The 115343-nt window shown below is 59.8% G+C and carries 85 protein-coding genes, 18 pseudogenes and 1 riboswitch (2 of these 104 cut by a window edge); of the genes and pseudogenes, 69 read left to right on the forward strand and 34 right to left on the reverse strand.

Annotated elements, in window-relative coordinates; all coding sequences use genetic code 11:
- Nucleotides 1–817, reverse strand: partial view of a LysR family transcriptional regulator gene (locus H0241_RS19285; protein ID WP_181059201.1) — the 5' portion only. 86 nt of this gene lie to the left of the window's left edge; 817 of the gene's 903 nt are visible here — the first part of the coding sequence; the start codon lies at nt 815–817; its stop codon lies beyond the left edge, outside the window.
- Nucleotides 818–1020: 203 nt separating this feature from the next.
- Here H0241_RS19285 and H0241_RS19290 point away from each other — a divergent pair, with 203 nt between their 5' ends.
- The 10 genes from H0241_RS19290 to H0241_RS19335 all read left to right on the forward strand — a co-directional run bounded on the left by H0241_RS19290 (nt 1021) and on the right by H0241_RS19335 (nt 12179).
- Nucleotides 1021–2586: an ABC transporter substrate-binding protein gene (locus tag H0241_RS19290; RefSeq protein WP_181059202.1), complete on the forward strand. Its 1566-nt coding sequence runs from the start codon at nt 1021–1023 to the stop codon at nt 2584–2586.
- Between the two features lie 92 nt (nt 2587–2678).
- Nucleotides 2679–3701 (forward strand): dipeptidase, encoded by a 1023-nt coding sequence (locus H0241_RS19295; protein WP_181059203.1) that lies wholly within the window; start codon nt 2679–2681, stop codon nt 3699–3701.
- A 337-nt stretch (nt 3702–4038) separates the two neighbouring features.
- Complete coding sequence (locus tag H0241_RS19300) at nt 4039–5274, forward strand: NAD(P)/FAD-dependent oxidoreductase (protein WP_181059204.1); 1236 nt, start codon at nt 4039–4041, stop codon at nt 5272–5274.
- Nucleotides 5267–6574 carry an NAD(P)/FAD-dependent oxidoreductase gene (locus H0241_RS19305; protein WP_235984358.1) on the forward strand — a complete coding sequence of 436 codons (1308 nt, stop codon included), beginning with the start codon at nt 5267–5269 and terminating at the stop codon, nt 6572–6574. Before H0241_RS19300 ends, H0241_RS19305 begins: the two co-directional genes overlap by 8 nt.
- A gap of 256 nt (nt 6575–6830) precedes the next feature.
- Nucleotides 6831–6946: riboswitch (TPP riboswitch) on the forward strand.
- A gap of 104 nt (nt 6947–7050) precedes the next feature.
- Nucleotides 7051–8886 carry a phosphomethylpyrimidine synthase ThiC gene (gene thiC / locus H0241_RS19310; protein ID WP_181059205.1) on the forward strand — a complete coding sequence of 612 codons (1836 nt, stop codon included), beginning with the start codon at nt 7051–7053 and terminating at the stop codon, nt 8884–8886.
- Nucleotides 8883–9884, forward strand: a complete 1002-nt coding sequence (gene thiO / locus H0241_RS19315; protein ID WP_181059206.1) for a glycine oxidase ThiO — start codon at nt 8883–8885, stop codon at nt 9882–9884. The genes thiC and thiO overlap by 4 nt, the downstream gene beginning before the upstream one ends.
- Nucleotides 9853–10050 (forward strand): sulfur carrier protein ThiS, encoded by a 198-nt coding sequence (gene thiS, locus H0241_RS19320; RefSeq protein WP_181059207.1) that lies wholly within the window; start codon nt 9853–9855, stop codon nt 10048–10050. Before thiO ends, thiS begins: the two co-directional genes overlap by 32 nt.
- Nucleotide 10051: 1 nt before the next feature.
- Nucleotides 10052–10825: a thiazole synthase gene (locus tag H0241_RS19325; RefSeq protein ID WP_181059208.1), complete on the forward strand. Its 774-nt coding sequence runs from the start codon at nt 10052–10054 to the stop codon at nt 10823–10825.
- On the forward strand, nt 10822–11427 hold the full coding sequence (locus H0241_RS19330) for a thiamine phosphate synthase (protein WP_181059209.1): 606 nt from the start codon (nt 10822–10824) through the stop codon (nt 11425–11427). The genes H0241_RS19325 and H0241_RS19330 overlap by 4 nt, the downstream gene beginning before the upstream one ends.
- On the forward strand, nt 11418–12179 hold the full coding sequence (locus tag H0241_RS19335) for a hydroxymethylpyrimidine/phosphomethylpyrimidine kinase (protein WP_181059210.1): 762 nt from the start codon (nt 11418–11420) through the stop codon (nt 12177–12179). The genes H0241_RS19330 and H0241_RS19335 overlap by 10 nt, the downstream gene beginning before the upstream one ends.
- 319 nt (nt 12180–12498) lie before the next feature.
- Here the strand turns inward: H0241_RS19335 and H0241_RS19340 are convergent, their stop codons facing one another.
- Together H0241_RS19340 and glmS are read right to left on the reverse strand one after the other, a co-directional pair.
- Complete coding sequence (locus H0241_RS19340) at nt 12499–13554, reverse strand: cytochrome-c peroxidase (RefSeq protein ID WP_181059211.1); 1056 nt, start codon at nt 13552–13554, stop codon at nt 12499–12501.
- 406 nt (nt 13555–13960) lie between these two features.
- Nucleotides 13961–15781: a glutamine--fructose-6-phosphate transaminase (isomerizing) gene (gene glmS / locus H0241_RS19345; RefSeq protein ID WP_027038940.1), complete on the reverse strand. Its 1821-nt coding sequence runs from the start codon at nt 15779–15781 to the stop codon at nt 13961–13963.
- A gap of 740 nt (nt 15782–16521) precedes the next feature.
- On the opposite strand from glmS, the gene H0241_RS19350 reads away from it, so the two are divergent.
- The 5 genes and pseudogenes from H0241_RS19350 to H0241_RS36595 all read left to right on the forward strand — a co-directional run.
- The gene (locus H0241_RS19350; protein WP_181059212.1) at nt 16522–17208 is read left to right on the forward strand and encodes a response regulator; all 687 of its coding nucleotides are present in this window, start codon (nt 16522–16524) and stop codon (nt 17206–17208) included.
- Nucleotides 17209–17233: 25 nt separating this feature from the next.
- A complete protein-coding gene (locus tag H0241_RS19355) occupies nt 17234–18697 on the forward strand; it encodes a type II and III secretion system protein family protein (RefSeq protein ID WP_407941752.1) in 1464 nt (487 codons plus the stop codon).
- Between the two features lie 10 nt (nt 18698–18707).
- Nucleotides 18708–19274 carry a CpaD family pilus assembly lipoprotein gene (locus H0241_RS19360; protein WP_181059214.1) on the forward strand — a complete coding sequence of 189 codons (567 nt, stop codon included), beginning with the start codon at nt 18708–18710 and terminating at the stop codon, nt 19272–19274.
- A gap of 139 nt (nt 19275–19413) precedes the next feature.
- Nucleotides 19414–19815 (forward strand): annotated as a pseudogene (locus H0241_RS35705) (RcgR family putative quorum lactone hydrolase); the annotation flags it as partial.
- Nucleotides 19816–20113: 298 nt separating this feature from the next.
- A pseudogene (locus H0241_RS36595) lies at nt 20114–21036 on the forward strand (IS3 family transposase); the annotation flags it as partial.
- 17 nt (nt 21037–21053) lie between these two features.
- On the opposite strand, the pseudogene H0241_RS19375 reads toward H0241_RS36595, so the two are convergent.
- The 4 genes and pseudogenes from H0241_RS19375 to H0241_RS19390 all read right to left on the reverse strand — a co-directional run.
- Nucleotides 21054–21191: pseudogene (locus tag H0241_RS19375) on the reverse strand (transposase); the annotation flags it as partial.
- 165 nt (nt 21192–21356) lie between these two features.
- Nucleotides 21357–24332: a Ulp1 family isopeptidase gene (locus H0241_RS19380; RefSeq protein WP_181059217.1), complete on the reverse strand. Its 2976-nt coding sequence runs from the start codon at nt 24330–24332 to the stop codon at nt 21357–21359.
- A gap of 643 nt (nt 24333–24975) precedes the next feature.
- Entirely contained in the window at nt 24976–25200 is a 225-nt protein-coding gene (locus H0241_RS19385) for a hypothetical protein (RefSeq protein ID WP_181059218.1), read from the reverse strand.
- Between the two features lie 318 nt (nt 25201–25518).
- Complete coding sequence (locus H0241_RS19390) at nt 25519–25782, reverse strand: hypothetical protein (protein ID WP_027038970.1); 264 nt, start codon at nt 25780–25782, stop codon at nt 25519–25521.
- Between the two features lie 79 nt (nt 25783–25861).
- Here H0241_RS19390 and H0241_RS19395 point away from each other — a divergent pair, with 79 nt between their 5' ends.
- The 8 genes and pseudogenes from H0241_RS19395 (at nt 25862) to H0241_RS35715 (ending at nt 36035) form a co-directional block, all read left to right on the forward strand.
- On the forward strand, nt 25862–26665 hold the full coding sequence (locus tag H0241_RS19395; RefSeq protein WP_181059219.1) for a hypothetical protein: 804 nt from the start codon (nt 25862–25864) through the stop codon (nt 26663–26665).
- A 102-nt stretch (nt 26666–26767) separates the two neighbouring features.
- Nucleotides 26768–27367, forward strand: a pseudogene (locus tag H0241_RS19400) (type IV toxin-antitoxin system AbiEi family antitoxin domain-containing protein).
- 382 nt (nt 27368–27749) lie between these two features.
- Nucleotides 27750–28055: a TatD family hydrolase gene (locus H0241_RS36400; RefSeq protein ID WP_407941761.1), complete on the forward strand. Its 306-nt coding sequence runs from the start codon at nt 27750–27752 to the stop codon at nt 28053–28055.
- A 56-nt stretch (nt 28056–28111) separates the two neighbouring features.
- Entirely contained in the window at nt 28112–28447 is a 336-nt protein-coding gene (locus H0241_RS19410; RefSeq protein ID WP_181059220.1) for a helix-turn-helix domain-containing protein, read from the forward strand.
- Entirely contained in the window at nt 28440–29687 is a 1248-nt protein-coding gene (locus H0241_RS19415) for a type II toxin-antitoxin system HipA family toxin (RefSeq protein ID WP_181059221.1), read from the forward strand. Before H0241_RS19410 ends, H0241_RS19415 begins: the two co-directional genes overlap by 8 nt.
- 383 nt (nt 29688–30070) lie before the next feature.
- Nucleotides 30071–30370 (forward strand): hypothetical protein, encoded by a 300-nt coding sequence (locus tag H0241_RS19420; RefSeq protein ID WP_181059222.1) that lies wholly within the window; start codon nt 30071–30073, stop codon nt 30368–30370.
- Nucleotides 30371–30391: 21 nt separating this feature from the next.
- Complete coding sequence (locus tag H0241_RS36130) at nt 30392–30526, forward strand: hypothetical protein (RefSeq protein WP_268926421.1); 135 nt, start codon at nt 30392–30394, stop codon at nt 30524–30526.
- Between the two features lie 517 nt (nt 30527–31043).
- On the forward strand, nt 31044–36035 hold the full coding sequence (locus H0241_RS35715) for a Ulp1 family isopeptidase (protein ID WP_235984360.1): 4992 nt from the start codon (nt 31044–31046) through the stop codon (nt 36033–36035).
- A 1019-nt stretch (nt 36036–37054) separates the two neighbouring features.
- Here H0241_RS35715 and H0241_RS19430 read toward each other — a convergent pair.
- Nucleotides 37055–38857 carry an HrpF/NolX family T3SS translocon protein gene (locus H0241_RS19430; RefSeq protein ID WP_181059223.1) on the reverse strand — a complete coding sequence of 601 codons (1803 nt, stop codon included), beginning with the start codon at nt 38855–38857 and terminating at the stop codon, nt 37055–37057.
- Between the two features lie 257 nt (nt 38858–39114).
- Nucleotides 39115–39819 (reverse strand): secretin N-terminal domain-containing protein, encoded by a 705-nt coding sequence (locus tag H0241_RS19435; RefSeq protein WP_181059352.1) that lies wholly within the window; start codon nt 39817–39819, stop codon nt 39115–39117.
- 181 nt (nt 39820–40000) lie between these two features.
- Here H0241_RS19435 and H0241_RS19440 point away from each other — a divergent pair, with 181 nt between their 5' ends.
- The 14 genes from H0241_RS19440 to H0241_RS19505 all read left to right on the forward strand — a co-directional run bounded on the left by H0241_RS19440 (nt 40001) and on the right by H0241_RS19505 (nt 51498).
- Complete coding sequence (locus H0241_RS19440; protein ID WP_181059224.1) at nt 40001–40495, forward strand: nodulation protein NolB; 495 nt, start codon at nt 40001–40003, stop codon at nt 40493–40495.
- 9 nt (nt 40496–40504) lie between these two features.
- Nucleotides 40505–41365 carry a type III secretion system inner membrane ring lipoprotein SctJ gene (gene sctJ / locus H0241_RS19445; RefSeq protein WP_181059225.1) on the forward strand — a complete coding sequence of 287 codons (861 nt, stop codon included), beginning with the start codon at nt 40505–40507 and terminating at the stop codon, nt 41363–41365.
- A gap of 12 nt (nt 41366–41377) precedes the next feature.
- Nucleotides 41378–42007 (forward strand): nodulation protein NolU, encoded by a 630-nt coding sequence (locus H0241_RS19450; RefSeq protein ID WP_181059226.1) that lies wholly within the window; start codon nt 41378–41380, stop codon nt 42005–42007.
- Nucleotides 42004–42627, forward strand: coding sequence for a type III secretion system stator protein SctL (gene sctL, locus H0241_RS19455; RefSeq protein WP_027038906.1), 624 nt, complete (start codon nt 42004–42006; stop codon nt 42625–42627). Before H0241_RS19450 ends, sctL begins: the two co-directional genes overlap by 4 nt.
- Nucleotides 42624–43982 carry a type III secretion system ATPase SctN gene (gene sctN, locus H0241_RS19460; RefSeq protein ID WP_328824757.1) on the forward strand — a complete coding sequence of 453 codons (1359 nt, stop codon included), beginning with the start codon at nt 42624–42626 and terminating at the stop codon, nt 43980–43982. Before sctL ends, sctN begins: the two co-directional genes overlap by 4 nt.
- Entirely contained in the window at nt 43958–44503 is a 546-nt protein-coding gene (locus H0241_RS19465; RefSeq protein ID WP_181059227.1) for a hypothetical protein, read from the forward strand. Before sctN ends, H0241_RS19465 begins: the two co-directional genes overlap by 25 nt.
- Before the next feature lie 248 nt (nt 44504–44751).
- The gene (sctQ, locus tag H0241_RS19470; RefSeq protein WP_235984361.1) at nt 44752–45594 is read left to right on the forward strand and encodes a type III secretion system cytoplasmic ring protein SctQ; all 843 of its coding nucleotides are present in this window, start codon (nt 44752–44754) and stop codon (nt 45592–45594) included.
- Nucleotides 45587–46252: a type III secretion system export apparatus subunit SctR gene (gene sctR / locus H0241_RS19475; protein ID WP_181059229.1), complete on the forward strand. Its 666-nt coding sequence runs from the start codon at nt 45587–45589 to the stop codon at nt 46250–46252. The genes sctQ and sctR overlap by 8 nt, the downstream gene beginning before the upstream one ends.
- A 29-nt stretch (nt 46253–46281) precedes the next feature.
- On the forward strand, nt 46282–46542 hold the full coding sequence (locus tag H0241_RS19480) for an EscS/YscS/HrcS family type III secretion system export apparatus protein (RefSeq protein WP_181059230.1): 261 nt from the start codon (nt 46282–46284) through the stop codon (nt 46540–46542).
- Nucleotides 46539–47357: a type III secretion system export apparatus subunit SctT gene (gene sctT / locus H0241_RS19485; RefSeq protein ID WP_181059231.1), complete on the forward strand. Its 819-nt coding sequence runs from the start codon at nt 46539–46541 to the stop codon at nt 47355–47357. The genes H0241_RS19480 and sctT overlap by 4 nt, the downstream gene beginning before the upstream one ends.
- Complete coding sequence (locus H0241_RS19490) at nt 47354–48391, forward strand: EscU/YscU/HrcU family type III secretion system export apparatus switch protein (protein WP_181059232.1); 1038 nt, start codon at nt 47354–47356, stop codon at nt 48389–48391. The genes sctT and H0241_RS19490 overlap by 4 nt, the downstream gene beginning before the upstream one ends.
- A gap of 357 nt (nt 48392–48748) precedes the next feature.
- Nucleotides 48749–49378: an effector protein NopP gene (locus H0241_RS19495; RefSeq protein ID WP_328824758.1), complete on the forward strand. Its 630-nt coding sequence runs from the start codon at nt 48749–48751 to the stop codon at nt 49376–49378.
- Nucleotides 49379–49871: 493 nt separating this feature from the next.
- Nucleotides 49872–50201 carry a nodulation protein NopC gene (locus H0241_RS19500; RefSeq protein WP_181059234.1) on the forward strand — a complete coding sequence of 110 codons (330 nt, stop codon included), beginning with the start codon at nt 49872–49874 and terminating at the stop codon, nt 50199–50201.
- Nucleotides 50202–50604: 403 nt separating this feature from the next.
- Nucleotides 50605–51498 carry a SctD/MshK family protein gene (locus H0241_RS19505; protein ID WP_181059354.1) on the forward strand — a complete coding sequence of 298 codons (894 nt, stop codon included), beginning with the start codon at nt 50605–50607 and terminating at the stop codon, nt 51496–51498.
- A 201-nt stretch (nt 51499–51699) separates the two neighbouring features.
- On the opposite strand, the gene H0241_RS19510 is transcribed toward H0241_RS19505, so the two are convergent.
- Nucleotides 51700–51891 (reverse strand): hypothetical protein, encoded by a 192-nt coding sequence (locus H0241_RS19510; protein ID WP_181059235.1) that lies wholly within the window; start codon nt 51889–51891, stop codon nt 51700–51702.
- A 128-nt stretch (nt 51892–52019) separates the two neighbouring features.
- On the opposite strand from H0241_RS19510, the gene sctV reads away from it, so the two are divergent.
- Together sctV and H0241_RS19520 are read left to right on the forward strand one after the other, a co-directional pair.
- Nucleotides 52020–54137 carry a type III secretion system export apparatus subunit SctV gene (sctV, locus tag H0241_RS19515; RefSeq protein WP_181059236.1) on the forward strand — a complete coding sequence of 706 codons (2118 nt, stop codon included), beginning with the start codon at nt 52020–52022 and terminating at the stop codon, nt 54135–54137.
- Nucleotides 54138–54153: 16 nt separating this feature from the next.
- Entirely contained in the window at nt 54154–54693 is a 540-nt protein-coding gene (locus tag H0241_RS19520) for a hypothetical protein (protein WP_181059237.1), read from the forward strand.
- 589 nt (nt 54694–55282) lie between these two features.
- On the opposite strand, the pseudogene H0241_RS35720 reads toward H0241_RS19520, so the two are convergent.
- Nucleotides 55283–55524 (reverse strand): annotated as a pseudogene (locus H0241_RS35720) (DNA-binding protein); the annotation flags it as partial.
- A 378-nt stretch (nt 55525–55902) separates the two neighbouring features.
- Between H0241_RS35720 and H0241_RS19530 the strand changes: the two are divergent.
- From H0241_RS19530 to H0241_RS19540, 3 genes and pseudogenes are all read left to right on the forward strand, one after another.
- Nucleotides 55903–56508, forward strand: a complete 606-nt coding sequence (locus H0241_RS19530; protein WP_181059238.1) for a type IV toxin-antitoxin system AbiEi family antitoxin domain-containing protein — start codon at nt 55903–55905, stop codon at nt 56506–56508.
- Nucleotides 56501–56896 (forward strand): annotated as a pseudogene (locus tag H0241_RS19535) (nucleotidyl transferase AbiEii/AbiGii toxin family protein); the annotation flags it as partial. The gene H0241_RS19530 and the pseudogene H0241_RS19535, both read left to right, overlap by 8 nt.
- 378 nt (nt 56897–57274) lie before the next feature.
- Nucleotides 57275–57491, forward strand: a pseudogene (locus tag H0241_RS19540) (IS6 family transposase); the annotation flags it as partial.
- 69 nt (nt 57492–57560) lie between these two features.
- Here the strand turns inward: H0241_RS19540 and H0241_RS19545 are convergent.
- Nucleotides 57561–58625 carry a type III secretion protein gene (locus tag H0241_RS19545; protein ID WP_181059239.1) on the reverse strand — a complete coding sequence of 355 codons (1065 nt, stop codon included), beginning with the start codon at nt 58623–58625 and terminating at the stop codon, nt 57561–57563.
- 182 nt (nt 58626–58807) lie between these two features.
- On the opposite strand from H0241_RS19545, the pseudogene H0241_RS19550 reads away from it, so the two are divergent.
- A pseudogene (locus H0241_RS19550) lies at nt 58808–58918 on the forward strand (IS6 family transposase); the annotation flags it as partial.
- On the opposite strand, the pseudogene H0241_RS36240 reads toward H0241_RS19550, so the two are convergent.
- Nucleotides 58911–59125, reverse strand: a pseudogene (locus H0241_RS36240) (TniB family NTP-binding protein); the annotation flags it as partial. The pseudogenes H0241_RS19550 and H0241_RS36240 sit on opposite strands and share 8 nt — an antisense overlap.
- 97 nt (nt 59126–59222) lie before the next feature.
- Here H0241_RS36240 and H0241_RS19560 point away from each other — a divergent pair.
- Nucleotides 59223–59444, forward strand: a complete 222-nt coding sequence (locus tag H0241_RS19560; RefSeq protein ID WP_328824759.1) for a hypothetical protein — start codon at nt 59223–59225, stop codon at nt 59442–59444.
- 279 nt (nt 59445–59723) lie between these two features.
- Here H0241_RS19560 and H0241_RS19565 read toward each other — a convergent pair whose 3' ends face one another.
- Entirely contained in the window at nt 59724–62075 is a 2352-nt protein-coding gene (locus H0241_RS19565) for a hypothetical protein (RefSeq protein ID WP_235984363.1), read from the reverse strand.
- A gap of 477 nt (nt 62076–62552) precedes the next feature.
- On the opposite strand from H0241_RS19565, the pseudogene arfA reads away from it, so the two are divergent.
- Nucleotides 62553–64060: pseudogene (gene arfA / locus H0241_RS19570) on the forward strand (arabinosylfuranosidase ArfA).
- 257 nt (nt 64061–64317) lie between these two features.
- Here arfA and H0241_RS36405 read toward each other — a convergent pair.
- From H0241_RS36405 to H0241_RS19580, 3 genes are all read right to left on the reverse strand, one after another.
- Nucleotides 64318–64464: a hypothetical protein gene (locus H0241_RS36405; RefSeq protein ID WP_407941754.1), complete on the reverse strand. Its 147-nt coding sequence runs from the start codon at nt 64462–64464 to the stop codon at nt 64318–64320.
- Nucleotides 64424–64702, reverse strand: coding sequence for a helix-turn-helix domain-containing protein (locus H0241_RS19575; protein WP_235984364.1), 279 nt, complete (start codon nt 64700–64702; stop codon nt 64424–64426). The genes H0241_RS36405 and H0241_RS19575 overlap by 41 nt, the downstream gene beginning before the upstream one ends.
- A 178-nt stretch (nt 64703–64880) precedes the next feature.
- Entirely contained in the window at nt 64881–66077 is a 1197-nt protein-coding gene (locus H0241_RS19580; protein WP_181059240.1) for an IS256 family transposase, read from the reverse strand.
- A gap of 389 nt (nt 66078–66466) precedes the next feature.
- Between H0241_RS19580 and H0241_RS19585 the strand changes: the two are divergent.
- The 5 genes and pseudogenes from H0241_RS19585 to H0241_RS36245 all read left to right on the forward strand — a co-directional run.
- A pseudogene (locus tag H0241_RS19585) lies at nt 66467–66951 on the forward strand (M16 family metallopeptidase); the annotation flags it as partial.
- A gap of 232 nt (nt 66952–67183) precedes the next feature.
- Nucleotides 67184–68329 carry an efflux RND transporter periplasmic adaptor subunit gene (locus H0241_RS19590; protein WP_328824761.1) on the forward strand — a complete coding sequence of 382 codons (1146 nt, stop codon included), beginning with the start codon at nt 67184–67186 and terminating at the stop codon, nt 68327–68329.
- Nucleotides 68330–68333: 4 nt separating this feature from the next.
- On the forward strand, nt 68334–70280 hold the full coding sequence (locus H0241_RS19595) for a MacB family efflux pump subunit (protein ID WP_027038865.1): 1947 nt from the start codon (nt 68334–68336) through the stop codon (nt 70278–70280).
- A 315-nt stretch (nt 70281–70595) separates the two neighbouring features.
- Nucleotides 70596–72002, forward strand: a complete 1407-nt coding sequence (locus H0241_RS19600; protein WP_181059241.1) for an efflux transporter outer membrane subunit — start codon at nt 70596–70598, stop codon at nt 72000–72002.
- A gap of 325 nt (nt 72003–72327) precedes the next feature.
- Complete coding sequence (locus tag H0241_RS36245; protein WP_181059242.1) at nt 72328–72732, forward strand: nucleotidyl transferase AbiEii/AbiGii toxin family protein; 405 nt, start codon at nt 72328–72330, stop codon at nt 72730–72732.
- Here the strand turns inward: H0241_RS36245 and H0241_RS19610 are convergent.
- Nucleotides 72704–73360 (reverse strand): outer membrane protein, encoded by a 657-nt coding sequence (locus tag H0241_RS19610; protein ID WP_181059243.1) that lies wholly within the window; start codon nt 73358–73360, stop codon nt 72704–72706. The genes H0241_RS36245 and H0241_RS19610 overlap by 29 nt on opposite strands.
- A 972-nt stretch (nt 73361–74332) precedes the next feature.
- Between H0241_RS19610 and H0241_RS19615 the strand changes: the two genes are divergently transcribed.
- Together H0241_RS19615 and H0241_RS19620 are read left to right on the forward strand one after the other, a co-directional pair.
- On the forward strand, nt 74333–74791 hold the full coding sequence (locus H0241_RS19615) for an excisionase family DNA-binding protein (protein ID WP_181059244.1): 459 nt from the start codon (nt 74333–74335) through the stop codon (nt 74789–74791).
- Nucleotides 74792–74877: 86 nt separating this feature from the next.
- On the forward strand, nt 74878–75372 hold the full coding sequence (locus H0241_RS19620; protein WP_407941755.1) for a PIN domain-containing protein: 495 nt from the start codon (nt 74878–74880) through the stop codon (nt 75370–75372).
- Between the two features lie 16 nt (nt 75373–75388).
- Here H0241_RS19620 and H0241_RS19625 read toward each other — a convergent pair whose 3' ends face one another.
- Nucleotides 75389–75628: a DUF6471 domain-containing protein gene (locus H0241_RS19625; RefSeq protein ID WP_235984365.1), complete on the reverse strand. Its 240-nt coding sequence runs from the start codon at nt 75626–75628 to the stop codon at nt 75389–75391.
- Between the two features lie 78 nt (nt 75629–75706).
- Here H0241_RS19625 and H0241_RS19630 point away from each other — a divergent pair.
- Nucleotides 75707–76083: pseudogene (locus H0241_RS19630) on the forward strand (transposase); the annotation flags it as partial.
- Between the two features lie 100 nt (nt 76084–76183).
- Here H0241_RS19630 and H0241_RS36410 read toward each other — a convergent pair.
- A complete protein-coding gene (locus H0241_RS36410) occupies nt 76184–78976 on the reverse strand; it encodes a Ulp1 family isopeptidase (RefSeq protein ID WP_407941756.1) in 2793 nt (930 codons plus the stop codon).
- Nucleotides 78977–79495: 519 nt separating this feature from the next.
- On the opposite strand from H0241_RS36410, the gene H0241_RS36415 reads away from it, so the two are divergent.
- Entirely contained in the window at nt 79496–80065 is a 570-nt protein-coding gene (locus H0241_RS36415; RefSeq protein ID WP_407941757.1) for a hypothetical protein, read from the forward strand.
- Between the two features lie 1719 nt (nt 80066–81784).
- On the opposite strand, the gene H0241_RS19640 is transcribed toward H0241_RS36415, so the two are convergent.
- From H0241_RS19640 to H0241_RS19655, 4 genes are all read right to left on the reverse strand, one after another.
- A complete protein-coding gene (locus tag H0241_RS19640) occupies nt 81785–83434 on the reverse strand; it encodes an MFS transporter (RefSeq protein ID WP_181059247.1) in 1650 nt (549 codons plus the stop codon).
- Nucleotides 83435–83988: 554 nt separating this feature from the next.
- Nucleotides 83989–85644 carry a chaperonin GroEL gene (gene groL, locus H0241_RS19645; protein WP_181059248.1) on the reverse strand — a complete coding sequence of 552 codons (1656 nt, stop codon included), beginning with the start codon at nt 85642–85644 and terminating at the stop codon, nt 83989–83991.
- 65 nt (nt 85645–85709) lie between these two features.
- Complete coding sequence (gene groES, locus H0241_RS19650; RefSeq protein WP_027038879.1) at nt 85710–86006, reverse strand: co-chaperone GroES; 297 nt, start codon at nt 86004–86006, stop codon at nt 85710–85712.
- Nucleotides 86007–86681: 675 nt separating this feature from the next.
- Nucleotides 86682–86879: a hypothetical protein gene (locus H0241_RS19655; RefSeq protein WP_181059249.1), complete on the reverse strand. Its 198-nt coding sequence runs from the start codon at nt 86877–86879 to the stop codon at nt 86682–86684.
- Nucleotides 86880–86983: 104 nt separating this feature from the next.
- On the opposite strand from H0241_RS19655, the gene H0241_RS19660 reads away from it, so the two are divergent.
- From H0241_RS19660 to H0241_RS19680, 5 genes and pseudogenes are all read left to right on the forward strand, one after another.
- Nucleotides 86984–88330 carry a serine hydroxymethyltransferase gene (locus tag H0241_RS19660; RefSeq protein ID WP_181059251.1) on the forward strand — a complete coding sequence of 449 codons (1347 nt, stop codon included), beginning with the start codon at nt 86984–86986 and terminating at the stop codon, nt 88328–88330.
- A gap of 47 nt (nt 88331–88377) precedes the next feature.
- The gene (gene metK, locus H0241_RS19665; RefSeq protein ID WP_181059253.1) at nt 88378–89553 is read left to right on the forward strand and encodes a methionine adenosyltransferase; all 1176 of its coding nucleotides are present in this window, start codon (nt 88378–88380) and stop codon (nt 89551–89553) included.
- A 103-nt stretch (nt 89554–89656) separates the two neighbouring features.
- Nucleotides 89657–90649, forward strand: coding sequence for an adenosine kinase (locus tag H0241_RS19670; protein ID WP_181059255.1), 993 nt, complete (start codon nt 89657–89659; stop codon nt 90647–90649).
- A 59-nt stretch (nt 90650–90708) separates the two neighbouring features.
- Nucleotides 90709–90955, forward strand: a pseudogene (locus tag H0241_RS19675) (hypothetical protein); the annotation flags it as partial.
- Between the two features lie 472 nt (nt 90956–91427).
- Complete coding sequence (locus H0241_RS19680) at nt 91428–91679, forward strand: DUF6074 family protein (protein WP_027038885.1); 252 nt, start codon at nt 91428–91430, stop codon at nt 91677–91679.
- Nucleotides 91680–92191: 512 nt separating this feature from the next.
- On the opposite strand, the gene H0241_RS19685 is transcribed toward H0241_RS19680, so the two are convergent.
- The gene (locus tag H0241_RS19685; RefSeq protein ID WP_181059257.1) at nt 92192–92473 is read right to left on the reverse strand and encodes a hypothetical protein; all 282 of its coding nucleotides are present in this window, start codon (nt 92471–92473) and stop codon (nt 92192–92194) included.
- 369 nt (nt 92474–92842) lie between these two features.
- On the reverse strand, nt 92843–93019 hold the full coding sequence (locus H0241_RS19690; RefSeq protein WP_181059259.1) for a hypothetical protein: 177 nt from the start codon (nt 93017–93019) through the stop codon (nt 92843–92845).
- A 421-nt stretch (nt 93020–93440) separates the two neighbouring features.
- Here H0241_RS19690 and H0241_RS19695 point away from each other — a divergent pair, with 421 nt between their 5' ends.
- Complete coding sequence (locus tag H0241_RS19695) at nt 93441–93905, forward strand: MucR family transcriptional regulator (protein WP_181059261.1); 465 nt, start codon at nt 93441–93443, stop codon at nt 93903–93905.
- An 84-nt stretch (nt 93906–93989) separates the two neighbouring features.
- Here H0241_RS19695 and H0241_RS19700 read toward each other — a convergent pair.
- Both H0241_RS19700 and H0241_RS19705 read right to left on the reverse strand, forming a co-directional pair.
- Nucleotides 93990–95328: pseudogene (locus tag H0241_RS19700) on the reverse strand (IS5 family transposase).
- Between the two features lie 544 nt (nt 95329–95872).
- Nucleotides 95873–96085, reverse strand: coding sequence for a cold-shock protein (locus tag H0241_RS19705; protein ID WP_181059264.1), 213 nt, complete (start codon nt 96083–96085; stop codon nt 95873–95875).
- A gap of 1226 nt (nt 96086–97311) precedes the next feature.
- On the opposite strand from H0241_RS19705, the gene H0241_RS19710 reads away from it, so the two are divergent.
- The 3 genes from H0241_RS19710 to H0241_RS19720 all read left to right on the forward strand — a co-directional run bounded on the left by H0241_RS19710 (nt 97312) and on the right by H0241_RS19720 (nt 101901).
- Nucleotides 97312–98583 (forward strand): M16 family metallopeptidase, encoded by a 1272-nt coding sequence (locus H0241_RS19710; protein WP_407941758.1) that lies wholly within the window; start codon nt 97312–97314, stop codon nt 98581–98583.
- A gap of 1 nt (nt 98584) precedes the next feature.
- Entirely contained in the window at nt 98585–99985 is a 1401-nt protein-coding gene (locus tag H0241_RS19715; protein WP_181059268.1) for a M16 family metallopeptidase, read from the forward strand.
- A 458-nt stretch (nt 99986–100443) separates the two neighbouring features.
- Complete coding sequence (locus H0241_RS19720; protein WP_181059360.1) at nt 100444–101901, forward strand: NAD-dependent succinate-semialdehyde dehydrogenase; 1458 nt, start codon at nt 100444–100446, stop codon at nt 101899–101901.
- A 1240-nt stretch (nt 101902–103141) separates the two neighbouring features.
- Here H0241_RS19720 and H0241_RS19725 read toward each other — a convergent pair.
- Together H0241_RS19725 and H0241_RS36420 are read right to left on the reverse strand one after the other, a co-directional pair.
- Nucleotides 103142–103576, reverse strand: a complete 435-nt coding sequence (locus tag H0241_RS19725; RefSeq protein WP_235984366.1) for a DUF2285 domain-containing protein — start codon at nt 103574–103576, stop codon at nt 103142–103144.
- Nucleotides 103577–103700: 124 nt separating this feature from the next.
- Nucleotides 103701–103973, reverse strand: a complete 273-nt coding sequence (locus tag H0241_RS36420; protein ID WP_407941759.1) for a transcriptional regulator domain-containing protein — start codon at nt 103971–103973, stop codon at nt 103701–103703.
- Nucleotides 103974–104146: 173 nt separating this feature from the next.
- Between H0241_RS36420 and H0241_RS19730 the strand changes: the two genes are divergently transcribed.
- The 3 genes from H0241_RS19730 (at nt 104147) to H0241_RS19740 (ending at nt 108113) form a co-directional block, all read left to right on the forward strand.
- The gene (locus tag H0241_RS19730; RefSeq protein ID WP_181059272.1) at nt 104147–104689 is read left to right on the forward strand and encodes a hypothetical protein; all 543 of its coding nucleotides are present in this window, start codon (nt 104147–104149) and stop codon (nt 104687–104689) included.
- A 476-nt stretch (nt 104690–105165) separates the two neighbouring features.
- Nucleotides 105166–107319, forward strand: coding sequence for a prolyl oligopeptidase family serine peptidase (locus H0241_RS19735; RefSeq protein WP_181059274.1), 2154 nt, complete (start codon nt 105166–105168; stop codon nt 107317–107319).
- A gap of 98 nt (nt 107320–107417) precedes the next feature.
- Nucleotides 107418–108113 (forward strand): OmpW/AlkL family protein, encoded by a 696-nt coding sequence (locus H0241_RS19740; RefSeq protein ID WP_181059276.1) that lies wholly within the window; start codon nt 107418–107420, stop codon nt 108111–108113.
- 475 nt (nt 108114–108588) lie between these two features.
- Here H0241_RS19740 and H0241_RS19745 read toward each other — a convergent pair.
- Both H0241_RS19745 and repC read right to left on the reverse strand, forming a co-directional pair.
- Nucleotides 108589–108787, reverse strand: a pseudogene (locus tag H0241_RS19745) (helix-turn-helix domain-containing protein).
- A gap of 500 nt (nt 108788–109287) precedes the next feature.
- Nucleotides 109288–109452 (reverse strand): annotated as a pseudogene (repC, locus tag H0241_RS19750) (replication initiation protein RepC); the annotation flags it as partial.
- A gap of 1991 nt (nt 109453–111443) precedes the next feature.
- On the opposite strand from repC, the gene H0241_RS19755 reads away from it, so the two are divergent.
- Both H0241_RS19755 and H0241_RS19760 read left to right on the forward strand, forming a co-directional pair.
- Nucleotides 111444–113567, forward strand: coding sequence for a prolyl oligopeptidase family serine peptidase (locus tag H0241_RS19755; RefSeq protein WP_181059278.1), 2124 nt, complete (start codon nt 111444–111446; stop codon nt 113565–113567).
- Nucleotides 113568–113651: 84 nt separating this feature from the next.
- Nucleotides 113652–113759: pseudogene (locus H0241_RS19760) on the forward strand (hypothetical protein); the annotation flags it as partial.
- Between the two features lie 300 nt (nt 113760–114059).
- On the opposite strand, the gene H0241_RS19765 reads toward H0241_RS19760, so the two are convergent.
- Together H0241_RS19765 and H0241_RS19770 are read right to left on the reverse strand one after the other, a co-directional pair.
- Nucleotides 114060–114308, reverse strand: a complete 249-nt coding sequence (locus tag H0241_RS19765) for a DUF982 domain-containing protein (RefSeq protein WP_181059280.1) — start codon at nt 114306–114308, stop codon at nt 114060–114062.
- A gap of 270 nt (nt 114309–114578) precedes the next feature.
- Nucleotides 114579–114881 (reverse strand): DUF982 domain-containing protein, encoded by a 303-nt coding sequence (locus H0241_RS19770; protein WP_181059282.1) that lies wholly within the window; start codon nt 114879–114881, stop codon nt 114579–114581.
- A gap of 244 nt (nt 114882–115125) precedes the next feature.
- Here H0241_RS19770 and H0241_RS19775 point away from each other — a divergent pair.
- Nucleotides 115126–115343, forward strand: a pseudogene (locus tag H0241_RS19775) (MucR family transcriptional regulator); it runs 248 nt beyond the window's last position.

A 115343-nucleotide genomic window follows, 5' to 3' on the forward strand; every position in this document is an offset into this window, starting at 1 on the left:
TTTCGACCAGTGGCGAAGCCTCGACAAATTCTTTTATCACCAGGTTTGGTAGCTCAGCGTTGCGGACGCATGACGGATAAACCGTAACGCCGAGGCCTGCTGCCACCATACTGAAGATGGTAGCGCCATCCTGCGCCTCAAGGGCAATCCTCGGCACGAACCCGGCAGTTGCACAGAATGCCTCCACCGTCGGAAGGTAAAGTTCCCAGCCCTCGCGATCACCCATAACGAACGGCTCTTCAGCAAGATCACTCAGTGAAACGCGTTCCTGTCCCGCGAGCCGGTGGTGTCGGCTGATCACAGCGACCAACGGCTCTTGCGTGAACGGCATTACTTCTACGTTGCCCTGAAAGCGGTGCCTTACGGCAAAGCCAACATCGATACGATTGGCGTTAAGATCGGTGGACTGTGCGTCTGATCGATGACGTTTTAAGCTGACTTTCACAAGCGGGTGAGTCCGCTTAAATTCAGCCAGGAGGGGTACCATAGGGCCGTGGATCGCAAAATCCATGTAGCCAACTCGCAGTTCGCCGGTGAGGCCGATCTCTGCCTCTTGCGTGAGCTGAACCGCCCTTTTCATTTGAGCGAGCGTATAGTGCGCTTCCGCTAGAAAGACTTTGCCGGCCAGGGTGACACGTGTTGATCGAGTCGTCCGGTCTAGAAGCTGCACACCGAGCTTGGCTTCCAGCATGCTGATTGTTCTGCTTAAGGCCGGCTGGGCAATGTTAAGCCGCTTCGCAGCACCCACGAAGCTTAGCTCCTCTGCAACAGCCACAAAGGCACGAAGCTCCCTCATTTCAAGGGACGGAGATGCCATCCAAGTGTTCCATACGACGCTATGTCTACTGCTGCTTTTATCCCCCCATTCATAACAAAATCAATAATAATCGGTGCCAAAGTTGTATTGGGACGCCGGTAATTCGGAAGCTAGAGTTGCGACGTTGAGGTGCCGATCGCCCGGACGAGAGACCCACAAGGGAACCGCCGTTGACGGCCGCCAAAAGCCAATGGGAGCTAACGATGGATTTTGAAGATACGAGCAACAAGCCGTTGCTCAAGCTTGATCGACGAGCTTTGCTCCGTGGATCCGTGGGTCTCGGCATAGCCGGAGCTGTAGGCCGCATTGTTCTGCCCACAACGGCATTTGCTCAAACACCACGACGTGGTGGCAAATTTATCGCCGGGGTCAAGGGTGGATCGACGACCGATACGGTTGACCCTACGAATATGCCTTCCTCGGTCCCGCTGTTTGTCTCCTATCAGCTTGGCAACCGGCTGCTGGAGCGCACTATGGATGGAAAATTGGCCAGCGAGCTGGCTGAGACCTGGGAGCCGGGCGACAGCGGAAAAACCTGGAAATTTACCGTGAGAAAGGACGTCACCTTTCACAACGGTAAAGAATTTACGGCTAAAGACATGGTCTACTCGCTGAACCGTCACCGCGGTCCCGATACGAAATCGGGCGCAGCAGCCCTGATGAAGGCGATCAAGGACATCAAGGTGGACGGCCCTCACCAATTGACGGTGACCCTGTCTGCCCCCGACGTCAACTTCCCGTACCTGATGACCAACGCTGCGCTTATCGCTCAACCCGAGGGAGAAGACCCGGCCAAGGGAATCGGGACTGGACCGTTTATCCTTGCCTCAGCACAACCGGGCGTCCGCTATAATTTCAAGCGTAATCCGAAGTATTTCAGGCCAGAGCAGCCATTCTTCGACGAGCTTGAGATCTTGGTTGTCAATGATGATATGGCTAGGATGTCCTCACTTCTAGCCGGGACAACCCACTTTGCCTCAGAGCTCACGCCGAATCTTGTCGAGCGGCTTAAGAATTCCCCATCAGTCGAGATCGACGTAGCGGATACGACCACGTTCAACTATTTCGTGATGCAGACGAACAAGGCACCATTCGACAATCCCGACTTGCGGCTAGCGCTCAAGTATGCGGTTGATCGGAATTTGATCTTAAAAACTACGCAGGCAGGATACGGCTCTATCGGCAACGACAATCCCATCAATTCGATCTATCCTCTTTATTCCGAACTGCCCCAGCACACTTACGATCCCGATAAAGCTAGCTTCTATTACAAGAAGTCTGGTCACAGCGGTGCGATCGATCTGTACACGTCCGAGTCCGTGTTCCCCGGCGCAGTCAATGCCGCAGAAATCTTCCAGCAATCAGCGGCCAAAGCTGGCATTTCCATCAATCCAAAGCGTGTGCCGGCCGACGGTTATTGGAGCGACGTCTGGATGAAAAAGCCCTTCTGCGCCTCCTATTTCGGCAGCCTGGCCACGGAAGATCAGGCTTTTACCCAGCCATTCGCAAGCGACTCTCCATGGAACGACGGTAACTGGTACCGGCCGGAATTTGACAAGCTTCTCGTCGAGGCCAGGTCAGAACTCGACGTCGAAAGGCGCAAGTCTCTGTACCATGATGCCGCAAAAATGGTTCAGGAGGACGCGGGCCACATAACCTTGATGTTCTCGCCATCCATCAATGGGCTAGCGAAAAACGTTCAGGGTTTCGTGGGCAATCACTTTCACGGCGAAGCGAAAAACTTCGCGCGTTGCTGGTTCGAAGCCTGATAGGCGCATTGCGACGCTTCACTGCGCGCTCGAAAGGTTTCGAGCGCGCAAGCTTCCGCACATCCAACGTTTGAACAAATCGGGGTAAAAACGTGGCTAGTACTTTGATTGGTGAACGGGAAACAGCTCAAGCGGCAAGAAAGGTCCTTAACGACTCGATTGTTTGGGATACGCATGCCGGCGTCGCTTGTCGTCCCACTTTAGATCTGAGTTTTCTCTCACGCTGGCGCGACGGCGGGGCAACATTCATTGGTCTCAATGTGGGATGGGACGCCCTGCCGTGGCAGGAATCGCTCCGCTGCGCGGCGCACTACCGTAGATGGCTCGAGCTTCATAGCGACGACTATGTGATCGTCGACCGGTTCGCTGACGTTGAACGTGCCAAACGAGAAAGTAAGCTAGCAGTCGCGCTCGATCTGGAGGGCGCCAACGCTCTCGATCAAAACATCGAAATGATCGGCGCTTATCACCGTCTCGGCGTACGCCAAATGAACTTGGCTTATAATAAGAACAATGCGTTCGCCGGCGGGTGTACCGATGTGGATATACCTCTGACACGGCTTGGTCGCGAGGCTATTGCCGAGATGAATCGCGTTGGCATGCTGGTCGACTGTACCCACACCGGCTACCGCTCTTCGATGGATATCATGGAGATTTCCAAGACGCCTGTCATTTTCACGCATTCCAACCCGCGGGCACTCTGGGATCACGAGCGGAATTTGCGCGACGACCAGATGAAGGCCTGCGCCCGGACCGGGGGGGTGGTGGGTATTAACGGCGTCAGCAAATTCATGGCAGTTGACGAGGATTGTACGCCCGAAACGATCATCGACCACATCGACTATGTCGCGAACCTTGTAGGTATCGACCACGTTGGCTTGGGTTTAGATGCCGTTTTGGACCCTGATGAGATGCCGAATTTGGTGAAGGAGTTTCCCAGTGTCTGGCCGGAGTCAGAAGCCGACCAATGGGGCTATTCTTCCTGGCGGTTCATCCTGCCGGAGCAGCTCCCTGACATTGCCGAGGGCCTGTTGCTTCGGCAATACAGTGACACCGACGTGAAGAAGATCATGGGTCAAAACTTCGCAAGGGTAGCTGCCGCCGTATGGATTTAGCCTCCGCGCTTGCAAAACTCTGCAACGAACTCTCAATGCTCGGGGATGTCATCCTAGCCAAGGCTTTGTCCGGAACGGTTGAAGATTAAGCGCGCCGTAGCGCTTGGCGCTCCCGGTTGGTTTGTCTGCAATTTCGCGGCGCTCGGAGATCTTTCGGAGACGCTGACGTTCATCGCCTCTTGGGAAGGCAAGGGGCAGGATTTGGCATGGAATTTGGGACAGCTAAGCTTGCCAGGGCCAACAGCTGCCGACACATGAAGGGCCGAAGCGCGCGGCTGCGCGCCATGGCTCGTCGGCCGATTCGAACAAACTCTCGAAACTGCTTTTGGGAAAGCGCATGAACCGGCGGTTCGATACGGTTATTATCGGAGGCGGCATCGTTGGGGCGAGTGCCGCCTATTACCTGGCAAAGTCCGGGAAGTCCGTCGTCCTCGTCGAAAAGGGACGTATCAACGGTGAGCAGTCGAGCCGCGGCTGGGGCATCATCGGCACGCAAGGGCGAAATCCTCTGGAAATCCCATTGATGCTCGATTCGCTTGAAATTTGGCGCGGTCTGGAGGATGAGCTAGGGGATGGCGTGGGCTGGAACGAGAGGGGCCAGGTCTCGCTTTTCTCAAACGACTCCGGTCGCCGGCGATCCGAGGCCTTCATGGCCGTCGCCAGACAGTTTGGCCTGACAACGCAGTTGGTTGGGCCGAAAGAAGTCGTTGGTCTGCTCCCTCACACGAAGCCTCAAGGTTGCCTGGGCGCACTCTACACGCCCACTGATGGAAGTGCTGATCAGCAACTCGCAGCCACCGCGTTTGCGCGAGCAGCCGCGGGCTATGGCGCCGTGATCTGGGAGAACACTGCCGCACGCGCCATTGACGTCTGGGGAGAGGTTGTCTGCGGCGTCGATACAGAGCAGGGGCGTTTGGGATGTCAAAACATTGTCGTTGCTGCGGGATGTTGGACCAGCCTCTTATTGAAGCCACTTGGCATTTCACATCCAAGCCTCTGGATTCGGGGATCTGTTGGCCGGTCCACGGTCGTGTCGTGTTTTGTTAAACTTGCCGTCTCCTGCGATAAGTACGCCTACCTGCAAAGCCCCGACGGGCGCCTCAACCTTGCTGCGGTCCACGAGCCGATGCACGATCTGATGCTGCAAAGCCGGCCCGAGCTCCTAAGGCTGCACAAACTTAAGCAGAAGAAAATCAAGCTCGGGTTAGGCAGACCGATGGTTCGTAGTATCATGGGCGATTTCGACGGCTTTGTTACTCACCGCAGTTTGGATCCGGCTCCTGATTTGAACGCTTTGAAGCGTGCGGCGGACGCCTTCCATACTGAGCATCCCGCCACTGACCCAATCCAATTCGAGCGATCCTGGGCTGGTTACATGGACTACACCCCCGACGAACTGCCGATTATCGAGGCGGTGGCTGAGCCTCGCGGGCTGTTTGTCGCTGCAGGACTGGGTAGCCAGGGCTTCGGCATCGCGCCAGCTGTCGGCCGGTCAATTTCCGACCTGATCATCAGAGGCGATACCGATCGCGACCTGTCACCGTTTCGATCACGGCGGTTCGGTCATGACTGAAATGTCGAACCGCACGATTATAGTGGTCGGCGCAGGGGTTGTTGGCCTCTGTGTCGCCTACCATGCCATAAAACGCGGAGCTAAAGTCACAATCGTCGATCGCGATCCGGCTGGCGATAAAGCGTCTTATGGCAATGCTGGATGTATCGCTGTTAGCGAGGTCCTTCCGGCGTCTGTGCCCGGTTTGTGGAAAAAAGTGCCTCGGTGGATACTCGATCCCCTTGGCCCGTTGTCTTTGAGGATCACTCACATCCCGCGGCTGCTCCCATGGCTGTGGAACTTCGCGCAGGCTGGATCGTCGGCAGAGGTCGAGCGGATTTCGGGAGCGCTTGCAGCGCTGAACCATCGGGTCTACGCCGATCTTGTTCCTCTGTTAGCAGATATTGGATTGAGCGGGGATCTCCATCGCAAGGGCGCGCTCACGGTTTACGAAAGCGAGAAAGGCTGGCATGCCGCCACGCCCGAGTGGGAAGCAAAGCAACGGCTTGGTATCGACGTCCGTCACTTGTCGGCCGACCAGGCCAGGGAATTGGAGCCGGCGCTAGGCCCACTGGTCAAGAGGGCGGTTTTGACACCGCAGTGGTCGCACATTTCCGACCCAAAGCGGGTGGTGGACAGTCTGCGCTCCTGGCTAACGGCCAACGGTGCGAGAGTTCTTGCGGCCCAAGTCTCTCGTATTGCTCCAAGTCCCAAGGGCGGCACGGTTACCCTGGCTGACAGCTCTGTTTTGAACGCATCCAAAATTGTCGTCGCCGCCGGCGCATGGTCGGCAGAACTTTCCCGCCAAGTTGGCGACATTGCCCTGCTCGAAAGCGAGCGCGGCTACAACACCACGATCGCTGCACCCCAGATCGCACTCCACCGGACCATGATCTTTGCAGAGCGCAACTTCGTGGCAGCGCCCCTTTCTATTGGTTTGCGCATCGGCGGTGCGGCCGAGTTCGGAGGATTGCTAGCCACCCCGAATTTCGCCCGCTCGAAAGGCTTGGTTGAGCTTGCAAAGGCTTATCTCCCGGGCCTTGATGGCGCCGGCGGCATCCTGTGGAGCGGCCACCGGCCGGCGACCCCGGACACCTTGCCAGTCATCAGTCGCTCCGCGACCCATGGTCACATTCTGTATGCGTTCGGGCATGGTCATCTGGGCCTCACACAAGGTCCAACCACCGGCAAGCTGATTGGCGACCTGCTGTGCGGGCGTGACCCGCCAATCCCACTGGAACCCTATGCAATCGAGCGCTTCAGTGCCGCCGGGCGGACAACCAGCCGGAAAGCTTATGGTTTCCCATCCATAGGAATATGAGCGGTTCTCACCCGCTTCACAAACGAGCAGCTCCAGTGGCCCTTCGCCCGGGCGGCGGCCCGGAGGGCCGCACAGTTCTGCGAGCAGCTTAGCGCTGTCACAGCGGCGACGCTTTCGAGCCAGGTCTGCGAATGCCGCGATGCTTTTCGCGTGTTTGGGACGATTGGAAGCGGCGATCATCAATCGGAAGCAAGCGTTTGGTGTGCCGAATCCCTCTTCACGGCTTGACACACCGGAGCCGGCCAGTTCAACCTGAGGCATTCACCAGGGGAGTCCCGGCAAGGGGCTGAGATACTGCTGGCTTCGCGGCGCAGTGACCCGTTGAACCTGATCCAGTTCATCCTGGCGTAGGGACGGTGCAAGCGCTTTGCGGGAGTTTACGCCCGAGGTCCTGTTTCGGCAGGTTGACAGAAGCGTCTTTTCATCCTTCCGGCACAGAACTGGGTCTCCAATGCAACGAGCAACGGAGCCTCACGATGAATGCCCTCACCCCCGCCGTCTCGACGGGACCATTGCCCGCCTCGCGGAAAATCCACAAGCCCGGTGCCATCCACCCGCAGATCAGGGTGCCGATGCGCGAAATCTCCGTGCATCCGACGGCCGGCGAGCCGCCCGTCACCGTCTACGATCCGTCCGGCCCCTATACCGACCCGACTGTCGAAACCAGCATCGAAAACGGTCTTGCCCGGCTTCGCCACGAATGGATCATGGCGCGCGGCGATGTCGAAGCCTATGACGGCCGCCACGTGCGGCCGGAGGACAACGGATTTGTGACCGGTGAGCGCCTGACGCCGGAACTTCCCATTCGCAACCGGCCGCTCAGGGCCAAGGCAGGCAAGGCGGTGACCCAGCTTGCCTATGCGCGTGCCGGCATCGTCACGCCCGAGATGGAGTTCGTCGCCATCCGCGAGAACCTTGGCCGCGAGATCCGGCGCGGCAAGCTCGAGCGCGACGGCGAAGCCTTTGGCGCGGCGATCCCCGACTTCGTTACGCCGGAATTCGTGCGCGACGAGGTGGCGCGCGGGCGGGCGATCATTCCCGCCAACATCAATCATCCCGAGAGCGAGCCGATGATCATCGGCCGCAATTTCCTGGTGAAGATCAACGCCAATATCGGCAATTCCGCCGTCACCTCCTCGATGGCCGAAGAGGTCGAAAAGATGGTGTGGGCGATCCGCTGGGGCGCCGATACGGTGATGGACCTGTCGACGGGCCGCAACATCCACAACATCCGTGACTGGATCGTGCGCAACGCGCCGGTGCCGATCGGCACGGTGCCGCTTTACCAGGCGCTCGAAAAGGTCAACGGCATCGCCGAGGACCTGACCTGGGAGGTCTACCGCGACACGCTGATCGAACAGGCCGAACAGGGTGTCGACTATTTCACCATCCATGCCGGCGTGCGGCTGCATTACATCCCGCTTACCGTCGACCGGGTCACGGGCATCGTCTCGCGTGGCGGCTCGATCATGGCCAAATGGTGCCTTCACCATCACCGAGAAAGCTTCCTCTACGAGCATTTCGCGGAGATCTGCGACATCTGCCGCGCCTATGATGTGTCCTTTTCTCTCGGCGACGGCCTTCGTCCGGGCTCGATCGCCGATGCCAATGACGCAGCGCAATTCGCCGAGCTGGAAACGCTCGGCGAGCTGACGAAGATCGCCTGGGCCAAGGATTGCCAGGTGATGATCGAGGGGCCCGGCCACGTGCCGATGCACAAGATCAAGCAGAACATGGACAAGCAGCTCGCCGTCTGCGGCGAGGCGCCGTTCTATACGCTTGGACCGCTGACGACCGACATAGCGCCGGGCTATGATCACATCACCTCCGGCATCGGCGCCGCCATGATCGGCTGGTTCGGCACCGCCATGCTTTGCTACGTCACGCCGAAGGAACATCTCGGCCTTCCCGACCGCAACGACGTCAAGACCGGCGTGATCACCTACAAGATCGCGGCTCATGCCGCCGACCTGGCGAAGGGGCATCCAGCGGCGAAGATCAGGGATGATGCCCTTTCGCGCGCTCGCTTCGAGTTCCGCTGGGAGGACCAGTTCAACCTGTCGCTCGATCCCGAAACAGCGCGGTCCTTCCACGACCAGACCTTGCCCAAGGAGGCGCACAAGCTGGCGCATTTCTGCTCGATGTGCGGGCCGAAATTCTGCTCGATGCGGATTTCCCACGACATTCGCGCCGAGGCGCAGAAGGAGGGGATGGCGGCCATGGCGGCGAAATATCGCGAGGGCGGCGATCTCTATGTGCCGGCGGACGAGACCGGCGCACCGCTCTTGCCACAGGCGCATGAGCCGTCATGAGGGTGCTGGTCCAAGGAGCCGGCGTCGCCGGCCTCACCGCCGCTTTCGAGCTCGCTAGACGCGGCGCGGCTGTGACCGTTGCCGAGACAGGACATGCCCTCGGCGGCAATGCGTCGTGGTTCGCCGGCGGCATGCTGGCGCCATGGTGCGAGCGCGAAAGCGCCGAGCAGCCGGTGCTGGATCTCGGACGCGACGCCGCCGACTGGTGGGATGCGGCAACGCCCGGCCAGGTGACACGGGCCGGAACAATGGTTGTGGCCGCGCCTCGTGACAACGGCGAACTCGAGCGGTTCGCCAGCCGCACGTCGGGCCATCGGCGCGTCGATGAAGATGAAATCGCTTTGCTGGAGCCCGACCTCGCCGGCCGCTTCCGCCGCGGATTGCTCTTCCCCGACGAGGCCCATCTCGACCCGCGCCAGGCGATGGCGGCACTTCATGACAGGCTTGCGGACAAGGGTGTCGAGTTCCACTTCGGCGCCGACGCTTCGGCTGTTTCCGGTTTCGATCGCCAGATCGACTGCACGGGAATGGCGGCGGGCGATGACAGACTGCGCGGCGTTCGCGGCGAGATGGTGATCCTGAATACGCCTGATGTCTCGCTGTCGCGCCCAGTCAGGCTGCTTCATCCGCGCTTTCCGCTTTACGTGGTGCCGCGCACCGACCACCGTTTCATGGTTGGCGCGACGATGATCGAGAGCCGGTCCACAGGACCGGTCACGGCGCGTTCAATGATGGAGTTGCTCAGCGCCGCCTGCGCGCTCCATCCGGCATTCGGCGAGGCTGAGATCGTTGAAACCGGTGTCGGCGTTCGTCCGGCCTTTTCCGACAATCTGCCGCGTGTCGAGGCACGCGGAAGGACCGTCGCAATCAACGGCCTCTATCGCCATGGCTTTCTGCTCGCCCCTGCCATGGCGCGCCAGGCGGCCGACCTGGTTTTCAGCCAAGACAGAACCAAGGAGCTTGCTCATGAAACTGTTGGTCAACGGCGAAGCGCATGAGGTTGCCGCCACCACCCTGGCCGAGCTGCTTGCCGCACTCGACTATGAAGGCGATTGGCTGGCGACGGCCGTCAACAGCGACCTCGTGCACCGGGTCAACCGGGCGGAGTTCCGATTGAGCGACGGTGACCGGATCGAAATTCTCTCGCCCATGCAAGGGGGCTAGCATGTTCGAGCTTCTTGGAACGACGCTTCCTTCCCGGCTGCTTCTCGGCACGGCTCAATATCCTTCGCCGGCCATCCTTGCCGATGCCGTCAAGGCATCTGGCACGGCGGTGGTGACGATCTCCTTGCGGCGTGAGATGGCAGGCGGCAGGGCCGGCGAAAAATTCTGGTCGCTGATCGGCTCGCTGGGCGTCAGAATCCTGCCCAACACCGCCGGCTGCCACTCTGTCAAGGAAGCGGTCACGACCGCGAAGATGGCGCGCGAAGTGTTTGACACGTCATGGATCAAGCTCGAAGTGATCGGCAACCATGACACGCTACAGCCGGACGTGTTCGGCCTGGTCGAAGCCGCGCGCATCCTGTGCGAGGACGGCTTTGCGGTATTTCCCTATACCACCGACGATCTTGTCGTGGCCGAGCGGCTGCTGGAAGCGGGCTGCAAGGTCCTGATGCCGTGGTGCGCGCCGATCGGTTCCGCCCTGGGACCGGTCAACATGACGGCGCTGCGCTCGATGCGCGGACATTTACCTGGCGTCCCGCTGATCGTGGATGCAGGCCTCGGGCGACCGTCGCACGCGGCAACCGTCATGGAACTCGGCTTTGACGCCGTGCTCCTGAACACGGCGGTCGCCAGGGCGGCCGATCCGGTCGGCATGGCGCGTGCGTTCGGAAAGGCGGTCGAAGCCGGTCGCGAAGCTTTTGGTTCGGGAATGCTCGAACCGCGCGAGGTCGCCGTGCCGTCGACGCCGATATTCGGCAGGGCGGTTTTCTCATGAAGCTCGATCCCTTCTACCTGATCGTCGACAGCGCCGCCTGGATTGGGCGGCTGGCACCACTCGGCGTCAGGCTGGTTCAGCTTCGCATCAAGGACATGGGCGAGGACCGACTGCGCGCCGAAATCCGGAAGGCAAAGGCCTTGTGCGCCGAGCACCAAAGCCAGCTCATCGTCAACGACCATTGGCGCCTGGCAATCGACGAGGGCTGCGACTTCGTTCATCTCGGCCAGGAGGATCTACAAACCGCCGACCTCCTGGCGATACGGGCAGCCGGCGTCAGGCTCGGCCTCAGTACACATGATCATGCCGAACTGGAAATGGCCATGGCCGCCGAGCCCGACTATGTCGCGCTCGGCCCCATCTATCCGACCATCCTGAAGAAGATGAAATGGGCGCCGCAAGGGCTCGAACGGATCGGCGAGTGGAAGCGCCGGATAGCACCTGTCCCATTGGTCGCCATCGGCGGCCTCAACCCTGGCCGGCTCGAAGGGGCTTTCGAGGCTGGCGCCGACAGCGCAGCGGTGGTGACTGATATCACGCTGAACGACGACCCCGAAGCACGCACGCGGGAATGGATCGAAAAGACGGACCAATGGCGCTGAGGCAAGAACCGTATGTGCTTGTCGTGGGTGGATCGGACTCCAGCGGCGGGGCTGGAATTGGCCGCGACATCGAGACGATCTCATCCATCGGGGTGCGCGCCTGCCTGGCTGTCACGGCGGTGACGGTGCAGACGCACGAGGCCGTCAGGGAGATCCATCATTCGTCACCAAGCCTGGTGGCCGCCCAGATGTGCGCGGCGTTGCAGGCCAATGAAGTCGCGGCCATCAAGATCGGCATGCTCGCGACGGCCGAGATCGTTGTTGCCGTTGCCGCTGTGCTGCGCGACTACCCGCAGGTGCCGGCAATACTCGACCCGGTGCTTGCCTCCAGCTCAGGTCAGCAGCTGCTGGAAGCGAGCGCGATCCACGTCATGACACGCGACCTCATGCCGGTTTGTCGTCTCGTCACCCCGAATCTCATTGAGCTGGCATTCCTTGCCGGCACAGACCCGGCAGCGGACGAAAACGACGCATTGCGCCAAGGACGAGAATTGCTGGCGACCGGCTTGCAGGCGCTGCTGATCAAGGGTGGCCATGCAATCGGGGCTCGGTCAGCGGATATCCTGCTACGCTTCGATCAAGAACCAGCGCGCTTCGATGCACCGCGCCTCGCCGGATCGGTGCGCGGGACGGGCTGCATGCTGGCCAGCGCGATTGCGGCGCATCTGGCGAAGGCGAGCCCACTCGAGGACAGCGTGCGCAAAGGCAAAGAGTTTGTTTTTGAGAAGCTACAAGAGAATGCAGTCACATGACAGCGACCGCTGCTGAGGTAGCAATATGCACTCTCCTGCTCTCACCGACATTGGCAGAGTTCAACCGCCACCGCAGACGGACAAAACATGGCGCAATACCTTTGCCGCAGAACCTTCTGCGGATCAGCGCGAGTGAAGCTTCCTGCAAATTCTCTGGCCTGACTGATGCCGATACACATGACGCTATAGCCAAAAGCACGCGATGGAAGCACTTTCTGCACCTGGGATCATGCCAGGTATTAGCCGGTTCATGGAGCTCGCGATCGCCTCGTTCCACAGATGGCGTGAGCAACGAGTTCCGATAGCGCTCTCCAGCCATTTATTTCCCAACGTTCCGCGATACAGGTCGAGGCGTGGTCGCCGTTTCGGGAGGTAAGGTGGGATATGCCAGTTCGGGTAGCTTACCAGTCAGCGAGTCAAGAAAGGCCACGATTGAGCCAACTTCTTCCTCCGTCAATTCTTCACCGAGTTGGGTTCTCCCCATAATCGCGACGGCCTGCTTGAGATCCCAAATCTTGCCTGAATGGAAATATGGCGCGGTGAGCGCGACATTGCGCAGCGGCGCAGCGCGGAAGACGTAGGAATCCTCGGCTTTATTGGTGACGAGGAATCGGCCCTTGTCGTTCTTCGGCAGAACGTCGGCGCTGGGCTTCTCGACAACACCGAATGGGTCATAGCCTCGCCCACCAAGGTTAACACCCGCGTGGCAGGACGAGCAGCCTTTGTCCATGAAAAGCGCCAGCCCCTGTTTCTGTTCGGAAGTCATGGCCGCATCATCGCCGGCGAGGAAGGCGTCGAACGGGGCCGGCGTGACCAGTGTCGCCTCAAAGGCTTCGATTGCCTTGGCTAGCTTTTCGAAGGTGACGCTATCGGCTTCATCGGAGAAAGCTTCATTGAACCATTCGACATATTGCGGCATCGATTTGAGCGTGGCGATAACTTGAGCTGGCGTGTTGGCCATTTCGGCAGCGGCTTGGATTGGTCCCTTGGCCTGAGCCTTGAGGTCTTCGGCGCGACCGTCCCAGAACTGCGCGCTGTTGAAAACAGAGTTTAGAACTGTCGGCGCGTTGCGAGCTCCCTCCTGCCAACCGTGGCCAATCGAGGTTTCACGATTGTCGTCGCCCCCGGTTGCCAAATTGTGGCACGAGTTGCACGACAATACCCCTGACGACGAGATGCGCGGATCGAAGAACAGTGCCTTGCCCAGGGCGATCTTGTCTGGCGTGATCGGGTTGTTGGAAACCGTCGGCGTGGCGGATGGCAAAGCCTCGAAGGTGGCCAGTGCCGTCTCTCTGAGGTCGGCAAAACTTGATTGCGTAGCAGAAGGGATCGCTGCCAGCGAGGCGACAGCCATGGCTGCGAGTAGAATTTTCATAACGATCTCCCTGCATCGTGCACGCGAGCCATTCTGCACAGCCGGGTTCATGGCCGCCCTGCGCTAGATCAACTGCGGGAGACATCATCGGGGCTTTAGCGGCAGTGCCGCGACCGGCGTGCAAGTGGCGTCTGCCCTTCGTTTGAAGAGGGGAAGGATCGCTGCTCGGCAAGCCTGAAACCGTTGGCGCCGGAGCGGTGCTTCGTTTTCTGCCCCCTCACTATCCGCGATCGCCTCACCAGCACCAAAGGGGGACGAGCCTGCTGAGGCTCTTTGCTTTGTATGTGTTCACGGGGAATGGGATGGATGAACGGAATCGTGCTTGCCGACCGGCAGGTTCAAAAACACCCCAGAAAGAGGTTTGGCGTTTCATGGACGAACGTCGCCAGATATAAAAGCTTTCCCCTCATTCGACGGTGACCGATTTCGCGAGGTTGCGCGGCTGGTCGACGTCGGTGCCCATGAGGATCGCCGTGTGATAGGCAAGAAGCTGTATGGGCAGCGAAAAGATCATCGGCGCAATAATCTCGTCGACAGCCGGCAGCACAATCGTGTGCATGGTGTCGCGATTGGATGCGGCCGCCCCTTTCTCGTCGGTGATGAGGATAATCCGCCCTCCACGGGCGGCCACCTCCTCCATGTTGGAGAGGGTCTTGTAGAAAAAGCGGTCATGTGGCGCGATCACGATCACTGGCATGTTCTGATCTATCAATGCGATCGGACCATGCTTCAATTCGCCCGCCGCGTAGCCCTCGGCGTGGATGTAGGAAATCTCCTTGAGCTTCAGCGCACCTTCCATTGCCAGCGGGAAGCTGGTGCCACGGCCGAGATACAACACATGATCACACTTTGACAGATCCCGCGCCAGCAACTCGATCTTGGATTGGATGCTGTTCAGCACATGGCCCATGATGCGCGGCATTTCGGCAAGGTTCCTGACGAGCGCTTGCCCCTCATCTTCAGACACGGTTCCGCGGGCCTTGGCAGCGCCAATGGCGAGTGAGGCGAGAACGGCAAGCTGGCATGTGAAAGCCTTGGTCGACGCGACGCCGATCTCCGATCCGGCAAGGATTGGGAAAACGGCGTCGGCCTCTCGAGCGATGGTCGAGTCTCCGACATTGACGACGGCGCCAATCTTCAGCCCAAGCTCCTTGCAGTACCTAAGCGATGCCAGCGTATCGGCGGTTTCGCCAGACTGCGAAATGAAAAGAGCCGCTGATTGCGGGGACAACGGAATGTCGCGGTAGCGGAATTCGGACGCTACGTCGATTTCAACCGGCAGGCGCGCATAGCGCTCGAACCAGTATTTGCCAATCAGTCCAGCGAAATAGGCGGTGCCGCAGGCGGAGATTGCCAGGCTAGGTATCCTGGCAAAATCGAGGCCCGCGACCGTGTCGGCGCGATTGTCTGCGAAGTCGATGTAATGAGCGAGCGCATGGGCGATGACCTCGGGCTGCTCGTGAATTTCTTTCTCCATGAAGTGGCGATGGGAGCCCTTGGTGGCCAGAGAGGCCGAGGCCTTCGAGGTCTGTCGCGCACGCTCTACGGGACGGCCGTCGAAATCGAAGATCTGGGCGCCCGTTCTGCCGACAATGGCCCAGTCGCCGTCCATCAGATAGGTGATTTCGTTGGTGAAGGGAGCAAGCGCGATCGCGTCGGAGCCCAGGAACATCTCGCCGTTGCCGTGGCCGATCGCCAGCGGCGGCCCATTGCGCGCCGCCATGATGGTCGACGGATCATCTTCGAAGAGGATCGCAAGTGCGTAAGCACCCCTGACTCGCTTCAGCATGGTATGTACTGCCTCGCCCCGTCCCATGCCCTCCCGGCGGTGTCTTGCCAGCAGATGCGCTACGACCTCGGTGTCGGTCTCGGTCTGGAACTCGGCTCCCACCCCCAATTCGTTCTTCAACTCGGCGAAGTTTTCGATGATGCCATTGTGGACGACGGCCACACCGTCGGTGAAGTGCGGGTGCGCATTGCCTTCCGTCGGTGCCCCATGGGTTGCCCAGCGTGTGTGGGCGATGCCGATGGTGCCGCTCAGCGGCTCTTCCTTCAGCCTCGTCTCGAGGTTGATGAGCTTGCCCTCGCTACGCCGGCGATGCAACGCGCCGTCGGTGATCGTCGCAACACCGGCCGAATCATAGCCGCGATATTCCAGACGCTTCAGGGCGTCCACCAACCGCTCCGACACCGGCTGCCATCCAACGATGCCAACAATTCCGCACATGTTCCTCTCCGCATTTTCACGGCGACCTCAACCGACGCAATAATCACGAGGGACGGGCAAGCGCGCTTTCATCCAGGCCTGTTTTATTAGGGTTCTGTAAGATTGTAGAAATTGATTGTAGCAATACGTACTATCCAATTCGTGGATAGTCGACGGCCGGCATCCAGCGACCTGTCCGCAAAGTCATGAGCGTGTCGTCGAAGCGGCAAGGCGCCCGCGGCGCTAGCAGCGTCTGTCAAACTACTCGCTCGCGCATCAGCGGCCTTAACGGGCCTGATCCAGCATTGTCCATGCCCCTGAAATCGGCGGCGGCACGCAGGCTGGCAGCTCACTCTTGATATGGAATGCGGCTCATGCATCCATCGCGTGGATGCGCTGGTTCAGAACTATGGATTTCTCCGGTCAGCTTCTCGACGCTAACGCTTTCCCACACATCGAATCATGGGCGCTGGACGCGCTGATGGAGGCAGGGGGCTGCACGCAGGAGTATCGATGCGCGGAGAAATCGTAGGGGGAACTGATGGCATTTTGGGTCGGCCGACCGGCGGATTGAGTCCGGCAACCGTCTTCACATGCTTCTATCCGCGAGCATTGCCGGCCCTCGCAGGCTCCGGCGATTACTTGGCTCAAACAACCGCCACGACCGCGGCCACGAGTTGTGTGACTCCTGCTGCTGTTCCGGCTTCGTAGCCGACGGCGACCTGCTCAATCGACAACTCTACTTTGCGTAAAGAGATCGAATGCGAACGCTGCTCGTTGATCACCAAGCGGATCTTGCACGCGCGCTGCGCGTTGCGCTCGCCGATGACGGTTTTGCCGTTGACCTAGCTTGTACTCTGGAAGAGGCATCGAGTGCGTTTCATTGTGCGAGCTACGAAATTCTTCTGCTGGAGTTGGTGCTGCCTGATGGCGATGGCTTGGACTGGCTGAGGCAGCTAAGAAGCCAGGGGCATTCAGTTCCTGTCGTGGTTATGAGTTGCCTCGACGATTCCGAGAAGCGAATTGCTTCTTTCAACGGCGGCGCGGACGATTTTCTGCCCAAGCCCGTCTCTCCTGTTGAGCTGATCGCCAGAATGAGAGCCATTCAGCGCCGGGCGATACAGATGACCGACCCCATTCATGTATTCGGCAACCTCAACTTCGACCCGATTAGTCGACAGGTTTCCGTTGCAGGTGATCCGCTGACCATAGCACGCCGCGAGCTATGTATTCTTGAGCATTTGCTTAGCCGTGCAGGCCGCATCGTGCCGCGTGAGCAGTTGGAAGGTCATCTTTATTCTTTCAATGATGAGGTATCGACCAATGCGCTTGAAGTTGGAATCTATCGCTTACGTGGACATCTGAGTAGGTCAGGTGCCACGCCACGGATAACGACCGTACGTGGCATTGGCTACATTCTTGAATTGCCTTCCGCGACATCCGGCTGATTGGTGACTGTGAAAGAAAACTGTCTTGGCAACAATTACAACTCGTCACCCTGACATCAGTCAGCGGCCGAGGCTCATCGGCGGCTGGAGAGCTGCCGGTCGTCCTTGCTTGGGCCTTTTCCTATGCGGGCTCATGCTGCTATCTCCATTTTCTGTCGCAGCCCAAAACAACGGGGATGAAGCGGCGCCGCGTACGGCTTCCGACAGCATCAATGCCACGCTGAACCTTTCGTCTTCGCTCGGCAAGACAGTTCATCTGCCCGCGCCAGCCGCCACCATCTTTGTTGCCGACCCGACGATCGCGGATTATCAGGCACCCTCAAACAAAACCATCTTCGTCTTTGGCAAGAAATCCGGGCGGACCACCTTATTCGCCTTGAACGACAACGGTGAGGCCCTCGCCGAATTGCAGATTGTCGTCTCGGAACCAATTGGGGATCTGCGGGCGATGTTGAGGGATCAGGTCGGCGATTATCCAATCCGCGTCAAATACACTCCACGCGGCGCCGTCCTTAGCGGCACAGCGCCCAACGCTGAAGCCGTGGAGACGGCGAAAAAGATCACCGAGCAATTTCTCGGTGACGGTGCGCAGGTCGTCAACAAAATCAAGGTCGCTGGGGCCTTGCAGGTGAACCTGAGTGTGCGCGTAGCGGAGGTCTCCCGTGGCGCAATGAAGGAGCTTGGGATTAACCTGTCCGCCCTGGGTCAGATCGGCAATTTCAAACTGGGTTTGTTAAGCGGCGGCGGCAAAAGTGCCGGCTCTGGTGCGGCTAATGGTGGCGGCACAGCGGAAATCGGATACGACGATGGCATCATCAGTATCGGCGCGGTTCTCGACGCGCTCGCCAAGGAGCACATTGCCTCTATCTTGGCCGAGCCCAACCTCACGGCCATGTCCGGCGAAACCGCCAGCTTCCTCGCCGGCGGCGAATTTCCCATTCCTGTGCCGCAGGAAAATGGGCAAGTCTCAATTGAATTTCGTCACTTCGGCGTCAGCCTGGAATTCTTACCTACCGTTCTCGACAACAACCAGATCAACATTCGCGTAAAGCCCGAAGTCAGTGAACTGACGTCTCAAGGTGCCGTTCAAATCAACGGCATTTCCGTGCCGGCAATTGCCACTCGCCGTGCCGACACAGTCGTCGAGCTCGCCAGTGGGCAGAGTTTTGCAATCGGTGGGCTCATCAGACGTACCGCCAGCAATAACATCAGTGCTTTTCCCGGGCTGGGTCAGGTGCCGATCCTTGGCGCCCTGTTTCGTTCGTCCTCGTTTCAAAAGGAGGAATCAGAACTGGTTATTCTGGTCACGCCCTACATCGTAAGACCAGGGTCGAGCCCCGACCAGATGAGCGCGCCTACGGATCGGATGGCGTCGCCTTTGGATGATGGCAGGTCTGGATCGAATTTGCCAAGCCGGCCGCGAGGCCACGCTACCGCCCGCACCGGCGCGCCAGGCGCCAAGAACAGCGCCGGCTATATCATCGAATAGCTGTGATCAAATGACGTTGCGGATTAAAGTTCACCTGGTCGCTCTAGCGGCAAGCCTAAGTGGCTGCATAAGCCCGCCGATCCCTGTCGAGCCGCCGGCACCGATCCTTATCCGGCAGGAGACCGCCGTTATGACTTTAGAGAGCCTTCGCGCTTCCGAACGGCAGCGTTTGCGTACTTTTCTTGAGAGGGCCAGCCGCGGTCGGCGCGATGCGCTTCATCTGCTTATCAGCGGGTCATCCGGGCTGAGCGCAGAGGCAGTCCATCAGGCGAAGCAGATGGGGATCGACGGTTACAACATCCAGTTGACGGACCAACACGACGGCCGCACGGCGCGAATAGAGGCGACTGTCTATCTTGCCCGCCCCCCTGACTGTCCGTTGTTTTCCGGTATGTTACCCGACGCCGAATTCCTCGACCAGACGTTTGGCTGTTCGACACGCCATAACCTCGCGGTAATGGTGAACGATCCGCGCGATTTGTTCGGCAACAAGGCTGTCAAACCAAGCGATGGTGATCGTGCGGCCACACCAGTCACAAAATACAGGGCATTCACCACAGACAAAAGTAGTGAATGAAATGATGCCGTTGGAGTGCACCATCGCCCCCACCGCCGGCCGACGCTCACGCACTCACCTGTTGGCCACTGGTTAATGAGACATATAGGTGTATTCGAGCGCGTAGGGGCGGTTTCCTGCAGGTTGGCGGCGAATCAGAGTGTATCATAGTTGGCTTGATTATTGGGACGAGCGGCGGGCGCGACGCGGTGAGGAAGGGAAGAACCAACGGATTTCGCCCTTGACGCGGAACGCGCCTTTCCAGGTGCGAATAAAATAACAAGTATCGAGGAATTCTGTGTCCTTGCGGACAAAGCCGTGGCTGATCCAGACCCGAATGTGAGTGATCAGGGGTCTGAAAGGCAAGATGGGTGGCTCAAATTTCCATCCGGATTTCTACTGATATCGAGCAGAACAACGTCGTCTCGGCGAAAATCACAGAAAGCGGGTCGTTCGATCAGGCGATGGTGATTTTTCACCATGGGAATGCAAGCTCTCGGAATCGTCAGATTGCCAACTTTTCTCGCAGCGTGGCATCACGGTTGTCGAGATTGCTATGCCTACCTTGTGCCCCAGTATCTGAAGTCTCCTGGCGATCCATTGCGATCCAGCGCACGATCCCATCCCGACGATTGCAGGCGCTGCCCGGTCAAAGAACTTCATCAGCGTATCGCGTCGGAAGCGAACTCGCTGGACGGGCTTGCCGTCGCTATCCAAGCCGACGACGTGGAAGATGTTCTGGCCGATATCGACACCATAGACGGCCGCAGGGCGCGGCGCATTCCGTGCGGACATTGCAACCTCCTTTGTTGTGACTGCCCAGATGATGCTGCGGGAGGACAGGGCGGACCATCCCATTAATGGTAGGGCCCGCCGCCAAGCGCGAAGCCGTCGCGCATCTGCAGGCCACGATGGGCCTGTCGGTAGCGGCGGCCTGTTCCTTCGTGGACGCCGATCGCAAGATGATCCGGTATCGTTCTTGTCGCCCACCTGAGGCGGCACTGCGCGGCCGGCTACGCGACCTGGACAACGAGCGCCGGCGCTTCGGCTATCGGCGGCTGTTCATTCTGCTCAGGCGCGAAGGCGAGGCATCGGGTATCAACCGCATTTACCGGCTATATCGCGAAGAAGGACTGGCCGTGCGCAAGCGACGCTCCAGGCGCCGAGCGGCAGGAACGCGGGCACCGATCCTGGTTCAGGCGAAGCCGAACACGCGCGCTGGTCGCTGGATTTCGTCCATGACCAGTTCGGCAGGCCGGCGCTTCGGCGTCCTCAACATCGTCGACGACGTGACGCGCGAATGTTTGGCTGCGATCCCGGACATCTCGATCTCCGGCGCCGGGTGGCGCGTGAACTGACGGAACTGATCGCCCGGCGCGGCAAGCCGGGCATGATCGTCTCTGACCACGGCACCGAGTTCACCTCGAACGCGATCCGCGCCTGGTCGAAGGATCATCAGGTGGAATGGCACTTCATCGCGCCGGGCAAGCCGATGCAGAACGGCTTCTGCGAAAGCTTCAACAGGCGGATGCGGGACGAGTTGCTGAACGAAACCCTGTTCCTCGGCCTCGACCACCCGAACAACCATCGCCGAATGGGCAGACGACTACAACCGATCGCGCCCACATTCGGCGCTCGGATACCTCTGCCTGCGGCCTATGCCGCCAATCTCACCGCAACGGACGATCGGCTGCGCAACCCCGACCAGCTCCGCCGATCGCCCGTGGCTCAACCCGCGCCCTACGGCGTAAAACCCGCCGAGCCTCTAACTGCAGCCGGATGAAATTCAATGGCAGGTCACTGATGCAGCGTCTTCCACTTGCCATAGCGTTCAGGAAGGTTGTGCCAATGCGCCCCGGAGCACAGGACCCACAAGACCCCGTTCACAAACAGCCGATTGTCCCGACCGCTGCGGCCGGGATTCACCAGCCTTGCCAGGCAACAGACTTTCGATACGCTGCCGTTGCTCGCTGCTCAGTGTCATATCGCCGTGCCATCCATCGCTCTCCAGACCGAATCTGGAAGCCTATGAACACGCATCAACTCAAATTGAATCCTGAATGTCGATCGGTCCTGGCCTAGAGCTCTGGTCACCGATCAAGCTCAGCCGGGATGGGTCCTCAGTCGGCTTCGCAAAGCCTGCCGATCGGGGCGCAGGTTGTCGAGATGAGCTATGTCCTCCCGTCCCTGTGCCAATCTTTCGACGAGGGCCCGCGTACCAGCTAACACAAACACACCGCAATCATAAGGGTTGGTTTGCTGGCCTATGCTGGCGTCTTGGATGCTGGCGTTCAACCGTCCTGCCAATATTGCTGCGGGCTCACTGTTCAGTCCTCCGTAAGAGTCGTAGTGATAGGCGAGCGGCCTTTTTCGATCACGGCGATCAACAAGCAGCAGCGACCAATGGGTGCCGTGCCGATTGTGACCCGCAGCGCTGGCATTGTTTACTGGCAGGAATAGGAAGTCGGCTTTATCGCTACCATTCTGGCCACCAATGATGCGCCCGAATGTGAGTTCCGCGGCGCTGCTTTCGCCCTCGCGAAGCAGCTGGGAGACAAGGGGATCCACGAATCGCGTGCGAGCGGCGAGATAGGGATTATTCCTGAGCAGGTCGTGCCCAAGGAGCTCGTAATCCCTGTTTATATGGTCGTCGCTCAGCCACTCCGTGAGACCCAGTACCCGCCCACTACCGTCGTGCGACGAAGTCGGATCCAAAGCGCCGATCTGAGCGCCGGAAGCTGAGGATGTGCGCGGATGATCGATTAACTGAGCATTCCTGGGCCGTTCAGGCCCCCATGTGACCGAGTAGAGCTCACCCTGAAAGCTGTCCTGAAAGCCCTCGCTATATCCGATATCCTCCAGCTCCTGAGGCGCGCCCGATGGCGCCATAAAGAGCGTCGGTCGCGCGGCGGGGCTGGACACCGGCGCCGACTGAGCATCATCACGCATCTCGCGGGGTTGATCCGGCTGAGCAGACGACCACAGCTCTCTCAGCAAATCCCAAGCTCCCTCGGACGGCGTTGCGGGAAGCTCTTGCAGCCCCAGCGCCTCGTTCGCATCGACGACTTGTAGATACTGAGCGAGTCTATCGAGACTCGCAGAGTTGTTTCCCTCGGCGGTAAATTGCGCATGATCCGCTTGCAACGACCGCTGCAGCTGATCACTGCCGCTGCTCCCCTTCTCCTTCGTTTGGAGCCAATCACTAAATTTGCGTTGATGGCTGGCAACATTCTGGACAAGTTTCCTCTGTTCAGGAGTCGAGACGGGCCCAAGTTTGTGCAGTTCGTCTTTTAGTCGATCCTCGATGAGGCGGGTGTCATCGGGATAAGGATGAAGCGAGGCGTGCGATTTGGGCTCGGTGCGCAGGCCTTCGAGGTACTGCTGCAGCCGAGTGAAGCTCATGGACATTTGTCCCGCCGTTTTCGAAAAGGTCTTGTAATCTGCCCGCAACAACTTTCGCTGCCGATCACTGCCGTTGAGTCGGCTCGCTATGCTCCCCTTGTTATTTGTTTGGAGCCAATCACTAAACCTACGTTGATGGCTAGCAGCATTCTGGACACTTTTCTTCTGTCCGCTAGTCGAGTCGGGCCCAAGATTGCGCAGAGAATCTTCCTTTAGGCCTTCGATGATGCGGGCGTCATCGGGATAAGGATGAAACATGATGCGCGATTGGGGCTCGGCGCCTACGTACCGCCGAAGCCTATCGAGACCAGCAGACTTGTTTCCCTCGGCGGTAAATTTCGCATGATCCGCTTGCAACGACCGCTGCAGCTGATCACTGCCGCTGAGTCGACTCGTTATGCTCCCCTTCTCCTTCGTTTGGAGCCAATCACTAAATTTGCGTTGACGGCTAGCAACATTCTGGACAAGTTTCCTCTGTTCAGGAGTCGAGACGGGCCCAAGTTTGTGCAGTTCGTCTTTTAGTCGATCCTCGATGAGGCGGGTATCATCGGGATAAGGATGAAGCGAGGCGTGCGATTTGGGCTCGGTGCGCAGGCCTTCGAGGTGCTGCTGCAGCCGAGTGAAGCTCATGGAAATTTGTCCCGCCGTTTTCGAAAAGGTCTTGTAATCTGCCCGCAACAACTTTCGCTGTTGATCACAGCCGCTGAGTCGACTTGTTATGCTCCCCTTCTCCTTCGTTTGGAGCCAATCACTAAATTTGCGTCGATGGCTAGCTTGACTTGTGACAGTTTTCCTATTTGCGCCCTTGCTCAGCTGTTCAGTGAGGAAGCTATGGATGATCTCGGCGTCGTCGGGATAAGGATGAAGCAGGATACGCGATTGGGGCTCGGCGCCTACGTACTGTCGAAGCCGATTAAGACTCGCAAAGTTGTTTCCCTCGGCGGTAAATTGCGCATGATCCGCTTGCAACGACCGCTGCAGCTGATCACTGCCGTTGAGTCGACTCGTTATGCTCCCCTTCTCCTTCGTTTGGAGCCAATCACTAAATTTGCGTTGATGGCTAGCAACATTCCGGACAATTTTCTTCTGTTCGCTAGTCGAGTCGGGCCCAAGGTTGCGCAGAGAATCTTCTTTTAGGCCTTCGATGATGCGGGCGTCATCGGGATAAGGATGAAGCAGGATGCGCGATTGGGGAAGCCGATTGAGGCTCGCAGAGTTGTTTCCCTCGGCGGTAAATTGCTCGTGTTGACCTGCTACCGCGAACCGTTTGATGGGGCGCTCGTCTTGGGGATGCAGGTCGCTACCGGCAGAGGGGCAAGCACGCTTCCCAAAATCTTTGCGTATTTCTGAATAGACCACGCCGGACGCCGAGCCGTAGGACGACTTTTCTCCACGACCTCCCTCGGAAGAGACCTTCGCCACCGCCGACTTAATACGCGACCACAGCACTCTGCCCTTGTTATTCTTTGCACGCGCGACGGGGGGTGGTTCCGATGACGCTGTTGGGCGCGTACTGCCGAGCCTGCTATTCCGCAGATGGGACTGCGGCGGTATCCGCATCGAAATGCCCATGTCAGTGCGCTGGATATTGCCGTGCACCTGCGGCTGCGGCTCAAATCCAGTTTCATTCGCAGGCACGTTGTCTGACTGTTGCCTCAGCCACGACTGCTCTTGCAACGCGGTCTCGTCCCCACCGAGAGCGCCACGATGCGGTAGCGGGCGTAAACCAGACTGCCCTCCAACCGCGACCGTGTCACGCGAGACATCAGCCGCGACGGACTCGTTGCAAGTGGAGCCAGCACCTTCATCTTCTCGGCCGGAGGGCACCGGCTCCAGGGCAGAATGGAACGGTCGGCCTCCTTGTCCAGGCGCAGAACCAGGGCATCCATCGATTTCTTCAGTGCTGTCGGCTCCAAACTCCGGCATTTGCGAACTACCGCAGCGACGAATGCCATCCATAATCCACCTCAATGTGAGCGAGAGACTGCAATTACGCCCGGCGTTCCCTTTGTAACATGCTGCCAGCATTACTCGTCGCAAACACTGGTCTATGCATCGTACTGGCAACACGCCCAGACCCACAGAAAACGAGGCAGCGGTTGATGCAGAGCAGATCTCTCATCTCCTTGGAGCCGACCAGAAGCAAATACACTTTCGATATTGGGTCATCTGAAAGTAATATGCCTTTCGGTCGCGATCGCTCAAGCGTTGCTACGGTTGCGTTTCGATCCAGGAAATGCGCCCCAAGAAGCTGTCTTTACCAAACAGAAGGCTTGGCCGAACAAATGCGTCAGCGACTGGATGTGAAAAATTCAATGGCTTACTGGTTGCGTTTCAGGGATGATCCGGCCGGCCCAATGCGATCCTCACGGATCAGGGTTCGGAACTCGCCACCGCGGCCCGCGACGGAAACGAAGCCCAGATCGCTGAGACTGCACAGGCGCTCGGCCAGGCGATCGTCGATGCGCTGATCGAGGCATTCGATGGTCTCGCCGGCGACGAATGAGCCCCGCTTGGGCGGCACGACTGGCTGCGCCACCGGCAAGGATTAAGTCGATTGCGCCAATGCCTCCGAGGGCGAATTTCTGAAACCGAAGCCCGTCTCCCAGATAGCCGGTTGGCATCGTTTCAAAGTGCAGGTGGCTTCTGGAGGGGTCGATGAATCCGAGCAGTTGCGGGTCATCAAGGAAGATATCGATGTCATGGCTTTCGCGATGGCCAATCTGGATCATCGCCGTTCCGCCGCCAAATGACCATTCAAAGTCATCGCCCCCGGCATTCTCGCGAAGCTGGTCGATCAGGTCGATAGCAATGCGAAAAACCCGCCGCCATTCGGACGGGCGTCGGCTATCACGTCCACCCATTACGCCGCGAGTGGATAACTCTCGCCGGACCAGGCAGAGAACTTGGCGGCAAAAGCCTTCAGGTCCTCAACCGCGATGTGGTGCGCGGTTGCGAACTCGACTTGCTGAGCGAGAGGAACCTCGCCGAGCAAGGCGCTGACATGACCGGGATGCTGCTTGGCCAGCTCGATATCAGCAAGGCAATGCGCCAGCGCCGCGTCGTCCAGTTGATCACTGTAGGGCGCGTTCACCGTCGTCAAGACTGAACCCAGATGCTTGCTCATCATGTGTGCAAGATAGTCATTTCAGGCTTGTCGCACAAGTTGCCGCCCTCTTCCGCACCATCGGCTCAGCGTTGTTCTCGTGACCCAAATCAGCCAGAATCGCCCGCCAAAATCTGCCGACGACGACGTACGGCGTTCCCTTGACGAAAAAAGCGCGGATTTCCCACCCGGCCGGAGCCCGAGAATGACCGAGCAAAAACCCGTCCGCCTGCCCGACACCGCTTCCGTCGAGACCGTGCTAGCGGGTTTAGAGCCGCACTTGGCCGACGTCGAACTCTCCGCTGCCCTGAACAAGGCCTTTCCGGGCTTCGTCTTCACCGTCGCGACCATCGACGATCCATACTGGTGCAACCCTCACGACGTTGTCGCTGCCGACGGCACCCGCCTGGGCGACCATCGCGCCTGGGTCGAGCATGAATTGGCCGAGGTAGGCGGTGACCTCAACGCATTCTGGAACCGGCATCGCCAGAGCGGGGAAAAATTCGCCGAATGGCGCGGCACCACCACCTTCGTCTTTGCCCCGACCGGTCCCGGCGTCGCCGACTTCGTGCAGGTCTCGCTCGGCCGCGAGATCGAGTTTTTAACTGGCCCGGTGATCGAGCCCGACTGTCGCCCCCGCAACGTCGACGATCTGTTTGAGCCGACCTGGGTTTTGCGCGGTTCCGCGGTCGAGACACAACAGCTCGCAGGGCCAGTCTACCGGCTGCGCGGCCGTTCCGGCGGCGGCATCGCCAATCCCGACTGGTTCGATTTCGTGCCGCGCGAAAGCCGCTTTTTTGTTGCCTCGGGGCGATCGAGTGCCGCCGCCGACCGCATCTTTGCGCACCGACATCCACGACCTCGAGGATCGCGCGCCTGTGTGACCGCCCTCGAACTTCAATAGTGGAAGGGCAGGCCTCATATCTTCGAACAGGGCTTCCCTTGTTCTTAGAAAAAATGAACAAAACCTCGGACTGTATGGCCTTCACTCCGAGCTTTCGTATCAATGTCCGGACCCTATTCCCAGCGGCAAATTGCCCACGCTCTCCTGAGCGCGCGCGGCATCGTGCGCCTCGTAGAACTGCGCGATGCCGGAGTGACTGCCGCTACTGTGAGCCGTATGGAGCGGGATGGCGAGGTGCTCCGACTCGCACGGGGGACTCTACCAGCTCTCCGACGTGCCGCTCGACGCCAATCATACCCTGGCCGAGGCTGCCAAGCGCGTATCCAAGGGCGTCGTTTTCGTCGGTCCTCGCATTCCACGGCTTGACCGATCAGTTTCACAGGCAGGTGTGGCTGGCGATCGGCCGGAAGGACTGGGCCCCAACTCTGACAGCCCGCCAATTCGCATCGTTCGTTTCAGCGGGCACCTACTCACTGAAAGGGGTCGAAACTCACGTCGTCGAGGGCGTGTCCGTAAGGGTTTTCGGCGTCGCCAAAACGATCGCGGACTGTTTCCGATGTCGCAACAAGATTGGCCTGTCGGTGGCCATCGAGGGGCCTCCAAGAGGCGCTCCGTCAACACAAGGCCACGGTCGGCGAAATCGCCAGACAGGCCGCGGAAGAGCTCGCAATTTGTAACGGCCTCGATAAGTGGCACGGCTGAACCGCCGACGCCGAGTGATGAACTGGATGCTGTAGCACCTGCCGAACGAAGGAGCGCCGGGGCTCACGGCAGCGTCGCCGCGTTGGTCGTGAGGCGCAGGCCGTGCATCGCCGCGTGACTACGCTCATGGATATCGGCGTGCGCCAGACAGCCGAGGGCCTTGAGTTTCTATTATGGTCAGATCCATTTTGAATACGGGGTGAGCGCCGCCGCACAATGACTGACCGCCCTCCCCCACCGCTCCGATTTCGATAATTGAGCGGCGGGCGCAACTGTTATGGAGCGTCACGTGGCTGAGACACGCTACGTCGGTGAAGTCGGTCTTTGATGCCGGCCCGCGCTTCTACAAGTCGCTAAATGTCCAAAACATGTGTTCCGCGGCGTGCTTGAGCGATGCGCAGAAGCCGGTGGCAAGATTTTCACGGTCTACATTGTGAGGAGCGTTCCAGCGGCGCTCGAGCTGATCGAACAATATCTCCCGCAGGATCGCGACGCCGTTGTGCTTCACTGGTTCACGGGAAGCAAGAGCGAGGCTCGACGTGCGACGACGCTCGGCTGCCATTTCTCCGTCAATGCCGATATGACCCGCTCCGACCGCGGCCGCTCCTTCGTCGCGGGTCGCGGACGATGCGGTCACGACGGCGGTAAGATCGAACGTTCGCTCTCACCGATGCCTCTCAAGGCCTAGCAAAATTGTGATCTTTGTGCTACACATTTCGTTGATCTGTAGCACGAAGGTGGCAAATGCCCACTCCACACAACCCTCCTGCTGCGGTGCGGCGTGCACTGCGCAAGCTTGGGGCGGACATCCATGATGCCCGTCGACGCCGACGGCTGCCGATGGCGGTCGTAGCCGAGCGCGCCTTCACGTCTCGCTCGACATTGCAAAGGGTCGAAGCCGGGGACACCAACGTCAGCGTCGGCATTTATGCCGGCGTCCTGCAGGCGCTTGGCCTGCTCGACGGCCTGAGCCAGGTCGCCGACATCAGCAACGACAGGATCGGCCAAGCCCTCGCCAGCGCCGATCTGCCTAAGCATGTCCACCTCAAGCGGCCAACCGAATCTCCTCGCGATGACTGACTTCGAGGTCCATGTCGATTTGGACGGCCGCACACGCCCGGTCGGACTGGCGAGGAGCAATCGCGTCCGGGGCACCGAGACCATCCTGTTCGAGTATGACGGCGCATGGCTTGAGGACCCGGACCGCTTCTCCCTGGGGCCAGCCCTTGCTCTGACCCGTGGCGCCTTCGCCCCTCCTGCCGGTCTTGCGACTTTCGGCTCCATCGGTGACTCAGCGCCGGATACCTGGGGACGGCGCCTCATGCAGCGCGCCGAACGCCGTCTCGCCGATCGGGAAGGCCGCGCGGTTCGCACGCTTGTAGAAAGCGACTACCTCCTCGGCGTCGCCGACGAGACCAGGCTTGGCGCACTCCGATTCCGCTTGGTTAGCGAAGAGATTTTCCAAGCGCCAATCCGTGCGGGCGTTCCTGCCCTGATCGAGCTTGGCCGATTGCTCCAGATCACCGAACGGGTTCTCTGGGACGAGGAAACGGATGAAGACCTGCAGGTCATCTTTGCCCCAGGCTCCTCCCTTGGCGGTGCCCGCCCGAAGGCGTCGGTTGTCGACCAACATGGCCACCTCTCCATCGCGAAATTCCCGAAGGGGACCGACGACTACAGCATTGAGACCTGGGAAGAGATCGCGCTGCGGCTGGCCGGACAGGCTGGTATCGCCACTCCCCAACACGAGTTGATAGATGTCGCTGGCAAGGCGGTCATGCTGTCGCGACGCTTCGACCGTAATGGTGCGATCCGTATCCCATTCCTGTCGGCGATGGCGATGGTGGGCGCCAAGGACGGCGAGCGCGGCAGCTATCCGGAGATCGTCGATGCCCTTGCTCAACACGGGGCTCACGGAAAGATGGATGCCCATGCCCTCTATCGGCGTGTCGTCTTCAACGTGCTGATCTCCAACGTCGACGACCACCTCCGTAATCACGGTTTCCTGTGGCTTGGAAAGGCGGGTTGGTCTCTCTCGCCGGCATACGACCTCAATCCCGTTCCGACCGATCTCAAGGCCCGGATGCTGACGACGAGCATCGATCTCGATGAGGGCACCTGTTCGCTCGATCTGCTGGAAGCCGCGTCGGAGTTTTTCGCGCTCACACTGCCGCAGGCCCGCGCAATAGTCAAAGAAGTTGCGACTGTGACCGCAACCTGGCGCGATACCGCCAAGGCGGTCGGCGCCCGCCCAGCTGAGATCAACCGCATGGCCAGCGCCTTCGAACACGACGATCTCAAGCGGGCGCTGGCGCTATGACGAGGACATTTCTTCACAGCTTGGGGCCCCCGGCAGCGAGCCCCGCCACCGGCACCATCGTCGACCTGGAAGTCTCAGACATCGAGGACGCCGGCATTCGGAAAATGCTGCAGACAGCCGCGACAAGGCCGAGCGCGTGGACTGATACTGCCTGGCTCCTGTGCGGCGATTGCCCGAACCCATTGGGGCTCCGGCCAACTCGCCAGCCTCGTGGGGCGCCAGCCGGCTATCTCCACTCCCCGCTCGGCGCGCGCTTCTCCCCATAACCCCGAGCATACAACCCCTTCGGCGGCCAGTTCAGGCAATGGTGTCCACGCCACCATTAACGCAAGCTGAGTTAGAGCTTCTGCGTAAGCTCTCAGTATGCGGCGCAAAGAATTTTGGTGAATCCGTCGGTCTCGCATCTGCTGCGCCACTTGGGGGAGGACGCGGGAGGCACGCTGCAGTCCATCTATCATCAAAGCGACGCCCCGGCCGACTTCCTGTTCCTGCCGGTGAACAACGGCACTGCCACGCGCGCCGGCACCCATTGGTCGCTGCTGTTCGTCGATGGCCGCAACCCGCAAAGCCGGGTCGCCTATCACTACGACTCCCTCCAGCAAGCAGGATACAACGACGCGCCTGCACGGCAGCTGGCAGAAGGGCTGACCGCCACCCTGGCGCCGGCCCGCATGCCGCGATAGTCGAACGATCATGATTGCGGTGTGTTTGTGGTCGACGGCACCTGGGCGCTGGTTCAACGACTGCTCGACGGGGAGCGGCCGGACCACGAGCCGCTGCACCTCGACAACCTCGTCGTCGATCGGCAGGCGCTGCAAAACCGGTTGACGAGGCTCTGATTTGGATTGGGGAAACGGGCGGCCGACGCAGTCGATTTGGCCGGACACCAGGTCCTGCTGCGGGTACTCGTCTGCTCCGCAGCTCGTCCGACCGGGGCGCTTGAACCCAACGAGCAGAACCCGCCAGGGAACCATCGGTCGGGCGCAAGCCGTAGCCGATTCACGGAGCTTCTCTGGCTTGGCATGTGAAGGTCGCCGCATGGGCCGTGGCCGGCTCACGACGGGACAGTGGCGCGTCTCCAGACACGGCCGGTCCAACACGCCTACGTTGTTGGCGCGGCACGTTGAAGCCGTCAGGTTCTCGACAGCTTTCCCATGTCAGATCAAAGCCCAGCTTCAAACGGGTTTAGATTGCTGAAAGTGAGAACGGATGGAATTCCCCTCGACCAAGCGGGTACGTGGACAATCGGACATCGCGGGCCCGCGAGAGAGCTCACCTGCGGCTCGGTCCGCAGGTGCGGCGACCTTTGCGCGGCAACTGAGCGAGATCGCCAATTCAGGTGCAGGTGGTGGACCAATGCCGGCCGCCTCGGCGCCACAGCCGGCTCAGGCAACAGGGATTTTGACATGGCGCAGCAAGCAGCCTCTTCATGCCGAGGATGCTCCCCTTATTCTCGGGCTCAAGGAGGTTCTCCTTAACGGTGGTGCGGCCGAACATACCGCCAGGGATCATGTAAATATTCTTCTCCGTTTTGGCCGCTGGCTCTTCAAAAATAACAAAAAGCCTATTGGCGCTCGGCTCGACACCGTGTCGCTGACCGATGATGCGCACGAGTTCAGCGGAAACCCCACGAAGCTCCTGACGGCAATAGAGCATCTCCGGACCTGGCAGTTGACGGGCGGAGTCGTGCCGATCGCAGGCCGCGCACAGCTGAATCCTCACCCCGAAGACGTGGCTCTCATCAAAGAATATAGAAACGAAGCGGCGACTGAGACCGGAAGAAGGGATGCAAGTGCGCTTAGGAGCTTCAGTGACTATCTGCGTCAAAACAACAAGAAGGGCATAGCTGGTCGGCTTTCCGGCAAGGCGTTGGATGAGGATCTCACGAGCTATAAGGACGAGGCCGATGATCGGAACATCGGTGCCGCACTGGCTCATCTGCGAAAGTCGCAGGCCGGCGCCAAGGCCATGGAGCTCGAGCGCCGTATTCCCCCTGTTCCTGATCCCGAAGACGTCCCCCCGGCCGAGCCGACGCAGTTCGGCGAGACCGATGGGCAGCACTACGCGTCTCAGGACGCGTGCAGCTGGCCAAAGGAGCTTCCCACGGGAGGCTACGATGCTGTGCTTTTGGGACTGATGGACCAACCGGACCCCTCGCCCGCAGCGCCGCAGCCGGCTCAGTCAACTCAGCTTTTGAGAACTCTCAGCAACCGCCCTCTTCATAACGCAGATGCTGAGCTTATGTCAGGGTTTGTGACCGCCCTCGAGAGCAACGGCGTCGAGCGCGCCGCCACAATCCACGTAAGTACTCTCCTCAGCTTTGGCCACTGGCTCTTCACAAACAATAAACCTCCTATTAGCGACCGGCTCGACAAGCAGTCGCTGACCGATGATGCGCGCGAGTTCATCCAAAAGCGCAGTCCCGAGACACTCCGCACGGCTATGAGCCATCTCCGAACCTGGCAGTCGACGGGCGGAGTCGTGCCGATCGCCGGCCACGCTGATCCGACTCGCGAAGACGCAGCTCTCATAAAAGAGTACAGAAAGGAAGCAGCGACAAACACCGTCAGGAAGTATTCTACTGTCCTTCGGGGCTTCAGTGACTACTTGCGTCAAGCCAACAAGAAGGGCATTGCTGGTCGGCTTTCCAGCAAGGCGTTGGATGTAGATGCCAAGGAGTATAGGAAGGACGCCGGCGGTGATCGGAGCATCGGTCCCGCACTGGCTCATCTACGGAAGTCGCAGGCCGGCGCTAGAGCGATGGAGCGCGAGCGCCATATTGTCCCCATTCCTGATCCGCAAAACGCGCCACCGGTGGAGACGATGTGGGTCGGCGAAGCCGCTGGGCAGCACAGTGCGCCTCAGGACGTTGGCAGTTGGCCAAAGGAGCTTGCCGCGGAAAGGCACGGCCAGGATTTAAGATCGGGGCCGATGGACGAACCGGGGCCCTCCGCGTCGGTGTCGCAGCCTGCTCGGTCAACTGAGCGTCGCAGTAAGGGCCCTCTTCACCCCGATGATGCTGAGCTTATTTCAGGGCTTGAGAAGGCCCTCATCAATGCCTCCGAGCACACCGTAAGAGACTATGTACGCTCGCTTCTCAGCTTTGGCCGCTGGCTCTCCGCGAACAATAAAGATCCCATTAAAGAGCGGCTCGGCAACCAGTCACTGACCGATGACGCGCGCGAGTTCATGGGAGAGCGTAACCCCAAGTCACTCATTGCGGCAATGGGTCATCTCTGGACCTCGCAGTCGACGGGGGGCGTCGTGCCGATCGCAGGCCGCACTGAGCTGAATCCTTATCCCCAGGACGGGGCTCTCATCAAAGAGTATAAAAACGAAGCAGCGACGGATGCCAGCAAGAGGAATGCAACTGCCCTCAGGAGCTTCAGTGACTACCTGCGTCAAAACGACAAGAAGGGTATTGCCGGTCGGCTTTCCGGCAAGGCGTTGGACAGAGATGCCAAGAGCTACAAGCACTATGCCGGTGGCGATGTAAGGATAGGGTCCGCACTGGCCCATCTTCGAGAGTCGCAGGCCGGCACCAAGGCGATGGAGCGCGAGCGCCATATTCCTCCCGTTTCTGGCCCCGAAGACGCGGCATCGACGGAGCCGATGGGGGTCGGCGGGCCTGCTGGGCAGAACAGCGCGTCGCAGGACGCTGGCAGTTGGCCGAAGGAGCTTGCTGCGGAAGGCTACGGCCAGGATTTGAGTTCGGTGCCAATGGATGAACCGGACCTCTCGTCCTCAGCGCCGCCGCCGCCTCGATCGGCAGGGCTTCGCAGCAAGCAGCCTCTTTATCCGCAGGATGCTGAGCTTATCAGGGGGCTTGAGGGCTCTCTCATCGAAGGCGGGGCCACGGAAGGCACCGCGAAACTCTATGTGCGTCTTCTTCGCAGCTTTGGCCACTGGCTCTTTAAAAACAATAAGACGAGCATCGTTGCTCAGCTCAACAACAACTCGCTCGCCGATGGTGGTGAGGTACTTGAATTCGTAGGAACGGGTGATCCCCGGAGACTCCGCACGGCAATAGGTCATCTCGAGACCTCGCGAGCGACGGGCGGAGCCGTGCCGATCGCGGGCCGCGCTAAGCCGCTCCAGATCCTTCCCGCAGACGAGACATCGCTCGAGCCGATCCGGGCCGGCGACACCGCTACGCAGGACAGCGCGTGGCAGGACGCTGGCAGTTGGCCAAGGGAGCTTCCCGCGGGAGCCCACGATGACTTTCCTTTGAGGCCGAAGGACCAAACGGGCGCGTCGTCCTCAGTACTGCGGCCGGGTCTGTCAACGGAGCTTCGCAGAAACCAGAAGCCTCTTCATCCCCAGGATGGAGCTCTTATTTCCGGGTTTGAGAACGACCTCAAGAACAAGGGTGAAGAACGCACCGCCAAGGGCTATGTACGTCGGCTTCGCAGCTTTGGCCACTGGCTGTTCAAGAATGACAAAGCGAGCATTGTTGCCCGGCTCGACAACAAGTCGCTGACCGATGGCGGTGAGGTGCTCGAGTTCACCGGAAATGGTGATCCCAGGAGACTCCTTAACGCAATGGACCGCCTTCGAACATGGCGGTCGACGGGCGGAGTCGAGCCGATCGCAGGCCGCGCTAAGCTGAATGCTGCCCCCGACATCGCCCGCGATCAGAATGTGCGTTTGGGGCTGACGGACGAACCGGGCCCGTCGTGGTCTATCGAGCCAGCCCCGCGCCTTGATCAGCCACCGGATCCTGGAGCGTCCGAGCACCAGCAGTCCTGGCACCAGGGTGCACTTGCCAGGAGCAACCTCCTGCCAAGCCAGGAGCTCCTTATCAACGATGAGCGCGACACGGCTGAAGTGAGGCCAGCGAAGAGGCAGAGGACCCTGGACAATCCGCAAGACGTTGCCGCCGGGCGGCAGCCGAGCGAGATCGCCAATTCAGGCGATCGCCGGCTGACGCCGGCCCCCACCCATCAACCGGGTGCATCGCCAGGGGAGGTGCAGGACATGATGCAAGCCGGACACAGGTCCACCTCACCCTGGTCGCCGCAGATGCCGCTCAACTTTGACTGGAGCATGTGGCCGACGTCGGAACCAGCGCCTTCTCCGGGGCCAAGCACCTCGGAGGAGGACACTTTGACATGGTTGGCCAAGGAGTTGGAGCGGCGCGAGATGGTGACCGGCACGCGGCCGCAGTCCATGATGCCTTCACCGGGGCCAAGCACCTCGAAGGAGGACACTTTGACGTGGTTGGGCAAGGAGTTGGAGCGGCGCGAGACGTTGGCCGGCAGTCGGCCGCAGCCCACAACGCAAGAGACCGCCGTCCTGGAGCTGATGGGGACCGATGACGTCCAGCCCGTCCATCGCGGTCAAGCTTTGCCGATGAGTGCGCCAGCGGCACCGGCTCGCCAACCTGCCTTGCCCGCCATCGCCATGGCGCCAGACACCTACCGCGGTCTTCCGCTGGTTGATGTGACGGCGCCCGCGAGCCCCTCCTCCGATGCTCGGATCGGAGGGTTGGACCAGACAGCCTCGTCCCGTGTCGCCGCGGGCTCGGTGCTCGGCGCCACCGAGTGGCTGAGCGACGCCCATATCCAGAGCGATTATGATTTCCTGGAACAGCAGTTGCAGGGGATCGATCCAGCGCTCGCCGCCCGGACACGGCTGGTGAGCCCGTCGGTCTCGCATCTGCTGCGCCACTTGGGGCCGCAGGGGGCGGAAAGCACGCTGCTCTCCATCTATCATCAAAGCGACGCCCCGGCCGACTTCCTGTTCCTGCCGGTGAACAACGGCACTGCTACGCGCCCCGGCACCCATTGGTCGCTGCTGTTCGTCGATGGCCGCAACCCGCAAGGCCGGGTCGCCTATCACTACGACTCGCTCCAGCAAGCAGGATACAACGACGAGCCTGCACAGCAGCTGGCAGAAGGGCTGACCGCCACCCTGGCGCCGGCCCGCATGCCGCGACAGTCGAACGATCATGATTGCGGTGTGTTTGTGGTCGACGGCACCTGGGCGCTGGTTCAACGACTGCTCAACGGGGAGCGGCCAGACCACGAGCCGCTGCACCTCGACAACCTCGTGGCCGATCGCCAGGCGCTGCAAAACCGGCTGACGAGGCGCCTACCGCACGAGGAGCAACCCCGGCAGACGTCGGATGATGAGGCCGCCTCCTTCGAGCCAGGGGAGCTCACGCTACTGTTGGATGATGAGCCTGCCTCCCCAGCAATGATGGCATTCGAGCCAGGGGAACTCCGGCTTCTGTTGGATGATGAGCCTGCCTCCTCTTCGCCAGGAAGTAATTCGACCCCACATGCGCAAACCGACGCTGTTCACCAGTCAAGCCGGGCGCCGTGGCTCCCCGAACGCAAAACATAACTTTGCGGCGCTCACGGAATTATCGGTGCCGCTGGGCCTGACTAATCGGCTCGCAATCGCGGCGCGTTTCGATCACCTTGAAGCGGCGTCTGATCTCCTCCGGGCTCTCCTGATGTTCCTCGGGCCAGGTTCGACAAACGCCAGAGCCGCCGCGGGCCGGCGGCCCATTCGATGACAATATATTTGAGCTCGATTTCTTCTGCCACGGCTTGCGGGACCGGCCGCTTGCGGGTGAAGGTGCGAACCGACAGGGCGTTTTCCGCCGCAGCCTCGGCCGCCAGTTCATTCTCAGCGGCAGGCTTGCTGAAACGCCTGGCAGAGATTGAACCGATGCGCTCGGGTGCATCCGACTCGTGGAGACACAGCGCATGGATATTGGTTAGGACAAGAGCTAGCCATGTTACCTGCCGCGGCGGGAGATGACATGGCCTCTTGGACGGCCATCCAACTGGACGACAGGATGAGGAGCTGCTCGACCAGCAAGGAAAGGGCGCCCTAGCAGCACCCTCACTTGCGCTTAGTGCGATCATGCCGATGAGGTGCCATGCCTTGAGAGGGCCTCAGTGGCCATTGGCACGTACCTGCGCAATACCCGCCGGGCGGCGCTCGCCACGTAGCGGCGCTACCTTGGTCGACGTCGCAGGCCAAGATCGGGGCCGCCGCCCCCTTGAACAGTGGCTGACCGAGCAGCAGCGGCGTACCGCCTGACCGTCCGATCTCCAGCCCGCAGAACTATCTGGTGCTGGTTCTCCCGTTGCCGGCATGCAAGACAGCCAGTGGCCACGCTGCGATGGAGCTGGCGGCGCGACGCTCAGCTTCTGCCGCGCTCGCCTTCCCAAAACACACATCGCAGGGCGCTGATGGTTCGCTCTGCTTTTGGCCCGCAGAATTCGTCTGCAGGCTTCTTTGCCGAGCTGCACCACCTTCTCCACGGGGCAAAATGAAAGTAGTTCAAACCCGCCGGATACCAGCTGGCACAAGACAAGGTATTGTACCGACCTGGCTCGTGCCCTGCAGGCTCAAGCCGCAAGGCGTGCTTGCAGATTGTTCAGATAGCCTTCTGCATAGTCTTGCGCCATGGAGATCGGCAGATTGATCCCGGCCGTGGCGGCCTCTTCCAGCGCTTGCTTCACGAGCCCATTGCGAATTGCCAGCTTGACTTCGGGGCCAGCGATAAAGCTGAGCGCCTGCCCTCCGATATTGATGCCTGCTTCTAGCAACGCCTGCTTCATATTGCCTCCGGTGATGGCCGTACGGAGAAGATTCGCCGCCTGCGCCTCGCAGGAAAGCGCCATCGACACGGCATCGGCCATTTGCCCAAGAGCCGGAACGAAGCTCAATAGACTCACCGCCGTTGCAGCCCAATCGAGCACTGGCGAGACCACCTTGAGCACGTCGCCGATTGCGTGCATGAATGCCCCGCCATTCTTCTTGGGTGACTTGGTATCAGGCTGATCCGTCCGACCCATCATCATGTCCGAGACCGCGTCCTGGTCCCCGGCGATTTTGGGCGCATGGGTCTTCGATTGCTGAACGGTGCGGTTCGCCGACGACATACTGTCGGAGAAATGCGCAAAGTCATTTTTGCTGATGTTGCCGGAATCGACCGTGTGTCCTCCGCCGAAATCGAAGAACTTATGGTGGGTTTTGTAGCCCGTAATCGAATTGTTGAGCTGACTGAATAGCAAAGGATCTGAGAGTAGATGAGAGGCGGCTTGCTGTAACTTTAGATCGAGGCTCTTGTCCTCCGCCATACTCGCGAGCTTTTCACGAGTCAGATCACCGCTTCCAAAGAAGGCGTCCTGATTGTTCTTGATCGTTTCTATCGTGTCCAGCTCGATGCGCGTCAGGCTCATCGCCGATGAAGCGACTTGAAGAAAGTCCTCTTTGTGGACCTTGTCGATGTTGCCACCATATAATTGCTTCCATTCATTCGGGTGGCTGACGAAGTACTGAGCCGCCGCAATGACCTGAGGCGGACATTTGCCGGTTTTCGCGTCGCCGTCGACGATCTGCTTGAAGTCAGCCACACTCAGGTTCTTGGGCAGGTTTTCGGAGTACCTGTAGAGCTCGCGTAATGCATCGTTACGGGTCATGACCGACGGCTGCGGATCTCCGGTGCTGTCGGATGGAATGTAATTCTGCCCGTAGCTTTGCGCCTGCTTTTCCTGAAATTCGGCAACTTGTGAGTGATGGCCGGAGAATCCGGATAAATCCTTCGCCGTGATCTTGCCGCCGCAGCGGCCATCGCCCTGCGAGCCGATCGCATAAAAAAGCTCTGGATCCTGCTGCAACCCCTGGATCGCCGCTTTCAGATCCGATGGCGTAGAGGGATCATTGGCTTTATCCGACAATGATTCCCAACTGAGCGGGCATAGGTCCTTGTGACGGTTCAGCACCGCTACGATCTGCAACTCGGCAGAGGTGAGCGAGCCCCCGTTCCACGTGATTCTCTCGCTTTTTATGGGCGCCGGCGCAATCGGCGGGGGCTCGATTTCAGAAGACTGCGGCTCCTGATCCATCGCTTCGATTGATGCCCTCATAGCTGGCGGCAGTAGGTCCATTGGGTGGAGACGCAATTCCTCCAACGACGCCTCGGCATCTGACAAAGGCGACTGCGAGGGCTCCTGGACCACTGCTTTCAGCGATGAGAGATTCCGCGGCAACGGGTCCCGGAGCGCGAACTGACCGGCCCTGTCATAATTGGCCACGATCGTGTCAAAGGACGATGCGTTTTGCAGAGTCTGGGCCAACGCGAATATTTGATTTGAGCAATCCTGGACGGACTGCGAGAAAGTGTTGCTGCTATTATTGATTGGCATTGTGGCTCCTCAGACGTGAAAATTGCAGTCCTCCCCTTAGGGGCGACGCCAAAGGTGTTCACGGACATTGACGATTATGAGCATTAGCCGGGTGACCATTCCGCCTCCCATTTGCCATGCTTTAATTGCTCCGCTCCTGTTGGCTCCCAGGTTCAATTCCAGCCCACAATGGCTGGCGATTGCTGGATCCTGAGTCTCCTCATGGCCGGTTCAGCTTTCGAGAATCTGACGAACTCACAACAATCGTTCAGGAGATGTCATTTCTGAGTCGGCTCAGGCTTGCCGCCAACCTCATCCTGTTGCGGCACGTCAGAAGAATAAGAGGCTTCCGGTCTCCCATCGCGCACGACCATGGTGGAGGAGCCCCTGAATAAGATCAGCACCGATTCCTTTGTAGGCGCCGCCGCCGCGCGCGGATGCGCCTGCGCCTCGGCGACCAGGCCGTTGAATGTCTGCTCCACGAGCGCAACGAAGCGAGGGGGACCGGAAACCATGACCAGGCCATTTCCCGGCGCGGGTCTCACGACGTAGCGGTCATCGGAGATGTCGAGCTGATCGAGAGCCGCTTTGAAGGTGTCGAAGCGAAGCGGGGTCAACACAAGCATCCGAGTTTGCGCTTCCTTCGCAGCTGATACGTAGAGGACAAGCCCATCATAGTACCATTGGAGGTCGTACAGCTCGGCCAGGCGGTCGAGGAACTCGCGCGCGGGCAAATCAGGCATACGCCCGCGAATCCGGCCCCTCACCTCGGCGCTGATGTTGACGCTGATATTCAGGTTGTTCCCGAATTCCTGCAACGCGGCAGAGAGATCCTGATCCAGAACCGTATATCTATAGGGCGCCGCGGGAAGCGACAGCGGGACGCCCAGAGTTGTATGGATTCCGGTGAAGAGAAAAAATCCGACACAAAGAAGTCTCTTCAAGTTGTGCAGGATGATGGATAGGTTCAGCGTGCCGTGCATTTCGTCCTGATAAACCAAAGGCCGAAACTCTCACAAGCACTAAAGCGCCACCCGTAACTTTTTAAATGAAGGACGCACTCTCGTCAGCTTGCCGTCAGGTCGCCTCGCTAGGCAGTGACCCGAAAGCGGGTGAAAACCGACTGAATTCATCCCGCGCGAAAGAGAGCAATCGAGTCCTTGCATGATGATGCCTGTCGCGTCGCCCTCTGCCAGCCTTACCGATATTCTTCCCAAGGTCGCTTCACCGTCGTTGGGCGAGCAGGCCCAGTTTGAGCGCGCACTGACGCAGGCCGCCGCCTCTACGAAAAACGATACCGCGCCGGGCCCAGCTGGGGTGACGGCAGTTTCTCCGCATTTGGACGTTGAACGCGCGACTGCGCAGACAACCCTGCGGGGCGACCGCCTGCTCCAGACGGTTTCTTCCCTTTACCGGAACAATGCAGTTACCCCCGCCGGACTTGACCATCAGGTCGGCCTTGAGAAAAACCCTCCACCCGGGCGGGCGCAAAACGTCCCTGGCGTGGGTGAGACAGCAGGAACGCCGGCAGCACATGATTTCGGCTCGATGGTCGCTGATCTACGGGACCTCTATAATGGCGTCACCCAACTTTCCCTGGTTTCCAAAGCTGTGAGCGGCCTGACTTCCTCCGTGAACACGCTGATCAAGCAAGGATAACGGGCGCGCATGATTGGCTTATCCCATAGCGGAATCATGCATAACCGGTTCGGTCAGCGATCACTTCATTTTTTTGTGCTGCCACTTCTGTTTGCTCTGAGTGGCTGCAAGGCCGATCTGTACACGCAATTGCAGGAGCGCGAGGCGAATGAGATGCTTGCAATTCTGATGGACAACGGGGTTGATGCCGTAAGAGTTGCCGCTAAGGATGGGACCAGCACGCTTCAAGTCGACGAAAAGCTGCTTGCATTGTCAATCAACCTCCTGAATGCCAAGGGGCTTCCGCGCCAGTCTTTCAAGAACCTCGGCGAAATCTTCAGTGGATCAGGCCTGATTGCCTCACCGACCGAGGAGCGGGCTCGTTACGTTTATGCCATGAGTGAAGAGTTATCGCGTACCATCAACGATATCGATGGCGTCTTCTCAGTACGTGTTCATGTCGTTTTGCCAAATAACGACCTGTTACGATCGGGTGGTACGCCATCCTCAGCCGCTGTTTTTATCCGGCACGACGCCAAAGTAAATCTCTCACTACTGCTGCCGAAGATTAAGATGCTCGTCGCCGACAGCATCGAAGGCTTGACCTACGAAAAAGTCGAAGTGGTTTTGGTTCCTGTGGAAGCGCCCGAACATGAGCTACGGACTGTTCCGGCGACTGTCTCGGCCGAAGCATCCAGGTCCCTTGCAGCGCCCCTTCTGGCCATCGTGATCGGTGTTGCCGCCGCAATATGCGCAGTGACGTGTCATTTCCTGGCCAGTGTCCTAAGGCATCGGCGCCGGGGATCATCAGGCGCATTGCCCAAGGTCGCTGGCCGTTCGGTGTTTTCGCTGCCAAGGCCATTCGCAAGAAAAATCGGCGATGGTGCGTAGGTAATATTCCCAATGCCGATATCGACGCAGACTTCCGGACGCGATCAGTCGCAATTCCATCCCGTGTGCCTGAGCGATCTTGCTGCTTTAGCGCATCCGACTCGTCTTGCGGCACGTCTTGATCCGGCGTTGTCCGCTGCGACATTGGTGCAGTTGCAGAAGCGCCCCAGGCTGCAGCTAAGACTGGCACAATTGCTGCTTGACGATAAAACGCATTCAAACGGAAGCGGCTGGGAGCCGGATCTTCTGGGCGGACATGATCCGCGTCGGGCTGCTCTCCTGGCCGGCAGTATCTGGCATGCCCGATCGCTGCTGAAACTTGTTTCAAAGCATGACCTGACCGCGCTTATTGAGCATATCGGTGCAGATGTACACGCGTTCGGCGTTCGACATCTGGCGCATGCGATCGCAAGCAGCTTGATCGCCGATCCGGAAGCGCTCGCGCGACACATCGAACACGATGGGCATGCCTGCCTTGGAGCTTGGCTTAATAGCAGTCCGGCGCTTCAGCGTAGCCGCGTGCTTCTGCGATTGCCCGTCGGGACCGCCGCCGAGAACCCCGCGCCCGAACACAGTAAGGCCTCGGGTCAGTTGCTATCGCTTGTGGTGGCACATTTTGAGACGGAGAACCCGGCGATATGACAGTCGATTTTTTCGCAGAGCCCGTTGCGCCGCAGTTGCGCCCGGTCGGGCCGCTAATATCGGCGAGCGAGCTCGAGATCTGGCATGGCGCCGCAGAAGCGCGTGAGGCGGCAGAACGGCATCTGAAGCGGGTTCGCAGCTGGGCACGCGCCGCTTATCAGCGAGAGCGGGAGCGCGGCCGTACCGAAGGCTTGAATGCAGGCAACGAGGAGATGGCCCGGCTGATTGCGCAGGCAGTCTCCGAAGTGGCGCGGCGAAGGGCGGTTCTGGAGCAGGAATTGCCAGAGCTGGTCATGGAGATACTAACCGATCTCGTGGGAGTTTTCGATCCGGGCGAGCTTTTGGTCAGGGCCGTTCGTCACGCGATTGAGCGCAAATATAAGGGCGCGGAAGTTTGCCTTCATGTATGTCCCGCGCAAGTGGACATGCTCGCGCGCGAGTTTGCTGGATGCGACGGATGGGAGGGTCGGCCGAGGGTTCGGATCGATCCGGATCCGACCTTGTTGCCGCAACAGTGCGTGCTGTGGAGCGAGTATGGCAATGTCGATCTTGGACTTGATGCACAGATGCGCGCCCTGCGCCTCGGCTTTAGGTCGTATTCTGAGGACGGCGAAGGGTGATCAGGCCGGTACCTCAGCATAGTAAGCTCGCTGGTGGCCGGGCGCCCGATCCGGCGATCTCGTCCTTGAGGTCTACAGCAAAGGAAATCGACACCCGTGTCGTGCACGGCCGGATCACGCGGGCTGTCGGTACGCTGGTCCATGCCGTTTTGCCAGATACTCGGATTGGAGAACTTTGTCTGCTGCAGGACACCCGAACCGGCCTTTCGCTCGAAGCCGAGGTGATCGGTTTGTTGGACAATGGGGTGTTGCTCACACCGATCGGTGACTTGGTGGGTCTGTCCAGCCGCGCAGAGGTCGTGTCCACCGGACGAATGCGTGAAGTGCCAGTCGGCCCCGAATTGCTTGGCCGTGTGATAGACAGCCGTTGCCGCCCACTCGACGGCAAAGGCGAAGTCAAAACCGCCGAAACTCGTCCGCTGCACGGCAGTGCGCCCAACCCAATGAAAAGGCGGATGGTTGAGCTGCCGTTCCCGCTCGGGGTCCGTGCCCTAGATGGTCTTCTCACATGCGGCGAAGGTCAGCGGATCGGAATTTACGGCGAGCCTGGTTGTGGCAAGTCGACATTATTGTCGCAGATCGTAAAAGGTGCCGCCGCCGACATTGTCATAGTCGCGCTCATAGGCGAGCGCGGACGCGAAGTTCGTGAATTCATCGAGCGGCATCTTGGGGAGGAGGGCCTGCGCCGTACGGTCGTTGTCGTTGAAACCTCCGACCGCTCGGCAGTGGAGCGGGCGCAATGTGCTCCTATGGCGACCGCGCTCGCGGAATACTTTCGCGAGCAAGGGCTACGCGTCGCGCTTATGTTGGACTCGCTAACGCGTTTCTGCCGCGCCATGCGCGAAATAGGCCTTGCTGCGGGCGAGCCGCCGACCCGGCGGGGCTTTCCTCCCTCCGTTTTTGCCATGCTGCCAGGCCTGCTGGAACGTGCTGGCATGGGCGAGCGCGGCTCCATCACGGCGTTCTACACGGTACTTGTCGAAGGTGATGGCACAGGCGATCCAATCGCCGAGGAATCGCGCGGCATCCTCGACGGTCATGTCGTCCTCTCGCGTGCTATCGCGGCGCGATCGCATTTCCCCGCCATCGATGTACTGCAGAGTCGCAGTCGCGTAATGGATGCGGTCGTTTCTGGGACACATCGCAAGGCAGCATCGTTCTTCCGTGACCTCCTCTCTCGGTACGCCGAATCCGAGTTTTTGATCAATGTCGGCGAATACAAGCAAGGCGGCGACCCGCTGACTGACCGGGCAGTCGCCACGATTGGCGACTTGCGGGAATTTCTCCGTCAGAGCGAAGACGAGCCGTCGGATTTTGAGGAAACGATCGCATGGATGTCGCGTCTGACCGCGTGAATCGCGTTCACGTTTCGAGGTTACGGCTTCTGAAGGATATGCAAGAGCGTAGTGCCCTTAGGGAACTTTCCATGAAGGAAGCCCAGCGCCATATGGCCACCTTAGCCGTAGAGAATGCCTCCCAAGAGCTTGCAATAGTACAGCATCATTGCGCACGGACCCAAGCGGCACTCTACCAGGAACTGATGTCGCTCGACACGTTGACCAGCGCAGCACTCGACCATCATCACCTTCAAATTGAGCGGCTTGCGGCCAAGCTAACGTCCAGCCACCAGGTGGTCGATGATGCGCGCATCGCTGAAGAAAAAGCCGAGGCAGCGGCGTCTGAGAAGAGGGCTGTGTGGGTCAAACGTTCGACCGCAAAGCACAAATGGCAACAAATCGAGGACGACGTTCGACGCGCCTTCGATACTCATTCGGAGGCCGCAAGCGAGATGGAGGCCGACGATGAGGCATCGGTTCGGCATGGAAGGGTCTCGCTGGCCGAGGCACCCAGAACCGATAAACCGCGGGCTCTGTGAATGACGCTATCGTGCAGCTTAGAGCCGCTTCGGTAATCACTGTGGTCAGACCTGCTATCTTCGAACCAGGGCTAACATTGTCCCACGTGGTCGTCTCGTGGCTCAATGATATAGCGGCCTCCCGCAGGCCGTTTGAGAGCCGGATCAGCGACAAGCCGCTATCGGTGCGGATACAAGGGCTTGTTTGGCAGCAGCAAGCTTCCGCCATTCCGATGCTAGACTGCTTTTGGCGCGTGGGACCCGAAACGATGGTCTTGTCGCTGTCACGAGATCTGGTGGAGGCGCTCGTCTCGACAGTACAGAGCGGCCTTGGTTTACCTTCCGAGCCAACCGCTTCCCTGATTGTCGAACTTGCACTTGAGCCGCTTGTCGCTCGAATGGAAGAGCAGACGCAGCTCGACGTGCAGCTTCTGGGCGTGCGCGAAGCCACGACACTTGCTCCTTACCTTGAGCTTGATATCGGCTTCGGCCCAGTCAGCGGCCAGGGCCGCCTGTTCCTGTTCTCTCCTCTTGATGGCTTGGTGCCGTCTGCCTTCCGCGCCTTGGGCGAACTGGTTGGCCAATTGCCGCGGCAGCCGCGCGAGGTCTCGCCGGAGTTGCCGGCCATCGTTGCAGGAGTAATCGGCACGCTCTGCGTTCCAGCAGCGGTTCTTCGCCAAGCATGTATCGGTGACGTTCTGTTGCCAGACATATCGCCGTTCGGCCGCGGCCAGATCACTCTATCCTTGGGCCAGTTATGGGCCGGGGCAGATATTGAGGGCGACGACCTAATCCTGCGGGGTCCCTTCCGCCCGCGATCGTGCCTTTTGGAGAACGTCCCTATGTCGACACAACCGCAATCGCAGCAAGAACAGTCGCAACCCGATCTCGACGACGTCGAGATCGTCCTTGTCTTTGAATGCGGCCGCTGGCCGATGCCTCTAGGCGACTTGAGGAGCGCGGGCGAAGGACACGTTTTCGAACTTGGTCGGCCAATCGATGGTCCGGTCGACATAGTCGCCAACGGCCGGCGCATAGGGCGTGGGGATATCGTGCGGGTCGGAGATGAGCTGGGCGTCAGACTCCGTGGCAGATTGGCATCCAATGACTGAGATTCAGCCCGCAATTCTGTCGCTTCTTGCGGTTACAGGCGGACTCGGCCTGCTGGTTCTAGCAGTCGTCACAACCACGGCTTTTATCAAGGTATCGGTTGTTCTGTTCCTCGTCCGCAATGCGTTGGGCACCCAGACGATACCACCCAACATAGTGCTGTACGCCGCGGCACTCATCCTCGCCGTTTTCATCAGCGCGCCTGTTATCGAACAGACCTATGATCGGATGACGGATCCGAAGCTGCGTTATCAAACGTTGGACGACTGGGTAAGCGCCGCCAAAGTGGGCCGTGAGCCCGTGCACGACTATCTGAAGAAATTCACAAATGAAGAACAGCGCGTTTTTTTCTTGTCGTCGGCGGAAAAGCTGTGGCCAGAGGAAATGCGCGCCAAAACCACACCTGATGATTTTGCGATTCTCGTGCCGTCCTTTCTAATTTCAGAACTCAAGCGCGCATTCGAAATAGGCTTTCTTCTCTATCTCCCCTTTATCGCGATCGATCTTATCGTGACGACAATTTTGATGGCGATGGGCATGTCGATGGTATCCCCGACAGTCATATCGGTGCCTTTCAAGCTCTTTTTGTTTGTCGCTATTGATGGGTGGTCGAAGCTAATGCACGGGCTGGTCTTGAGTTACGCCACACCGGGAGGTTGATTATTACTCAATCCAGCATTGTCACTCTTATGAGCCAGTCGTTGGTGGTTTTCATGATCTGGATTCTGCCGCCGCTCATTGCATCGGTGGTTGTTGGCCTGGTCATCGGGATTATCCAGGCGGCAACGCAAATCCAGGATGAGAGCTTGCCCCTCACAGTCAAGCTTCTGGTCGTTGTGGCGGTGATCGGCATGTTTGCCCCTGTGCTGAGCGCCCCGCTCCTAGGACTGGCCGACCAGATCTTCACGGAGTTTCCCGCAATAACTCCCAGCTACCAGCCTCCACCATGAATGCGTCATCGCCCGAGATTCCAATCCTGATCCATGCGGCAATCGACCTCTTGGCTGCAGCCGCCCTTGGCGCGGCTCGGGCGATAGGCATCATGATGGTGCTTCCAGTGTTTACACGGGCTCAGCTTGGCGGGCTCATCCGCAGCAGCATGGCTGTTGCCCTCGCACTGCCATGCTTACCACTCGTCAGCGACGGCTTGCAGGCGCTGGATCCTGAAACACGTCTGATCCAGGCAACTCTGCTCGGCGTGAAGGAGATCTTTGTCGGACTGCTACTAGGCACTTTTCTCGGCATCCCGTTGTGGGGCCTTCAGGCGGCCGGCGAGTTTGTCGACAGCCAGCGCGGCATCACCAGCCCGTCTGCTTCGTCCGATCCGGCGACGAACAGTCAGGCTTCCGCTATGGCAGTTTTTCTCGGGATCACCGCAATCACAATGTTCGTGGCGTCGGGTGGCTTGGAGGCTGTGGTCAGCACCCTTTATGGCAGCTTTCAGATCTGGCCTGTGTATCGGTTTCGCCCCATACTATCCGTGCAAGGTGCAATGGAGGTGTTAAAGCTCCTCGACCGCATCATGCTCACGACCTTGTTGGTCTCCGGGCCTGTAGTGTCTTTCCTGATGCTGGTTGACATGTCGATGATGATATTGCGGCGTTTTGCGCCCCAGTTCAAGTCGAGCCAACTGTCACCGATGATCAAGAATATTGGCTTTCCGATTATCATGGTCGGCTACACTGCCTACCTCATCGAGGCAATGAGCCTGGAGATCACACAAACGGACGGCGCGCTTGAGTGGTTTGACAAGCTTCTGAAATGAGCGACAGCAGCGAAGAGAAGACACACGCCGCCAGCTCTCACAAGCTCGACGAGGCGCGCAAAAAAGGGCAGATCGCGCACAGTTCCGATTTTGTCCGCGCGGCCGCCTCTTGCGCTGCGCTCGGCTATATTTGGCTAAGAGGGAGCGTGATCCAAGACAAGTGCCACGAAGCGTTGCTACTTGTCGATAACCTGCAGAATCTGCCCTTCCATACAGCAGTCCGGCAGGCACTCGTCCTGCTGATTGAACTCACAGTGGACGCTGTTGGCCCGCTGCTTGGGACTCTCATCGCCGCGGTGATTGTGGCCGCCATAATAGCCAATGGTGGATTTGTGTTCTCACTGGAGCCGATGAAGTTCAAGTTTGAGAAGATCGACCCCTTCCAGGGATTGAAGCGCATGGCGTCTGCGCGTTCTGCAGTGGAAGTTGGCAAGACGCTGTTCAAGGTGGCGGTCCTGAGCACAACCTTTTTCCTCTTCATTCTCGGCACGTGGAAAACGATGATCTATCTGCCGATCTGCGGCACGGGCTGTATTGGCCTCGTCTTTACGCAGGCGAAGCTGCTGAGCATGATCGGCGCCGCTGCCCTTCTGGTCGGCGGCCTGGTCGATCTGCTGGTGCAGCGTGCGTTGTTTCTGCGCGAAATGCGCATGACCATGACCGAAGTGAAACGCGAGTTCAAGGACCAGGAAGGTACGCCGGAGTTGAAGCGTGAACGACGCCGCCTGCGCGAGGAGTCTGCGCACGAGCCTCCCCTGGGGGTGCACCGGGCCAATTTGGTCGTGAGAGGGAAGGCCATACTCGTCGGTCTGCGTTACGTTCGCAGCGAATTCGGGGTACCGATGATGGTGTGCCGCGCCGAGGGCGAGGCTGCTTCGAACATGTCAACCGAGGCGCGGGCGCTACGCATCCACATTGTCGATGATGATGTGCTTGCGCATCAGCTTATCAGCAAAACGAAGCTGGGCAACGCCGTTCCTGCACAATGTTTCGCGCCTGTCGCGAAGATACTTTATACCGCGGGCTTGGTATAGACGTAGCCTAAGCCTTGGCCGGCGATAAGCCGCAGTTTCAACACGAAACACTCACGTCAGCTCTTCCTTTTGCATCTACAACGGCGGCTTTGTCAGCTCCTAGTCAGCCAAGTGGTCTATCCAGGCGTGCTGCAGCAACCAGCCTGGATTCAACTAAAAAATATAGGAGCAATCGTCATGTATGGTAGAACTGGTAGCTCGTCCGGTGGTCACTACAGTTACAGTGGGCACGGGCAAACGGATGCAGGAAGCCAAGACTTCTCAGACAGACTGGCCCGAATGCATCTAGGCGGGTCGGGTTCCGGCGGCTCATCCTCGGGGGGCGCGCAAGGCTATTCCCTCCAAGACCGGCCTCCGGTGGTGCAGATCGACAGGTCTACTTTCAGGAAGGAGGCAAGGCAATTTCATGGCGGTGAGATCCATCGTATCGCCGACAATCCACACGAGTATTCGGAATTCGTATCTGCACGAGCCAGACGCACCGCGGACGTTGCGAGTCAATTCGCCGTGCGTCGAGACTCGGAGCACGCGCAATATTTCAGCTATCAGTTGGGAGACAAGAGCGTCGGACTGCTGAGAACAGAAGGCGGGTTCAGCATGACTGACTTCGAATCGGAAAGCTGGAGGGAACAATTTCCTGGTCGAACCGAGGTCACTTCAATTGTGGATCTTCAGGTTGCTCATCCGCTCGTCGAGAATGCAGGCGACATTCTGCTGGAGCATCAACTTCGGATGGACGGCGAACGGCCTTTGCTGAACTGGCGTGCGGCCAACCCGGAGGCACAAGCCCGCGCAGCGGCGATGGGGTTCGTTGAAGTCGATGATGGCGACATGGTGCTTGACCCTACTCAGCATCCCGACAAGTGGACCAAGAACAGTGACGGTGAATGGCAGCGTGCAGGCAAGCCGGCGAAGTATCTCTGCAAGACTGAGGATCGTGGGAGCACTCGACCAGGTTCAAGCTCGTACGAGGATGACTTTATGTGACCGGGCGCTGGTGGAGATAATCGCGATCGCCGGCCGCTTCTGACTATGTGCGGTGTGCATGGTCATGTGCGGTGGGCGAAATGCTCGTCCGAAACGGCAGCACACATACGAGCGGCAGCACGCATGCGAGGCAGACTCAGGCGGAGCAGCGACCCGCCTGAGCAGCATCAAGTGCTTGGCTCGCTTCCCGTGTCCCTGCCTCCCAGCGCATCTGCTGGCGAATGCCATCTCCTGGCCGGCGCTGAAACAGGGCGCTGTTTCTAGCTGTGGGTGCTTGGCCGTCGCGCCATTTTGCAGCGCAGCCCATTCAATGGCGCTAGGTAGAAATCTGCCGACAAGGAGGGTGAAATCGCCCGAAGCTTTGCATTGCGACAGCGCCCGCTTTTTTCTGACGCTCGTCAGCTTGTCGAAAGGTGGCGGCACTAGCTTCAGGAGGTGGATGCCTACCGGCATAGCCGCCATACACGCATAAAGATAAACGCCGGAGTATTTGATGGTCGCAGGAATTGGAAGTTTTGGCAGCTTCGGTGCTTCCCTGGCTCATGGGCGTTCAAGCGGAAAAACGCCGCACGCACATGGCGGATCTTCTGATCCTAAAAAGCCGGTCGACCATAACAAGCCGGCTGATCCTGACAAGCCGGCCGATCCTAACAAGCCGGTCAAGGGACGCGATCGGACCGACATTCCATCCGATTCTGGCGACGGCCCGCAAGCGGTGGAAGAAGCCTTCCAACTGGCTCTCAGCGCCGTTGCGTGGACTGTGATGAACGATGTCATGTCTGATGCGGACGAGTCCATGGCAGACACTGAAGAGGATACCTGACGCTGGATGGTCCTTGTCAGGGTACCGTGCCATTGATGACGGCACAATTCGAAGAAAGGAAAACAATATGCCTGGTTCTAGTAAGGCCAGTACCGCTGTTAGCGCTGGTAGCGCTGTCGCCACGAATGCTGAATCCGCCGCGGCCAAAGCCGCTGCGGCTGCAGCGTTTCATGATCAAATCGCGGAGCTAACGGCAGTTAGCGCTGAGGCTACGGCTAGGAGCATGCAGTTGCGCGTGCTTACGACGGAGCTCACGAGCATCAAGAAGGCGGCCGACGAACGCGTTCAGTAGTGTCTGAATCGGGGCTCAGCTAGCCTCGATCGCGCCGCGGCGCGATGTGGAACTGAGATGAGCCGCGCGGCAATTGCCGCGCGGTTTCTCGCCTTGTGGGGAAGATCATCCTTGAATGACGCGGTTTGCCTTCATTTTGAAGTTTTATCGGGCCTCTATTGCGGACTGACGGGCGAGCTGGCCCCAGAACCGAACGTAATCGGCAGTGGCCTCGATGCCGATACGATCTTCGTCGAGCAGGGGCTCGCGCCGCATCATCTTCGTGTCACTCTTCTTGCCGATTCGATCGAGATCAAGGCCCTTGCCGCCGGACTGAGCGTTGAGGGCAACGGGGATATTGCCGCAGGCGAGTGCGCTGTTGTTCCTCTTCCGGTCGTTATTCACGTAGGCGAGATGTCGATACTCTGGTCGGGACAGGGTGCAGCGCCGGCTGGTTCAAGCGGCACACCACGCCTCTCGATCCCTGTACTAGCCTTCGTGCTAGTTGGCTCGGTCGGGATCGGCGCGCTCTCAACCGTTTTGTCCTACTACGGCAGCGCCGGTGCATCGAGCGCCAATTCTTGGCCTGATGCCACAGTTGAAGCCAGGGGACCCCACGACCCCACTGACAATCAGACCGCCCAGGCAGCGGCCAGGGACCTGCAAAAGGAAGTCGATAGAGCAGGCCTGCTCAACGTTAAAATCGGCTCCGCAAAGGGTGTTGTTACCGCTGAAGGCACCGTCACGTCTGCATCGGCCAGCAGTTGGCAGGGGATTCAGCAGTTGTTCGATCATCGCACGAAGGGCGCTCTGACACTGGTCAATGGAGTGGTCACCAAAGAAGAGAAGGCGCCGTCCGCAATCGCGCTTGAAGCGGTTTGGCGTGGGCCGTCGGCCTATGTTGTCATCGATGGCGAGAAGTATTTCGTCGGGGCCCTTTTGAAAGATGGATGGACCGTCGACCGGATCGAGGACGGCCACGTGCTGCTGAGACGGAATGGCCGCCTTGCTTCTCTCCGTTATTAAAGCTCCGGGTTCGCAGGTCATATTAGGGACAGATCCAATGGTCAGGCCGCCTCACTTACCCTGCCCGACTCGGTATCATTGGGTGCTGGGTGAAGGCATTGTCGTCCTGCGGAACGAACACGGCAGGTGGTCCTGCTCCGGCAAAATCGGAAACAGCTCGAGCAAAGCCAAATCGAGGGGGCTGGGACTCAGGGCAAGAATTCAATGTGCCCGACGAATATTTCGCAAACCGGTGACTTCGTGCTTATCCCAAAGCAGGAGCGCGACTTCCTTGGCGCGCTTTTCTACTTCCGGCACGCTGCCCCCGTCCATGTTCGGCATATTCAAGTGCTGCGGCTTCTCGCCTAAGCGCTCAACCCGGACCGTTTCTGCGGTGCGGCTGTGATGGTCCACGACAGACTGCATAGACTCGGTGCCAGCCGTTGTCGCGGCTTTTCAGTCTCAAGCCCAGTCGTGCGCTGGTGAGTCTTCGAAGCCGCGTAGCAGCGGAGCCACTCTCAAACGATCACAAAGGTGCCTCCATGGCCATCACCATGCGTAACCTCATCGAGCGCGCGCCCGCCAACCCGGACTTAATGGTCGCCCTGATGCTGCTTCTGGCCATAGCCATGATGGTCATGCCAGTACCGATCGCGGTGATAGACGGCCTGATCGGATTCAACATGGGATTGGCCATACTGCTGCTGATGGTTGCTTTGTACATCAGCACGCCACTTGAATTTTCCTCTTTGCCCGGCGTCATCTTGATTTCCACGGTATTCCGCCTGGCGCTCACTATCGCAACGACGCGATTGATCCTTGCTGAAGGGGAGGCAGGCAGCATCATCCACACGTTCGGGGATTTCGTGATCTCGGGCAACATCGTCGTGGGTATCGTCATATTTTTGGTCGTGACCATGGTGCAGTTCATGGTCCTCGCCAAGGGCGCCGAACGCGTAGCAGAAGTGGCGGCGCGCTTCACGCTCGACGCTCTGCCGGGCAAGCAAATGGCGGTCGATGCAGAGTTGAGGAACGGGCACATCGATGCCGAGGAATCTCGCAGGCGACGCGGGGCATTGGAAAAGGAAAGCCAACTTTACGGCGCCATGGATGGCGCGATGAAATTTGTGAAAGGTGACGCCATCGCCGGGCTGTTGGTTATTTTCATCAACATGCTTGGGGGGATTTCGATCGGCCTGCTTTCGAAGGGTATGCCCTTCGGCGAGGTGCTGCATCATTACACGCTGCTGACTATAGGTGACGCGCTCATCGCGCAGATTCCCGCCCTGCTGCTCTCCATTACCGCGGCCACTATCGTCACTCGTGTGACTGGAGCTGGGAGCCTCAACCTTGGGACCGACATAGTCAATCAACTCACGGCCAGCAAGCGAGCATTGCGGCTGGCGGCCTCGGTGCTGGTTGCGATGGGGTTTGTTCCTGGTTTCCCTTTGCCGGTTTTTCTAATCTTGGCCGCGATCTTCGCAGCAGCAAGCACTGTCAAGGGCAATGCGCTGGCCGCCAGGAACGTCGACTCTACAACTGCAGCTCCAGTGGACGCTCCAAACAAAAAAATGCCTGCAGAGGCATGTCCGATCGTGTTCTTCCATGCGCCGAACCTGATGCAGGCGATCGATCAAACCGAATTGCAACAGCACATTGCTCGCGTTTCGCAACTGGTCTCAGCCGATCTCGGCATTGTCGTTCCGCGCATCCCTGTCGCCGTCGATCAGCAGCTGCCCGACTCGCACTTCAGGATAGACATCGAGGGCGTGCCGGTCGCACAGGATTCTATTGATCCGACACAGCTGACGCTCAAAGACGGTGTGGCAAGCATTGAACCGAGCGGCATCCCTTTCCGGCAGGATTCAGAGACGAACACAATCTTGGTCGAACAAAGCCATGCACCGGCTCTCGAGGCCGCCGGCATCGGGCACCACCGTCCAAGCGAACGCCTCGCGTTACGTATCCAAGCGACGTTGACCCGCTATGCACCGCGCTTGGTCGGAATCCAGGAGACCAGCCAATTGTTGAGCCGGATGGAGCAGGAATATGGTGATCTCGTGAAGGAGGTCCTGCGCACGACGCCGATCCCCAGGATTGCCGATGTGCTGCGCCGCCTGCTGGATGAAGGGATCCCGGTCCGTAACACCCGCGTTGTCTTGGAGGCATTGGCCGAATGGAGCGAACGTGAGCAAAATGTCGCTCTTCTCACGGAATACGTTCGTTCTGGTATGAAGCGGCAGATCTGTCACCGCTATGCGAACGGACACGGAATCGTGCCCGCCTACATCATCGAACGTGAGACAGAGGATGTGGTGCGCAATGCGGTTCGGGATTCGACAGCAGGCCCACACCTCGTACTGGAGGACAGGCAAAGCGAAGCGTTGCTGTCACAGATGCGTCAGATCGTTTCCAGCACGGCGCCCGACCAGACTCGCCCTGTCGTGTTGACTTCAATGGATGTCCGCCGCTTCGTTCGCGGTTTTCTCACGCGAAACGGGATTGATCTTGGCGTGCTGTCTTATCAGGACCTCTCGTCCGACTTCACGATTCAACCGGCCGGATCCATCAAGCTCCGCCCAGAGTCAATTGGGGACCGTCAGGGGAAAAAGCTCGCCGTATCCGCGTTGCCGTCAACCGATAGCCAAAGCACTCGATGAAAGCTGAGAACCGAACATGAATGAGAATACAGTCGCTGCGCCATCAGCCTCATTTCGTTTGAGCCCAGTTCTGTTCGCCCTACTCGCGATTCTCCCTCTCGGCGGTTGCGCCAGCTGGAACAAGCCGGCTCTTTCAGTGAAGGAGACCTCGCCGCCAGCATTGCTCGCCGCCGATCACATCGATTCGGCTATGCGCAAACGAATTCTGCGCGAGGTCCGTCAGGATTCTCAAGAAAGGGCTTTGCGGGATCTGAAGCAGCATCCGGATAACGTCGACGCGGCAATCAGTGAAACGAGGCTCATGCTGGCGCAGAAACGCGAGCATGAGGCGCTTCAGGGGCTCGACAGACTCTTAGTTGCGGACCCAGGCAATGTACGTGCATTGAATGCGAAAGGAGTTATCCTGGATATTCAGGGGCGGCATGACGCGGCGCAAGCGCTATATCGGCAAGCTCTCAAAGCAGAGCCAGGGAATCAGATGTTGCAACACAATCTCGACCTGTCCCTGGCGGCTGACAAGAAGTCCGAACCGAGTGCGTTGGCACCGTCGCAGTAGCGGCGCCATGCACGATATTCGAGTGGCATGTCAGAGCGGTCGCGAAATCGGGTTCTTAGGCCATGCGTTGAAGGGTGCACGTCTCCTTCTCCTCGATTCGCCAAGGTCACCGATCGCAACATCCGCATCGGTGCAATGAAACGCGCCGAGGTCAAGGCCGGTCATGCCGCCCCTCGCCCAGGCATCATTTTTGCGAAAAGCAGAACGTCGACAGGGACGTCGGTACCGTCTTCGGATCCCGAACACTGGCTCCGGCTACGCCATGGCGAGGTCGAGACCGGCCGACCTGCACTCGCGCCCTCGGGTTCACGCACGATCGTTCCATCCAGATTGCACGCTGCTCTTACGAGAGACATCGGTTCCAATACAGCGCTGCATGGCTGCTCCTCACAGCGCGTGCGACGACGCTAGGCCGTCATCCTTGTCGAGTCGGATCCGCGCCTCCTGCAACGTCTGGGCACGCAGGTCTATGCGGCTCCCGTCTTCAGGAAGGGAAGGCGCTGCGTCGCCGGATCGAGGATCATGCCGACACGTCGTCGCCGCGCATCGTCATGTTGCGGTGATCCTTCCAGCGCAGCCGCTCGACGGGCGCGCGATAGCCGCTGTGTCCGCAGGCCGGGATCTCGAAGATGCCGGTCTCGACGCCGGCTTGATCGCTGATGGGTCGGACGCTGAGGCCCTGCAGCAGGCCGCGACGTCGATGTCCTCGGCCAGTTCCTCAACCGAGACACCGGCCTTGACGCGACGGACGTTCGATGGGCTGAGCACGAGCTGATTGAATGGAATGTCGCGCGAGGGCGACAGGGTGATCTTCTTCTTGGCAATAGCCATCGGGATGTACCCCCGGGACGGGCCGCCGAAAGCCTCTCTCTCGGCCTCCAACCGGTCACGAAGCACAGCGCCGCCCTCTCACTTTGAGGGCAGCGCCGCAAACCGATGATCAGGAAAGGCGCGGAGCCGGAGACACGCCGATCCGCATCTCCGGATTTCCGTGAGTCAGGTCGCCCGGTCGAGCAGCTTCTTCGCCCGCGCCTCCAGGTCGAGCCAGGCATTCTTGTGGGTCTTGTCGCGCGCGACCGCCGTGATGCCCAGTACGAAGTCGAAGACGCTCCGGGATGACGGAAGTCTTTCGGTTTTTCACCTTTTCTCGGGGGTCGATGGTGATACAAATCCTCGGATAATAGACGCCATACTCCGAGCTTACGTATCGTGCCCGAACCCGCATCCCAGCGTCGAATTGCCCACAGCGTGCTGAAAGCGCGCGGCATCGCGCGTCTGGCGGAACTGCGCGCGGAAGGCGTGACCGCCGCCACCATGAGCCGCATGGAGCGGGATGGCGAGGTGCTCCGGCTTGCGCGGGGGCTTTATCAGCTCCCCGATGCGCCGCTCGATGCTCACCACAGTCTTGCAGAGGCAGCGAAACGCGTGCCCAAGGGTGTGGTCTGCCTCGTTTCGGCCCTCGCGTTCCATCAGCTCACCGATCAGCTTCCAAGGCAGGTGTGGATTGCCATCGGCCAAAAAGACTGGGCCCGCAAGGCTGATGGCTCGCCGGTCCGGCTGGTGCGCTTCACGGACCGCCTACTCACGGAGGGCCTTGAATCCCACACCGTCGACGGTGTGCCCATAAAGGTTTTTGGCGTCGCCAATTGCTTCCGGTATCGGAACAAGATCGGCCTGTCCGTGGCGATCGAAGGCCTTCAGGAGGCGCTGCGCCAGCGCAAGACGACGCCGGGTGAGATTGCCAGGCAAGCGGAGCGAGGAACCGTGGCCACGGTCATCCGACCTTATCTTGAGGCACTGACCGCCAATGGCTAAGGAAATCAAGAATATCGGCGCCTCGGTGCGCGCCCGCCTGCTGCAACTCGCTAAGGCAAGCAGCCAGAGCTTCGACCTGGTTCTGACCCGTTTCGCCCTGGAGCGGCTGCTCTTCAGGCTCAGCCAGTCACCCCACGCTGACCGCTTCGTGCTGAAGGGCGCATTGCTGATGATGAGTTGGTTCGATGATCCTCACCGAGGTACGCGCGACCTTGACCTGTTGGGTTTTGGTGATCCGAGCGCGGAGCCGATGCTGGCGACGTTTCGGGAGATCCTGTCGCAGGACACCGGCGATGGCATCGAGTTCGACGTTGACGCACTCCGAGTGGATCCTATCCGTGAGGAGCTGGAGTATGGCGGGCTCAGGCTGCGGACGACGGCCTCGATCGTTCCCACAATACGCAATGGGCCAGGAGCGTCATAAGCATTGGTCGCATGACGGGCAGGTCCCGTCTCCCATCCGGGCGGGGCTCGCGGGGATCGATGCTCTGAACCTCGCCGTGCGGCGACGTTTCCGGACCAGGACCAAGGGGCGAGCCGAGGCCACGCGATTTGCGAAGATTCCCAAACCCGCTGGACCGCAGGGGCTGCTTTGGGGCGATAAGGTCATCAATGTTCGTAACAATGGTCGGCGTCGCACCTAGGCTGCCGATCCTGCCAGCACAGGCACGGCGAGCAGCGCCTGTGCCGATGATGCCCCCCGGGCTGAATAGCGCGAATAATAGTGGTGGTGTGGAACGGCCCGCCGAGCCGTCGCGGACCATGTCGGGCGGAGAACTCTCATCAACCCGTCCGACGGCGGCAGAGGATCATGAAGCGCTTCAAGTCAGCGCGACATCTTCAGCGTTTCGTTTCCGTACACGACCCGATCGCCCGACCTCTTTTACGTTCCCCGCCACGGTATTCGACCCACCCACCATCGAGAACTGCGAGCAACTGCCATGCAAGGATGGCGCCAAATCGCGCGCCCTCACGCCCGATGAACCAAAGCTCACTCCCAGATCTTGTTTTCACAGTTAAGTTTACGGTGCCCGATTCGATCCTCATGCCGTTCAGTATTCCGGCGGCTCGACAGGAGGCCGGGGCAGCGAGTCCAGTTGGTTGGCGGCCACTAGAACTGATTCCACAGCGTCTTGGTGCGTGCACGAGGAAGGATCCATTCCGTAGGCTTCCTGAATCATCAGTGATGCGATTGCCCTTTGTTGGTCTTCAGGAACACGGGACAATGCGTTGCGTACACTATCGGCGAACTCGGGGGAGATCACTTGTACTTCTGCATATTTTTCCCACGATACGGGTGCGTTTTTCCTCCGGCGCAAGTTGTTGGCAGTGTATTCATTTGTGTCCGGATGCACGAACGGAATCAACCCCTCAAGACGGTTTTTCAGGAATTCGGCGGTGCTTTTGTCCATCGACCAAGGACCTTCCTCGGCCGGCTCTCCGCTCCATGCGCTGTCTTTCAACCGAACAGCGGGACCGTTGGCCCAGGCGTCCATGACCACGGTCGACCTCGGGTCGCGGCTTCCACGCCGCAGTTCGTTCCAGGTGTGACCCGTCTTGACTGGGATCTCATCACCTTCCTCGGTTATCTCTTTCAATGACACGGAAGCAACAGAGGTCATACTCCGCTCGTCGGCCGCCATGTGTGGGGCGTGGACGATAGCGGAAAGGGGAGCGGTCTGATTGCAGCACGCCGCTCCCATGACTACGGCCACTGCAACCTTGTTGTCGCCGTCTGGTGCCATCATTGCAACCGACGATCCGATGCCGTTATGGCCGTGCGAGGGAATGTCGTCCGCCTTAACGTTTCCCCGGCCATGCTTGAGCAGCAGGCGGACGTCGTGAACTGTTTGCCCCGCTGTCGCGAGTCTTATCGGGCTCGTGACGTCGTCACCGACGACACACGCTCCCATATGGTAGGCGGCCTGCTGGATCTGATGTGGCTCCAGAGGCGCATCTCCGCCCCGTCGCAACCTGTCGGCAGGCGTGCCCAGGGAGACCCTCAGCGCTGATATGCTGCTCTCAAAGCCCGACGCCGTGGATTCTCGCGGCGACTCTTCCGTGTCATACGTGGCATGTCGAGTCGATCCGGAGGATTTGGAGAAGCAAATTCCCATAGCCGTTCACCTGTAGTGGAGTTTCTGATCGCCGAGGGACGGGATACGCGAGACAGCGCTTAACCGTCAGTGTCATCTGGATGACTCATGCTAGGCAGGTTGGCTTTCGACAAGCTGACGAGCACCGTAAACTTAGAGCTGTGAAAACAAGATCTGGGAGGGCACCGTAGCGATCTGGCGGAATGAACAGATTTTCCCGTGATTATCGTCGCCACCGATTTCCTGCCGTTTGGCGCTATTTCCGGTTTCCGCTCAGCCTGCGGATGGTCGAGGATATGCTGGCAGCTCGTGGCCGCCGAAGCAGACCGGCGAGATCTGCAGCCGGTTGCTGAGGAAGCGCAGGGTGTTCAGGACAATGCGCTGCTCGCGATAGATCCGGCGAGGATGTTGTGCACTTCTTCGATGACCAGCACCTGCACGCCGATGGCCTCCATGATCCGCAGGGTAGCCTGTCCCATCTCGGCGATGTTTGCGCGCGGCCGTTGCGGCTCGTCAACGAGGCGGCGCGAGGCCATCTGCGGAAATGTGCAACTGGCCCGTCGGTTCGAGCAGTTCACCCTGAACAGGTGGGCCACTTACGAGCAGTTCGAGACTCTGTTGGCGTCTATCCTGTGCAATACGCCGCTGCGTCGACCTTGGGTACTCACGCCGAAATCGCTGCGGCGGATCCTGCAGATTGCCGGGGGCATCACGGCCAGCATCTTCCACATGATCAACAACCTCGCGATCGACGCCGTCGAAAGCGGTCGCGAGCACATCACCCACGAAGCGGTCGAGAACTGGGAGCCGGAGTTCGATGCGGAGGCGGCATTGGCATGATGGAGAGCACGCCGCCACGGCAATTGCCGCTGCGGTTGCCGCCCCATTCTGATGAGCTCCTGTCCTCCTGGATCGGCCGGCATGCCGCTTTTTACGAGGCCCAATCGGCAGCGTCGAGCAAACGCAGATAGGTCACAAAGCGTTCTTCGTCTAGCCGTCACGGACTAGGGTGTCTCGTCGGCGAGATCGAGATCAAGCGGCGGCTTTTCTGGCATGGCGACTGCTCCTTATCGTCATTGCGGTTATCCGAGGCTCCACCCTACCATTTGCGCAGCGCTCTTAAGTGGCCAACAAGGATTTGCAGAACGCGGGGGTAAGCTTGCCGCGGTGAATCACGACGTTGTCGTGACCGATCGCAGCCCGGGCATCTTGCCACTGCCGATTGTAGCCGCGCTGTTCATTGGACTTGACGTGGCAAGCGGCGAAGGCTGCGTCATCCAGCGTTGCCAACTGCCGGGCATGCACCGGTCGGTTCGTATGGATGTGCACCCACATCGAACTCGGCATTGCACCGTTGCGCAGCGCCTTGGGCTGCAGCCTGACCTCGAACAGCGACCCTGGCTCCCCCTTCAACGCGCGCGGTCGATCCGCAGGCGTCAACTCCTCGGCTGCCCGCAAGTGTTCAAGGTACTTCTGAGAGGGAAAGGAGTAGGTCTTCATGCAATCGATGGATATGGCGTCCTTTCCGCTGGCCAAAGCTTTGGCCAGTCCCTGCGCCTCGGACAACATCAACTTGAGCCGGGCTGTTTGGTCGTGTGCCTCGCGCATTCGCGCAGGCGTGAGTAGTACGCGCTGACGAGGCTCCTCCAACGCGGCAAGACAGGCCTGCATCTCGGTGGTCTGCGTCCGCAAGCGCTCGACCACGGTGTCGACGGCGTGTTCGGCGTCCTCGGGCTTCATGTGGCGCGCTTGCGAGATGATTCTTTGCTGACCGGCCAGATCGAACTGCAAAAGTTCGTGCAACCGCCCGAGTCGTGGCGACAGGGCCTCCATGGACGGCGGAGCTTGCCAAATTGCCAAGTGCGCGCCCGCCGCCGACGCACTCGCACGCGCCTCCTCCGCGCTCACGAACCTCTTCGTACCCAGATCCGAGCGCACGAGAACCTTGGCTGCTGCCGCCGGGTCGCTGACGGCGGGAGCGACTTGCGGCTCCGGCCGCCCGGCCGCCGAACTCCCAACGCCAGGGGCCGGCTTGTGCTTGCCTTTCCCTTTTTTGCGCGCCGCGGTGCCCTCGGTCGTTGCCGCCTTGGCAGTGTCGGCCGGTATCACAGCGCCAGCGTTGGCCGGCGGTGCAACGGCTGGCGGCTTCGGCTGCAGTTCCAGGAAATGCATGACCTCGTGCGCAATGATCCACGCGCCATCCACGATCTGGCTCAACAGTTCCAATGGGAGGTCGGCACCTGTTTGGTGATCGTTTAGTTTAGTCCGGATGACTTGCAACGCCGACGCAAATTCCGAAAGCCTCTCCATGACTCCTTCCAAAACGGCGCAGTGATCTGCGTCGAGCGGGCGCCCGCCGCTGCGCAGAACAGCGTCGCCTGTCGAAAGGAAGGCTGGAAAAACGTCTCCAATGAAGGCGCTCAGCAGACGCACTCGCCCATTCTCACCCATGAGGATTTCCCTGACGGATGCTTCGAACTTGCTCGCCTGCGGCTCAATCTTAACGCGTGCGAGAGCGATCCGAGCTTGCAGATGCACGAGCTTGGTATTCAGCATCCAGCCGGTGGACAGCCGCAGTGCGGCCTGTTCGTTCTGGCGCATCACGGCCGTTGCACTTGGTAAGCCGGCAGTGGCGGCCCAGGCGACTCGCTCTCGTTCGCAGTGCCCTACCTTCTTTTCCCACCAGTCCACGCAAGCCGCGTGCGCCTTCACCACACTGAGATTCGCTCGGCTCAGCTGGTCCGGGGTAGCCGTGGATTGAATCTGCCCGAACACTTCTTGCGAAGCTGTTAGTATTCGTTGCAATTTGTGGATAGTCGGTTCGGCAAGACGACTATATTCGTGCGCCGCATCACACACAAGGTCACGGCAGTTACGCACCTGCTCGTCGTCCAAAATGGTCCACGCCAAAGCCGGGGACAGGCTCGCATAGTAGTCCAGAACTGCTGAGCCTGCATCGATGACCTGATCGAGCAGCCGTTGCGCGCCCGGCTCTTGCCTGGCCGCATTATAGCAAATGGCCAGTTCCGTTAGCAGACCGTCCATTTGTTGCTTTGTTGCGTTGATTTCTTCGCCTGAGAAGGAAATGGGGACTGTCACACCCGAAGTTGGCGGCTGGCTGGCGACCGGCGCCAAGGCTTCACCCTCCAACGTTGACGGAACACTGCGCCGCCGCGGACCAGCTGCACGTGGCGCGGCGGCGGCATGCCGTGCAGTGTTCAGGGTTCGGTGCATGCCAACGGAAAGGTCGGACAGCCCGTGGCGTTGGGCATCAACGTCACCAGGCTGCATTGGAACGGTGGGCGTCCTTCTATCAATCCCCACAGAACCCATCTGCTCCACGACGGCATCGAACGACTGGCCGCCTTCGCCAGGCGCAAGACTTGATTGCGAGCGCGAACTGCTCGCCTCCCCCGCCCTGGCGTCTCTATTTTCAGCCCACGATCTCCCAGACCGGTCAATGCCCGTCATATTCCGTCTCCGTTGCAGGCGAGGATGTGTTGTCTATGCTTTTGGACTGATGTCGCTCAGCCCTCATGCATCAAGGCTTTCATGAGTGCAATCGCCCCTCGTCAGCTTCGCCAGTGCGCGTAGTGCGCATCGGGCGGGCCACCAAAGGATTTGCACTGCCATCCTTCCGTCGCCAGTCCGTTTAGGCACGGCAGTTCTAGATAGATCGCTTTTCTGACGATTAGCTGACGGAGGGTTTCTGCTGGATGCGCGAAATCCGACCTGACTCAAGCGTCTAACCATTGATGAAAAGAACCTAGGCCTACACCGGCCCGCGACCGCCGAGTCAGATGCTGGGTAAGTTCCAACCTCTTCGAATACTCTTTGTCGGGTGGCATGAGATTTGCTGCTATCGCCTGTAAGGTACCGGGAGCGGGCGTAATTGTGAAATACGACAAAATTGGAGGTGGCCATGATCCGAGATTCTGCTGTTCGAGCATGAAGGCGAAGGCTGTCATCCATAAGGATTTTCGCATCGGCCGGATCGACGACCGCGTCTATGGTGCGTTTCTAGAGCACCTCGGGCGGGCGATCTACACTGGTATCTACGAGCCTGGCCATCCGGCTGCCGACGAGCACGGGTTCCGGCGCGACGTGATCGAGATGGTGCGCGAGCTGAACGTTCCCGTCACGCGCTACTCCGGCGGCAACTTCGTCTCCGCCTATAATTGGGAGGACGGGATTGGCCCCAAGGAGAGCCGCCCCGTTACGCTCGACTATGCCTGGCGAACGAAGGAAACCAACGAGGTCGGAACCGACGAGTTCGCGGCCTGGTGCGAGGCGGTCGGCACGGAGCTGATGTTAGCTGTCAATCTCCGCTCACGCGGTCTCGATGAGGCGCGCGGGCTGCTTGAATACTGCAACCATCCCGGCGGCAGCCGCTGGAGCGACCTTCGCATCAAGAACGGCCGGCGCGAGCCGTATGAGGTGCGCCTATGGTGCCTTGGAAACGAGATGGACGGGGCCTGGCAGATCGGGCAGAAGACAGCCTATGAATACGGCCGCATCGCCAACGAGACGGCGAAGGCGATGAAGGCATTCGATCCCACGCTGCAACTCGTCGCTTGTGGCAGCTCTCACTCGTTCATGCCGACCCATCCGCAATGGGAAGCCGACGTGCTCGACGAGTGCTACGACAATGTCACGATTACCTGGCGCTGCACATGTATTTCGAGAATAACGAGAACGATTACCTCAATTTCCTCGCCAAGCCGGTGATCCTCGACCGTTATATCCAAACCGTTAGCGGCGTGATCGAGTATGTTAAGGCCAAGAAGCGGTCGACGAAGGACCTCTTCATCTCCTTCGATGAATGGAACGTCTGGTACCACTCGCACCGCCAGGACCACGACAATTTCAAGAACTGTGATTGGCCGGAAGCGCCGGCGCTGCTCGAGGAGGTCTATAATTTCGAGGACGTGCTCGTCGTCGGCTGCATCCTCGACACCTTCATCCGCCGCGCCGACCGTGTGCGATCGCCTGCATCGCGCAGCTCGTCAATGCCATCGCCCCGATCACCACCGAACGTGGCGGGCGCGCTTTCCGGCAGACGATCTACTATCCCTATCTGCTCGCCTCGCGTCACGGGCGCGGCGAAAGCCTGGTCGTCGCGGTCGAAGCGCCGCGTTACGATGCCACGGCCGCCGCCGACGTGCCCTATATCGACGTCGCCGGGGTACTTGGCCACGCGGGTAGCACGATCGCTGTTCGTCATTAACAAGCATCCGGACGAGAAAGCCGAACTCACGGTCGATCTTGCCGGTTTTCTCTCCGCACGGCTGATCGAGCATGTCCTCATCCACCATCCGGACCTGAAGGCGGTGAACTCCGCCGACGCGCCAGATCGGGTGAAGCCGCAACTGCAGAACGGCTCGGTGGTCGAGGAGGGCCGCCTTCTGTGCCGCCTCAAGCCGCGCTCCTACAATCTCATCCGGCTGTCGGTTTGATTGTCCGTTCCGTGCTGGTGGTCACCGCACCTTGCGGACTCGTTTGTATCCGGACCCGGCCATCGTTCCGCGTGCTGAGGACACGCCGGCGCTCCCCGTTCAGCTCGAACCCTCGGTATCGATGCCTGTACCAGCTCACTATTTCCTGGGAGGCGTATTCCTTGCCGGAGTCGGAGATGACAACAAAGTACGGGGGAGGCCTGTCTCATCGAAAAGACGCTCGCTGCACCCGTTTCGCCTGCCATGATGCGAAGCGACTAGGATGTCGACCGCCCCCATTGGCAGCCCGGAGACTCTCGCGGTCCAGCAGTCGCTCCCACCCGGCAACTTTCCTTGTCACTGGGAAAGCAGATCCTGATGGGCTCACACAATCCCCACGCCCGAAACCTTCCCCTGCCCGTCATCTCGCGCAGCCCAAAGCTCACCGACCAGATTAAGCGCCCCCTGCTTTGTCACTATTAGCCCCTTCTGAACCATGCCAGTCGAGACAAGTGGCCGCGACAGCTCCAGCTCGATCAGGTCGGAGAGTTTTGAACTGACGCGCCGCTCCCGCAGCCGCCGTTCCATCTGGCTTTCCGCCATCACCAGCCGGTCATGCTCTTTCAACCCAGCGAGCGTTTTGCTCATGCTGCCGGCGGTCATCGCCCCTCCCGCCATGACGGGGAAGATTACGTTTTAAAGCCGACAGCGCTTCCCATTCGGCGTGTCCGATGTCCGACAATGTCGGACACGCAACATGGCAGAGTCCGATTAATCACATTGCCGAAACGGTTTGGTTGTGTGCGTCAAGTTCTGCAAAAAGGGGCGGCCATGATGCTGGTCATGCGGCTTGGCGTAGAGCGAGCTTCTTGTGCTCGCGCAGGTCGTCCATGTTGACGTAGCGGTTGGCCTCCATCCAGTTCTCATTGGTTTCGACGGCCAGCGCCCTGACGAGGCGCAGGCAGCTTTCGGCGTTGGGGAAGATGCGCACGACATAGGTGCGCCGGCGGATTTCCTCGTTGAGGCGTTCCAGCATGTTGGTGGACTTCAGGTGCTTGTGGTGCTGGCGCGGCAGGCAAAAGAAGGTCAGCGTGCATTCGATGGTCTCCTCCACCCAGCTCGTCAGTCGCGGATAGCGGCCCGACCATTTGGCAAGCCATGCGGCGAGATCGGCCTTGGCCTCGGCGAGATCGCGCCGGTCGTAGAGCCATCTGAGTTCCTGCAGGCAATCGTCGCCGTGCTTGCGCGGCAGGTGATCGAGCGCATTCCTGAGGAAGTGCACGTAGCAGCGCTGCCAGGCGGCTTCGGGGATCACCTCGCCGATCGCCGCGACCAGGCCGGCATGGTCGTCAGAGACAACCAGCTCGACGCCCTTGAGGCCGCGCGCCTTCAGCGCGACGAGGAAATCCCTCCAGGCCGAGCGGCTTTCGCGATTGGCCATTTCCACTGCCAGGATCTGGCGCCGCCCATCCCAGTCGATGCCGACCGCGATCAGCACCGCCTGGCTCGTGACGATGCCGGCCTCGCGCACCTTCTCGTAGCGGGCATCGAGGATGAGATAGGCAAAGGGCTCCTGAAGCGGGCGCTCGGCAAAGGCCTTCAGGCTCTCGTCCAGCCGCTTGTTGATGGCCGAGATCGACGAGGCCGAGAACGCATGGCCGCACAGCTCTTCGGTGATCGCTTTGACCTTCCTGGTCGACACGCCCTGCACATACATCTCCGCAAGCGTCGCCACCAAGGCCCGCTCGGAACGCTGGTAACGCTCGAACAATTCCGTGGAGAAGCGGCCCGCCCGGTCCTGCGGAACCCGCAGCTCAAGCTTGCCGACCCGCGTAACAAGGGTACGGCCGTAGTAACCCGAGCGATAGCCGAGACGCTCCGGCGTGCGCTCGCTCTTCGAAGCACCCAGCGCCTCGTCCATCTCGGCCTCGAGCACCTCCTGCATCACCGCGCGGATCACCTCGTGCAATCCATCCGGGTTCGAAAGCAGAATGTCTTTGACGGCAGCGCTGGCGGTCTTACTTTCTGTCTTGGTCATGGTGGCGTTCCTTCCAGGGAATCGGTGACGTTGAACATCACCAGCCTGCCATGACCGCCCCCTCTCAGCGAATTTGCAGAACCCTCAGCACACTACCAACGGTTTTCTCATTTGGCACGGTTCGTGCGAGGTCGCGACACGTCACGGACCCAGGAGAGTTGTCCCATGATCCCGCACAAAAAAATCCCGCCCCACTTTACCCCGACGCACTCAGAGATAACGCTCGAGCCAGGCCTGGCAGCATGCTGAGGGCTCAGCCGGCCCGGCGCTGCCCCCCGATCCGCTTTTTCCCATTAAGGACGACGAGGACTCAGCGCCTTCAGAACGAGGGAAAACTCACTTCGCCTCGAACCTTGCCTGTCACCCGGTCACCACAATCGAGGCCATCGATGAACCTTCGGTCTGGCTGGCTGCGAGGGACACTTTTTGCGACCGCGCTGACGTTTGTGACCGCTCCGGTTCTGGCGGCCACCGATGACATTGTGGCAACGAATTTCCTGCTCGACAACGGCATGGAGGTGGTCGTCACGGCGCGCCCATCGTCATCCATGTGGTGTGGTACAAGATCGGCAGCGCCGACAAGCCGCCGGGAAAATTCGGCATCGCGCATTTTTTCGAGCATCTGATGTTCAAAGCAACGGCCAATCACGCCGCCGGCGAGTTGGACCGCGCGGTGGCCGAGACCGGCGGCTCGCACAACGCCTTCACGTCTTACGACTATAGCGCCTTCTACGAAAGAGTAGCGGCCTCGGCCCTGGAGCAGATGATGAGCTTCGAGGCTGACCGCATGCGCAATCTCACCCTCACGGATGATGTCATGAACACCGAGCGGGACGTGGTCCTGGAGGAGCGCCGCTTGAGGATCGACAACGACCTCGAAAGACAATGAATGCTCGCCCATGCTTCACTGTCATTTTCATGTGGCCATGTGCCCGCGTTCGCAATCATGCTTCCGCGTCGGTCGCCACTTCTCGGCAGAAAAAGCTCTTGCCGGAGCCAATTTCGGTTCGGATGGGTCGATGAGAGACAATGCCGCTTCCGCGGCACGCATGGCAAAAACAATGTCTTCTGAGAGGAGTTGAGCGCTGCTGAAGCGTAAAACAAGGGTGCTTGTCTGGGCCGTGGGGATCGTCCCGGCGGCATTTGCCATCGCTTCCGCGACCGGAGCTTTCGAACACAAAACGCGCGATCCTGTCCTCACGCAGCGCGTGATACTCGGTTCGGTCGAGGAGAGTGTCCTTGCGAACGGTGTTCTGGAACCTCTCCGCCAGGTTAGTGTTGGCGCCCAAACGTCGGGCCAATTGAAGACACTGCATGTAAAGCTCGGTCAAGCGGTCAAGTCTGGCGACCTAATCGCCGAAATTGACCCTACCAAAGAGCAGCACAAACTACTCACCGCCCAAGCCAACCTCGCTAGTGCCAACGCGGAGCGCAAGGCAGCCGGAATACGGCTGAAAGGGGCCGAATTGGAGTTCCTGAGACAGAAGACTCTCAGCCGGAACAAGGCAGGATCGGTGGCCGACCTGGAGAAAGCGCAAGCGGCGTTTTTTGCGCAAGAGGCGACAGTCGAGCAAGTGGATGCGCAGATCGATGAGAAGACGCTCGCGGTTGAGGAGGCTCGCGCAACCCTCGACCACACGAAGCTCAGCGCGCCCATGGACGGCGTCGTTGTTGCTGTGCTGGCTCAAGAGGGTCAAACGTTGAACTCAAGCCAGGACGTGCCGTCCATTGTGATTCTCGCACAGCTCGACGTCATGCGGGTGAGCGTGCAGATATCGGAGATCGACATAGCGCGTGTAAAGCCAGGCCAGAACCTCCGCTTCAGAATGCTGGGGGGTACTCCAGTCCCTATTTCTGGCGTACTGGAAGAGATAGAGCCAGCGCCTCCAACGATCGCCGATGAGCGCACGCCGAGCTCCGAAAAAATCGGGGCGGCGGCAGTCTACTACAACGGCCTCTTTTCCACACCGAACCCGGAAGGGCGGCTTCGGCCAAAAATGAACGCCTTGGTTTGGATTATTTCCGGCCAGGCCGAGAACGTACCACTCGTAGTATGGTCGGCTCTGACGGAGCCTGACGCCAATGGTCGCTACCGCGTCCAGGTTCGCACGCCAACCGGCGAACTCACCGAGCGACTGGTGACAATAGGTTTGACCGACAAGATCAAGGCACAGGTACTCGATGGCCTCTCTGTCGGTGATGAAGTTGTCATCCCTGCCGTCGGAAGGGGAACCAATGTTGAGGCGCCTTGATGACATGACTGCTCTCCTTGAAATCGAGAACGTCTCGCGGGTTTTCCACGCCGGAGACGATACGATTACGGCGCTGGCCGGCGTCAGCCTTTCCATCGCTGGTGGTGAACTGGTGGCGATCGTTGGCGCAAGCGGTTCGGGCAAAACTACGCTGATGAATATCCTGGGCTGCTTGGACCAGCCGAGTTCTGGTGACTATCGTATCGGCGGCCGCAGCGTTGCTGGCCTGACCGCGGACAACCTTGCGGGGTTGAGACGGAAACATTTCGGCTTCATCTTCCAACACTATCAGCTTCTCGGAACGCTGAACGCGGCGGAGAACGTGGCTATGCCCGCCGTATATGCCGGCCTCGATGCCGGCTCACGGCGGGAAAGGTCGACATCTCTTCTGCGCAGGCTGGGCCTCGGTGATCGTCTCGACCACCGTCCGAACCAGCTGTCCGGCGGCCAGCAACAGAGGGTTTCGATTGCCCGCGCATTGATGAATGGCGGCCGCATCATCCTCGCCGATGAGCCGACGGGGGCGCTGGACAGGAAGAGCGGCGAAACCGTCCTCGATACCTTGAAGGAACTTCATACCGACGGTCATACCATCATCATCGTGACTCACGACATGGAGATCGCAAGTCACGCTGACCGCATCATCGAAATGCGAGATGGGGTGATCCTTTGCGACCGCCGGACGCGGGACCACAACGCTAATGCGCCGCTGGCGCTCCACGACAGCAGACCCGTCGGTTCGCTCTCGGCGTTCAGGCGCCGCCTGGTGCAAGCCTTTCCGATGGCGATACGATCGATGACCACAGATCGCGTGCGTACTTTCCTCACAATGCTCAGCATCATTATCGGCATTGCGGCAGTTGTGGCGGCCGTCGGTTTCGGCGAGGGCGCCCGTCAAAACGTTCTGCGTCAGTTGGGAGGACTTGGAGCCAGCACCCTGCAGATCTCTCCCGGGCGCCATTTTGGTGACGATGGTGCTTCGAGCATCAAGACCCTGGTCGTCTCGGATGCCGATGCGCTCGCCCACCAGTCCTACGTCGATAGCGTGACCCCGAAAGTCCGGACATCCGCACAGATTGGTTTTGGGCACACCTCCGTCGCGGCGACAGTCACCGGCGTCGGCCAGGATTATCTTAGGGTCAACGCTCTCGAGTTGCTGAAAGGCTCATTCTTTTCAGCCGGGGCCATCTCTGAGCGCAGCCAGGAAGCGGTGATCAATGACACGATGGCCGCAACTCTCTTCCCTAACGACGAATCGCCGCTCGGAAACACCCTTCTGATCGGGCGTGTTCCCGTCCTCATTATTGGCGTCTTTGCGACCCCACCGGCGTTTCGGTTTTACAGGGAGCTGGAGGTCCTACTTCCTTATACGGCCGTGAAAGGCAGACTTGAGGGTGCCGATTCAAGTCTTGACGGCCTGACGGTACGGGTCGCCGGTTCTGTTGACACGATAGTCGCCGAGCGCGCCGTCGTCGACCTGATAACTCGTCGGCACGGCACGAAGGACTTCATTGTTGAGAACCAAGATCAGCGGCTTAAGTCGGTTGAGCGCTCATCTCAGGCTATGTGGCGACTGACCTCCTCCATGGCTGCGATCTCGCTGCTTGTCGGAGGCATTGGTGTCATGAACATGATGCTGATCTCCGTCACGGAACGGACCCGCGAGATCGGCTTGCGCATGGCCGTTGGAGCGCGCCGGATCGACATCATGCTTCAGTTCCTGATTGAGGCCGTCACAATGTGCATCGCCGGTTCAGTTCTCGGCGTGGCACTCGCGCTCGGCATCGCAACTGTATTGGGCGGACTGGGCAGCGAGTTTGCAATGATTATCTCGGTCAAGGCTATTGTCGCTGCCTGCGCAGTAGCGCTCTGGATCGGCCTGACCTTTGGCTTCCTTCCCGCCCGTAACGCGTCTCGCCTGACTCCCGTAGATGCGCTGTCAAGAGACTGAAGAATGACGCTGGTCAAATGGATCTTACCTTGTTCCGTTGTCTTGCTCGGGGTTGCACCAGCCTGTCGAGCATATCCTGGCCCCGAACTCCCCCGCGGCGGCCTGCTGGCCAACCGCTGCGGCAGCAAGTGCTATCTACGCCACGGCAGACCACTGCTGGCTGACGTTCAAGCTTTTTATCAACGAAGACGACCAGGTCCTCGTCATGGCTGCTGGCACTAACAAGCCTCTAGCGGTCTGCATCCGCCTGATCTTTCGGCTTCGCCGCCGTAACGCCTTGCGCCTCCCCGTAGACGCGCCACCAAGAGTTTGAAAATGAAGCCCATCAGACTGATCGTACCCGGTTGCCTTGTCTTGCTCGCCGGTTGCAGCCTATCGAGCACATATCTTCGGCCCGAACTTCCAGCCGGGCCCCACTGGTCGACCGCTGCGGTTGGAGGCGCTGCGCAGGCCAGCACCGACCGCTGGTGGCTGGCATTCGGGGACGCCAATCTCGACAAGCTTGTCAGCGACGTCATCGGCCGAAATAATGGTGTCCTCATCGCGGCTGCTAACGCTTATCCTGCTCGAATTCAGGCAGATATCGCTGCGTACGCCTTCCTCCCCAAGCTGGACGGTCTAGCCGGGAGCAAGAGCCAACCTCTAGACGCAAAGGGCCCCCCGTTGTCGTCGTCGGTTTCCATCAGTGTATCTTATGAGATTGATCTGTGGGGCAAGCTTGCGGCAAAGAGGGACAAGGCGGATTTTGAGGCTTCCGCGACAGCGGAAGACTACGAAGACGCGCGCCTGCTAGCTATCGCCGAAACCGTCGACGCGTATTTCAAGATCGGGCACGCCAATCAGTCGCTGGCGTCGGCGGAAACCAGCCTTGCCCATGCCAAGCAGGATCGGGCGCTTGTTCGCGCCCAGGTTGCGGCCGGTGCCGTTTCCGAACTAGACCTCAAGCAGGCCGAGCAAAGGGTCGAGGAGCGGGCGGCGGCGGTTTCGACGCTCAAGCAGGTTCGCCTTGAATGGCGGAACGCCCTCGTTGTGCTCTTGAATGGCGCACCTAACCCTATTCCAGAGCCGCAGCGCCTGCCGAGCAAGAAGCTGCCCCCGATCCAGGCTGGGCTGCCGGCCGACCTGCTCGCCCGTCGCCCAGACTTGCGTGCCGCAGAGGCAAGGCTCCGTGCCACGCTGAAGAACGTTGACGCAACTCGGGCCGGTTTCTATCCGCCGATTTCACTCACAAGTAGCCTCGGCACAAGCGGGCAATTGCTCGCGTTCATCTCCAATCCCGTTGCTACGTTAGGGGCAAACGCTGCCTTGTCCTTCCTCCATTTCAAGGACATGAAGCTGGAGGTTGCGGTTTCGAGGGCACAGTATGAAAAAGAGGTCCTCGGATTTCGCACTACTTTGCTCAAGGCCTTCTCCGAAGTTGCCGATGCACTCGGTGCACGGGCCGACTATGCCGAACGGGTCCAACGCCTTCACAATGTCCTAGCCGCCGCGCAAGAAATTGAGCAGCTGCAAGAGACCCGTTACCGGTCGGGTGATATCCGCCTCGCTGAATGGCTCCATGCGCAGGAGAGCCGCCGCACAGCCGAAACAGCGCTTGCCGATATCCGTCTCGCCCAGCTGCTCAACGAATCGAAGCTTTACCGCATTCTGGGCGGCAGCGCTGCCAAATCCGGACCGGATGGCCGGAGCACCAAGAAGAAGCCCAGGTCAAAGGCGGGCTAGCGAACGGCGTAGCATCGAGATGCAGATCCCTCCCGAGATGCCTTGCGCGTTTTAAAGGGACTATCCAAAGATGAACCGCAGGGTCGCGGTCGAGTAGCACAGCCATTCGGCTTTCGCCCTCACAGATCCGGGCGGGCGGATTTCCCGCACCCCGCTCTTCCCGAGGGTGACCCGCGTCATATCCGTGCTTGCGCCCAAGTTCGGATGCGCGGAGTTGGCAGGGGGAAGCGGGCGCCGTCAGGGTCTCTAACTCCGACCAGCCCATGCGCCGGCTTTTCTGGCTGCGCCGTCTCAGACAGCGTAGCCATATCCGGCGCATTTGCCGATGGAATCGGTTGAGCGCTGGGTAGTTGTGCGGCCTGCCGTAATTCCCGTGCAGGTCCACATCGGCTTTGGCGATGCCGTTGCGCCGGCGGCGCAGGAACAGGAGTTTCCATCACTTCTGTCGGCAGAGGGACCTCGACTGAGAGCCTATCCCAGAGAGACCGTGGTTGCCGAGAAGCTCCAGGCGATCGTCGCGCTCGGCCATGCGCTGCGATGGTCCGCCTTCATCACGGGCAAGCTTTATCGCTTCCCGGACCTCAATCCGGGTGATCGTGTTGAGCAACACGGGGTGGATCGCTTCGATTACGCGCGATCACCCAGACACAAAAAAAGCCGGGCGCGAGGCCCGGCTTTTTCGTGTCGTGGCTTTGAAGGACTTAGAACTTCATGCCGACCCCGAAGGTGACGCGGTTGTCGGTGGCCTTGACCTTGCCGATACCGTCGAAGCTCTTGCTGCCGAAGTCGGTGTAGCGATACTCGACGCGGCCGAAGACATTGTCGGCGAGCTTGATGTCGGTCCCGAGACCGGCCGTCCAGCCAATCATCGTAGCCGTGTCGCTGGCGGGAATGACGGAGTCTTCTACCTTCAGGCTCCTGCCGGCGAGACCGCCAGTGCCGTAGAGCAGGATTTCCGGGGTCACAGCGTAGCCGAGGCGGGCACGCAGCGAGCCTTCGAAGCCGCCCTTGGAATTGATGCCGTTGTCGTCGCCCTTGACGCCGTTGTAGCCGAGTTCGGCTTCAGCGCCGTAGACGAAGTTCTCCTGCTGCCACTGATAGCCGCCGAAGACACTGCCGACGAAACCCTTGGTATTGGTCTCAAAGTCGAAGTCCTTCTCCTTGGTCCGGCCGCTGAAACCATAGCCGACGTTCAGACCGGCATAAGGGCCGGCCCACGAAGCGACCGGAAGTTCAGCAATCGGCGCGGGTGCCGGCGGCTCTTCCTGGACAACGTCCGCGGCATAGGCGGTTCCGCTGAGGGCGAAGAGCCCGAGCGCAACGGCTAGCGGCCGTGCGAATTTAGAATTGGCTTGCATTGTTCTTTACTCCTTAAGCCACAGGACACAGGCTTGGTTCTCACGATCGCCATCGACCCGCCCGGGGTGCGGCGGTCTCGATAGACCGCTTGGCTGACAACGAGCTGACGAAGAAGTTCTCCCGGAGCCCAAAATCCGGCAATCCGGGCACGTGAGGCTGCGTCTACACCGGCGCGAAGCCGCTGGTCAGGGCCGGCAGCGCTGCCATATGGACCTTTCCGCGGTGAGCCATCTTCGACGCAGGCCTGGCATACGCCATTAGGGTGAAGCTACCACCCGGCATGCGCTGCGATGGCATTTATGGGCAAGCATCAGACGCAGAAACAGCGCACTTTTTCAGCGCCGGCCCCTTGGCCACCAGATGCGTCGGAGGGACACGGGAGGCGAGACGGAGAGAGCGAGCAAAACGCCGGTGACTACGATACGTTGGCAAGCTGGACTATCGCGTCGCCGCGATCGTCGCGGAGCGCTATGCTCTCGATCAACGGCGAGAAGAGGCCCGGTCTCCAACGGAAAAGCTGCTGTCCGAAATCTTAGGCTCCAACCCTCGATCGTTCAGCCATCCGGCTCCCCGGTTACCACGTCTCCTCAACTGCGGCGCCGGCGGCGGCTTCGTTCAATCCTCTGGCGAGAACCCCGTTTCTGAAACTCGCTTGCCTCAGCCGGCCCGTTTGCCATCCAATCAGCGGCATTATGGAAACTAAACCACCATAAACGATGATATTTATAATCGCATTGTGCAATCCCATTCACCGCTACCCTTAATTGCTGGAAATTTGACCTGCAATTTGCGGCTATTCCGTGAATTAGCTGCGCGGCAATTCGCTATGAAATTTTCGTGCGTACGGAACATGGTGTTAATGCATTTCGTTGCTAATTCAATCGTTGCGTCCGTTTCGTTCGTTGCGATGGTTGCGTTTAAACGCCAAAAGCGTACATATGCGAGGCACCCTAAAAAAAAGGATGGAAAAAATGTTAGCTCTTCTCGATCAAACATATGCGCCGATAACCGCTGACGAGACTGAAGCTGTCATTGCAAAAAAGGCGGCTGAAAGGCTCGCGGCTGTTGCAGAATCCGATCAAGATATCACAGTCCATGTGGAAGGGGCTGCGAAGATCGCTGTCCCTCTGCCGGCCAAAGCAGTTAAAATGATGCTGGCTGTCCTGCTCGCAATGGCCGAGCGCAAGCCGGTGTCAATGATCCCGCACGAAGCCGAATTGACTACCAAACAGGTAGCCGATTTTCTAAACGTCTCTCGGCCATACGTCTGCAAAATCATTGACGATGGGAAATTAAAAGCTCGCCTGGTAAATCGGCACCGGAGAGTGAAATTTTCCGACGTTCTAGCATACGAGAAGTCTTCACAGGAAGATCGTTATGATGCATTGACTGAAATGGCGAAGGAAGCAAAAGAGCTTGGTCTTGAATGATATCAACGTTCACGGCGTTCATTGACGCTAACGTGTTTTTTGGAGCGAGGCTGAGAAGCCTCCTCCTTTTTTTGTCTCGGACAAAGATGTATCGCGCGCGTTGGAGTGAACGTGTCCATCAGGAATGGATTGCCGCAGCTGCTGTGAAGCGCGGCATTGACCCGGAAAGACTTCAAAGATCCCGTGAAATGATGGACAGGGCCGTTCCGGACGCCCTAGTTTCCGGGTACGAGCAACTTGAAGCCGGTATCGAACTTAAAGACCCCGATGACAGACATGTAGTAGCGGCCGCCACACTCACGCGAGCCGATGTAATTGTCACATTCAACCTAGCCGATTTTCCCGCAGTGGTACTCAAGCCATTGCGGCTTGAAGCGCGCCATCCGGACGAGTTTCTGCTCGATCTTTTTGACATCTCAAACGAGCTTTTTGTCGACGCTGTTAAGAAAGATTACGAGCACTACATCGAGCCGAAGCTATCCTTCGCCGACTATGTCGAGGGGTTCAGAAAGGCCGGCGCGCCAAAGGTAGCTGACCTATTGGAAAAATTGCGGGTTCTCATTAGCGCAGAAGCAGCCTAGCGCGAAGAAGCACCCACTAAGCTTCAAGACTGACTTGCCGAACGCCGATCACGTCCAGGCACATCATGAAAAAGGCGGCAGTGAAGCTGCCACGGCTTATCTTGTTCGCGAGATTGCGCTCTGTATCGTGCGCGCCATGCTCCTTGAGCTTCTCGGCGAGCGTGGCGTATGTCATGCCGCGCCGCTTCAGTTCGCCTTTCAATATGTTTTTGGCCTGTTCTTCATAGCGCGCCGTGGGTGAATTGTCCGCCATCATCGTTTCTCCGGAAAAAACTCATAAACGATGATATACTTGGCATGTGCGGAACCGATGTACAATATCATCGGATTTGATATGTCTCAGCACTTCCTTCCTCTCCCCCGCCGCCAAGACCCTCTCGGCGGTCAAGGTCACGGGGCCCGCGCTGCTTTCCGCAAGATACGCCGGTCGCAAACGGACGGTGAGCCGGTTTGCCCGGTCTGCGGTTGCCTCGATTGCTACCATCTCAAGACCCGCCGGGTCTACAAGTGCCGCGCTTGCTACAAGCAATTCAGAATCACCTCCGGCACGATCTTCGCCAGCCGCAAGCTGGCGGTGCGCGACATTCTCGCCGCCATTGCCGTTTCATAAATCGTGCTAAGGGCTACAGCGCCCTTCAACTCTCCCGCGATCTCTCCGTTGATTACAAAACCGCGTTCGTGATGCTGCACAAGGTCCGCGAAGCGATAAGCTTGCCCGTGATGAAGGCGCTTTGTCAGACAGCGTCGCCTGCTCCTCGAAAACGAAGATGTAAACATCATATTTGGTGAGTTTGCTTCGATAATGCCGCAATCAAAGCCTCGTCAGCCGGTTTTGCAGTGCCTGCCGATCGGCGACGAGGTTGTCGAGGTGCAGCGGCTCGTGGTCTGGCCGGTTCCCGTCGAGCAGTCGTTGAACCAGCGCCCACGTGCCGTCGACCACAAACACACCGCAATCATGATCGTTCGACTGTCGCGGCATGCGGGCCGGCGCCAGGGTGGCGGTCAGCCCTTCTGCCAGCTGCCGTGCAGGCGCGTCGTTGTATCCTGCTTGCTGGAGCGAGTCGTAGTGATAGGCGACCCGGCTTTGCGGGTTGCGGCCATCGACGAACAGCAGCGACCAATGGGTGCCGGCGCGCGTGGCAGTGCCGTTGTTCACCGGCAGGAACAGGAAGTCGGCCGGGGCGTCGCTTTGATGATAGATGGACTGCAGCGTGCCTCCCGCGTCCTCCCCCAAGTGGCGCAGCAGATGCGAGACCGACGGACTCACCAGCCGGATCCGGGCGGCGAGCGCTGGATCGATCCCCTGCAGCTGCTGTTCCAGGAAATCGTAATCCCTCTGGATATGCGCGTCGCTCAGCCACTCGGTGGCGCCGAGCACCGAGCCCGCGGCGACACGGGACGAGGCTGTCCGGTCCAACCCTCCGATCCGAGCATCGGAGGAGGGGCTCGCGGGCGCCGTCACATCAATCAGCGGAAGACCGCGGTAGGTGTCTGGCGCCACGGCGGTGGCGGGCATGGCGGGTTGGCGAGCCGGTGCCGCTGGCGCACTCATCGGCAAAGCTTGACCGCGATGCTGGACGTCATCGGTCCGCATCAGCTTCACGGCGGCGGCCTCTGTCTCTGGTATCGTGCGCTGCCGCTGCATGTCGCCGAACATCTGCCCGCGCCGACGCACCGGTGCAGAATGAGCATCATCACGCAGGTCGGACGGTGTGGGCGCATTCAGGTCAACAAAAGACTGAAGGCCGCCGAAGGTGCCTGAGGGCGCCCCGGCAGAGTGCGCCGGCGCAAAGTGAGCATCATCACGCAGGTCGGACGGTGTGGGCGCATTCAGGTCAACAAAAGACTGAAGGCCGCCGAAGGTGCCTGAGGGCGCCCTGGCAGAGTGCACCGGCGCAAAGTGAGCGTCATCACGCAGGTCGGACGGTGTGGGCGCGTTCAGGTCAACAAAAGACTGAAGGCCGCCGAAGGTGCCTGAGGGCGCCCTGGCAGAGTGCATCGGCGCAAAGTGAGCATCGTCGTGCAAGTCGGATGGTGTGGGCGCGTTCAGGTCAACAAAAGACTGAAGGCCGCCGAAGGTGCCTGAGGGCGCCCTGGCAGAGTGCACCGGCGCAAAGTGAGCATCGTCGTCCAAGTCGGATGGTGTGGGCGCATTCAGGTCAACAAAAGACTGAAGGCCGCCGAAGGTGTCTGAGGGAGCCCTGGCAGAGTGCGCCGGCGCAAAGTGAGCGTCGTCGTGCAAATCGGACGGTGTGGGCGCGTTCAGGTCGACAAAAGACTGAAGGCCGCCGAAGGTGTCTGAGGGCACCATGGCAGAGTGCGCCGGCGCTGCTTCCATCGTCGGCCACATTCTCCGGTCAAAGTTGGCCGGCCTTTGCGGAGCCCTGTGCTGCGCAGCAGCTCCCCCGACACGTCTCGCGGCCGCGTGTGCGGGATGAGGGAAAGGAGCGATATTGCCGCGAGATGCCGATTCTCCGGCGCCCGATCTCCGCAGATGCGCCAGCGCGGCTTCGATCGTTGTGTAATCACCGGGATAGAGCTTGACATCATCGTTCAACGACTTTTGGTTAAGCCGAGGCGCGATACCCATCTTCCCTTTTCTTTGCAGATAATCACTTAATCGAGTAATAGCGTATATATAGCCCTTCGCTGTACTTCCCGAAAGTTTGTTCCAAGACGGAGTTGCTTTGTAGCGTTCAATGAGAGCTCCGTCCAACGAATGAGGATTCCGGAAAGAGCGACCTGCCATTGGCAAGTCGCCGGCGCTGGCAGTCTTAAGATGGCCCATCGCCACTTCGAGGGACGGACCACCCGAGGCTGCGTACTGCTGCAAATCCTGGTTCAGCGACGTCTCGTCAAGCCGGGAAGCAAAGCTCTGTTTTCCGTTCGCAACGAGCCAACGAGCGAAGTGCAAAAGAGGATTCACATTGAGCTTGATGGTGTTGTCCGAGACCCTGCGCTGGTGGAGCGCCGAATCCAATACCCCGATAAGGGACGCATCTTCGGAATAAAGAGCACGCTTGTCGGCACCCACTGTAACCAGTGTTGAACGACCCGCCTGGAGTGCCGAGGCTTCCAGCTTGGGTGCGTTGCTCCGATCGGGCAGTTGCGGGACCGGGTGGTGACCCGGTCCCGGCTCACCCGATGACGGCGGAAAGTCAGGCGAGGTAAATTGATCGCGCAGCTCGTCCGGGTTCGTTTGGACCGCCTGCGGAAGCTCTTGCGCCTTGTTCGCCTGGTCGGAACTGCCGATCTGGCTCAGCTGCCGCTCAATGGCGAGGCTTTGCGGACCATCAAAAGTCCTCTGCCTCTTCATTGGCCTAACAAGCGCTGTGTAATGCTCACCGTGAATGATGCGCCCCGCACTTGGCAGGAGATGGCTGTTCGTGCCAAGTGTATCCATCATCTTGTGCTGGTGGTCGGAGGCCAGGTTCAAGGAAAGAGAGGATTGTCGGGGATCGGCTGCCGGTTGATCATCCTGCCGCCCCTGAATCTCCTCGAGAAGCCTCTGTTCCAGTTGCTGGACCTGTTGCGGATCAGTCGCCGGCTGCTCGACTTTATCTTCCGGCAGCCGCCAAAGCCCGTCAAGATCGACGCCGGGCATCGAGGTCGGGCCAACCTCATCCTCGGTCCGCTCAAAGCCACCTGCTCCCGAAGGCCCCTCTTCCAAGCGTCCTAAGTCATGCCCTTTATGGTACTCACGAAGCAGCTCCAACCCTGTCCCCACCCCAGTCTCGCTGGTAGCACGCTTGAAGTCGATAAGATCTTTCTTCAGCGCATCAGGGTTGTTGATTCGGCCGATGATGGGCTCCCTGCCGTTCTGTTGGAGCCACCCACTAAGCCGGCGAACCGCGCTAGCCCTATTAAAAACGATATTGCGTTCGGCTCTCGAAGTTGCTGCCGCGAGTGCCCACTTACTGGCCTCCTCGATGAAGACCGCATCCTGCGGACTGGCAACGCGGCGAGACATGGGCTCGAATTTCATCGGTGAGCCTCGCAGACAACCGAGTGCTTCTGTGGTGTATTGGGAACCACCGGAAGCCTCACAGCGTTCGGCAGCTTCAGCAAGAGCGGGGTCGTTAACCCGACCAGCGATCGGTTTCATGTTGTTTTGGCGCAGGTAGTGGCTGAATCCACGAAGAGCTGGTGCATAGATGGTCCGCCTCCCAAGCGACTGCTGGAAGTTGGTGATGAGGGCTGCGTCCTCGGGATAAGGATTGAGCACGACGCGGTTCGCAATTGGCGCTATTCCGGCAGCCGACTGAGAAGCCTTGAGGTGAGCCATTGCCGGCAGGGTATTTGCATTGCCACCTCTTTCCACAAATTCCTCGACATCGTCATCGAGCGTCTGGTCGCCAAGCCGAGCAGCAATGCCCGGCTTCTTGTTTTCGAAGAGCCAACGATCGAATGTGAGAAGGACACCTACATTTCCCTTGGCGGTGAGCTTGGCAGCCCCACTCTGGATGAGCGCCGCCTCAAGCTCCAAAATCAGAGGCGCATCCTCGGAGTAGACGGGCCGCTTGCTGCGACCTATCAAAATTGTCTTGTCAGCCGACTGCAGTCCCGAGGCACCCAGTTTCGGCCCATTGCCTTCATCGAGTGGCTGCGAGGCCTGATGCTGATCCGCTGCGGACCCGGACTCAGGCAAAGAGGCAAGGTGCTTGCGCAACTCGAATGGATTCGGATTGGCTGACTCCCGCTCGATCTCGTTGCCATGTGGCAGCAGCGAGGTGGCGGCCGGCATCAGCACGCGGTTTTCGCTCAGCAGCGCCTGAATGGCGACATTGTCTTGTGTGATCTGCCTGACCGCTCGGGTGTCGTGCTCCGTGGCACTACCCAAAAGCCGCTCCTGACCGACACTTTGAACGGGCAAGTGAGCGGTCGGCTCCAACGTCGACCGGGAATCTCTGCCCGCGATCGCAGGGCTCAGTCCAACGCCCTCGCGGTAAATACGAAGCTTATCGAGCGCGTTTATGAACTTGCGCTCGGTCGGAAACAACGTCTTAGCCTGCTCGACTAGCGAGTCGTGATCGAGCATAGCAATTGGGAAAGGTGCGAGTGCTGAAGACAGCTTGCGAAGAAAGCCAGAATTTTTCGCGGCGGTGTTGTCACGTAAGCTTGAACCAAAACGTGCATCGCCGGCCTCCATGATGAGCAGCTCGTCTGCTTTGGAAGGAAGATAAGGGAGCGTGCTTGGGGCAGCGGGCACACGACGCGGACGAAGCATCAACAATGCCGCGATCATTGCCCCGTCTTTCGGAAACAGCCGCTTAGCGTGGTCGACCAATGACTCGTCATTGAGCGTGGCAAGTGTTTGGCCAGACGGCTTGAGCGCGTCGGCCAACCTGCGAAGCGCGCTTTTATATGTATCAACGGTGCTCGGTCGTTGGCCCCGCTTAGTAGCTTCATCGGCCGCCTCTTGGATGAGGCGCTCGTCTTGAGAGACGCCAAGGACCTGGCTAGGGCGGGCACCTGCCGCATGCACCTGTGGCGTCTCGCCCAAGTGCTGCTCAAATCCTGCTTGCTCTTGGTTTGGCGACTGTCGCGCCGTGGGCTGGTTCGTAGAACAATAACGCGCGGATGGGTTGATGTTGTTAAATGGGTTCATATTACCCTCCTGATGCGGCCGCTCCGCAAATCTGGGCAGGCAGCAGCATGCTGTTTGTTATCGGCCTAACGAGGTTACCTGTCGGAAAGCTGACACGGCCCATAAAAGTCAGGATTGCAGTTGCTTTTTGAATTTTGCGGTGGGCGAGTTGAGCGGCAATCTTGAGAGGCTCTGCGCCACCAAGACCGTGAGATGATCGGTTAGTGTGATGTCGTATCGCGGCCGGCATGGCGTTGGCGATCATCGCCAACTCGAATTCGCCGACGAGGCGATCAGGCGGCATGGTTGGCCGTACTTGGACGATTCCGATGCCCGTCGATCTGACGCTGCGATGTGGCGTCGGCGATCGATTTATGCCTTTGAGGCGCCGCCAAGTCTTTGACGCGGCGATGACCGCTCTGAACGCGGCCAGCTAGGCCGCAGCTGGCCGGCCGGATTTAGACCACCCGAGGCTAGCGATCCCTAGTCCTGGGCCATGCGCGAGTGGGCCTGGAAAGACGATCAACCGGCGCGACGCGCGAAGGCGATTGCTCAGCTCCGCTATGCTCGGCCACGCCTCTTCGCAACTGGCCATGGAGCGCCCGGTGCGCCGAGTACACGGGAATGGCTCCGGACAGGTTGGCCTGAACGCCAGGAGAGCCGTATCTGCTCTCGAGTCGGCGCTGCAGGTTCCCGTCACCGAACTGGTGATCGCGACAAGATCAGTCGGCGCGTCCAGCCCGAGTCAGGAACGCAACCAGAAACTCTCCCCCGACGCGGCCGCAGCTGGGGCGGCTTTCATCCCTTTGACAGCTTCTTCTCCAATCACCTTTGGGTGCGAGACGGAAACGGTATCGGTTGAGCACGGGTACGAGTTGCCTCTGTCGTTCGCTCGATCGAAAGCACCGTTCGCGGAGGAAGCTCACCATTGTGCAGTGCCAGGAGATGCTGGCCAACTTCCTTATCCGCTGCTGTGAGCCGGTGATTCAGGCGAAGAAAGTCCATCCAGGTTGGGGTGCGGAATGTCTCGGTCCACAGTGATGGCGTTTGGAGATTTCGCTGGAGCGTCCAGTTTCGTGCACCGGCACGGCTCTGAATGTGGCGCCTTGCGCGCATGTATCCCAGAAAGGCCTCGATGTTTTCCTCGGAAATGGAATACTCAATTTTGGCAACGATTGGGCCACTTCTGGGCTTCAATTCGAGTGCCAGTTCGGGGGGATGAAAATCGGAACTTTCCTGATCGGTCTCTTCCCATGGACGGATCGGCAACAGTATTCCCGCCGCGGCCACGACCAACAGAGCCACGGCGGCGCCCTCCAGAGCCAAGGTCAAAGAATAGTTCTGAGCGACAGAACCCCAGATCCAGCTGCCGGCAGCCATACCGCCGGCGCTCAGGGCGTAATAGATTGAGAGCGTGCGGCCGACAACCCACCTTGGGCTTGCCAGCTGAACCGACACGTCAATGCCCGTCCAGGTGACAAGCCAACCAGCGCCCCCCAGTGCCAGCGAAATGGCCGCAAACGCAACCGACGTTGTAAGGGCAAGGCAAAGGCAACATGCTGCACAAGCAATTGAGGCGAGCGCCACCAGCCTGTTTTGAGACGCGGTCCGCCGCAGGTAGCCGTTGCTCATGCCAGCGATGAAAGCACCTATGCCGAAACCGGCCAATAAGATGCCATAGACAATTGGACCGCTTTTCAACTGATCCCGAACCACAAGCGGCAGCAGCGCGAGGATGGAGATGCTGGCCAACCCAAAAAGGGTGGCGCGGGCTATCGCCGCCCTGATCTCCAGGGACATTGCCGTGAAGCGCACGCCGTCATGAACTGCCGTCATCATTTTCTCGCGAGGCAGAGGAGAAGAGCGAACCTTCCATTTGGTTCGCCATATTGCGCTAAGGGGCGCCAGATCGCTCAGCGCGGCCAAGGCGAAAGCGGCCAGAGGCCCAAAGAAGGCCATGATGACGCCGCCCAGAGCCGGACCAATGCTGCGCACGATGTTGTATCCGACCGACATAAGCGTCACTGCGGCGGGAATGTCGCGCTTGTCGAGGATATCGCCGACGGAAGCATGCCAGGCCGGATCATTCAACGCGAAGCCGCAGCCAGCCAGGAAACCCAGTCCGAGTATGAGCCATGGATGGACAAATCCCAGTCCCACAGAAATCATCAGCGTCGATGACGCCAATGCGATCAGACAGTGTCCCGCAAACATCACCCATCGGCGGCTGAAATTGTCGGCGATGGCTCCGGCAAGGATTGACAGGAAGAATACCGGCAATGTGGATGCGGCCTGCACCAGGGCAACCATCAGATCCGACGCTGAAATGGTTGCCATCAGCCAGCTGATGGCAACCGTTTGCACGAGCCATCCGACGCTGGATATTTGTGTGGCCGTCCAGATCGAGCGAAACACATGGTTGCGAAATGGCGCGAGAGTCGCTGAAACGGGAGGGTGACGATCTTCACGCTGCATGATCTTAATTGCTTTCGACCAAATGATCGCTTCGGTGATGGTTATTAGCGCAATGTGCCAATTCCAATTGGGCAAAAAAAGCCTCTGTGGAACTTGGCTGCGGGCCGGCCGCATCTCCCGGGTTGGCATCAGAGGACGCGGGCCGAAACGCCTAAGTTGAATCAGCCAGCCTGATGTCTGTATGGCCGATCTCGCCATGTCGGACAAGCTGCCACACGACGTCAGGGATGTCGTAATTTGGCGGCCGTGGCCCTTAGGTGGGTGTTCTTGAAGTTGCACCGCCTCATTAGGCTTTAAGTGGCATCGTTCTGGCGGCGGAACGCACTCCTGTGGCCGGCGTTCAAGCTGGCCGTTTCTTCGACCCAAGGCGAAGAAAAGGGCGGCATCGCTGCCGCCCTTTCGGATCCGTGGCTGGTGGGCTGGACTAAAAATCCATGCCGCCACTCAAGCCCGCTCGCGGGCTTGAGCATTGTTGGTTGATGGGCGTGCGTTATGGAATTCCCATTGCGAATGGTCTTGCGAAAAGTCTGCAACTTTTCGGGACCATTCGGCAATTAGAAGTCCATGCCGCCCATGCCGCCCATGCCGCCGCCGCCCATGCCGCCAGGCATGCCGCCGCCAGCCGACTCCTTCTTCGGAGCCTCGGCGATCATGGCTTCGGTGGTGACGAGCAGGCCGGCGACCGAGGCCGCGTCCTGGAGAGCCGTGCGCACGACCTTGACCGGGTCGACGATGCCCATGACGATCATGTCGCCATACTCGCCGGTCTGGGCGTTGTAGCCGTAGGTCGCGCCCTTGTTGTCAAGGATCTTTCCGGCAACGATCGAAGCTTCCGCACCGGCGTTGGCCGCGATCTGGCGGGCCGGAGCCTGCAGCGCACGACGAACGATGTTGATGCCGGCAGCCTGGTCGGCATTGACGCCGGTGACCTTGATGTTGGCCGAAGCGCGCAGCAGAGCGACGCCGCCGCCTGCAACGATGCCTTCTTCCACGGCCGCGCGGGTCGCGTTCAGAGCGTCATCGACGCGGTCCTTCTTTTCCTTGACTTCGACTTCCGTCGCGCCGCCGACGCGGATCACCGCAACGCCGCCCGCGAGCTTCGCGAGACGTTCCTGCAGCTTCTCCTTGTCGTAGTCCGAGGTGGTCTCTTCGATCTGCTGCTTGATCTGGGCGACGCGGCCCTGGATCTCGGCCTTCTTGCCGGCACCGTCGACGATGGTGGTGTTCTCCTTGGAGATCGACACCTTCTTGGCGCGGCCGAGCATGTTGAGGCCGACATTCTCGAGCTTGATGCCGAGGTCTTCCGAGATGACCTGGCCACCGGTGAGGATGGCGATGTCTTCCAGCATGGCCTTGCGGCGATCACCGAAGCCCGGCGCCTTGACCGCGGCGATCTTCAGGCCGCCACGCAGCTTGTTGACGACCAGCGTGGCCAGGGCCTCGCCTTCGACGTCTTCCGAGATGATGAGCAGCGGCTTCGAGGTCTGCACGACGGCTTCGAGAACCGGCAGCATGGCCTGGAGGTTGGACAGCTTCTTCTCGTGCAGGAGGATGTAGACGTCCTCGAGCTCGGCAACCATCTTGTCGGCGTTGGTGACGAAGTAGGGCGAGAGATAGCCGCGGTCGAACTGCATGCCTTCGACGACTTCGAGTTCGGTCTCAGCGGTCTTGGCTTCCTCGACGGTGATGACGCCTTCGTTGCCGACCTTCTGCATCGCTTCCGCGATCATCTTGCCGACCGACTCGTCGCCATTGCCAGCGATGGTGCCGACCTGGGCAACCTCTTCCGAGGTCTTGATTTTGGTGGCGTTCTTGATCAGCGTTGCGACGACGTCGGTGACGGCGAGGTCGATGCCGCGCTTCAGGTCCATCGGGTTCATGCCGGCAGCAACCGCCTTGTTGCCTTCCTGGACGATCGACTGTGCCAGAACGGTCGCGGTCGTAGTGCCGTCGCCAGCGATGTCATTGGTCCTCGAAGCGACTTCGCGGATCATCTGCGCGCCCATGTTCTCGAACTTGTCGGAAAGTTCGATTTCCTTGGCGACGGTGACGCCGTCCTTGGTGATGCGCGGGGCGCCGAACGACTTGTCGATGACGACGTTGCGGCCCTTGGGGCCGAGCGTCACCTTCACCGCGTCGGCGAGGATGTTGATGCCGTGCAGCATGCGCTCACGGGCGTCGCGGGAGAATTTTACGTCTTTGGCAGCCATGTTTAGCTCCTGGCAGGGGCTCGCAACGAGCCCGAAGATTCAAGATTCAGTGGTGAGGTCGATGATCAGGCGATGATGCCCATGACGTCGGATTCCTTCATGATCAGAAGGTCTTCGCCATTGAGCTTGACTTCGGTGCCCGACCACTTGCCGAACAGGATGCGGTCGCCGGCCTTGACGTCCAGGGGAACCAGCTTGCCGGCTTCATCGCGGGCGCCGGAGCCGACAGCGATGATCTCGCCTTCCTGCGGCTTTTCCTTTGCCGTATCTGGGATGATGATCCCGCCGGCGGTCGTGGATTCGGATTCGACTCGGCGAACGACCACGCGGTCATGAAGCGGTCGGAAATTCGACTTTGCCATTTTTGATATCCCTGGTGCTGAGGTTGAACGGTTCTCCGTTGCCGGAGCGCGGGTCCTTAGCACTCGCCAGTCACGAGTGCTAAGGAGGCCCGTGGGATAGGCCCGTAGGCACCAACTCGTCAAGGCGGCGCGAAGACGTCCTGCCCATGCGCACCGACGCCGTTCCTCATTGAAGCCATCAGCCGCGAGGCGCCACGATCGGGCGCTTTTCTGCATGGTTGCGGCGGTGTTGGCGCATGTTCTCACACCCGACGGGGCAGGCGTTGCAATGATTCTTTCAAAGAAAATTCACAGAGTCTTAGCAACTCCGGTCCGCATCGGATGGTACGTTGCCCAACATGCATAGTCGGCGGGGAAGAGTGACATGCTCTTCCGCTCGCCTCGCTTAATTACATGGATCTCGTTTAGCTGATTGGGCCAATCCAATGATCTCTGCGACAAACAAACTTTGGCAAATCCCAAAACGAGCGGAACGCAGGCGACCAGCGATCTAGGTCATAAATATAACCGGTCAAGGATCACAGAATATGGAATGCAGATGAAAAGACCATTCGGACGAGCACCAAATTCTTCCATGTGGCTTCATGCTGACCGATGTTGACGCTGGTCAAGTGCCTCAGGATACTGGCGCGCCTTGATCGCCTTAGAATCCTGGGCCTTTGCGCGCATGCTGATCTAACTGTCTACGAGCTGGCAGAAATTCTGGAGTTGCGTCGCGAGCTCGTTGTGCGGCACGTCCGTCTGCTTGTCAGAGCCGACCTGCTTTGCCACACCGAACAGCGTCCCCGCTATTCCTACCATCTGCGAACAGAAGGCAGGAACGGCGGGCTGGTTCAATTGTTGGTCGATCTCCTTCCGCACGAGGATGGCCATCACCAACGCGACCTACAACGCCTCGAAGCGTTTCAACCCGCGCGGTCGAAGGCAACCGCCTGCTCGATCGTGAAATAGCAATCCGAATGGGAGCGCGAACTGCCATGGACAATTCCGCCGCCGGCGCCATCGCGCAGCCCGACACCTGCGGGCGCTCTCGCTTAGCCGCGGTCGACCCGCGCGTTCACGAACTGCTTCTAAAGCAGGAGCAGCAGGAGCGGACGACGCTCAAACTGATCGCTTCCGAGAACTTTGCCTCCGCGGCGGTGCTGGAAGCGACCGGCTCCATCTTCACCAACAAGTATGCCGAGGGCTATCCCGGCGCGCGCTACTATGAGGGAAACGCGATTGTCGATGAGCTTGAGAGCCTCGCCCTTGAGCGCTTGAGAACATTGTTTGGCAGCGAGCACGCCAATGTGCAGCCCTATTCCGGCTCGCCGGCCAATCAGGCTGTTTACCGCGCGCTTTTGCGCCCAGGCGACAGAGTCATGGGCTTGCCGATTCCGGAAGGGGGCCATCTGACTCATGGTTGGGCCGTCAACTTTTCCGGGACTGATTATAAACGCGTCCCCTACGGACTCCACGAAGAGACGCAGCAAATTGACTATGACCGCTTGCGCGAGACGGCCAAGCGGGAGCGGCCGAAACTGATTTGGGTTGGCGGAACTGCTTATCCGCGTGCATTTGACTACGCGCTAATGGCCGAAATCGCTTCGGAGGCGAATACCTATCTGGCGGCCGACATCGCGCATATCAGCGGTCTGATCGTGGCAGAAGCGCATCCGAACCCTGTGCCCCATTGCGACGTGGTCACCAGCACATCGCACAAATCCATACGCGGCCCTCGCGGCGGCTTCATTTTGTCAAAGAACGAAGACCGCTACCAAACGCTTTATCATCAGCAGAGCAAATACAACCTTGCCAAGCGTATAGATCGCGCGGTCTTCCCTGAACTGCAAGGCGGCCCTCATGTGAATACCATCGCCGGGCTGGCTGTCGCTTTGCAGGAAGCCGCGAGCCCGTCATTCCGCACTTACGGTCAGCAGATCGTCAAGAATGCCAAGGCTTTGGCCCAGGCACTTCTGGACCGTGGTTATGACCTGGTCACCGGCGGGACTGACAATCACATGTTGATCCTGGACCTCTGGACGCGACCACTGTCAGGCAAAGCCTATGCGGGACGCTTGGCAAAGGCAGGCATCATCACAAACTTCAATATGGTGCCAGGCGACACGCGCGACCCATCGGTCACAAGCGGGATCCGCTTGGGGACCCCGGCAGTGACGTCCATGGGCATGCGCGAGGGGGAAATGGTGCAGATCGCCGCTTTCATCGACTTGATCTGCAGCAAGCCCGACGACGCAGATGTTCAAGCGCGCGTGCGAAGAGATGTTGCAGATTTCTGCGCTGCGTTCGACGTCCCCGGCATCAGCGACCGCAAGGCGGCGTAACCGGGGCGAGCCCATCCAACTCCACAACCTGAAGCGAGGCTATCACCATGGCTAGACAGTTCGTGTTCTCCTCCGAATCCGTCGGCGCGGGACACCCGGATAAGATGGCCGACAACATCTCGGATGCCATACTTGATGCGGTCCTTCGTGAGGATGTGAAGGCGCGCGTCGCTTGTGAAGCGCTGGTGAAGACCGGGATGGTCGTTCTGGCCGGCGAGATCACCAGCAAGGCGCAGATCGATTACAGTCAAGTTGCCCGCGATACGATCCTCGATATCGGATACGACGACGATGCCATCGGTTTTGATGGCCGGCGCTGCGCCGTCGTTCTGGCTCTTTCCGAGCAGTCGCCCGACATCAGCCAGGGCGTTGATGAAGGACGAGGGCAGGATCTCGAGCAAGGCGCGGGAGATCAGGGGCTCATGTTCGGGTACGCATGCAACGAGACTGAAACGTTGATGCCCTTACCCATCCAACTCGCTCATGATTTGACAAAAAAACAGGCGGAGGTGCGCAAAGCCGGACGACTTGGCTGGCTGCGCCCGGATGTGAAATCTCAAGTCTCCGTGCGCTATGATGATTTCCGGCCGGTGGCGCTGGACACCATAGTCCTGTCGACCCAGCATGACGAGGAGGTCTCCCAAGCCGAGGTCCGGGAAGGCGTCATTGAGGAGATCATAAAGCCGGTCTTGCCGCTTCACCTGGATACGACCGGGATCAGGTTCCTGGTCAATCCGACCGGCCGGTTCGTTGTCGGTGGGCCACAAGGCGACTGCGGGCTTACCGGACGCAAGATCATCGTCGATTCCTATGGTGGGATGGGCCGTCACGGCGGCGGCGCCTTTTCGGGCAAGGACCCGTCCAAGGTCGATCGCTCAGCGGCGTACGCGGCGCGGTACGTCGCAAAAAATGTGGTTGCCAGCGGCCTTGCGGAGGTCTGCGAAGTTCAGCTTGCTTACGCGATTGGCGTCGCCGCGCCGGTGTCTATCCACGTCAACACTTTCGGAACGGCAAAGGTCGAGGAAGGAAGGATCGAGCGCCTCATTCTTGAGCACTTCGACCTCCGGCCTAAAGGCATCATCAAAATGCTTGATCTCTTGCGCCCGATTTTCCGCAAGACCGCGACATACGGACACTTTGGCCGTGAAGAGCCTGAGTTCACCTGGGAGAAAACGGACAGAGCGGACGAGTTGCTGCGTGAATTAGGACCGGCAGCTGCGTGAGGGTCGGTCGCAGGATCCCGCGTGCAGCCATTCCCACGCCCGACGGGCGGGGCGACAAGCCGGCTCCTGCTTCAGAGGATATCGACGTCGGACGGAGATCTTGATGCCGGAGTATGACGTGCTTTGCATCGGCAATGCCATTGTCGACATCATCGCGCAATGCGACGAGGCTTTTCTGGAGACCAACGGCATCATCAAGGGCGCGATGAACCTCATCGATGCGCAGCGCGCCGAATTGCTCTACAGCCGCATGGGGCCGGCGATCGAGGCATCCGGCGGCAGCGCCGGCAACACGGCGGCGGGCGTCGCCAGTCTGGGCGGACGGGCCGCCTTCTTCGGCAAGGTGTCGAACGATGCGCTGGGCGATATCTACGCGCACGACATCCACGCCCAGGGCGTGGCCTTCGACACCAAGCCGCTCCAGGGCGAACCGCCGACGGCGCGCTCGATGATCTTCGTCACGCCGGACGGCGAGCGTTCGATGAATACTTATCTCGGCGCCTGCGTCGAGCTCGGGCCCGAAGATGTCGAGGCCGACAAGGCCGCCGGCGCCAAGGTCACCTATTTCGAAGGCTATCTGTGGGATCCGCCGCGCGCCAAGGAGGCCATCCGGCAGACGGCGAGGCTGGCGCATGCCGCCGGTCGCGAAGTGTCGATGACGCTGTCGGATTCCTTCTGTGTGGACCGCTACCGCGACGAGTTCCTCGAGTTGATGCGATCAGGCACCGTCGATATCGTCTTCGCCAACAGCCATGAGATCAAGTCGCTCTACCAGACTGCTTCCTTCGAGGACGCGCTCGCCGCCATCCGCAAGGACTGCGGAATAGCCGCTGTCACCCGCTCGGAAAAAGGCTCGGTGATCGTGCGCGGCAACGAGACTGTCGTCATCCAGGCGACCACGATCAAGGAGCTGGTCGACACGACCGGTGCCGGCGATCTCTATGCCGCCGGTTTCCTCTACGGCTACACGACCGGGCGCAGCCTCAAGGATTGCGGCGATCTCGGCTCGCTGGCCGCCGGGCTGGTTATCCAGCAGCTTGGCCCGCGCCCGCGGCAGAACCTGCGCAACGCGGCGGAACAGGCGGCATGGCTTTAGGCGGGATTTCCGACGACATGCTGCCCCACCCTCCCCTGCTACAGTCGGCCCAGGCGAGCGGATACCCGAACGAAATCGGTCCCTGAGTCTACGACATTCACTCACCGCGCGTCCCAGAAGTCGCAGATTTCGGACCTGCTAACGCTTGCCCGCGAGCGAGTGTGTGACGGCCAACTGTGGGTGAATCCGGACTGTGGCCTCAAAACCCGGAGACGGGATGAGGTCCGCCCTGCCCTCATGAACATGGTTGCTGCAGCATGCGCGTTGCGGGACAAAGTGCAGGCCGAGGTTGCGCGGCCCGTGTGACCCGCAAGATCCAAGCAGCGGCCGACCGACGCCACAACGGCACCGCGCACGTAAGTCGGGAGATCCCGTCTTCGCCAGTTGTGTGCGTCAAGTTCTAAAAGATGGCTGGCATTGAATGGGGCGTCCGCCGCGCAGCCCCGCGTAGCGGAGCGGCGGGCGCACCGGCCGCTTCAGGCGGCCAATGCCCTCGAGCTCTCCTTCTTGTGCTCGCGCACATGCCCCATTTTGATTGAGCAGGGCGCTTCGAGCCAAGTCTCATGGATCTCTACCGCCGGCGCCCGCGCTAGCCGGAAACAGCACTGCGGAGATTGCGCCAGCGCGCTTGACCTCTCGGCAAGACTGCGCCGCGGTGAACGCGCGACGCTCCCGCAGGGACGCTTCATTCTCCCTGTCCAAGCACCGGATAGAACGTGCTGTTAACCAAATTTTTCAGCCACCAGCTTATTCCTCGAGCAAAGGACGTGAGTGATCCATGTGCGATTCGAACATAAGTGCGTTTCCGCTGCATCGTCGGCGCAAATTGGTCGACGGGATCGCCCGGATCCTTGAGTCCAAAAACGGCGAGGACGCGAACGCTTTCTGGCGCGCCACCGCCATGACAATCCTCGTCCAACTGTCCGAATCAGGAATTGCACCCCGGCTCGCCGAACAAGAGGTGAGAGCGCTGCTTCATGCCATCCTGGGCAACATGGCGACCAGGAGTGCTGAGAAACTTGCCCGATAGGATCGCTCACCCCGATGTTGCGCAGAGCCCCCGAGCTTCGTGAGCTTGGATGAGGAGCCCTGACCGCGTTCAGGGTCTAAGTGTCAGATGAAGAGCAACGAAGGCCGTCATGCGGCACTGGGGACGTCCAGCTCCGAATCGCCGAGCAGAGTTCTGGCGTGAAACAATCGAGTCTGCCCACCGCCTCATACCGGGTCGATTGAGCTCATCCAGGCGAGCAGTAAGCGCGCGCCCTGCAGCGCTCGCTTGCAATGGCGTGCGCGATCGGTGTCGCCGCCCAACAATAGCGGTCGGCTTTGGGTTGACGGCTTGGCACGCCCGCCTACCACCGAGCCCCGTTGCACTTGCCACTGGACCGACCAGTCGTCGTGACGAGAACTATCCAAAGCCTTTCGTCCGCTTGTAAGGATGCTCTTGGATGCGATCGAGGTTAACGCTCTACGGCGGAACTGTGCGCGCCAGACCGTAAGTTCACTCGGAGAGCTATGATTTCGCCGCGATGGCGTTTCGCGCTATGGCTCAAGAAGGGCACTGCCGTATAGCGCCCAAAGCTGTTCGCAGTCCCACATCCGTAAGCTTGGCGTTTCTCGTTCTCCATAGAAGACCATTGCACCGCGAACGTCATATCCAAGCACGGACGCATTTGCGACGAACTGGACGGCGCGTCCTAAGCTGGTCACGCCGATCTGGGCTCCAATTTTGTTGGCTGCGTCGATCACGCCCAGGATTTGCGCATCTGCGCCTCTGCCGGCCAAAACAGCCGCCGAGATCGCATCGTCCGTTGCTACGAGCATCGCTTTTAGTCCCCATAAGGAGCGCTCTTCAACTTCGGGCGCAAAATCTGTTCCGCGTTCCGCGTCGTCCTAGCGACAGCTTCAGGCACCCATCTCGCGGTTGATGACGGCGATGAGCTCGTCGTCGTGGCTTTCACCGGCTGGTGCGCGAGAATTTTGTCGATGGCTGGTGCCGCGACGGGCGAACCGGACTCCGCCGCGATACCCGAAGGCGCGGGATTAAGCGACACAGAAAGCACGAGCGTCTCGAGGGTGCGCAGCATCAAGCGTTCGGCGTGCACTAAACCGTTGAATGTTGAATACGTTTGGACGATCCGTGCCGTCGTTCTTCTCATTGGGTCTTGTCGGGAACCACCCCGTCAACTTTAGTCAACTTGTTGAGACAGGGAACCAGCCTGTCTGGTTAAAACCTTCGCCGTGCGCCCGGTGGCAATCGTGGAAACGTCGGGCCTGTTTCGTCCCGAGCACTGCGGCCGACTTCACCTGGGTCAGGCGCCCACGCTTGAAGATGGCGCGGATCTCGCGGGCCAGCTTGGGCTTGAGCATGCCCGTTCGCGATTGCCAATCCTGAACTCCGCAAACAGGTTGCCGCTGCTCGGTTTGGCGGTGATGTCCTGAGTCATAGCGCTTTGCCTACGCCTTTGGAGCACACTGACGGTTTCCAACTCCATAGAATACCGCCTCCGATAGCCGTTGGTTGCCCCTGCAAGTCCGACCAGTACACACGCTGGCTGCTCAATGATCGGTGATAGCGCCGATTTTGCTCTTTTTATGAGCAACCCGCCTTTGTTTTGCACAAAGGGGGATCGCGATTACCGCTAACACCTACAGAGCTGCGCGGACACCAACAGTGATCGGCCAAACGTTGGACGAGCAACAATCTTGATATGACATTGTTGCGTTTAGCGGCAAGCACCACTATGAAGCGACGCTTCGCCGACTTTGTTTCAAGCTGCCGGAGCGTTTCATGACAGAAGAAGCCGACAAAAATATTGACAGCCTCATCGAACTCACAGCCGATGTCGTCTCAGCCTACGTCTCCAACAACCCGGTTCCGGTGGGAGATCTCCCTGCTCTGATCGGTCAAGTGCACGAGGCACTGAAAGGCACGGCCGGGAGCGTCTCTGCAGAAGAGCCCCAGGCCCTTAAGCCTGCTGTTCCAGTCAAGAAGTCGGTGACACCGGACTACATCATCTCACTTGAGGACGGGAAGAAGTTCAAATCCCTAAAGCGTCATCTGTCGACCCACTATGGACTGACGCCGGATCAATATCGCGCCAAATGGGGTCTGCCGGCGGATTATCCAATGGTCGCACCGAATTACGCTGCGGCGCGCTCGGCATTGGCCAAGACGATGGGGCTCGGCCGCAAACCGAAAGAGCCGGAAACGCCGGTGCCGGCGAAGCGGACCCGCAAGAAGGCGGATGCCTGATTTCCATTTGACTAGACAGAATTCGTACTGAAGCGCGCGGCGGCCACCGGCTTTCTGAATAGTCGACCGTGAACAATGCGGGTCCTAAGCCGTAAGCTGCTTTTGCCGGATGTGAGGCGCAGCGATCAAGAGCCACAAAAATTGCTTCAGCCAAGTGAGCAGGAGGTAGAAGTTGTAGCCGGCGGCCGCCAGGATGGCGTTGATCGCATCGCCCTGGGTATGGGCGAGGTAATTGCGACCCATTCTATGTTCGCTCTTGATGTGGCCGATCACCGGCTCGACAGCCGATCGTCGTCGCATCTGGCGCTTGATGGCCGGGGTCACGCGGCGCTTCTGACCGGCGGTGAAGACCCTCAACTTGTGGCTTTGCGGCGCGTTATGGCCGCGGTAGCCGGCGTCGGCGAGGATGCGCTGCGTTTCGGATCCGATGATCCGTTGCATGTCCGGGATGACCGTTGCCAGGGTATGGCCGTCATAGGGGTTCCCTGGGAGCGCCATGGCGTGCAGGGCGAACTGACCGCCCTTTGAGCGCATAAGCGTCGTCGCCACGGACACCTTCACCCCGAACTCGTAGGGCGCATGCGCCTTGCCCTTGCCTATGCATTCGACCTCCGGCGCATGCAGGCTCCAGATCTTGCGGCCGCGCTGGCGCTGCCTGTGCTCCAGAATGGTCGAGGCCTGGTAGAGCGGCCAGCGGAAGATGGCCTCGAGCGCCGCCTCGTTGGTGATCTGGCGGGAGATGTCCCGGATGATGCGCCCTAGATAGGTCCTGAGCCTGCGCAGGGCTTTGTTGGCCCGCTTGAATTGTTTGGCATGGGCGTAGCGCTGATACATGATCAGCGCCCGCTTGCCGACCCGGACATAGGACTGGCGCAGGTCGAGCCCCGCCTTCCTGGCCAGGCGAACGAGCCGCTCGCGGGCGCGATGAAAGAGCTTGGCGTCGGTCGGAAACATGACGTTCTTGGGCTGCACGGTGGTGTCAACGATGACCCGGCGCGTATCCTGCGGCTTCATGGCCCCGGTCTTGACGGCGACCGCCAGGCTTTCCTGCAGCAGGGCTGCAATCCGCTCCTCGCCCATGCGGCTGCGCCAGCGCGTCATCGAGGAGCGGTCGAACGGCAGCTCGTGGCGGAAGAACTCCTCGCCGCACAGGTACTGGAAGTACGGGTTCTCGATCCAGCGCGCGCACAGCACCTCGTCCGACAGGTTGAAGGTGTGCTTGAGGATGGCGAGCCCGGCCATCAGCCGGGTCGGCAGCGGCGGCATTCCGGGCCCGTCGCAATAGACCTCGCCGAAGCGCGCCTCCAGCACCGGCCAGTCGATGGCGCGGGCCAGCCGCACCAACTCGTGGTTCATGTTGAGGATCTGATCAAGGCGGGCGCGCCTGTTCTCCCGCCTCGCGCCGTTCACGTGGTCTGCCCATCGCCTGGCTCCGATTCACTGCGATGAAAGCAGTGAATCACGCTTCGGCAGGCAGGGAAATCGCAAACTGGAATTGCAAGAAAACTACCCACAAACTGGCCAGTTCCTGCAATTCCGAAATCTGCAAATCGCGCGTTTCCTATGGAATATCAGCAGCTTCCGAATTCTTCACGGTCGACTGAATATAAAGGCCGGGACTTGCCGCGCCTATTTGCGCCGCCTTTGGCGGACACACATTTTTGCTGCTGGAGATGGAGCGTGGTGGGCGCTACTCGGCCCGACCAGGCGATGCCTGCTGTCGATCTTCGATGAAGTCTTGGCGCCCGATCCAGTCCAATAGAGCGACTAATCGTTGCTTGTGCGACACCGCAGTGCAATGGCTTTCGGCGTGGTACGGGCCAGGTTCGCCGGGCGAACCGCTTGGCGTGCGGTTCTGCCCCTTTTCCAAAACGACACTGCCTTGCGCTGATGTTGAACCGCTCGCTCAGGAGATCGCCGAGGAGAAACGGTCCTCTGACGCTTGGGTCGCGGCCGCAGCAGAAAAGTCAGCCAGCTTTGCTGAGGTTGCCAGCGGAGGACTTGCCGGTGCGGCGGTCCTGTTCAATTTCATAGTTGACCTTCTGGCCGTCAGCGAGGGTTGAAAGGCCCGCGCGCTCGACGGCAGAAATGTGGACGAAAACATCCTGACCGCCATTGTCGGGCTGGATAAATCCAAACCCCTTGGTACTGTTAAACCACTTCACTGTTCCAGTCGCCATATGCGTAATCCCTTGTAACAATTGCATCCGTGGAAAGGCCGTCAGGCCGCTCCGACTTCCCACCAATACTGCGGTCGGAGGCCCAGCAAAAGTAAAATATTCCAAAAACCCGGCATGAGGCTGCCGATGATTGAGCACCCATCATGACCGCCTATCGCCGGGCCGTCTGTCCGGTGCTGACGCTGGCGAATCGGCACACAGCCGGCAGATTTCGGCGCCTCCGCAATGCGTTGCGCCGTGGACTGACACGTTCAGAACGCACGGGGCTGTTACCAATCAGACATCTGGGATGCGCTGTCGAGCGTCCCAGCGCTGCGGTCAGGCACTGGAGAGCCTCGCGGCAGCGCAGGTTTTTGCCTCACACTTAGGTGCCATTCCAGCCGGGTAAACGCAGTTGCTTGCGCTCAGGCTTGATGCTGGACGTTGGTTGGGGATTGTTGCTCAGACGACGAAAAGACCCGTCGGCCTCACTGCTTTGTCTGAGTAGGCGACGTTGAAGCTGTATTGGAGAGCCGTGTAGACATCGAAAAATACAGCGGTCGGATCCTGCTCGACGCGACCTGACCAGTTTCACGCCAGAGAGACGCAGGCACGGCTTCTCGGACGCACCGCCCGATCAGCACGCAGCTCGCCGCTACCCCAGCGAGCTATGACGTTCTGCGACTACGCCAACGCACAGCGCCGGTCCGCACTGGTGGCGGTAGACTCAACGTTTGTTCCTACAACGATATCGTCCCAAGCCGCAGCCGCTTCAGCGTGCGGCACTGTCCGATGTCCGACAATGTCGGACACGTCGCGTAGCAAAGTCGATTGGTACACATTGGCGCAATGGCTTTCTCGTCTGGCACGCGACGTGCGGGGCTTCGGCATCCGCGTCACAGACCAAGGAGAAGTCGTTCATGATCTCAGCCAAAAATACCGCCGCCAGTTCCCCGGACGCATTCAAAGATGACGTTCGAGCAGGGCTGGGCAAGACGAAGACGGCCCGGGCTCGGCGCCGCCCATCGACCCACTTACTCTCAGAACGGGGGGCGGGACCGCAACGCCTTCAGAATGGGAAACAGATCACTTGGCCTCGATACTCGCCTGTCACCCTGCCGCAAGCGAAGCCATCGATCAGACTTGGGTTACGTTGGCTATGCAGGGCCTTCATTGCGACCGCGCTGGCACTCACGTCGACTACTGCGGTTCTAGCCGCCTCCGATGACGGCAAGGTAACGGATTTCGTGCTCGACAACGGCATGCAGGTCGTGGTGATTCCCGACCATCGCGCGCCGATAGTCACTCATATGGTCTGGTACAAGGTCGGCAGCGCCGACGAGCAACCTGGCAGTTCCGGTCTAGCGCATTTCCTCGAGCATCTGATGTTCAAGGCGACCAGCAACCATGCCGCCGGCGAGCTCGACCGTGCTGCAGCGGCCATGGGCGGCTCCATAAACGGCTTCACCAGCAGCGATTACACCGCCTATATCGAGACGGTGCCGCCCTCTGGGTTGGCTGAGATGATGAGTTTCGAGGCCGATCGGATGCGCAATCTCACCCTCAGCCAGGAGGTCATCAATACCGAGCGCGACGTCATCCTGGAGGAGCGTCGTATGACCACGGACAGCGACCCGGCGGCGGTACTGGAAGAGGAGGTCGACGCGACGCTCTGGCAGAACCAGCCCTACCGAATGCCGACAATCGGCTGGATGGCGGAGGTGGCTAGGCTAAGCGGCGCCGATGCATTTTCCCTCTACGACAAATACTACCAGCCCAACAACGCCGTGCTGGTGGTGTCAGGCGACGTCGACCCTGAGACGGTCAAAGCGCTGGCCGAGATGACCTACGGCAAGGTGGCACGTGGGCCGGATCTGCCGCCGCGCAACCGGCCGGTCGAGCCGACGCAGGACACCAAGCGCGCAGTGCTGCTTAGCGATGTGCGGATTTCGGTGCCGCGCTTTTCGACACATTGGGTGGTGCCCTCTTATCACACGGCAAAGCCGGGCGAGGCCGAAGCGCTCGATCTGTTGGCCGAGATTCTCGGTGGCGGCGATGGAAGCCGCCTCTACCAGGCGCTGGTGGTGGAACAGGGCATCGCCACCGAGGCCGGAGCCCATTTTCATGGCACCATGCTACCTGGCGCCGGGAGCGCAGTGCTGGACGCGACCAAATTCACGATCTACGGCGTGCCGCGCGGTGATGCCAAGCTTACCGATTTGAAAGCTGCAGCCGAGGCCGAGGTTGCCCGCATCGCCTCGAACGGTGTCAGCGACGACGAGTTGGACAGGGCGAAGGCCCGCTATGTCAGTTCGATGATATTCGCCCAGGACGACCAGGACACCATGGCCATTATATATGGCTCTACGCTTGCCGCAGGCGGCAGCGTGAAAGATGTCCAGGAATGGCCGGATCGCATCCGCAAGGTCACTGCCAGTCAGATCCAGGCTCTCGCCGCCCGCTATTTGGTGCCGGGCCGTTCGACCACCGGCTATCTCTTGCCCAAGACGGAGAAATGACATGAGAGCGCCCCAATACCGCGGCACCCACGAACATAGCTTGCCTTTTCCGCTTGTCGTGACACACGGCGGGGTCCCCGGCCCAAGGACCGCGCTGGCCATTTTTCTCCTCGCCATTCTCTTCCTTGTCCTCCCCCCGCTCACCGCCCATGCGGCGATGAGCATCCAAGAGGTGAAGTCTGCAAAAGGCATCAACGCTTGGCTGGTGGAGGACCACACAAACCCGATTATCACCATCAACTTCTTCTTCGACGGCGGCACCACCCAGGATCCGCCGGGCAAGGAAGGGCTCGCCAATCTGATGGCGCGCCTGGTCCCACAGGGTGCTGGCGATCTCGACGGCGATGCCTTCCAGACAAAGCTGGATCGTGCCGGCGCCACTATGACCCTCGAAGCACAACGCGACGGCGTTCACGGCGCGATGAGCATGCTTTCCTTGCGGAAGGATGCCGCTTTCGACCTGTTGGGGCTAGCGCTCAACAGGCCGCGCTTCGAGCAGGAGGCAACCGACCGCATCCGCGCTCAGATCCTCTCCGGCATCATCGGCAATGAGAACGAACCGAACGCGATCGCTGAGCGCGAATGGCTAAGCGTGCTCTACGGCAGCCATCCTTATTCGAGGCCGGAAGAAGGCACAAAATCAGGCGTCGCCGGCGTATCACCAGCCGATCTCAGGGCCTCCCACAAGGCCACTTTCGGCCGTGATGGGCTCCATTTTGTCGTGGTGGGCGATATTGATGCCAACGCGCTGCGGGAAAAGCTCGACCAAGTCTTCGGCGAATTGCCTCCGACGCAGGCGCTCGCTCCCGTCGCCGATGTCACGCCGCAGCTCGGCCAGCAGGTCAAGGTGAAATACGACCTGCCGCAGACCTCGCTTACATTGGCTTACCCCGGCGTGAAACGCGATGCGCCGGACTTCTACGCCGCAATGCTGATGAACGATATTCTCGGCGGCTCGGCCTTTACCTCCCGCCTGTTCCAGGAGGTGCGCGAAAAGCGTGGCTTCGCCTACTACGTCCACTCCGATCTTTTCCAACAGCAGCATTCCGAGACGCTGCTGGTTAGGACCGCGACGCGCCCGGACCGCGCCGCCGAGACGCTCAGCCTGGTGCGGGACGTCGTGAAGCAGATGGCAGAGCGCGGACCGACGGAGGCCGAACTCGCGGCGGCAAAGAAACACCAAATTGGCGCCTATCCCATCAACTATCTGAATTCCTCCGCCTCGATTGCAGCCACGCTCCTCGATATGCAGCTCAATAATTTCGGCATCGATTACATCCAGCGCCGCGCCGGCCTCATTGAAGAGGTGACGATCGAGCAGGTGAAGGCGGTAGCGAAAAAGCTTCTTTCGACCGAGCCCGCCATTATGATAGTCGGCCCGCACCTGGAGCACAAAGGTTGAGGAGATCACTTCGCCTTCCTTCTCTCCTTTGAAGGCAGGCGCGTGGAGCAAAAGTTCTAGCCGGTGCCTCACGGGATCGTTGGGCGCCGGCGGAGTGGTTCGGTGGACACCAGGGCATTCCTCAGTTAGGCGACCTATCCGAATTGTGGGCCGCTTCTTCTCATGCCAATCTCTCTTGTGGATACAGAACGCCGATCGTGGCGCGCTTTGCAGCCAAGGCCGCCTGCAGGCACTGCCTGCCGGCGGCGATTCCGTTTCCGTTGTGCAAGCTTGGCCGAACGATCTCGCCTGCCATTGACCGGAAACTTTTAAACCAGCTGGCTTTGTAGTGGCTGCATTGGACTACCAGCTGTCCAATCAAGGCCCTATAACCGAAGCGGCCGCGCGCAATACACACCGCACCTGCTAGAATACCCGCTGCGTCGAGGAGGAGTCCGGTATTGCCCCTGCGCCCGCCGATGATGCGTCACTTGAAATCGCCCGACCTGTTTGGACCCATTGATCGCCTACCAGCACTCGGCCTGTCGACTGGCGAGCGGACATTTGAGGTCATCAACCCATCGACCGGTGAAGTCCTGGCAGAACTTCCCGATATGGGTGTCGAAGAGACGCGTGCTGCGACTGACAAGGCCTATGTCGCACAGCCTGGATGGGCGGCTCTGACCGCACGTGAGCGCAGTGACGCTTTGTGGCGTTGGCATCAGTTGATCATCGAACACGCCGACGACCTCGCCGCCATACTCACCGCGGAGATGGGCAAGCCGCTATTCGAAGCCAAGTCTGAGGTTTCGCATGCGGCCGCATACCTGCAATGGTATGCGGAGGAGGCCAACCGGATTTATGGTGAGACGATCCCCGCACCATCGAGGGACCGTCGCATGCTGGTCATCAAGCAGCCGATCGGTGTCGTTGGCACGATCACGCCATGGAACTTTCCGGCCTCGATGGTGGCGCGCAAGATCTCGCCAGCCTTGGCGGCGGGCTGCACGATCGTGCTCAAGCCCGCCGATCAGACGCCGCTCGTGGCTGGCGCAATGTTCGCCCTCGCCCATCAGGCCGGCTTTCCGGAGGGCGTCGTCAACCTGATCTATTCGTCCAAAGCTGATGCGGTTGGCCGCGAACTCTGCGCCAATCCCAAGGTCCGCAAGATCAGCTTCACCGGTTCCACCGAAGTCGGGCGTCTGCTGATGCGCCAGTGTTCGGACCAGATCAAGAAGGTCAGTCTGGAGCTGGGCGGCAATGCACCTTTCATCGTCTTCGATGACGCCGATCTAGATGCTGCCGTTGACGGGGCAATCCAGGCAAAGTTCCGCAATGCCGGTCAGACTTGCGTTTCGGCGAACCGCCTTTACGTGCAGTCGCAGGTTCACGATGAGTTCGTTCAAAAATTCGTGGAGAGAGTCCGGCAATTGTCGGTTGGCGACGGCTTCGCTCCAGGAGTGGACATCGGACCACTCATCGACAAGGACGCTGTGGCCAAGATCGAATCCCACATCGCAGATGCCGTTGCCAAAGGAGGCACAATCCGATGCGGGGCCGAACGCATTGACAAGCGAGGCACGTTTTTCGAACCGACAGTGCTCACCGGGATTTCCAGCGTGATGGCGGTGGCGAGGGAGGAGACATTCGGGCCGCTGGCGCCGATCATTCGCTTCGACGATGCGGATCAGGTCGTGCGTGATGCCAATGACACGATCTACGGGCTCGCGGCGTACTTCTATGCATCAGACCTTAAGCGTGTCTGGCGTGTGGCCGAGGCATTGGAATATGGCATGGTTGGCATCAACACGGGGCGCATGTCTTCGGAAGCAGCGCCCTTCGGGGGGATAAAGCAGTCCGGTATCGGGCGGGAGGGGTCCCGCCATGGTCTCGAGGACTATCTCGAAATGAAATACCTCTGCATTGGTGGCATCTGAACAACCCGCTTGCGAAGTTCGCGGATTGGGACGAAAGCGATCTCCGAATATAGGCCTCGATTGGGAGCCGACGGGCGGCTCCGCAAGCCGAGCAAGACGCAACGTGGCAGCCCAAAACGCGTGTAGCTCAATTTATCGCGGAAGCGCGGGGCGACATCCCGACGAGCGCGCAACTTCGTCAAGGGGAGAACTACGTCAGGACCGGTCCTGGTCGAAAATGGGGACGAAGCGATCCACGCCGTCAGATCGGAAGAGGCGCTCGGCATAGTTCGGCGGTCGCAGAAATCGCCAAAACGAGCCAGGTCGATTCTGCACGCTGGCGGAGCTCAATTGGCATCGTCGATGGCTGGCCCCAACAGCGACATCATCCAAGCGCCGAGCTGGACCGCCGCTGCTTCGCGCCTACGCATACGCTTGCTGGCCATTGAGGAGGAGAAGGTGAGATCCACGAGGATCCAAGCTTCCATAATTGCTCAGCAACTGAGCCATTCTGCCGATGCAATCGCAACAGAAGTCACTGCATTTTTTATTGCAGTATGCTCTCAGCGGCTTCAGCCAAAAGGGCCAAGACGCCAGACAAAAGTGTCGCAAAGCCGACAAAGCCGACACAATTGTCGGAAGTCGTCCAGCACTCTGAGCGTGAAAAGACCACCGCTTGCGCACAGGACCGCTGCAAGCGCTCTGACGTGTCCGGTCGTAGTAGCCGGCCGCCGCGGCAAGACGACGTGCACACGAGCTTCAAAGGCGAGATCAAGAAAGACGTTCGTCATAGACGCCGCAGGCCCAAACGGCCAAGCGCTGCGCAAGACTTGCTCATAGGCGGGCCGCACCAGGCGGATAAACGCTTGCCCGGCAGTGACTGAGGTCACTGCCGGGCGCCGGGTCTGCCTTGGGAGGCATAAGGCAGCGCCAATTCGGACCAAGGGGGGATCAGTCCGTGCGCGCCTCGCAGATGGCCTTGCATGTACCGTGCCAAAGGGAAACCATTGAAAAGCCTCCCCAGGATTAGCTTCGCTGTGTTTGTGTCCTCTACATTGTCTGCTCCAGCGCACCGATGTCAGCTCAACGCCGGTCCGTACGAACCAACGCCTCCGAGTGCCCAGTCGATCTTCATCTCGGCTTTGACGGCTCGAACAGAGCGCGCCCGCAAGGTGCTTCTGCCAGATCGACGGGCGAACTGGCGGCGACCGTGCACTCGCTGCGAACTGTTCGCCGGCTGAACGCACAGGGCGGATCGTCACTATGTGAGGAAATCCCTGTATCCGCCATTCATGAGCGCGCGGCCACGAGCGACGGCGCGGCGAATGCGGTCGCGAAGATGATCGCGAGGATCGCTCCAATCGGCGTCGACGCGCCGTTGACCAACCAGAACTTCGGCGAGCTCGCGATGTGAGGCTCCAGCAAGTGAGCCGTCGAGCGCACGAAGGACGAAGGTCAAACGGGAGCCGCGTTTTTCCACGGAAAACAAGCGGGCGGGCAGCTGTTGATCCAGACTCAGAGCATTGAGGCACTCCAGCGCCCTCAGCCGATGCTTCGAAAGCGTCGCAGGCCAGATCGCCTCGGTGCGCAGCGCAACAGGCAGCAAGATGTCCGCGCCCTCGACAGCGAGCTGGAGAGTATGCTCGCTGTTGCCGAGGAGCACATGTTGGCTCTTGTCCCGGGCCAGCAGGACCATTGCACGACACGCCAACGCCGCCAGGTCGAATGGCGATGTCGTCGAGCATGCAGACGCCTGTTGCGCGACGACCGGAAGCACATGGACGCACCCGCGCGGACACCAGAACACGGCAGCACTGCGCTCACAAGACTCGGCGAAACAGAACACCCCACTGCGATAGGTCGCCTGCCGACGCAATCACGTCCAGAAAGGCTCCGCGCGACAGAGCATTGGCCTGCTGGCGAACAGCGCTAAGATCGCGCTGGAATGCCGGATTGCGGCGCAAGAACTCCCAAGCCCAGCCGCGCAGCGTCAGACGAGCGGTGTAGTCGTAGGATCTTTCATCCTGCCACTCAGCCTGATCTGCGTATGCCAGAAGAACTCTAGGCATTGCTGTGAGGCCGTCCGAGGTCATGCCACTTGGCAAAGCACCGGCGCCCAAAGCATGGGACCATCGATGCGACCGTTTCGTCCCACCGTGTGGGATTGGGATTGTGCAGGACGGGAGCGGTGCGCACCAGCGACCCCACCGCCAAAACCGCACAGCAACAGGGAGGGCGGCCCGAGCGAGTCAGAGGAATCGGCTTCTTGACCGCTATCTCCTCATGCGCTCCATTCCAGACCGTCCACGAGTACGCGGTTGCGCGGACGCTGGATGGTACGTCGCTTGTCGTTAAAGTTGTCGTGGCGCACGGCGCAATGAGCTCGGTCATCGAAAGGCCTCCTCAGGGAAATTTCCCGCCATTGGAGGCGAACCTTCAGGCTGTGGCAGCCTGTAAAGTTGCACAGGTGAAGCTGATCAACCGAGAAACGACCGGCAGACGCGCGCAATGGTTTCTGATTGTGCTCACGCCGAACGTGCTGTGCGGCGGTTATCGAGATGGAATGAAGCCGTGCGCCGTGACCGGGGTGCAGCCAATTTCCCGGACAGACTTGCTCCGCAATGTGCATCGCAGGAATACCGTAAACGCCAGCGGCAGCGACACACCGTGGCCGTCTCGCCAAAAACTTCACCGAGCCGGAGCGTCCGGTCTACTGACCATCGTCCATATTGGATGCGGGCTGCAGTTTCAAATTGCCCAGTCCCACGCGTGCGTTCGAATTCGGCGTGCTGCCGCGACAATGATCTGAGGGACCTCAAAGCGGATGGTGAACGGGAGCCGCGCAAATCTAGGTCGACCAACCGGTCGCCATCCCTGTTCCTCGGGTTTACCGCCTGCGGCGTGTTGATTTGACCACGCAGCCGCCTTGATCGCTCAGATGGTGCGTCAGCTCACGGCGTGGCAGCCAATTAAAAGCCGGGTACGTGGAGCGTGTTTTGGAGTGAAGGTGCAGACCGTTGGTGTGTTTTCGCAGCAGTGATTGTCGGATCCTCGACAATGTCGGACATGAGATACGCCGCTATCACATGACGGCGTTGTTCTGAAACGTTCTCCCAGTTGGCACGGCACATGCAGTCCCTAAGCGCAAAGCCATTGCCGCGCTGGGACTGGGAGACAGAACTCATCCATGATCACCTTCACCGAACCTGCAGTCGACGCCGCAAACACTGAGCTTTCCCGAGCGGACCAAAGCACTTGCGCTTTCACTCCGCGGGTTGTCCGCACATGACTACATTCGATTACCGTCCAACGACGGATGCTCCCGACGACGATCCTTATCTCTGGCTTGAAGATGTAGAGGGCGAACAGGCACTCGACTGGACCGCCAGCCAGTCGGCCAGGACACAGCGGGACTTCGGTGGAACGCAGCTCGCGCGCGACCAGAACGCGCTTACAGCGATTTTCGACGCACCCGACCAGATTCCCCAGATCACGCGCTGCGGTGAGTACCTCTATAACTTCTGGCACGATGCCGCAAATCCGCGCGGGCTGTGGCGCCGAACCACCCTACCCCTCTACATGAAGGCGGATTCCCGGTGGGAGCTCCTGCTCGATCTGGACGCCCTCGCCGCTGACGACGCAGAGGACTGGGTATGGGGCGGCGCGTCGATCGAGCCCGAGAGACGGGAACACGCCGTTCTGCGCCTGTCGCGCGGCGGCAGCGACGCGGTCGTGCATCGCGAATTCGACATGCGGTCTCTCGGCTTTGTCGCCGATGGTTTCAATCTCCCGGAGGCCAAGGGGAGCATTGACTGGCTCGACCCCGACACGCTTCTGCTTTCCAGTGCGCTTGGCGAGGGCATGGCCACCAGCTGCGGCTACGCGCGAACGGTGCGGCTGTGGAAGCGAGGCGCGGACCCGCTCACCGCACCGGTGGTTTTTGAGACTGCCGAGTCCAATAGCGTGTATGCCCTTTTGGACCGTACCGCGGAGTGCGAGCGCGTTTGGTTCATCGAAAAGCCGGCCCACTTTGAAGAGATAGTCCGAATCGGCGACAGGAGGGGGCCGAAGATTTTGATCGACCTTCCGCGGGACGCCTGGTCGGATGGCTTCGGCGACTGGCTGGCGGTAAAGCCGCGCAAAGCATGGACCGTTGCCGGGACGACCCATGCGGCCGACGCGCTGATCGGCATCTCGCTTTCGTCCTTCATCGCCGGCGAGCGCGATTTTAGGACCCTCTTTGAACCAGGCGATAGGCGCTCCGTTCAGTCATTCTTCTGGAATGACGGGAAGCTCATCATCTCCTACCTCGTCAACCTCGTTCCGCGTTTCGAGATGTTCACGCCCGGCGCCCAGGAATGGACGCGTCACGCTCTGGACGCCGTGCCTGGTGAAGGGACAGTTGACCTCTGGTCGCTCGATGCGGAACGGCACGAGACCAACGGAGAGGTCCTCATTTTGGCTGAGGACCCGATCACACCACGGCAGCTTCTCCTGTTCGACCTCAACGCCGCGCCGCGTCTCGGCGCTCCAGCAATCCTGAAGCGCAGCCCAGAGAATTTCGACGCATCCGGGCTGGTCGTCACGCGCCACGAGGCAGTCTCGATTGATGGTGAAATGATCCCCTACACGCAGGTCGGCCCGGCCAGCGGGAACGGGGATGCCCCGGTTCACCTCACCGCCTATGGCGGGTTCGGCATATCGCTCCTGCCCGAATACAACTCTTCGATCGGCAAGCTGTGGCTCGAACGCGGCGGCACCTCGGTGGTGGCTAACATTCGGGGCGGCGGCGAGTTCGGCAGCCGTTGGCATGACGCGGGCCGGAGGGAGGGCAAGCGTCTCGCCCATGACGATTTTGCCGCGGTTGCCGCCGATCTCGTGCGAAGGGGCGTCACACTGCCGAGGCGGATTGCCGCCGAGGGCGGCTCAAATGGCGGACTTCTGATCGCCAATATGCTTACCCGTTACCCTGAGCATTTCGGCGCGCTGTTCTGCACAGTTCCGCTTGTCGACATGCGCCGCTACACCAAGCTTTTGGCGGGCGCGAGCTGGATCGATGAATTTGGCGATCCCGACAAGCAGCAGGATTGGGCTTTCCTCAAAGAGATCTCCGCCTATCACGCGGCGGCGCCGGGACAGCCCTACCCGCCCATCCTGCTCGCGACAACGATGCGGGACGACCGCGTCCACCCGGGCCACGCACGTAAGATGGCCGCAAAGCTGCAGGCACTTGGCTATCCCGCTTACTTCTACGAGCCCGGCGCGGGCGGCCACGGCCGCGGCACGAACAACCGGGAGCGGGCCGCCTTCACTGCCCTGAGCAACTATTTCCTTCGAAGTGCGATCGGCTGGCAAAACGATGGCGTGAGTGGAGGAAGACCCGCAACCGGCGCCTCAAAAAGTGAACAGCGGACGGCAACTGCGAGGACGGCGCAGTAGTGCGTGTACAGTTTACGAAAACGCCCGCCAGCGTCTGTAGCTACAGGTGACTACTTGCGGTGCACCCTATCATTTTTGAAGAGCAAGGAGAGAACATCATGCAAACGAAGCAAATTAATTTGACGCGGGGAGTAGCAGCGGCCATCGCCCTGATGGTGGCGGGACAGCAGGCAGTCGCGGCGGATCCTCCAGAAGACCCGTGCGAACCGCACGAGGGTGCCTCGGTAACCGAATGGCCAAGCCCCTGGCAGCTTCGCCTGCGCACCTTGGGTGTCATCACTGAGGATTCTGGCTATGTTAACGGCGTGCCCGGCTCCGCTCTTTCATATTCGAATACTGTGACGCCTGAACTCGATATCTCATATTTCTTCACGGACAACATCGCCGCCGAGCTTATCCTTGCCACCACATATGCCGACATCACAGGCGGAGGAACGATCGGCGGGCTGGGGAACATCGGCAAGGTCTGGCTGCTGCCCCCCACGCTGACATTGCAGTATCATTTCACCGATTTCGGCGCTTTCAAGCCCTATGTCGGCGCCGGCGTGAACTACACGATGTTCTATAATCAGGATGCCGGCAGCGCCGACGCTCTGAAGGTCAAGAATACGTTCGGCACTGCGCTGCAGGTCGGGTTCGACTACATGGTGGATCGGCACTGGGGCGTCAACTTCGACGTGAAGAAGCTCTTCCTGAGGCCAGACTTCGACGTTACCGTAGCCGATGCCAAGCTGACGGGTAAGGCGAAGCTTGATCCCTGGTTGATAGGCGCAGGTGTCACCTACCGGTTCTGAGGCGAACCCGGCCTGGTGCAGCCGATCTGAAATGAAGGGCGTCTCGTGCGCCCTTTTTACCCGTCCTGCATAGACGAACCGACCTGGATCATTCGAGGAGGCGGCGTTGTTGGGCAGTATCCGAAACCCATCGCACAGCAGCCGATACTGGGGTGACGCTTGAAGAAGCCGTTGTCGAAAGGGCGGCCTCCCCGCTTCCACCGGGCCAGGAAGAGTACCCTGCTCAACCCGGCCTCGATCAACGCCTGAAATGGAAGTGCTTAGACGCAACTTGGAGCAGGATGGCTTTGACGATGTTGATCGAATGCTACGGCCAGCCCTCCTTGCCGATATTCTTCTCCCGGACGTCAACAGGCATGGCGGCTATGGCCGCGAAACACCGCGAGGGCGGCGATATCAATCGCGCGGGCGCCATTCAGCAGCACCCCGAATCGCAGATGATCGGTTTCGGGCAGCCGGATCGCCAACATTGCTTCTATTTTCGCGGCAGTCTGATCAAATCGCAGGGATCAACGTTCGGTGCGGCCGCCAACCGTCCGAGCACGCTTACGCTCGCAGAAACACGGGCGCGTTCAATCGAGCCCACGTAACGCGAGCTAAGTTCAGCGCGCGCAGCCAGCTCTTCTTGCGTCAGGGTCCTGCTCATGGCGCAAACGACGCACATTGATCGCCATGATCTCCTTGAGACCCACAGCGATGGACGCGAGATTGTCATTCGAGCACCTGTGGCCATGGAAGTCCGGCCCCGCTTCGTCCGCCGCCTTCTGGGCCCGGCTCGCCCCGAGCATCCTTCGGTTTCACGATCTTCACCAAAGCCCCACGCCTCGATCAGCGTGCCGTCAACGGAAAAGTGCATTTGCGGCTACATGAAGTATTTTCGCGTCGCCAAGTCGAAGCCCCGTCAGCTTGCCCAGCTCATCGCTGAGACTTGGCGATAGGCCGCGGCGTTTGCCAGCGCCTAGGCGCGGGCGGCACTCAATTGGGCAACGGTCGCGAGGATGTCGCCCTCGGTATTGCGCAGGTTTCGGCCAATGCGCTGATCGGCAATTCGGCCGCGGCTACGTTATTCTTGGTCTGAAAACCGACAACATGGTTGATCTGGACGCGAAAGCTGTGGTCAAAAGTAAGGTCTGGTGAGCGAATTGGGGATTAGCAGTCCCTATCCCATCATCCTTCACGTCGACCCGTTGGACTTCAAGGCGGCCATCAGCATCGGCCCGACCGAAAACTCCCCTGCCTTGGCCTTGTCGGTGAGCACGCGCAGATAGCCACCAGCCGAATTGATGTGCCGCGCCCGCTGCAGAATGCAGGCGATCATGATTGCCGTGGTTTCCTGCCCAGCAAGCATCGTTCGTGGCGAATGAGACCGCAATTTCTGGAGGCTCGAGCGCCCCACAGTGTCTTTTCGGAGGTAGGCATTTTCGTTCTCCTTTTGGATCATTACGAATTTGAAGAGGATCTGGTGTTATGTGCCGTTGGGAGAGCCGGCGAAGCGGCCGATATTCATGTGGTCGAGTCATAAATTCTCATGAATGTTTGTTTTACGAGAGCCCTTATGGCAGCCCTAGCTGACAGCTGAAGCGGTCTGCAGGATGCAGATCCTGTCTGCCGACCGCAGCGAGATCCAACGGAGCTGGGGCGTCCCTCAGGATGCGCAGCCTGTATTGCGTTCGGACGAACGTCATGTGAGCTCCTGGGCTAAGACCGCGCGACGGGCCATTTCAGAACACGTATCATGGTTATGAATATGCAATTGGCATGCCACCAAATGGGTTGTGAGCAGCGACCACAAATCGGAGGAGTCGCCCCCTGGCCGGCTCGATCCTAACCCCTAGCATGTCTGGATCTGAACACAGATTGTCGTCAATCGAACTGGGGACAAATGCTGTGACCGGCTTTGGCACCGGTTGACACCCGGCTCCTCGGTTGAGAATAGAGAGCGGATTGGGGCAACAGGCGATCGCCGGGGCCGGTCAAGTTGCGCAGCCGTGTGTTGCTGTTAGCGTGGCGGCATAGGGCCGCAGGTGAGCGCCGTTCACGGCATCCGGCGAACATCTAGCGATCACTGATCGCGTGTGATCGAGGTCGTACTGAGTTCAATCGCTGGTCCCCGCTGCGGCCGTTCAAGGCTTCGCAGATTCGGTTCTGCATCGGCTTGCCTGGACCGAAAAGGTGCTGGCCTCCTGCCATCCAGGCGAGCATGGCGTTCGAGATGACCCCGGTGCCGTGCTCCGATGGAATTCAGATTGCGTCTCGTCCCGACTTGGCAAGTGTCCAGACGGATGAAAGACGAAGCCTCGATCCTTCTCTTGAGCTGCTGCTTTGTCCCTAGACTGCACAGGCGCATTGCCGCTCTTTCGAGACGTGCACGCTTCGACCACCTCTCGGCATTGCGATGTCGTGTGACGGTCCTGCTGGCGCCCGACAAGCGCACCTGTATAGTTGTACAGTTAAGCCGACTGTTCAGTCGAACGCAAAAACGAACGGCGAGGCGTGCAATCGCTCCTTTGGGTGGTGCCCACGGCGGCTGTTTGCGATCGGCATGGAGATGGAGCGCGGCCAGGCTCCGCCTGTCCCTGCGCCAGCCAATTGCTCCAGGCAGAATTGCCACCGCACTGTCTATTGTTTGCCGATAGCCAATGCGCGGCGTCAGCAAAACATCGCCGACCATTGGCCGTCTCGCATAGACAGTACGCCGAGCCGGAGCTCCCCTGTCTCCAGACCCTATCGCACTTGCATATTGAACGGCGGCTCGCAAGCAGCTGAATGCCCTATCGGCCACTGCCATGTGTTCGCCCGAATGCTGGCAGGCCATAATAACATCAGGTGGGCGAAGCAGTGCCCCATCGTTCTCCTCGGATCTCTGCTTTTTTCCAGCTGGCGGCTAAAACCACAGGCGCAGCCAGCTTGGTCGCTCACCGGATCGATTGCCTGATGGTGTCTGCCATTGAATCCGTGTGCGTGAAGCGCTTCAGAGCGAAGACGTTGGGCGCCAATCAGGTTCCCTGTGAGCTTCACTGCTTGAGTTCTGCACGGCGTCAGCTATCGCGCTGGAATTTGATCCGCTGATTGCGGGGTACGTTCGTTGTCGCATTCGCGACGATGTCTGACATCTGACGCAGGCGCTGTCAGAGCGGTCACATTGTTTCGAAACGATTTTCCCAGTTGGCACGACGGTTGCTGTCCTATGCGCAAAGCACTGCGACGCCGCCGACGGAGAAGAATCCACCTGATGATCACGCTGTTCCAACATGCGGGCGCCGCCGCGAACGCCGGTCGTTCCCGAGCAGACGGAAGCCATTGTGCTTTCATTCCTTTGGTTGTCCGGGCATGACCGAACTCGATTTCCGTCCAACGCTGGATGCACCCGACGATGACCCCCATCTTTGGCTCGAAGATGTAGAAGCCGAACGGGCACTTGCGTGGACCGCCAGCCAGTCGGCGAAGACCCTGAAGCACTTCGCGGGAATGCAGTTCGAGCGCGACCGGGCGGCGCTGGCAGCCATTCTCGACCGTCCCGACAGAATTCCCCTGGTCACGCGCCGCGGTCAGTACCTCTACAATTTCTGGCGAGATGCCGGAAATCCGCGCGGACTGTGGCGCCGGATCACCCTTGCCGTCTACATGCAGGCGGATACCCATTGGGAGCTACTGCTCGATCTGGATGCCCTCCCGGCTAGCGAGGGAGAGGACTGGATCTGGAGCGGCGCGTCGATCGAGCCGGAGAGACGGGAAAGAGCCGTTCTGCGCCTGTCGCGCGGCGGCAGCGACGCGGTCGTGCATCGCGAATTCGACTTAGGGTCTCTGAGCTTTGTCGCCGACGGTTTCGATCTCCCAGAGGCCAAAGGCCGCATTAGTTGGCTGGACCCTGACACGCTTCTGCTTTCCAGTGCGCTTGGCAATGGCATGGCCACGCGCTGCAGCTACGCGCGCATCGTGCGACTGTGGAAGCGTGGCGCGGATCCCCTCGCGGCGCCGGTGGTCTTCGAGACCGGTTCCGAAGCCCTCGGTGTGTCTGGCCATCTGAACCGTACCGCCGAGAGCGAGCGCCTGTGGTTCGTCGAGCAGCTGGCCTGGCTCGAGAAGAAAGTCCGCATTGGTGATAGGAGCGGGCCGAAGATCGAGATCGACCTTCCCAAGGACGCCAGGTGGGCTAACTTCGGCGATTGGCTGGTGGTAAAGCCGCGCAAAGCATGGACGGTTGCCGGCACAACCTATTGCGCCGACGCGCTGATCGGCATCTCACTTTCCGCTTTCCTGGCCGGCGAGCGCCGTTTTAGTACCCTGTTTGAGCCAGCCCAGAGGCGCTCCCTGCGGTCATTCTTCTGGAATGACGGGAAGCTCATTATCGGATACCTGGCGAACCTCGCTCCGAGATTCGAGGTGTTGCACCCCGGGCCCGCAGGATGGACACGCCGAGCCCTGGACACCGTGCCCGCGCAAGGGGCCGTTGGCCTCTGGTCACTCGATGCGGCAGTTCACGAGACCAATGGAGAGGTCCTCGTTTCGGCTCAGGACCCGATCACGCCGCGGCAGCTTTTCCTATTCGATCTCAATGCCGCGCCGCCGATCGGTGCTCCAGTGATTCTGAAGCGCAACCCGGAGACTTTCGACGCATCCGGACTGGTGGTCACGCGCCACGAGGCAGTCTCGATTGATCAGGAAATGATCCCCTATACGCAGGTTGGTCCGGCGAACGGGAACGGAGATGCCCCGGTTCACCTTTCCGCCTATGGCGGGTTCGGCAAATCGGTCCTGCCCTACTACTACTCCTCGCTCGGCAAGCTGTGGCTCGAGCGCGGCGGCACGTGTGTGGTGGCGAACATCCGCGGGGGCGGCGAGTTCGGCACCCGCTGGCACGATGCCGGGCGGAGGGAGGGCAAGCGTCTCGCCCATGACGATTTCGCCGCCGTTGCCGCTGACCTCGTGCGAAGGGGCATTACGCTGCCGAGGCGGATTGCCGCCGAGGGGGGCTCAAATGGCGGTCTACTGATCGCCAACATGCTTACCCGCTATCCTGAGCGTTTCGGCGCGCTGTTCTGCATGGTTCCGCTTATCGACATGCGCCGCTACACCAAACTCCTGGCGGGCGCGAGCTGGATCGACGAATATGGCGATCCCGACAAGGCTGACGATTGGGCTTTCCTGAAGGAAATCTCCGCCTATCACACTGCCACGCCGGGACAGCCCTATCCGCCTATCCTGCTCGCCACCATGAGACACGACGACCGCGTTCACCCGGGCCATGCGCGTAAGATGGCCGCAAAACTGCAAGCTCTTGGCTATCCCGCTTACGAGGCCAGCGCCGGCGGGCACAGCTACGGCAAGGACAATCGCGAGCAAGCCGCACTCATCAGTCTTGGCACCAATTTCCTTCGCAGCGCGCTCGGGTGGCATGCCGATGGCTTCAATAAAGGACTGGGAGTTCGACAAGGGCGAACTTCAGATGAGTGAGTACAGGTCGAGGACTGCGACAAAGGTGCAAATCATGCGAGCACAGTGGTCGCTACCTATTTCGGATCGCTGGGAGACAATCTCGAAACCGCAATTTCTCTGCCCGTGGCCCTCTCCTTCCCCACGACGACGATCGGCTCCTTCCCGCAAACAGCCGAGGTTCGCAAGGCGCGGGCATCACAAGCTGGGGGAAGGTTCAAACGGCACTTTTGGAGATCATTGAGGCTGCATCGACGCTCTGCCATCTGCGGCGGCCAACTCCCGCTCGATGCTTCGTCTGCCTCTATCTCCAATCATAATCGTCGCGAAGGCGAAGCCGAGTGGCCGGCTGACCCCTTGAGTTTTGCCGGTCGAAGATCCGCGCCGGACCAGGATAGCCATCGCGGAAACTGCGGGGTTGGCTTGCTCCTGGCCAATGCCGGCAGGGGTGTCCGGACCGCGCCCAATAGCGATGCGCAGATGCCCGAAATTTCATGAGCGGCGTCCTAATTCTCAATCGCTGCGCAGAATGCGTGCTTCGAGCGCGGCTGCGACGAAAGCTCGTCGAGCGGCTGGTGAATGGGTCTTGCCGCGTAACACCTGCAGACAGGCATCCATCGCGATCCTGCGTTTGTCGGTCTCATGATGCAGATCGCGGAGCAAGATAGCGGCTGCGTCATTGACGTCGAACACGATTCGCTCCGAGCTGCGGCGGCCAACCTGAACAACGACTGGCCTCTCAAATCTGATCAACCCGGTCATCCCCCTCCTCCACAGCCACTATGCGGCAAACAGCCCGGGTCGCATTTCTTTACTCAGCCAACGCGACCGCTGCACCTGCGCCACTGAGCCTGGCCATTGGCGGGCAAGCGATCGCCATGAGGCGCGTCTGGCCATGGTCAGCTTGCGTGCGATCTGCGGTTTTGCAGTCGGTGGTGAGGAACTGCTTCTCATTCGCGTGGTCTAGTTGTGAAACCTGGACATAGTGCACTGTTTGACGCGCCTCGCCAGTCTCAAACATGTCGTCGAGGTCTACACCTGCACTTTTCCACTGCCCGATCTGCAGGCGGCGATCCACTGCATGGCGGAGGTTGGATCTTCCAATATGGCGACCCGCTTCGCAAAGCCGAAAAAGGCATTGCGCGCCGTGCTTACCGGCTTGCGCCCATCGTATGCATCGTAGCATGCCTTCAGGGCGGCTTCGTGGATCAGGTCTCTGCGGTCTTCCGGCCATTCGTTGAGAAAATCGATTGCATCCGCAAGGCCGGCAATCTCTTGGATGATGTGCGTTGCGCGCTTCACAAAAAGGGGGCTGCTGAAAGCCTCAGCGTTCATTGGTTTCTCCCAACTTTCTAAATAGCCAATTTGCGGTGAAGAGGCGCCGCATCGACACGGCGACCCTGGCACAATGTGTTGTCAGGGCGATGACGGTTCAAGAGGAAGATTCGTGACGGCGACCGGGCGTGCAGCGATCCGCCAACACATCATGCAATGGCTTGGTTGCTATCAAAGGCGGTCGTCACTATTAAGCTATGAAGTGATTCTTAACCGGCTAGTCTAATTCCGCAGGAGCGTTTTCATGACCGAAGAAACCGAGAGCAAAGCCGACAACCTCATCGAACTCACCGCCCATGTCGTCTCAGCCTATGTTTCGAACAATCCGGTTCCCGTCGGTGAAACTGCCTGGGCTTATCGGCCAGATACACATCGCATTGAAAGGCACTGCTGGTGGTGCCGCACCAGAAAAGTCAGAAGCTCTCAAGCCTGCCATACCGATCAGAAAATCGGTTACACCCG

Origin of the sequence: Mesorhizobium neociceri (assembly GCF_013520985.1) — a bacterium.
In the GTDB taxonomy this organism is placed as follows: domain Bacteria; phylum Pseudomonadota; class Alphaproteobacteria; order Rhizobiales; family Rhizobiaceae; genus Mesorhizobium; species Mesorhizobium neociceri.

What these genes read in the sequence shown, in the direction of transcription:
- H0241_RS19705 (WP_181059264.1), bottom strand. Translation starts at nt 96,085, where the DNA reads ATGGCGACTGGAACAGTGAAGTGGTTTAACAGTACCAAGGGGTTTGGA.
- H0241_RS19465 (WP_181059227.1), top strand. Translation starts at nt 43,958, where the DNA reads ATGGATGTCGCGTCTGACCGCGTGAATCGCGTTCACGTTTCGAGGTTA.
- H0241_RS19680 (WP_027038885.1), top strand. Translation starts at nt 91,428, where the DNA reads ATGTGCGATTCGAACATAAGTGCGTTTCCGCTGCATCGTCGGCGCAAA.
- H0241_RS19520 (WP_181059237.1), top strand. Translation starts at nt 54,154, where the DNA reads ATGAATGAGAATACAGTCGCTGCGCCATCAGCCTCATTTCGTTTGAGC.
- H0241_RS19490 (WP_181059232.1), top strand. Translation starts at nt 47,354, where the DNA reads ATGAGCGACAGCAGCGAAGAGAAGACACACGCCGCCAGCTCTCACAAG.
- H0241_RS19545 (WP_181059239.1), bottom strand. Translation starts at nt 58,625, where the DNA reads ATGGGAATTTGCTTCTCCAAATCCTCCGGATCGACTCGACATGCCACG.
- H0241_RS19765 (WP_181059280.1), bottom strand. Translation starts at nt 114,308, where the DNA reads ATGACCGGGTTGATCAGATTTGAGAGGCCAGTCGTTGTTCAGGTTGGC.
- H0241_RS19695 (WP_181059261.1), top strand. Translation starts at nt 93,441, where the DNA reads ATGACAGAAGAAGCCGACAAAAATATTGACAGCCTCATCGAACTCACA.
- H0241_RS19440 (WP_181059224.1), top strand. Translation starts at nt 40,001, where the DNA reads ATGATGATGCCTGTCGCGTCGCCCTCTGCCAGCCTTACCGATATTCTT.
- metK (WP_181059253.1), top strand. Translation starts at nt 88,378, where the DNA reads ATGGCTAGACAGTTCGTGTTCTCCTCCGAATCCGTCGGCGCGGGACAC.
- H0241_RS19720 (WP_181059360.1), top strand. Translation starts at nt 100,444, where the DNA reads ATGATGCGTCACTTGAAATCGCCCGACCTGTTTGGACCCATTGATCGC.
- H0241_RS36410 (WP_407941756.1), bottom strand. Translation starts at nt 78,976, where the DNA reads ATGCCCGGCGTCGATCTTGACGGGCTTTGGCGGCTGCCGGAAGATAAA.
- H0241_RS19580 (WP_181059240.1), bottom strand. Translation starts at nt 66,077, where the DNA reads ATGACCAAGACAGAAAGTAAGACCGCCAGCGCTGCCGTCAAAGACATT.
- thiO (WP_181059206.1), top strand. Translation starts at nt 8,883, where the DNA reads ATGAGGGTGCTGGTCCAAGGAGCCGGCGTCGCCGGCCTCACCGCCGCT.
- thiS (WP_181059207.1), top strand. Translation starts at nt 9,853, where the DNA reads ATGAAACTGTTGGTCAACGGCGAAGCGCATGAGGTTGCCGCCACCACC.
- H0241_RS19685 (WP_181059257.1), bottom strand. Translation starts at nt 92,473, where the DNA reads ATGCTCGTAGCAACGGACGATGCGATCTCGGCGGCTGTTTTGGCCGGC.
- H0241_RS19595 (WP_027038865.1), top strand. Translation starts at nt 68,334, where the DNA reads ATGACTGCTCTCCTTGAAATCGAGAACGTCTCGCGGGTTTTCCACGCC.
- H0241_RS19575 (WP_235984364.1), bottom strand. Translation starts at nt 64,702, where the DNA reads ATGACCGCCGGCAGCATGAGCAAAACGCTCGCTGGGTTGAAAGAGCAT.
- sctR (WP_181059229.1), top strand. Translation starts at nt 45,587, where the DNA reads ATGACTGAGATTCAGCCCGCAATTCTGTCGCTTCTTGCGGTTACAGGC.
- H0241_RS19620 (WP_407941755.1), top strand. Translation starts at nt 74,878, where the DNA reads ATGTATCGCGCGCGTTGGAGTGAACGTGTCCATCAGGAATGGATTGCC.
- H0241_RS19640 (WP_181059247.1), bottom strand. Translation starts at nt 83,434, where the DNA reads ATGCAGCGTGAAGATCGTCACCCTCCCGTTTCAGCGACTCTCGCGCCA.
- sctJ (WP_181059225.1), top strand. Translation starts at nt 40,505, where the DNA reads ATGATTGGCTTATCCCATAGCGGAATCATGCATAACCGGTTCGGTCAG.
- H0241_RS19335 (WP_181059210.1), top strand. Translation starts at nt 11,418, where the DNA reads ATGGCGCTGAGGCAAGAACCGTATGTGCTTGTCGTGGGTGGATCGGAC.
- H0241_RS19715 (WP_181059268.1), top strand. Translation starts at nt 98,585, where the DNA reads ATGAGAGCGCCCCAATACCGCGGCACCCACGAACATAGCTTGCCTTTT.
- H0241_RS19735 (WP_181059274.1), top strand. Translation starts at nt 105,166, where the DNA reads ATGACTACATTCGATTACCGTCCAACGACGGATGCTCCCGACGACGAT.
- H0241_RS19740 (WP_181059276.1), top strand. Translation starts at nt 107,418, where the DNA reads ATGCAAACGAAGCAAATTAATTTGACGCGGGGAGTAGCAGCGGCCATC.
- H0241_RS36420 (WP_407941759.1), bottom strand. Translation starts at nt 103,973, where the DNA reads ATGACCTCGGACGGCCTCACAGCAATGCCTAGAGTTCTTCTGGCATAC.
- H0241_RS19610 (WP_181059243.1), bottom strand. Translation starts at nt 73,360, where the DNA reads ATGCAAGCCAATTCTAAATTCGCACGGCCGCTAGCCGTTGCGCTCGGG.
- H0241_RS19305 (WP_235984358.1), top strand. Translation starts at nt 5,267, where the DNA reads ATGACTGAAATGTCGAACCGCACGATTATAGTGGTCGGCGCAGGGGTT.
- H0241_RS19360 (WP_181059214.1), top strand. Translation starts at nt 18,708, where the DNA reads ATGACGTTGCGGATTAAAGTTCACCTGGTCGCTCTAGCGGCAAGCCTA.
- groES (WP_027038879.1), bottom strand. Translation starts at nt 86,006, where the DNA reads ATGGCAAAGTCGAATTTCCGACCGCTTCATGACCGCGTGGTCGTTCGC.
- H0241_RS19770 (WP_181059282.1), bottom strand. Translation starts at nt 114,881, where the DNA reads ATGAACGCTGAGGCTTTCAGCAGCCCCCTTTTTGTGAAGCGCGCAACG.
- H0241_RS19290 (WP_181059202.1), top strand. Translation starts at nt 1,021, where the DNA reads ATGGATTTTGAAGATACGAGCAACAAGCCGTTGCTCAAGCTTGATCGA.
- H0241_RS19410 (WP_181059220.1), top strand. Translation starts at nt 28,112, where the DNA reads ATGCCCACTCCACACAACCCTCCTGCTGCGGTGCGGCGTGCACTGCGC.
- H0241_RS19500 (WP_181059234.1), top strand. Translation starts at nt 49,872, where the DNA reads ATGGTCGCAGGAATTGGAAGTTTTGGCAGCTTCGGTGCTTCCCTGGCT.
- sctT (WP_181059231.1), top strand. Translation starts at nt 46,539, where the DNA reads ATGAATGCGTCATCGCCCGAGATTCCAATCCTGATCCATGCGGCAATC.
- H0241_RS19415 (WP_181059221.1), top strand. Translation starts at nt 28,440, where the DNA reads ATGACTGACTTCGAGGTCCATGTCGATTTGGACGGCCGCACACGCCCG.
- glmS (WP_027038940.1), bottom strand. Translation starts at nt 15,781, where the DNA reads ATGTGCGGAATTGTTGGCATCGTTGGATGGCAGCCGGTGTCGGAGCGG.
- thiC (WP_181059205.1), top strand. Translation starts at nt 7,051, where the DNA reads ATGAATGCCCTCACCCCCGCCGTCTCGACGGGACCATTGCCCGCCTCG.
- H0241_RS19625 (WP_235984365.1), bottom strand. Translation starts at nt 75,628, where the DNA reads ATGATGGCGGACAATTCACCCACGGCGCGCTATGAAGAACAGGCCAAA.
- H0241_RS19565 (WP_235984363.1), bottom strand. Translation starts at nt 62,075, where the DNA reads ATGACGGGCATTGACCGGTCTGGGAGATCGTGGGCTGAAAATAGAGAC.
- groL (WP_181059248.1), bottom strand. Translation starts at nt 85,644, where the DNA reads ATGGCTGCCAAAGACGTAAAATTCTCCCGCGACGCCCGTGAGCGCATG.
- H0241_RS19435 (WP_181059352.1), bottom strand. Translation starts at nt 39,819, where the DNA reads ATGCACGGCACGCTGAACCTATCCATCATCCTGCACAACTTGAAGAGA.
- sctV (WP_181059236.1), top strand. Translation starts at nt 52,020, where the DNA reads ATGGCCATCACCATGCGTAACCTCATCGAGCGCGCGCCCGCCAACCCG.
- H0241_RS19725 (WP_235984366.1), bottom strand. Translation starts at nt 103,576, where the DNA reads ATGGTCCTGCTGGCCCGGGACAAGAGCCAACATGTGCTCCTCGGCAAC.
- H0241_RS19340 (WP_181059211.1), bottom strand. Translation starts at nt 13,554, where the DNA reads ATGAAAATTCTACTCGCAGCCATGGCTGTCGCCTCGCTGGCAGCGATC.
- H0241_RS19300 (WP_181059204.1), top strand. Translation starts at nt 4,039, where the DNA reads ATGAACCGGCGGTTCGATACGGTTATTATCGGAGGCGGCATCGTTGGG.
- H0241_RS19350 (WP_181059212.1), top strand. Translation starts at nt 16,522, where the DNA reads ATGCGAACGCTGCTCGTTGATCACCAAGCGGATCTTGCACGCGCGCTG.
- H0241_RS19690 (WP_181059259.1), bottom strand. Translation starts at nt 93,019, where the DNA reads ATGCTCAAGCCCAAGCTGGCCCGCGAGATCCGCGCCATCTTCAAGCGT.
- H0241_RS19325 (WP_181059208.1), top strand. Translation starts at nt 10,052, where the DNA reads ATGTTCGAGCTTCTTGGAACGACGCTTCCTTCCCGGCTGCTTCTCGGC.
- H0241_RS36405 (WP_407941754.1), bottom strand. Translation starts at nt 64,464, where the DNA reads ATGACGGGCAGGGGAAGGTTTCGGGCGTGGGGATTGTGTGAGCCCATC.
- sctL (WP_027038906.1), top strand. Translation starts at nt 42,004, where the DNA reads ATGACAGTCGATTTTTTCGCAGAGCCCGTTGCGCCGCAGTTGCGCCCG.
- H0241_RS19600 (WP_181059241.1), top strand. Translation starts at nt 70,596, where the DNA reads ATGAAGCCCATCAGACTGATCGTACCCGGTTGCCTTGTCTTGCTCGCC.
- H0241_RS19430 (WP_181059223.1), bottom strand. Translation starts at nt 38,857, where the DNA reads ATGCCAATCAATAATAGCAGCAACACTTTCTCGCAGTCCGTCCAGGAT.
- sctQ (WP_235984361.1), top strand. Translation starts at nt 44,752, where the DNA reads ATGGTCTTGTCGCTGTCACGAGATCTGGTGGAGGCGCTCGTCTCGACA.
- H0241_RS19655 (WP_181059249.1), bottom strand. Translation starts at nt 86,879, where the DNA reads ATGGCCATCCTCGTGCGGAAGGAGATCGACCAACAATTGAACCAGCCC.
- H0241_RS19450 (WP_181059226.1), top strand. Translation starts at nt 41,378, where the DNA reads ATGCCGATATCGACGCAGACTTCCGGACGCGATCAGTCGCAATTCCAT.
- H0241_RS19755 (WP_181059278.1), top strand. Translation starts at nt 111,444, where the DNA reads ATGACCGAACTCGATTTCCGTCCAACGCTGGATGCACCCGACGATGAC.
- H0241_RS19480 (WP_181059230.1), top strand. Translation starts at nt 46,282, where the DNA reads ATGAGCCAGTCGTTGGTGGTTTTCATGATCTGGATTCTGCCGCCGCTC.
- H0241_RS35715 (WP_235984360.1), top strand. Translation starts at nt 31,044, where the DNA reads ATGCCGGCCGCCTCGGCGCCACAGCCGGCTCAGGCAACAGGGATTTTG.
- H0241_RS19330 (WP_181059209.1), top strand. Translation starts at nt 10,822, where the DNA reads ATGAAGCTCGATCCCTTCTACCTGATCGTCGACAGCGCCGCCTGGATT.
- H0241_RS19670 (WP_181059255.1), top strand. Translation starts at nt 89,657, where the DNA reads ATGCCGGAGTATGACGTGCTTTGCATCGGCAATGCCATTGTCGACATC.
- H0241_RS19390 (WP_027038970.1), bottom strand. Translation starts at nt 25,782, where the DNA reads ATGAGCAAGCATCTGGGTTCAGTCTTGACGACGGTGAACGCGCCCTAC.
- H0241_RS19615 (WP_181059244.1), top strand. Translation starts at nt 74,333, where the DNA reads ATGTTAGCTCTTCTCGATCAAACATATGCGCCGATAACCGCTGACGAG.
- H0241_RS36245 (WP_181059242.1), top strand. Translation starts at nt 72,328, where the DNA reads ATGGAATCGGTTGAGCGCTGGGTAGTTGTGCGGCCTGCCGTAATTCCC.
- H0241_RS19660 (WP_181059251.1), top strand. Translation starts at nt 86,984, where the DNA reads ATGGACAATTCCGCCGCCGGCGCCATCGCGCAGCCCGACACCTGCGGG.